Annotated in this window: 108 protein-coding genes (1 of these 108 cut by a window edge); 49 read left to right on the top strand and 59 right to left on the bottom strand. The window is 65.8% G+C overall.

Features of this window, described 5'->3' with window-relative positions:
- From ACQR1B_RS29735 to ACQR1B_RS29710, 6 genes are all read left to right on the top strand, one after another.
- Nucleotides 1–680, top strand: the 3' portion of a protein-coding gene (locus ACQR1B_RS29735) for an acyl-CoA dehydrogenase (RefSeq protein ID WP_434835205.1). The gene continues 1099 nt to the left of window position 1, outside the view; the window shows 680 of its 1779 coding nt (coding positions 1100–1779); its start codon lies off the left edge, out of view; its stop codon occupies nt 678–680.
- 1063 nt (nt 681–1743) lie between these two features.
- Nucleotides 1744–2166, top strand: coding sequence for a DUF2721 domain-containing protein (locus tag ACQR1B_RS29730; RefSeq protein ID WP_434835204.1), 423 nt, complete (start codon nt 1744–1746; stop codon nt 2164–2166).
- Nucleotides 2167–2439: 273 nt separating this feature from the next.
- Nucleotides 2440–2733, top strand: coding sequence for an HdeA/HdeB family chaperone (locus ACQR1B_RS29725; protein WP_434835203.1), 294 nt, complete (start codon nt 2440–2442; stop codon nt 2731–2733).
- A 460-nt stretch (nt 2734–3193) separates the two neighbouring features.
- Nucleotides 3194–3448 carry a hypothetical protein gene (locus tag ACQR1B_RS29720; RefSeq protein WP_434835202.1) on the top strand — a complete coding sequence of 85 codons (255 nt, stop codon included), beginning with the start codon at nt 3194–3196 and terminating at the stop codon, nt 3446–3448.
- Between the two features lie 308 nt (nt 3449–3756).
- The gene (locus tag ACQR1B_RS29715; RefSeq protein WP_434835201.1) at nt 3757–4128 is read left to right on the top strand and encodes a hypothetical protein; all 372 of its coding nucleotides are present in this window, start codon (nt 3757–3759) and stop codon (nt 4126–4128) included.
- Nucleotides 4129–4415: 287 nt separating this feature from the next.
- A complete protein-coding gene (locus ACQR1B_RS29710) occupies nt 4416–4673 on the top strand; it encodes a hypothetical protein (RefSeq protein WP_434835200.1) in 258 nt (85 codons plus the stop codon).
- Between the two features lie 336 nt (nt 4674–5009).
- On the opposite strand, the gene ACQR1B_RS29705 is transcribed toward ACQR1B_RS29710, so the two are convergent.
- Complete coding sequence (locus ACQR1B_RS29705) at nt 5010–6278, bottom strand: DUF892 family protein (RefSeq protein ID WP_434835199.1); 1269 nt, start codon at nt 6276–6278, stop codon at nt 5010–5012.
- A gap of 274 nt (nt 6279–6552) precedes the next feature.
- Between ACQR1B_RS29705 and ACQR1B_RS29700 the strand changes: the two genes are divergently transcribed.
- Entirely contained in the window at nt 6553–7056 is a 504-nt protein-coding gene (locus tag ACQR1B_RS29700; RefSeq protein WP_434835198.1) for a hypothetical protein, read from the top strand.
- A 1-nt stretch (nt 7057) separates the two neighbouring features.
- Nucleotides 7058–7429 carry a hypothetical protein gene (locus tag ACQR1B_RS29695; protein ID WP_434835197.1) on the top strand — a complete coding sequence of 124 codons (372 nt, stop codon included), beginning with the start codon at nt 7058–7060 and terminating at the stop codon, nt 7427–7429.
- Between the two features lie 58 nt (nt 7430–7487).
- Here ACQR1B_RS29695 and ACQR1B_RS29690 read toward each other — a convergent pair whose 3' ends face one another.
- Complete coding sequence (locus tag ACQR1B_RS29690) at nt 7488–7784, bottom strand: hypothetical protein (protein ID WP_434835196.1); 297 nt, start codon at nt 7782–7784, stop codon at nt 7488–7490.
- A 171-nt stretch (nt 7785–7955) separates the two neighbouring features.
- On the opposite strand from ACQR1B_RS29690, the gene ACQR1B_RS29685 reads away from it, so the two are divergent.
- Nucleotides 7956–8177 (top strand): hypothetical protein, encoded by a 222-nt coding sequence (locus ACQR1B_RS29685; RefSeq protein ID WP_434835195.1) that lies wholly within the window; start codon nt 7956–7958, stop codon nt 8175–8177.
- Between the two features lie 14 nt (nt 8178–8191).
- Here the strand turns inward: ACQR1B_RS29685 and ACQR1B_RS29680 are convergent, their stop codons facing one another.
- Complete coding sequence (locus tag ACQR1B_RS29680) at nt 8192–8998, bottom strand: hypothetical protein (RefSeq protein ID WP_434835194.1); 807 nt, start codon at nt 8996–8998, stop codon at nt 8192–8194.
- Between the two features lie 239 nt (nt 8999–9237).
- On the opposite strand from ACQR1B_RS29680, the gene ACQR1B_RS29675 reads away from it, so the two are divergent.
- Nucleotides 9238–10002 carry an enoyl-CoA hydratase-related protein gene (locus tag ACQR1B_RS29675; protein ID WP_434835193.1) on the top strand — a complete coding sequence of 255 codons (765 nt, stop codon included), beginning with the start codon at nt 9238–9240 and terminating at the stop codon, nt 10000–10002.
- 33 nt (nt 10003–10035) lie between these two features.
- The gene (solA, locus tag ACQR1B_RS29670; protein ID WP_434835192.1) at nt 10036–11226 is read left to right on the top strand and encodes an N-methyl-L-tryptophan oxidase; all 1191 of its coding nucleotides are present in this window, start codon (nt 10036–10038) and stop codon (nt 11224–11226) included.
- A 9-nt stretch (nt 11227–11235) separates the two neighbouring features.
- Here the strand turns inward: solA and bla are convergent, their stop codons facing one another.
- Nucleotides 11236–12123, bottom strand: a complete 888-nt coding sequence (gene bla, locus ACQR1B_RS29665) for a subclass B3 metallo-beta-lactamase (protein WP_434835191.1) — start codon at nt 12121–12123, stop codon at nt 11236–11238.
- Nucleotides 12124–12229: 106 nt separating this feature from the next.
- On the opposite strand from bla, the gene ACQR1B_RS29660 reads away from it, so the two are divergent.
- The 7 genes from ACQR1B_RS29660 (at nt 12230) to ACQR1B_RS29630 (ending at nt 21204) form a co-directional block, all read left to right on the top strand.
- Nucleotides 12230–13906, top strand: a complete 1677-nt coding sequence (locus tag ACQR1B_RS29660) for a bifunctional metallophosphatase/5'-nucleotidase (protein WP_434835190.1) — start codon at nt 12230–12232, stop codon at nt 13904–13906.
- Between the two features lie 112 nt (nt 13907–14018).
- Nucleotides 14019–14948, top strand: a complete 930-nt coding sequence (locus tag ACQR1B_RS29655; protein WP_434835189.1) for a histone deacetylase family protein — start codon at nt 14019–14021, stop codon at nt 14946–14948.
- A gap of 100 nt (nt 14949–15048) precedes the next feature.
- Complete coding sequence (locus ACQR1B_RS29650; protein ID WP_434835188.1) at nt 15049–15300, top strand: exodeoxyribonuclease VII small subunit; 252 nt, start codon at nt 15049–15051, stop codon at nt 15298–15300.
- 1052 nt (nt 15301–16352) lie between these two features.
- Nucleotides 16353–18278 (top strand): 1-deoxy-D-xylulose-5-phosphate synthase, encoded by a 1926-nt coding sequence (dxs, locus tag ACQR1B_RS29645; RefSeq protein ID WP_434835187.1) that lies wholly within the window; start codon nt 16353–16355, stop codon nt 18276–18278.
- Between the two features lie 31 nt (nt 18279–18309).
- A complete protein-coding gene (locus ACQR1B_RS29640) occupies nt 18310–18867 on the top strand; it encodes a nucleoside 2-deoxyribosyltransferase (RefSeq protein ID WP_434835186.1) in 558 nt (185 codons plus the stop codon).
- A 371-nt stretch (nt 18868–19238) separates the two neighbouring features.
- Nucleotides 19239–19976: a TlyA family RNA methyltransferase gene (locus ACQR1B_RS29635; RefSeq protein WP_434835185.1), complete on the top strand. Its 738-nt coding sequence runs from the start codon at nt 19239–19241 to the stop codon at nt 19974–19976.
- Complete coding sequence (locus tag ACQR1B_RS29630; RefSeq protein WP_434835184.1) at nt 19969–21204, top strand: class I SAM-dependent RNA methyltransferase; 1236 nt, start codon at nt 19969–19971, stop codon at nt 21202–21204. The genes ACQR1B_RS29635 and ACQR1B_RS29630 overlap by 8 nt, the downstream gene beginning before the upstream one ends.
- A 537-nt stretch (nt 21205–21741) precedes the next feature.
- Here ACQR1B_RS29630 and ACQR1B_RS29625 read toward each other — a convergent pair.
- Nucleotides 21742–22314: a septal ring lytic transglycosylase RlpA family protein gene (locus tag ACQR1B_RS29625; protein ID WP_434835183.1), complete on the bottom strand. Its 573-nt coding sequence runs from the start codon at nt 22312–22314 to the stop codon at nt 21742–21744.
- A 310-nt stretch (nt 22315–22624) separates the two neighbouring features.
- Nucleotides 22625–23476 (bottom strand): DUF1194 domain-containing protein, encoded by an 852-nt coding sequence (locus ACQR1B_RS29620; RefSeq protein WP_434835182.1) that lies wholly within the window; start codon nt 23474–23476, stop codon nt 22625–22627.
- Between the two features lie 232 nt (nt 23477–23708).
- Between ACQR1B_RS29620 and clpS the strand changes: the two genes are divergently transcribed.
- Nucleotides 23709–24014, top strand: coding sequence for an ATP-dependent Clp protease adapter ClpS (clpS, locus tag ACQR1B_RS29615; protein ID WP_434835181.1), 306 nt, complete (start codon nt 23709–23711; stop codon nt 24012–24014).
- A gap of 21 nt (nt 24015–24035) precedes the next feature.
- Here the strand turns inward: clpS and ACQR1B_RS29610 are convergent, their stop codons facing one another.
- From ACQR1B_RS29610 to fabI, 4 genes are all read right to left on the bottom strand, one after another.
- On the bottom strand, nt 24036–25217 hold the full coding sequence (locus tag ACQR1B_RS29610; protein ID WP_434835180.1) for an adenylate/guanylate cyclase domain-containing protein: 1182 nt from the start codon (nt 25215–25217) through the stop codon (nt 24036–24038).
- 51 nt (nt 25218–25268) lie between these two features.
- A complete protein-coding gene (gene aroC / locus ACQR1B_RS29605; RefSeq protein WP_434835179.1) occupies nt 25269–26354 on the bottom strand; it encodes a chorismate synthase in 1086 nt (361 codons plus the stop codon).
- A gap of 111 nt (nt 26355–26465) precedes the next feature.
- Nucleotides 26466–27065, bottom strand: a complete 600-nt coding sequence (locus ACQR1B_RS29600; RefSeq protein ID WP_434835178.1) for a histidine phosphatase family protein — start codon at nt 27063–27065, stop codon at nt 26466–26468.
- Nucleotides 27066–27078: 13 nt separating this feature from the next.
- Nucleotides 27079–27912 (bottom strand): enoyl-ACP reductase FabI, encoded by an 834-nt coding sequence (gene fabI / locus ACQR1B_RS29595; RefSeq protein ID WP_434835177.1) that lies wholly within the window; start codon nt 27910–27912, stop codon nt 27079–27081.
- Nucleotides 27913–28208: 296 nt separating this feature from the next.
- Here fabI and ACQR1B_RS29590 point away from each other — a divergent pair, with 296 nt between their 5' ends.
- Nucleotides 28209–28697: a sigma-70 family RNA polymerase sigma factor gene (locus tag ACQR1B_RS29590; protein ID WP_434835176.1), complete on the top strand. Its 489-nt coding sequence runs from the start codon at nt 28209–28211 to the stop codon at nt 28695–28697.
- A 100-nt stretch (nt 28698–28797) separates the two neighbouring features.
- A complete protein-coding gene (locus ACQR1B_RS29585) occupies nt 28798–29571 on the top strand; it encodes an anti-sigma factor family protein (protein WP_434835175.1) in 774 nt (257 codons plus the stop codon).
- Between the two features lie 367 nt (nt 29572–29938).
- Here ACQR1B_RS29585 and ACQR1B_RS29580 read toward each other — a convergent pair whose 3' ends face one another.
- Entirely contained in the window at nt 29939–30916 is a 978-nt protein-coding gene (locus ACQR1B_RS29580) for a DnaJ C-terminal domain-containing protein (protein WP_434835174.1), read from the bottom strand.
- 113 nt (nt 30917–31029) lie between these two features.
- On the bottom strand, nt 31030–31434 hold the full coding sequence (locus ACQR1B_RS29575; protein WP_434835173.1) for an RT0821/Lpp0805 family surface protein: 405 nt from the start codon (nt 31432–31434) through the stop codon (nt 31030–31032).
- A 125-nt stretch (nt 31435–31559) separates the two neighbouring features.
- Here ACQR1B_RS29575 and pdxH point away from each other — a divergent pair, with 125 nt between their 5' ends.
- On the top strand, nt 31560–32210 hold the full coding sequence (gene pdxH, locus ACQR1B_RS29570; RefSeq protein WP_434835172.1) for a pyridoxamine 5'-phosphate oxidase: 651 nt from the start codon (nt 31560–31562) through the stop codon (nt 32208–32210).
- A gap of 136 nt (nt 32211–32346) precedes the next feature.
- Nucleotides 32347–33099 (top strand): SDR family NAD(P)-dependent oxidoreductase, encoded by a 753-nt coding sequence (locus ACQR1B_RS29565; protein ID WP_434835171.1) that lies wholly within the window; start codon nt 32347–32349, stop codon nt 33097–33099.
- Between the two features lie 258 nt (nt 33100–33357).
- Here the strand turns inward: ACQR1B_RS29565 and ACQR1B_RS29560 are convergent, their stop codons facing one another.
- Together ACQR1B_RS29560 and ACQR1B_RS29555 are read right to left on the bottom strand one after the other, a co-directional pair.
- Nucleotides 33358–33684 carry a hypothetical protein gene (locus ACQR1B_RS29560; RefSeq protein WP_434871440.1) on the bottom strand — a complete coding sequence of 109 codons (327 nt, stop codon included), beginning with the start codon at nt 33682–33684 and terminating at the stop codon, nt 33358–33360.
- A gap of 341 nt (nt 33685–34025) precedes the next feature.
- Nucleotides 34026–35003, bottom strand: a complete 978-nt coding sequence (locus ACQR1B_RS29555) for a magnesium transporter CorA family protein (RefSeq protein ID WP_434835169.1) — start codon at nt 35001–35003, stop codon at nt 34026–34028.
- Between the two features lie 336 nt (nt 35004–35339).
- Between ACQR1B_RS29555 and ACQR1B_RS29550 the strand changes: the two genes are divergently transcribed.
- Nucleotides 35340–36020 carry a L,D-transpeptidase gene (locus ACQR1B_RS29550; protein WP_434835168.1) on the top strand — a complete coding sequence of 227 codons (681 nt, stop codon included), beginning with the start codon at nt 35340–35342 and terminating at the stop codon, nt 36018–36020.
- Between the two features lie 93 nt (nt 36021–36113).
- Here ACQR1B_RS29550 and ACQR1B_RS29545 read toward each other — a convergent pair whose 3' ends face one another.
- Entirely contained in the window at nt 36114–37403 is a 1290-nt protein-coding gene (locus tag ACQR1B_RS29545) for an extensin family protein (protein ID WP_434835167.1), read from the bottom strand.
- On the opposite strand from ACQR1B_RS29545, the gene ACQR1B_RS29540 reads away from it, so the two are divergent.
- From ACQR1B_RS29540 to ACQR1B_RS29530, 3 genes are all read left to right on the top strand, one after another.
- Entirely contained in the window at nt 37402–37578 is a 177-nt protein-coding gene (locus ACQR1B_RS29540) for a hypothetical protein (RefSeq protein ID WP_434835166.1), read from the top strand. The two genes, ACQR1B_RS29545 and ACQR1B_RS29540, sit on opposite strands and share 2 nt — an antisense overlap.
- Complete coding sequence (locus ACQR1B_RS29535) at nt 37566–39194, top strand: fatty-acid--CoA ligase (RefSeq protein ID WP_434835165.1); 1629 nt, start codon at nt 37566–37568, stop codon at nt 39192–39194. Before ACQR1B_RS29540 ends, ACQR1B_RS29535 begins: the two co-directional genes overlap by 13 nt.
- A gap of 235 nt (nt 39195–39429) precedes the next feature.
- Nucleotides 39430–40293, top strand: coding sequence for a DUF1499 domain-containing protein (locus ACQR1B_RS29530; RefSeq protein ID WP_434835164.1), 864 nt, complete (start codon nt 39430–39432; stop codon nt 40291–40293).
- 64 nt (nt 40294–40357) lie between these two features.
- Here the strand turns inward: ACQR1B_RS29530 and ACQR1B_RS29525 are convergent, their stop codons facing one another.
- The 3 genes from ACQR1B_RS29525 to ribB all read right to left on the bottom strand — a co-directional run bounded on the left by ACQR1B_RS29525 (nt 40358) and on the right by ribB (nt 43861).
- Nucleotides 40358–41296: an MBL fold metallo-hydrolase gene (locus ACQR1B_RS29525; protein ID WP_434835163.1), complete on the bottom strand. Its 939-nt coding sequence runs from the start codon at nt 41294–41296 to the stop codon at nt 40358–40360.
- A gap of 210 nt (nt 41297–41506) precedes the next feature.
- Nucleotides 41507–42721 (bottom strand): acyl-CoA dehydrogenase, encoded by a 1215-nt coding sequence (locus tag ACQR1B_RS29520; protein WP_434835162.1) that lies wholly within the window; start codon nt 42719–42721, stop codon nt 41507–41509.
- 63 nt (nt 42722–42784) lie between these two features.
- A complete protein-coding gene (ribB, locus tag ACQR1B_RS29515) occupies nt 42785–43861 on the bottom strand; it encodes a 3,4-dihydroxy-2-butanone-4-phosphate synthase (protein WP_434835161.1) in 1077 nt (358 codons plus the stop codon).
- A gap of 174 nt (nt 43862–44035) precedes the next feature.
- Between ribB and ACQR1B_RS29510 the strand changes: the two genes are divergently transcribed.
- Nucleotides 44036–45274, top strand: coding sequence for a PLP-dependent aminotransferase family protein (locus ACQR1B_RS29510; protein WP_434835160.1), 1239 nt, complete (start codon nt 44036–44038; stop codon nt 45272–45274).
- 11 nt (nt 45275–45285) lie between these two features.
- On the opposite strand, the gene ACQR1B_RS29505 is transcribed toward ACQR1B_RS29510, so the two are convergent.
- On the bottom strand, nt 45286–46566 hold the full coding sequence (locus ACQR1B_RS29505) for an amidohydrolase family protein (protein WP_434835159.1): 1281 nt from the start codon (nt 46564–46566) through the stop codon (nt 45286–45288).
- Nucleotides 46567–46745: 179 nt separating this feature from the next.
- On the opposite strand from ACQR1B_RS29505, the gene ACQR1B_RS29500 reads away from it, so the two are divergent.
- On the top strand, nt 46746–47195 hold the full coding sequence (locus tag ACQR1B_RS29500; protein ID WP_434835158.1) for a hypothetical protein: 450 nt from the start codon (nt 46746–46748) through the stop codon (nt 47193–47195).
- A gap of 138 nt (nt 47196–47333) precedes the next feature.
- Complete coding sequence (locus ACQR1B_RS29495; protein ID WP_434835157.1) at nt 47334–47546, top strand: hypothetical protein; 213 nt, start codon at nt 47334–47336, stop codon at nt 47544–47546.
- Between the two features lie 78 nt (nt 47547–47624).
- Here the strand turns inward: ACQR1B_RS29495 and ACQR1B_RS29490 are convergent, their stop codons facing one another.
- From ACQR1B_RS29490 to ACQR1B_RS29480, 3 genes are all read right to left on the bottom strand, one after another.
- Complete coding sequence (locus ACQR1B_RS29490) at nt 47625–48446, bottom strand: aldo/keto reductase (RefSeq protein ID WP_434835156.1); 822 nt, start codon at nt 48444–48446, stop codon at nt 47625–47627.
- 189 nt (nt 48447–48635) lie between these two features.
- Nucleotides 48636–49055: a hypothetical protein gene (locus ACQR1B_RS29485; protein WP_434835155.1), complete on the bottom strand. Its 420-nt coding sequence runs from the start codon at nt 49053–49055 to the stop codon at nt 48636–48638.
- Nucleotides 49056–49363: 308 nt separating this feature from the next.
- Entirely contained in the window at nt 49364–50245 is an 882-nt protein-coding gene (locus ACQR1B_RS29480) for an aldose 1-epimerase family protein (protein WP_434835154.1), read from the bottom strand.
- A 279-nt stretch (nt 50246–50524) separates the two neighbouring features.
- On the opposite strand from ACQR1B_RS29480, the gene ACQR1B_RS29475 reads away from it, so the two are divergent.
- Complete coding sequence (locus tag ACQR1B_RS29475; protein ID WP_434835153.1) at nt 50525–51721, top strand: amidohydrolase family protein; 1197 nt, start codon at nt 50525–50527, stop codon at nt 51719–51721.
- Between the two features lie 354 nt (nt 51722–52075).
- On the opposite strand, the gene ACQR1B_RS29470 is transcribed toward ACQR1B_RS29475, so the two are convergent.
- The 8 genes from ACQR1B_RS29470 to ACQR1B_RS29435 form a co-directional block, all read right to left on the bottom strand.
- Nucleotides 52076–52591 carry a MarR family winged helix-turn-helix transcriptional regulator gene (locus ACQR1B_RS29470; RefSeq protein WP_434835152.1) on the bottom strand — a complete coding sequence of 172 codons (516 nt, stop codon included), beginning with the start codon at nt 52589–52591 and terminating at the stop codon, nt 52076–52078.
- A gap of 13 nt (nt 52592–52604) precedes the next feature.
- The gene (locus ACQR1B_RS29465) at nt 52605–53309 is read right to left on the bottom strand and encodes an ABC transporter ATP-binding protein (protein WP_434835151.1); all 705 of its coding nucleotides are present in this window, start codon (nt 53307–53309) and stop codon (nt 52605–52607) included.
- A complete protein-coding gene (locus ACQR1B_RS29460) occupies nt 53306–54097 on the bottom strand; it encodes an ABC transporter ATP-binding protein (RefSeq protein WP_434835150.1) in 792 nt (263 codons plus the stop codon). Before ACQR1B_RS29460 ends, ACQR1B_RS29465 begins: the two co-directional genes overlap by 4 nt.
- Complete coding sequence (locus ACQR1B_RS29455; RefSeq protein WP_434835149.1) at nt 54094–55980, bottom strand: ABC transporter permease; 1887 nt, start codon at nt 55978–55980, stop codon at nt 54094–54096. Before ACQR1B_RS29455 ends, ACQR1B_RS29460 begins: the two co-directional genes overlap by 4 nt.
- A gap of 191 nt (nt 55981–56171) precedes the next feature.
- The gene (locus ACQR1B_RS29450) at nt 56172–57374 is read right to left on the bottom strand and encodes an ABC transporter substrate-binding protein (protein ID WP_434835148.1); all 1203 of its coding nucleotides are present in this window, start codon (nt 57372–57374) and stop codon (nt 56172–56174) included.
- Nucleotides 57375–57459: 85 nt separating this feature from the next.
- Nucleotides 57460–58044, bottom strand: coding sequence for an amino acid synthesis family protein (locus tag ACQR1B_RS29445; protein WP_434835147.1), 585 nt, complete (start codon nt 58042–58044; stop codon nt 57460–57462).
- Between the two features lie 42 nt (nt 58045–58086).
- Nucleotides 58087–58974, bottom strand: a complete 888-nt coding sequence (locus ACQR1B_RS29440) for a UPF0280 family protein (protein ID WP_434835146.1) — start codon at nt 58972–58974, stop codon at nt 58087–58089.
- Nucleotides 58971–60422, bottom strand: coding sequence for a 6-hydroxynicotinate reductase (locus ACQR1B_RS29435; protein ID WP_434835145.1), 1452 nt, complete (start codon nt 60420–60422; stop codon nt 58971–58973). The genes ACQR1B_RS29440 and ACQR1B_RS29435 overlap by 4 nt, the downstream gene beginning before the upstream one ends.
- A gap of 283 nt (nt 60423–60705) precedes the next feature.
- Here ACQR1B_RS29435 and ACQR1B_RS29430 point away from each other — a divergent pair, with 283 nt between their 5' ends.
- From ACQR1B_RS29430 to ACQR1B_RS29385, 10 genes are all read left to right on the top strand, one after another.
- Entirely contained in the window at nt 60706–61188 is a 483-nt protein-coding gene (locus tag ACQR1B_RS29430; RefSeq protein ID WP_434835144.1) for a (2Fe-2S)-binding protein, read from the top strand.
- A complete protein-coding gene (locus ACQR1B_RS29425; RefSeq protein WP_434835143.1) occupies nt 61188–64739 on the top strand; it encodes a molybdopterin cofactor-binding domain-containing protein in 3552 nt (1183 codons plus the stop codon). The genes ACQR1B_RS29430 and ACQR1B_RS29425 overlap by 1 nt, the downstream gene beginning before the upstream one ends.
- 157 nt (nt 64740–64896) lie before the next feature.
- Nucleotides 64897–65679 (top strand): IclR family transcriptional regulator, encoded by a 783-nt coding sequence (locus tag ACQR1B_RS29420; protein WP_434835142.1) that lies wholly within the window; start codon nt 64897–64899, stop codon nt 65677–65679.
- Nucleotides 65679–66554 carry an ABC transporter permease gene (locus ACQR1B_RS29415; protein ID WP_434835141.1) on the top strand — a complete coding sequence of 292 codons (876 nt, stop codon included), beginning with the start codon at nt 65679–65681 and terminating at the stop codon, nt 66552–66554. The genes ACQR1B_RS29420 and ACQR1B_RS29415 overlap by 1 nt, the downstream gene beginning before the upstream one ends.
- Nucleotides 66555–66562: 8 nt before the next feature.
- Nucleotides 66563–67438 carry an ABC transporter permease gene (locus tag ACQR1B_RS29410; RefSeq protein WP_434835140.1) on the top strand — a complete coding sequence of 292 codons (876 nt, stop codon included), beginning with the start codon at nt 66563–66565 and terminating at the stop codon, nt 67436–67438.
- Nucleotides 67439–67452: 14 nt separating this feature from the next.
- Nucleotides 67453–68517, top strand: a complete 1065-nt coding sequence (locus ACQR1B_RS29405) for an extracellular solute-binding protein (RefSeq protein ID WP_434835139.1) — start codon at nt 67453–67455, stop codon at nt 68515–68517.
- Nucleotides 68514–69602, top strand: coding sequence for an ABC transporter ATP-binding protein (locus ACQR1B_RS29400; RefSeq protein ID WP_434835138.1), 1089 nt, complete (start codon nt 68514–68516; stop codon nt 69600–69602). The genes ACQR1B_RS29405 and ACQR1B_RS29400 overlap by 4 nt, the downstream gene beginning before the upstream one ends.
- A gap of 4 nt (nt 69603–69606) precedes the next feature.
- A complete protein-coding gene (locus ACQR1B_RS29395; RefSeq protein ID WP_434835137.1) occupies nt 69607–70326 on the top strand; it encodes an AroM family protein in 720 nt (239 codons plus the stop codon).
- Nucleotides 70323–71423: a DUF917 domain-containing protein gene (locus ACQR1B_RS29390; RefSeq protein WP_434835136.1), complete on the top strand. Its 1101-nt coding sequence runs from the start codon at nt 70323–70325 to the stop codon at nt 71421–71423. The genes ACQR1B_RS29395 and ACQR1B_RS29390 overlap by 4 nt, the downstream gene beginning before the upstream one ends.
- Before the next feature lie 3 nt (nt 71424–71426).
- Nucleotides 71427–72980, top strand: a complete 1554-nt coding sequence (locus tag ACQR1B_RS29385; protein WP_434835135.1) for a hydantoinase/oxoprolinase N-terminal domain-containing protein — start codon at nt 71427–71429, stop codon at nt 72978–72980.
- 10 nt (nt 72981–72990) lie between these two features.
- Here ACQR1B_RS29385 and pncA read toward each other — a convergent pair whose 3' ends face one another.
- Nucleotides 72991–73614: a bifunctional nicotinamidase/pyrazinamidase gene (gene pncA, locus ACQR1B_RS29380; protein ID WP_434835134.1), complete on the bottom strand. Its 624-nt coding sequence runs from the start codon at nt 73612–73614 to the stop codon at nt 72991–72993.
- A gap of 178 nt (nt 73615–73792) precedes the next feature.
- On the opposite strand from pncA, the gene ACQR1B_RS29375 reads away from it, so the two are divergent.
- Together ACQR1B_RS29375 and ACQR1B_RS29370 are read left to right on the top strand one after the other, a co-directional pair.
- The gene (locus tag ACQR1B_RS29375) at nt 73793–74086 is read left to right on the top strand and encodes a hypothetical protein (RefSeq protein ID WP_434835133.1); all 294 of its coding nucleotides are present in this window, start codon (nt 73793–73795) and stop codon (nt 74084–74086) included.
- 59 nt (nt 74087–74145) lie between these two features.
- Complete coding sequence (locus ACQR1B_RS29370) at nt 74146–74346, top strand: hypothetical protein (protein WP_434835132.1); 201 nt, start codon at nt 74146–74148, stop codon at nt 74344–74346.
- Here ACQR1B_RS29370 and ACQR1B_RS29365 read toward each other — a convergent pair.
- Together ACQR1B_RS29365 and amaB are read right to left on the bottom strand one after the other, a co-directional pair.
- Nucleotides 74343–74540 (bottom strand): DUF3606 domain-containing protein, encoded by a 198-nt coding sequence (locus ACQR1B_RS29365; RefSeq protein WP_434835131.1) that lies wholly within the window; start codon nt 74538–74540, stop codon nt 74343–74345. The genes ACQR1B_RS29370 and ACQR1B_RS29365 overlap by 4 nt on opposite strands.
- Before the next feature lie 75 nt (nt 74541–74615).
- Nucleotides 74616–76166, bottom strand: a complete 1551-nt coding sequence (gene amaB / locus ACQR1B_RS29360) for an L-piperidine-6-carboxylate dehydrogenase (RefSeq protein ID WP_434835130.1) — start codon at nt 76164–76166, stop codon at nt 74616–74618.
- 853 nt (nt 76167–77019) lie between these two features.
- Here amaB and ACQR1B_RS29355 point away from each other — a divergent pair.
- Nucleotides 77020–77853, top strand: a complete 834-nt coding sequence (locus ACQR1B_RS29355; protein WP_434835129.1) for a hypothetical protein — start codon at nt 77020–77022, stop codon at nt 77851–77853.
- Between the two features lie 99 nt (nt 77854–77952).
- Here the strand turns inward: ACQR1B_RS29355 and ACQR1B_RS29350 are convergent, their stop codons facing one another.
- Nucleotides 77953–79047 (bottom strand): serine hydrolase domain-containing protein, encoded by a 1095-nt coding sequence (locus ACQR1B_RS29350; protein WP_434835128.1) that lies wholly within the window; start codon nt 79045–79047, stop codon nt 77953–77955.
- A gap of 270 nt (nt 79048–79317) precedes the next feature.
- Here ACQR1B_RS29350 and ACQR1B_RS29345 point away from each other — a divergent pair, with 270 nt between their 5' ends.
- On the top strand, nt 79318–79767 hold the full coding sequence (locus tag ACQR1B_RS29345) for an NUDIX hydrolase (protein WP_434835127.1): 450 nt from the start codon (nt 79318–79320) through the stop codon (nt 79765–79767).
- 79 nt (nt 79768–79846) lie between these two features.
- On the opposite strand, the gene ACQR1B_RS29340 is transcribed toward ACQR1B_RS29345, so the two are convergent.
- Nucleotides 79847–80614 (bottom strand): class I SAM-dependent methyltransferase, encoded by a 768-nt coding sequence (locus tag ACQR1B_RS29340; RefSeq protein WP_434835126.1) that lies wholly within the window; start codon nt 80612–80614, stop codon nt 79847–79849.
- A 186-nt stretch (nt 80615–80800) separates the two neighbouring features.
- Between ACQR1B_RS29340 and epsC the strand changes: the two genes are divergently transcribed.
- A complete protein-coding gene (gene epsC / locus ACQR1B_RS29335) occupies nt 80801–81571 on the top strand; it encodes a serine O-acetyltransferase EpsC (RefSeq protein WP_434835125.1) in 771 nt (256 codons plus the stop codon).
- Between the two features lie 77 nt (nt 81572–81648).
- Here epsC and ACQR1B_RS29330 read toward each other — a convergent pair whose 3' ends face one another.
- The 4 genes from ACQR1B_RS29330 to ACQR1B_RS29315 all read right to left on the bottom strand — a co-directional run bounded on the left by ACQR1B_RS29330 (nt 81649) and on the right by ACQR1B_RS29315 (nt 85842).
- Nucleotides 81649–82398: a DUF899 domain-containing protein gene (locus tag ACQR1B_RS29330; protein ID WP_434835124.1), complete on the bottom strand. Its 750-nt coding sequence runs from the start codon at nt 82396–82398 to the stop codon at nt 81649–81651.
- 97 nt (nt 82399–82495) lie between these two features.
- Nucleotides 82496–83047, bottom strand: a complete 552-nt coding sequence (locus tag ACQR1B_RS29325; protein WP_434835123.1) for an ATP-binding protein — start codon at nt 83045–83047, stop codon at nt 82496–82498.
- Nucleotides 83048–83203: 156 nt separating this feature from the next.
- Entirely contained in the window at nt 83204–83674 is a 471-nt protein-coding gene (locus ACQR1B_RS29320) for a DoxX family protein (RefSeq protein WP_434835122.1), read from the bottom strand.
- A gap of 152 nt (nt 83675–83826) precedes the next feature.
- Entirely contained in the window at nt 83827–85842 is a 2016-nt protein-coding gene (locus ACQR1B_RS29315; protein WP_434835121.1) for a PAS domain-containing protein, read from the bottom strand.
- Nucleotides 85843–86077: 235 nt separating this feature from the next.
- On the opposite strand from ACQR1B_RS29315, the gene ACQR1B_RS29310 reads away from it, so the two are divergent.
- Complete coding sequence (locus ACQR1B_RS29310; RefSeq protein WP_434835120.1) at nt 86078–87481, top strand: amidase; 1404 nt, start codon at nt 86078–86080, stop codon at nt 87479–87481.
- A gap of 8 nt (nt 87482–87489) precedes the next feature.
- Here ACQR1B_RS29310 and ACQR1B_RS29305 read toward each other — a convergent pair whose 3' ends face one another.
- A complete protein-coding gene (locus tag ACQR1B_RS29305) occupies nt 87490–88599 on the bottom strand; it encodes a YihY/virulence factor BrkB family protein (protein WP_434835119.1) in 1110 nt (369 codons plus the stop codon).
- Between the two features lie 225 nt (nt 88600–88824).
- On the opposite strand from ACQR1B_RS29305, the gene ACQR1B_RS29300 reads away from it, so the two are divergent.
- Entirely contained in the window at nt 88825–89073 is a 249-nt protein-coding gene (locus tag ACQR1B_RS29300) for a DUF3551 domain-containing protein (RefSeq protein ID WP_434835118.1), read from the top strand.
- A gap of 132 nt (nt 89074–89205) precedes the next feature.
- Here ACQR1B_RS29300 and ACQR1B_RS29295 read toward each other — a convergent pair whose 3' ends face one another.
- The 15 genes from ACQR1B_RS29295 to ACQR1B_RS29225 all read right to left on the bottom strand — a co-directional run bounded on the left by ACQR1B_RS29295 (nt 89206) and on the right by ACQR1B_RS29225 (nt 104435).
- Nucleotides 89206–89685: a GNAT family N-acetyltransferase gene (locus ACQR1B_RS29295; protein ID WP_434835254.1), complete on the bottom strand. Its 480-nt coding sequence runs from the start codon at nt 89683–89685 to the stop codon at nt 89206–89208.
- Between the two features lie 41 nt (nt 89686–89726).
- Complete coding sequence (locus tag ACQR1B_RS29290) at nt 89727–89999, bottom strand: hypothetical protein (RefSeq protein WP_434835253.1); 273 nt, start codon at nt 89997–89999, stop codon at nt 89727–89729.
- 240 nt (nt 90000–90239) lie between these two features.
- The gene (locus tag ACQR1B_RS29285; RefSeq protein ID WP_434835117.1) at nt 90240–90770 is read right to left on the bottom strand and encodes a DUF4142 domain-containing protein; all 531 of its coding nucleotides are present in this window, start codon (nt 90768–90770) and stop codon (nt 90240–90242) included.
- 147 nt (nt 90771–90917) lie between these two features.
- Nucleotides 90918–92591, bottom strand: a complete 1674-nt coding sequence (locus ACQR1B_RS29280; protein WP_434835116.1) for an FAD-dependent oxidoreductase — start codon at nt 92589–92591, stop codon at nt 90918–90920.
- A gap of 65 nt (nt 92592–92656) precedes the next feature.
- Nucleotides 92657–93151: a MarR family winged helix-turn-helix transcriptional regulator gene (locus tag ACQR1B_RS29275; protein ID WP_434835115.1), complete on the bottom strand. Its 495-nt coding sequence runs from the start codon at nt 93149–93151 to the stop codon at nt 92657–92659.
- Nucleotides 93152–93298: 147 nt separating this feature from the next.
- A complete protein-coding gene (locus ACQR1B_RS29270) occupies nt 93299–95044 on the bottom strand; it encodes a chemotaxis protein (protein ID WP_434835114.1) in 1746 nt (581 codons plus the stop codon).
- Nucleotides 95045–95046: 2 nt separating this feature from the next.
- Nucleotides 95047–96138, bottom strand: a complete 1092-nt coding sequence (locus tag ACQR1B_RS29265) for a protein-glutamate methylesterase/protein-glutamine glutaminase (protein ID WP_434835113.1) — start codon at nt 96136–96138, stop codon at nt 95047–95049.
- Between the two features lie 4 nt (nt 96139–96142).
- On the bottom strand, nt 96143–96997 hold the full coding sequence (locus ACQR1B_RS29260) for a CheR family methyltransferase (RefSeq protein WP_434871459.1): 855 nt from the start codon (nt 96995–96997) through the stop codon (nt 96143–96145).
- 13 nt (nt 96998–97010) lie between these two features.
- A complete protein-coding gene (locus ACQR1B_RS29255; protein WP_434835111.1) occupies nt 97011–97499 on the bottom strand; it encodes a chemotaxis protein CheW in 489 nt (162 codons plus the stop codon).
- A gap of 69 nt (nt 97500–97568) precedes the next feature.
- On the bottom strand, nt 97569–99269 hold the full coding sequence (locus ACQR1B_RS29250; protein ID WP_434875032.1) for a methyl-accepting chemotaxis protein: 1701 nt from the start codon (nt 99267–99269) through the stop codon (nt 97569–97571).
- A 110-nt stretch (nt 99270–99379) separates the two neighbouring features.
- Entirely contained in the window at nt 99380–101194 is a 1815-nt protein-coding gene (locus tag ACQR1B_RS29245; protein ID WP_434837592.1) for a methyl-accepting chemotaxis protein, read from the bottom strand.
- Nucleotides 101195–101225: 31 nt separating this feature from the next.
- Nucleotides 101226–101696: a chemotaxis protein CheW gene (locus ACQR1B_RS29240; RefSeq protein ID WP_434837593.1), complete on the bottom strand. Its 471-nt coding sequence runs from the start codon at nt 101694–101696 to the stop codon at nt 101226–101228.
- Nucleotides 101693–103771, bottom strand: a complete 2079-nt coding sequence (locus ACQR1B_RS29235; RefSeq protein ID WP_434837594.1) for a chemotaxis protein CheA — start codon at nt 103769–103771, stop codon at nt 101693–101695. Before ACQR1B_RS29235 ends, ACQR1B_RS29240 begins: the two co-directional genes overlap by 4 nt.
- On the bottom strand, nt 103768–104133 hold the full coding sequence (locus ACQR1B_RS29230) for a response regulator (protein ID WP_434837595.1): 366 nt from the start codon (nt 104131–104133) through the stop codon (nt 103768–103770). Before ACQR1B_RS29230 ends, ACQR1B_RS29235 begins: the two co-directional genes overlap by 4 nt.
- Entirely contained in the window at nt 104133–104435 is a 303-nt protein-coding gene (locus ACQR1B_RS29225) for an STAS domain-containing protein (RefSeq protein WP_434837596.1), read from the bottom strand. Before ACQR1B_RS29225 ends, ACQR1B_RS29230 begins: the two co-directional genes overlap by 1 nt.
- A 304-nt stretch (nt 104436–104739) precedes the next feature.
- Here ACQR1B_RS29225 and ACQR1B_RS29220 point away from each other — a divergent pair, with 304 nt between their 5' ends.
- Nucleotides 104740–104997 (top strand): hypothetical protein, encoded by a 258-nt coding sequence (locus ACQR1B_RS29220; protein ID WP_434837597.1) that lies wholly within the window; start codon nt 104740–104742, stop codon nt 104995–104997.
- Nucleotides 104998–105023: 26 nt separating this feature from the next.
- On the opposite strand, the gene ACQR1B_RS29215 is transcribed toward ACQR1B_RS29220, so the two are convergent.
- The 4 genes from ACQR1B_RS29215 to ACQR1B_RS29200 all read right to left on the bottom strand — a co-directional run.
- Nucleotides 105024–108098 (bottom strand): efflux RND transporter permease subunit, encoded by a 3075-nt coding sequence (locus ACQR1B_RS29215; protein ID WP_434837598.1) that lies wholly within the window; start codon nt 108096–108098, stop codon nt 105024–105026.
- A 1-nt stretch (nt 108099) separates the two neighbouring features.
- Nucleotides 108100–109392 carry an efflux RND transporter periplasmic adaptor subunit gene (locus tag ACQR1B_RS29210; protein WP_434837599.1) on the bottom strand — a complete coding sequence of 431 codons (1293 nt, stop codon included), beginning with the start codon at nt 109390–109392 and terminating at the stop codon, nt 108100–108102.
- Between the two features lie 84 nt (nt 109393–109476).
- Nucleotides 109477–110898: a glycosyltransferase gene (locus tag ACQR1B_RS29205; RefSeq protein WP_434837600.1), complete on the bottom strand. Its 1422-nt coding sequence runs from the start codon at nt 110896–110898 to the stop codon at nt 109477–109479.
- A gap of 40 nt (nt 110899–110938) precedes the next feature.
- The coding region (locus ACQR1B_RS29200; RefSeq protein WP_434875142.1) for a thioester reductase domain-containing protein at nt 110939–112855 on the bottom strand (1917 nt) is incomplete at its 5' end.

Raw genomic sequence — 112855 nt, 5'->3', positions numbered from 1 at the left:
TCGCGCTCGACGTCTCCGTGCGTGCCAAGGACGCCGGCGTGCGCACCGAGGCCGCCGCGCGCGGCGCGCTGCTGACGCCGATCGCCAAGGCGTTCTCCACCGACATCGGCAACGAGGTCGCCTATCTCGGCGTGCAGATCCATGGCGGCATGGGCTTCATCGAGGAGACCGGTGCCGCGCAGCATTATCGCGACGCGCGCATCACCGCGATCTACGAGGGCACCAACGGCATCCAGGCGATCGACCTCGTCACCCGCAAGCTCGGCGCGAACGGCGGGGCGTCGGTGTTCAAGCTGCTGGACGAGCTCACCGACATCGTCCGCCGCGTCGAGGCGTCGAACGATCCGGCCTTCGGCACCACCGGCGCCAAGCTGCGCGACGCGCTGGGCGCGCTCGACCGCTCCAGCCGCTGGCTGCTGGACAAGCTCGGCACCGCGCCGAACGACGCGCTCGCCGGCGCCACGCCCTATCTGCGCCTGTTCGGCTCGGCGCTCGGCGGCTGCATGCTCGCCAACGAGGCGCTGGCCGCGCGCAGCGAGAGCGAGACGGTCGGCGCCCGTCACGTGGCACTCGCCCGCTTCTTCGCCGAGACGTTTGCGGTGCAGGCGCCGTCGCTGGAAAAGACCGTCACCGACGGCGCCGACGCGGTGCTCGGCGCCGAGGCCGTGCTGGTGGCGTAAGTTCGGCTCGGTCGTCATCGCGCAGCTTGACGTCCTCTCATGACTAATGGCTGGACCCCCACCCTCCCCTGGAGGGGCACGGCTATCGCATATGGAAACGCGGAACTGTCTCGGCGATGGATCCTGCCGATGATTTTCTCCGTCATGCCCGGGCTTGTCCCGGGCATCCATGTGGTTCTCAGGATGCCGAACGACGTGGATGGCCGGGACAAGCCCGGCCATGACGTTGTGGAGATGGACCAGCGCCAAACTCTGATGATCATATGCGACCGCCCTGCCTGGAAGGGGAGGGTGTCCCGAGCTCGCCGCTTCATGGATCCACGTCTCAAACATCCATCCGAACAGCGTGTCGCGATGAGATGAGCCTCCGTTCTCGCGACGCGATCCGCGCCCGAGCTATGCCCTTCAAATCTCGCCCTCTCCGAATGGAGGGCGCGAGGAAGGCCGGACCTCGGCTGAGGCCCGTGGCCCGCCTGCAGAAAAAAAGCAGGCGGCAGTCACCACAGGTACAGCCGGACAGACCCGGCCTTCCCCGCGCGATGGTTTTAACAGGCTATAGCGTGCTCTTCCTGGTGCGCCGGCTTTCTGGCCACCATGTCGCGCCATGCGCTTCGAACGCACGACGCTCGATACTAGCATCGGAGTATCGGAACCACACGCCTTCACCGTCCGCAGGCCAGCGTTCGTCGGTGCCAACAGCACTGCGCCCGCCCGCGTCCACCGCTCCCCGCTGCCAACGTCCGTGACGACCGCGAACCGTCCCCTACCGCGCAACGGGATGCATGGACCATAATGCTGATTTGGGGGCGGCGAAAAGCGATTTATGTTTTTCGGAAACTATTGACAAGGAAATTTCGGATTGGCGTGATTTGCCCGACGGGCGCGGCGAACCGCGGAAAACTGTTCCGCTTCGGACGAGGACGTTGGCATCAGGGCCGATGCAGGACGAACTGCGAGCTCGATCGCGGTCCGACGCCATCCCCGCAACAAACAACTTGACCGTGCGCGAAATAGACAGAAGTATCCTGTTTGATTCACTATTTTCATCGATGGTTTTTTGATCGTGGATTTAAGAGATCAGATCAGCATCCTGACACCGATGATCTTGGCCGCCGGCACTTTGTTGGCGATAGCCAGCCTGCGGCAGAGTGATATCGCGACCCGATCCAGGCAGATTGTGGAGGAATACCTGCACAAGCTCAAAGATCTTCCGGAAGGAAAAGCTGCGAGACGAGGCGGCCTCAAGAAACAAGTCAAGGAATTCCAAAACCGATACGAATGGCTGAAGGCCGCCTCGGTTTGCTTTGCGTTGGCGATAGCCGCTCAAATCCTCTGCATGATGTCAATCATAGCGGGTCTGCACGACGGGTTCTCGGTCGGCCTCTATCTGTCACTGCTCACCTTCTCTGGAGGTGTCTTCTGCCTGATACGAGAGTTTTGCGTCGGCTCAAGGACGCTCAAGATCAACAACGAGATTTTGAATTAATCACCAGCGCATGGCGGCTACGGCTCAATTCACTAAATCGACGCGTTTGACGATGATTGTTTCCAACAACAGACGGCTCGTCGGCCCTACATTCGGACTTTCCGGTACCTTCCACATGAATATGCATGTTGGGGTCAAGATAGCTCAGTAATTCAGTCAGTTCCAACTATTGCCGGAGCAACGACGGCCACGCAATTCGCCGCTGTTTTGTGAATTGCAGCGCAAGACTCTGCATGGCTCGTTGTTTTCATCATATCCATTCGGAGACGACATATGAAATCGCTCGTTGCCACGCTGTTTGCCGTTAGCCTGATGCTGTCCTCCGCGCCGGCCTCCGCCGTCGTCCTCGATCTCTCCACCATGAGCTGCAAGCAATTCGTCGAAAGCGGCGATGACAGCATCAAGATGGTGCTGATCTGGCTCGACGGCTGGTACAAGGGCGACCAGGACGAAGCCTTGTTCGACACCGATGTGTTCGTGGAGAACGCCAAGAAATTCGGAAAATATTGCGCCGAGCATCCGACGGTGAGCATCGTCACCGCTGCGGAGAAGATCCTCGGCAACTGAGCCGGCGCGCTTCGGCTGAAGCCATGCCGATCATCACACCCGAAAATCAATCCGGGATGTGATCAATATTGAACAGCCAATCCCTCTCAAGACGTCTCTTATGGAGGCGGATGGCATAGCCGACCTATGACGTCCAATGAATGCGGCTTCAGCGCGTAACCCGCGCTGAAGCCGCATTTTAGCGTTTCCGCTCGTCTCTCCCGCTGTCCAGCGGTGGCGTCGCCGGCATCTGTTCGACCCGCCGTCGCCTGTCGCGAAGATCTCGAGTGTCGCCGGCCTGGCCGGTGAGTGGCGTGTGCGCTCGACGCTGATCGGCGCGAGCCTCCGACCATGCTGCCCCCCCGGAATCGACGACAGACAGCTCTTTGCAGGCAACCATCTGCATCGTTCAACTCGACATTGAACGATATCGCGTCGGCTTTCGTTAGGACGTGCGACACACACAGACCGGAGAGTCAAAATGTTCTTCTATCCATGGCTGCCAGCCCTGATGCTGGCCATCGAATCCGGCAACGTCATCAACTACAGGCTCGCCAAGATGGCCCGCGGCGGACCGTCGGCTGCAGCAGAGGCGAAGATGATGATCGGCGAAAAAATCGACGCAGCGCTGACGGCCGCATCGATCTTGTTCGGCGGCGGCAACTCGGGGCAGGTGATCTCGTTCTACAGGGTCCAGGTCGCCGAGAATGCCTGTCGCTTGGGCTCGAAGAGCTGATCGCAATACGGATACTGCATTTCGATTCGGAGATTCACGCGGGGGATGAGAGCACAGCCACTGAGCCTGGCAATCGTTCTCGGCTTGCACCGCCATCGTTCCTGGGTACGCAGGGCGCTGATGGCCGAGCCATCGCGACAAGCGCGGGCTCCGCGGCGGCTCGGGTCCGTCTTAACCCTGCGTTAAGGCAGCAGCACTTGGACACACTCAGACGCAACTCGTTACGCCAGCTCCGATCGGCATCTGCGTTGAATGAAGCGAGCCGGGCCCCGCGCGCGGCTCTGTCCCTTCTTCAGAGGAGAGTCCCCATGTCGATCAGCTCCGTCACCACGCCCATTGCGGCCACCACGTCGCAAACCACCACGGCCACGCCATCCACCTCGTCGACCTCGCAGACCTCATCGTCGTCGGCCACGAGCTCGGCCAGCGATACGTCGGAGAGTTCGTCCGGCAGCGGCAGCTCGTCGTCGAGCAAGACCGTTGTCAGCGAAGTCTCGATCACGCTCGACGGCATCACCACGACGACCATCACCTATTCCGACGGTTCGACCGAGGTGACCAAGACGGCCGCCGCCCCGGACGACAGCAGCATGGGCGCCAAGACCTACAACGCCCAGGGCGCGACCAACGGCTCGGCCGGCAGCAGCGCGAGCGCGTCGAGCCAGAGCGTCACGATCTGAGACGACACCGGCAGCTCCCTCGCACGCCCTCAAGATCGCGGTGCACGCTGACCACGCGCCTGGATAAAGGCCGCAGGTTCCGCTCCAGGAACAGACCGGCGTCACCACGATCCCCGCCGGGCCGACGACGTGCCGCACGGTCGCGGCTCACGACCGGGCTCCGCGACGAGGGCCTGTGACGCCGTCAAGCAACAGTGCGCGTGAGAAGTCGTGCGCAGCCGCATTGTTAATTTGCGCCGCCGGCCCGAGTCTGCCCTGTTGGCAAGCTGCGACAAGGGAGGACGGCGATGTGGCGGGGCGCAATCGGCGCGGCAATGCTGATGCTGGCGATGGGATCGGAGCTGCAGGCGGCGGGCGAGCCGGGCCAGGCCAATCGGATCTCGTGCTCGGAGGTTCGAGCCTACGTGGCGAGGTACACCGCCGAGGTGGCCGAGATGTATGCGCGCAGCCAGGGCGCCACCGACGCCCAGATCAGCCGGGCGAAGCGCTGCCTGACGGCGCCGAGCTTCCGCCGCGCGGAGCGGTGGCGCAGCTACACGGAGTGAGGCGGCACCTCATATTGGCTTGCTCGTCGTTGCCATCGCGCCCTCCAACGTCATTCCGGGGCGCCCGCAGGGCGAACCCGGAAACCATCCTCACGATGGTGATGAGGCGCGAGCGGGCGGTGGCGCGTGCTCGCCTCAAACCGATGTTCGTGGTTATGGATCGCGGGGTCATTCGCGCTGCTTCAAACGGCTGTGCCGTTTGCTCGCCAATGCTCCTTAATGACGCCTGAGAGAGTTGAGGCTCGTAGGGCGGGTTCGCCGAAGGCGTAACCCGCCCCCTTGGTTGGGACGGCGGCGGATTACGCTGCGCTCAATCCGCCCTACGAATAGGCCCCCTCACGCCTGCTCGATCGCGGCCGGCATCTTGGCCACCGACATCAGTGAACGCGCGACCTGATTGAGGAGTTGGTCGGCATTCTCTTCCTCAGCGAGGGACTTCGACAACAACGCGACGACGGCGCTGTGGCGGAGCTGCTGGGCGAGGTTGCGCGCGGTGGTGTAGCCGGAGATCTCATAGTGCTCGACGCGCTGCGCGGCGCCGATCAGCCCGAGGTCGGCGGCGGCATCCTCCTTGTCCTCGCCCTGGGTCATGATCTCCTGGCCCTCCTCGAGAAGGCCCATCATGCCCTTGCAGGGCTTTGCGCGCGGCGTCTTGCCGAGCAGCTCGAAGCACTCGTCGATGCGCTCGATCTGCGCCTCCGTCTCCATCAGATGCTGCTCGAACAATTCGCGCAACTGATCGAAGCGCGCGGCTTCGGCCATCTTCGGCAGCGCCTTGGTGAGCTGCTTCTCGGCATGCAGGATGTCGCGCAGCTCGTCCATCAGCAGCTCGCTGAGGCCGGATTCGTCGGCCGGCGGCGAGCTTTCGGTCACGATCGCCGACGCCGCACCGGGCTCGCCGGCCTGGATCGCGGGCGAGTCCGTGAACACCCAGTCGCCGCCCTCGTTCCAGGGGCCGCGGGTGTCGATCTCGCCGTGATCGCCGGAGCCGGTGGAGTCGTTGAAGAACTGATCGACGAGGCCCGGCGTCGGCGCAAGTCGGCCGATGCTGAAGGCCGGCTTGCCCATGCTCTCCAGCGCGAGCGAGAACGCCTTCATGTGGGTGATCTCGCGCGTCATCAGGAACTGCAGCGCGTCCTTGGTGCCGGCGTCGTCGGTGAAATTGATCAGCCGCTCATAGACGATCTTGGCGCGCGCTTCGGCTGCGATGTTGCTGCGCAGGTCGACGTCGAGCTCGCCGGTGATCTTCAGATAGTCGGCGGTCCAGGCATTGCCCTGCGAGTTGAACAGGTTGACGCCGCCACCGCCGGCGATCGCGATCAACGGATCGGCCTCGGCGGCCTCGCGATCGAACTTCGACGGCTTCAGATGCAGGCGCGCGAGCGTGCCGACGACTTCGAGATGGCTGAGTTCCTCGGTGCCGATGTCCATCAGCAGATCCTTGCGATCGGGATCCTCGCAATTGAGACCCTGGATCGAATACTGCATCGCGGCGGCGAGTTCGCCATTGGCGCCGCCGAATTGCTCGAGCAGCATGTTGCCGAAGCGCGGATCCGGCTCGTCGACACGGACGGTGAACATCAGCTTCTTGACGTGGTGATACATGGAAGGCCTCGGACATTGGGGGGACAGCAAGCAAGGTCCGAACGGCCGGGCTACACGGTTGTTCCTTACCTCCGGCTGCGAAACCCGCATGCCGCCCGCGCGGGGCCACTCCATATGCACGCCGAGGCGCACGGCAGGCCGTGGATGGCGCGAAGGCCCCGCGAGGAACCCAACGAGACCATCAGAATTTCCGCCGGACATCCTGTGGCCGCCGGGCAACTGCCTCTTGCTAAGCTTTTCCCTGCTCGCCTAATCTGTTGCGCTGGAGAGTGAGATGTTGATGCGAACACCGGCCAGGGAGAAGCCAGGTCTCGGCGAGCGGGTGCGCCGGGTGATCGAGCGACTCCGCGACCACGCATCATCGCTCACATCGTCGTCGCCCGCGAATTCGGCCGCCTCGCGCCGGGCGACCTATCACTTCGCCGACGACGAGCCCGACGACAGCAACATGGACGTCGCGCTCGCCGCGCTGATCGCGCAGATCGAGCGGCCGGCGAAGGCGCCCCCGGCGCGGTTTCCGTCGCTCGGGCGCGCGACCGTCGCCCGCCAGGCGCCGCATATCCCGGTGTACGACCGGCCGCCCTATTTCGACGTCACGCCGCGCGCCATCGAGGTCGAGTCGCGGCGGATGCCGGCCGATGAGCCCATCGAGCGGATCGAGGCCGAGGACGAGTTGTCGGAGCTGCGCAAGGATCTGATGAGCGCCATCTCGGCCCGGCTCGGCTCGCCCGAGGACCATCTGGCGACGATCAGGAATTTGCTGAGGTCGGTGAAGTAGGATGTGGGGCCGCAGCAACATCGGCAAGACCGTCGAGGAGCTGACGGACCATCTGCGGCTGGTCGATCACGTCCGCGCGCTGCAGGACGGCCAGAGGGAGATCGCCGAGGCGATCAGGGCGGTCAACGACCGCCTGACTTCGATCGAGTCCGAGTTCAGGGTGCTGAAGGCGGAGACCCAGCGTGACGCGCTGCGCGAGGTGCAACACGCCGTGCAGGGCGTTCAGAGCTCCGTGCATGACGAACTGACCCGCATGACGACCCGGCTGGCGGTGCTGGAGCAGGCGCTGCGGCGCGAGGCGGTGCCGCAGCAGGCACCGACGGGCACACCGCGTGCTCCCGGCACGCCGGCGCGCCCCGACCGTACGACATAGCCGGCAGACCTGCATGCGCAGAGCCAGGCGCGGTCAAGGCGCGTGCGCGCTCCGCCGCTCACATATCCGTCTTGGGACAGCGCATCCGGTTGTAGTTCCAGCGGAGCACCTTGATTGCGGGCTGGAACATGCAGATGTTGATGCCCTCGTCGATCACGCCTCTGACCGTCACCCCGCGTCCCGGCGCCGGCTTGGGCGGGTTCACCAGCAAGGCATATCGCTGCGCCGGCGTATTGAGGAAGGTGCAGCCCTCGATCCAGCTGGTGGTGCAGCCGTTGATGATGATCTGCCCGCCCGCGGCGAATGCCGGGGCCGCGACGAGGACCATAACGACCGCCACGGCGGATGCGAACAATCGAACTCCACGCCTTCCAGATCCCGACATCGATGCCTCCCTGCCCATCAGTTGCTCGCGAGTTGCGCGGCTGGGATCATAACTCTACCCAAGATTGTACGTCAACATCGCCACGTCCGGTCAACGACCGCCTGACCTCGATCGAGTCCGCATTCAGGGTGCTGAAGGCCGGTGCTGAAGGCGACAACCCAGCGCGATGCTCTGCGCGAAGTCCAGCACGCGGTGCTGGGCGTTCAGAGCGCCGTCCATGACGAGCTGACGCGCATGGCGACGCGGCTCGCGGTACTGGAGCAGGCGCTGCGCCGCGAGGTGGTGCGGCAGCAGCCGGCCTCGGCCGCTCCGCGCCCGCCCGGGGCACTCGGCGCGCCAACGCGCCCGGACGGCGCGCGCTGAGGACGCATTCCGGCTCAGCGCATTGTCACCGTGCGGGTCGATATGTCGATGAGAACGCTGCCGCTCTTGGCGTTCGGGGTCGGAACGTAGGCTTGGCCGGGCCGGAGCCCACGCTCCTCGGCGTCCTTCGGAATTGGAAAGGCCTTGGCGCAGGCCTTTTCGATCGTCTCTCGATCGGCATAGTGGACCTTCGCGACGACGGTGCCGGGCCGCGGGCCCCGGGCGAGCTTCGACAGTCCGAAATAGTTGAGCTGCTCCGAGCAGGTGACGACGTTGGACGTATAGGCGCTCGTGGTGTCCTCGGCCTGCAGCAGCAAATCGAAGGACATGTCGAAGGAGCCGTCGCTGCCGCTGGTAAAGCCGACCCGCGCGATGCCGCTTTCAACGACGCCCTGCCACATACCTCCGGTGAGACAGACGAGCACGTCCTGCGCACCGTCCTTCGCGGCGATGACGCATTCGTTCAGGCCCATGCCTGGCTGGAAACTGAGAAACTCGTAGCCGCTGCCCACCTTCTCGAACACGGCCACGCCGCCGAAATTGTTGACATGCGCCTCGCAGTCGCTGCCATAGCTCACGAGCAGCAGCGGATTGGCGCCGGCCAGGAAGCGCCCCTCCTGCCGGTACGGCAGGAGGGTGACGTTGCAGGGACGCTCCTCGACCGCGGGATAGGACTTGGCCTCTTTGCAGGTCGTCCCGGCAATCGCCTTGGGCGCACAGAACTGCAATAGCAGCTCGCGATCGGTGGGGGCGGCTCTAGCGCCGCCGATGAAGGCGCCGCACAGCAGCAGCGACAGCAGCGCGAAAACAAATCTCGTCATGGGATCAGCCTTCCAGGTGGACTGCAGCTCGGCGTAAGCACATTTAGCTGCGATGCCGTCGCAAACCAATCGTAAACCACCGCGCGCAGGCTGTCGCGACCACACCCTTGCTCCCCGCTCTGCACATGGGTCGCTTCAGCCTTTGGCACGATCGGTGGATGATGTAGGCTGAGCGGGCACCAACCACTCGAAGATGACCGGCGGCATCGCTACAGTCGGACAAGACGCATGAGGGGCCCATGACCGACCATCTGATCGTGACCGACGAGGCCGAGACGCGGACGATCAAGCTCCGGCGCCCGGAAAAGAAGAACGCGATCACGCAGGCCATGTATCTCGGCATGAGCGATGCGATCGACACCGCGCAGAACAATCCGCTGGTGCGATGCATCATCATCACCGGCGGCTCCGGCGTGTTCACGGCCGGCAACGACCTCGAGGATTTCCTGCGGGCGGGCGATGCCGGCAGCGACGCCGCGCGCACCTCGGCCGCGACCAAGTTCCTGTATTCGCTGGCACACAACGTCAAACCGATCATCGCCGCGGTCGACGGCGTCGCGATCGGGATCGGCACCACGATGCTGTTCCACTGCGACTACGTGCTGGCCTCGACGACGGCGACCTTCGCGACGCCCTTCATCCATCTCGGCCTGGTGCCGGAGGGCGCTTCGAGCCTGCTGATGCCGCGGACCATGGGCTATCAGCGCGCGTTCGCGATGCTGGTGATGGGCCGGACGATGACCGCAGCGGACGCGCAGATCGCCGGCTTCGTCAATACGGTGGTGGCGCCCGGACATACCGAGATCGAGGCGCACAAGGTGGCGCGCGACATCTGCCGGCTGCCGGCCGAGGCGGTCGCGATCGGGCGCAAGCTGATCCGCACCGCGCCGGACGAACTGACCCGGCGCATCGACCAGGAGGCTTATCTGTTCGCCGAACGCATGACCTCCGAGGAGGCGGTCGGCGCGTTCAAGGCGTTCCTGTCGCGCAAGAAGAAGAAATGAGCGCGGGAGTGCCGCGAACCGGCGGAGCCGCGCATGCCCAGTTTTGATGTCATCGTGATCGGCTGCGGCGCCGTCGGCAGCGCCGCGCTGCTGCATCTCGCCAGAGCCGGCAAGCGCGTGCTCGGCATCGACCGCTTCCAGCCGCCGCACCGGTTCGGCTCGACCCATGGCGAGACCCGCATCACCCGCGCGGCGATCGGCGAAGGCGTCGACTACACGCCGCTGGCGCAGCGCTCGCACGCGATCTGGCGCGAGTTGGAGCGTGAAACCGGCGCGCATCTGTTCGAGCAATGCGGCTGCCTGTTCATTCCGAGCCAGGGCGGCGGCGAGCTCCACGGCGTCGGTAGTGCGCAGTTCTTCGCCAACATCGAGACCGCTGCCCGCCTGCACGGGGTCGATGGTGAGACCATCTCCCCGGAACGACTGCGCACGGACCATCCGGCGTTCGCCACGACGGCGAACGATCGCGCCTTCCTCGATCGCGAGGGCGGCTACCTCATGGTCGAGGATTGCGTCCGCGCCGAGCTCGCGGTCGCAGCGCGCCATGGCGCCACGCTGCTGACCGGCCGGCGCGTGGTGTCGTTCTGCCGCGCAGGCGGCGAACTCACCGTTACCATGGACGATGGCACGACGGCGAGCGCCGCCACGCTGATCGTCACCACCGGACCATGGATCACCGAGCTGATCGCGCCGCTGCGCCGCCGCGTCCACGTCACCCGGCAGGTGCTGTACTGGTTCGAGCTTCGGTCCAACCCCGAGCGCTTCGGCCCGGGCACGCCGGTGTTCATCTGGGACGTCACCGGGCGCGAACGCGCCGCGTCCGACATCTACGGCTTCCCGTGGCTCGGCTCGCCCGGCAACGGCGTCAAGATCGCAAGCGAGGTGCAGACCGGCGAGACCGATCCGGATGCCGTAGCGCGCGAGGTCGGAGCCGGCGAGATCGAAGAGACGTATCAAACCTATGTCCGGCCGTTCGTGCCGGATCTCGGCCCGACCTGCCTGCGCAGCGAGGTCTGCCTCTACACCAATGCCGGCGGCGGCCGCTTCATCATCGACCGCGATCCGGGCAATGCGAACGTGATCTATGCCTCGGCCTGCTCCGGCCACGGCTTCAAGCATTCACCGGCAGTCGGCGAGGCGCTCGCGGCGATGGCGCTGGGCCAGACGCCGCGGGTCGATCTCTCCGGCTTCACGCTGGACCGGCTGGCGGCCGATCCAGCGTAGTTCGCAGGCCTATTTGGCCGGTTGAAGCGCAGCGGTCTGCTTGGCGAGACCCTCGTTGAACTGCGTCTCCAGCTTGTCGAGATAGGCGTTGAACTCGCCCGGCTTGACGAACGGGTTGGGCGCGCCGTCGGCGATCTTCGCCCGCTTGCCGGCCATATCGTACATCTCCGGATGCGGCGCCAGCAGCACGTCGGGATGCACGGTCTTGGCCCAGGCATAGGTCTTCCTGTAGTCGTCGGCGATGCCGGGATAAGTCGGCCGTCCGACCAGCTGGTTCAGTGCGACGGTGGCGCTGCAGAAGAAGATCACGCTGCGCGTGGCATCGCCGTCCTTCACGCTGGTGGTCCAGCTGGTGCAGCCCGGCGAATGGCCGGGCGTCTCGTGCGCCGTCAGGGTGACGCCGCCGAGCGCGACGGTGTCGCCCTCCTTCACGGCGCGGTCGACCTTGACCGGCGGGAAGTTCAAATAGGTCTGCTCCTCGCGGCCCGGATAGAAGCCGCCTTCCAGCAGCGGCACGTCCTTGGCGCCCGCCACCATCTGCGCCCCGGTCTCCTGCTTGATCTGCGCGAGCCCGCCGGTGTGGTCGATATGGGCATGGGTGTTGATGACGTATTTGATGTCGGCGACCTTGAAGCCGAGCTTGGCGATGCTGGCCTCGATCTGCGCGGTCGATTCCGGCATCACGGTGTCGATCAGGATATGCCCCTGCGGCGTCGTGATCAGATAGGAGGCAAGGCCGTTGGTTCCGACGTAATAGACGTTGTCGATCACCTTGAACGGCTCGGTCGGGGTATTCCAGGCCGCGATCACCTGCTTCATGAAGTCCGGCAGCGATTGCGCCGCAGCGGGGCCGGCCACGAGCGTCAGCGCGGCGGTGAGCAGCGTGATTCTTTTCATTCCGGACTCCCGATGTATTGTTGTTACGAAACCATTTTATGTCATTGCGACCACGGCGAGGCAATCGCGCTTCGTTTTCGCCGCCTGCTTTACACGTGACCCTGCCATGACCCTGCTTCACCGCTTCGCCTTTGCCGTTCTGCTGGCCGGGATCGCCGCCGGGAGCATCGCTGCCCTGCCCGCCTCCGCCGAGGACGAGCCGGTGTCCCTGCGCATCCTCGCCATCAACGACTTCCACGGCAATCTGAAGCCGCCGTCCTCCGGCATCCGCATCGCCGATCCGGCGGACCCGACCAAGAGCACGGCCGTTCCTGCCGGCGGCGCCGAGCACATGGCGAGCCTCATCAAGCTGCTGTCGGACGGCCAGCCCAACACGATCTTCGTCGCAGCCGGCGACCTGATCGGCGCGAGCCCGTTCCTGTCGGCGCTGTTTCACGACGAGCCGACGATCGAGTCGATGTCGCAGATGGGGCTCGCGCTGTCGGCGGTGGGCAATCACGAGTTCGACGAGGGCAAGGCCGAGCTGTTGCGGATGCAGAATGGCGGTTGCCATCCGAAAGACGGCTGCCGCGGCCCGCGGCCGTTCTCCGGCGCGAAATTCCACTACCTGGCGGCCTCGACCTTCATCGCGGGCACCGACAAGACGGTTTTTCCGCCCTATGAAATCCGCGCTTTCGAGGACATCCCCGTCGCCTTCATCGGCCTGACCTTGAAGGGCACCGCCGGCATCATCTCGCCGGCGAGCGCCGCCGGCCTCGAATTCCGCAACGAGGCCGAGAGCATCAACGCGCTGATCCCGGAGTTGAAGGCGAAGGGCGTGCAGGCGATCGTGGTGCTGATCCATGAGGGCGGCTGGCCGTCGGGCGGCATGAACGAATGTCCCGGCCTGTCCGGCCCGATCGTCGACATCGTCAAGGAGCTCGACAGCGCGGTCGACATCGTCATCTCCGGCCACACCCACCAGGCCTATGTCTGCACCATCGACAAGCGGCTCGTCACCTCGGGCGACAAGTTCGGCACGCTGGTGACCGCGATCGACGTCAAGCTCGACCGCAACACGCGCGACGTGATCAGCGCCACCGCGACCAACGTGGTCGTCGATACCAGCCTGCCCAAGGATGGCGCGCAGACGGCGCTGATCGAGGCTTACGAGACGGTGGCGGCGCCGTTCGCCAACCGGCCCGCGGGCATCATCACCCAGGTGCTGTCGCGCCTGCCGAACATATCAGGCGAGAGCGCGCTCGGCGACGTCGTCGCCGACGGACAGCTCGCGGCGACGGCGGCCGCCGACAAGGGCGGCGCGGTTCTTGCGATGACCAATCCCGGCGGCATCCGCACCGATCTCGCCCGCCGCGACGACGGCGCGGTCACCTATGCCGACGTGTTCGCGAGCCAGCCATTTCGCAATCAACTGGTGACGGTCACGCTGACCGGCGCCGAGATCAAGGCGGCGCTGGAGCAGCAATGGCTCGATCCGGCGCGGCCGCGCATCCTGCAGATCTCGCGCGGCTTCAGCTACGCGTTCGACGCCAAACAGCCGGCGGGCGCGCGTGTCGATGCCGCCACCATGATGCTGAACGGCAAGACCATCGATCCCTCAGCGTCCTATCGCGTCACCCTCAACAACTATCTCGCGCTCGGCGGCGACGGCTTCACGACGTTCAAGAGCGGCCGCGATCCGATCACGGGCCCGTATGACGACGAAGCGCTGTTCGCCTATCTCAAGGTCAACAGTCCGCTGGCGCCGCCGCCGCGCGACCGCATCGTCAACAAGGCCCAGTGACATCAGGCGGGCGAGCGGAAACTGATCATATCGCCGACAGGGCTCTTTCCGAGCCTGCGTTCAGCGCATAGATTGGGCACTCCCGCAACGCGTGAGTGGCAGGGCCTGTTGAATGTCGACTCTCTATCTGTCTCACGAAGCCTGCCTGGATCACGCCACCCCGTCCGGACATCCCGAGCGCGCCGACCGCCTGCGTGCCGTCGAGGAGGCCCTGACCGAGGAGCGCTTCGCCCTGCTGGATCGCGACGAGGCTCCCGAGGCCGATCTCGAGCTCGCCCTGCTCTGCCACAACGAGCACTACGTCACCGAGCTGCGCCATATGGCGCCGACCTCGGGCATCATCTATCTCGACGGCGACACCTCGATGTCGCCCGGCACCTGGGAAGCGGTCATGCGCGGCGTCGGGGGCGCTGTCGCGGCGACCGAATCCGTGATGTCGGGCCGCCACCGCAACGCCTTCGTGGCGGTGCGCCCGCCCGGGCACCATGCCGAGATCGCCAAGCCGATGGGCTTCTGCTTCTTCGACAACGTCGCGATCGCAGCCCGCTACGCCCAGCGAACCTTCGGCATCGAGCGCGCGGCCATCATCGATTTCGACGTCCATCACGGTAACGGCACCCAGGACATCTTCTGGGCCGACAAGAGCGTGATGTACTGCTCGACCCACCAGATGCCGCTGTTTCCGGGCACCGGCGCCCGCGGCGAGCGCGGCGAGCACGACACCATCGTCAATGCGCCGCTGGCCTCCGAGGACGGCAGCCTCGAATTCCGCTCGGCGTTCGAAAATCTGATCCTGCCGCAGCTGACCAAGTTCAGCCCCGAGCTGGTGATCATCTCGGCCGGCTTCGACGCCCATTACCGCGATCCGCTGGCCTCGCTGAACCTGCGGGCGGAGGACTTCGGCTGGGTCACCCGCAAGCTGATGGATCTCGCCGACAAATGTGCCGGCGGCCGCGTCGTATCCGTCCTGGAAGGCGGCTATGACCTTCAAGGCCTTAAGGAATCCGTCTCGGCCCACGTCGCGGCCCTGACCGGGGCGTAATCCCCAGTTTCCAGCCGATCCGCCTCGGCAGGGCCTGACAGGCGCCCGAGCGGGGTGTAAAAGCACGGCCCCGAAGTTGAGTGATCTGCAGGGACCCCGTATGGCGGACAACACCGTAGCCGACGTCAAAAAGCTGTCGTTCGAGCGCGCGATCGAGGAACTGGAATCGATCGTGAAACGGCTCGAGGACGGCAAGGTGCCGCTCGAGGAATCGGTGGCGATCTATGAGCGCGGCGAGTCGCTGAAGCGGCGGTGCGAGGAACTGCTGCGCCAGGCCGAGGCGCGGGTCGAGAAGATCACGACCGACGCTAGCGGCCGGGCCACCGGAACGGCTCCGCTCGACGTGCAGTAGCGGAGGGCGGCCCGAACGGGACTCCGGTACCGGTTTCCAAGGAAGGGTCGTGCGGCATATGCGCGATCGGATGCGGCCCGGAGGCAACACCCTGGATTATTTTCCAGCCGGCCCGGTGCGCTTCGACCGCGGAGATGGGCGCCTCCCATGCGGGCATACGGGCTGAAAATCGGTGCAAGCCCCCTTCAGGCCCCCTTGGTGTGGCGCCAGCCGGCCCGCCATCGGCTGCGTTGGCGGAAATCCTCCTCCATCACGACGGACATTCGCTGCGATGGCGGCCATTCCATTAACGATGTTTCTCGAACGGGCTCAGGATCGATCGAACACCGCGCGCGTGATGTGCGGCGCACTCCCGTGATCGTCCCACTGCGCCCTCCGCCAGATCATCCGCTCCGATCACGAAAATGCGCTTCGCCGACAAGGGCGCCGCTTGCAGTTGGGTGATGGCCAACGAAAGGCCGCACGCCCATGACTTCTTCATGTCGTGTGCGGCTCGATCTCCTTACGCGAACGCATGGCTCATTCCGCCGCGGGGCGCGCCATCGCCATCACAATGGGTACCGCATCGCGAAAAACAGCCTGGACGAAGCTGGCTTTTCCGGGCTACTCCGGAGGCCCAGCTGCCGCCGATTTGAGCAGCTCGATGGAACCTTTTGCGCGCCGCCAAGGTTCAGATCACGCATGAAGCTGCCCTCTGCGGGCTTGCCATCTCGCGCCGGGTTGGCTTTAAGGCGCTCTTTGGTGTAAAGCTTCTCGGAACTGCGGGTTTTTGGAAGTGTCCCTCCTGTTCGAAAGGACGGAACTAAGCACTTGCAAGAGCTGGTAAAACTGACTTGGCTGAACGACTTGGCGATCTTGGGCGACAAACGAGGACGGCAAGACGACCAAGAGTGACTTACATCACATAGATCGATCCAAAACCCCGCTAGGCTTTGGTCTACGGCTTCGATCCGCGCGGATGTGACCTTCAAGGCTCCAGGTTTCGCCGCCCGTTACGATGAACCTCTCAGACGTCGGCCCTTGAACCCGACCTGCAAAATTGGAATGTCACCGTGACCACATTTAGTAAGACGCCGCTTCTCGACACCATCAAGACTCCGGAAGATCTGCGCCGGCTGAAGGTCGAGCAGGTCCGGCAGGTCGCTGACGAACTGCGCCAGGAGACCATCGATGCGGTCTCCGTGACCGGAGGTCATTTCGGCGCCGGTCTCGGCGTCGTCGAGCTGACCACGGCCATCCATTACGTGTTCGACACCCCGCGCGACCGCCTGATCTGGGACGTCGGCCACCAGGCCTACCCGCACAAGATCCTGACCGGGCGCCGCGACCGCATCCGGACGCTCCGCACCGGCGGCGGCCTTTCCGGGTTCACCAAGCGCGCCGAGAGCGACTACGATCCGTTCGGCGCGGCGCACTCCTCGACCTCGATTTCCGCCGGCCTCGGCATGGCCGTCGCCCGTGACCTGTCGGGCGGCAAGAACAACGTGATCGCCGTGATCGGCGACGGCGCGATGTCCGCCGGCATGGCCTATGAGGCGATGAACAACGCCGGCGCGATGAACTCCCGCCTGATCGTGATCCTCAACGACAACGACATGTCGATCGCGCCGCCGGTCGGCGCCATGTCGGCCTATCTGTCCCGCCTCTACTCGGGCAAGACCTACCGCACCCTGCGCGATGCCGCCAAACAGCTCGGCCAGCATCTGCCGAAGGTGATCGCCAACCGCGCCAGCCGCGTCGAGGAATATTCCCGCGGCTTCATGATGGATGGCGGCACGCTGTTCGAGGAGCTCGGCTTCTATTATGTCGGCCCGATCGACGGTCATAACCTCGACCATCTTCTGCCGGTCCTGAAGAACGTCCGCGACATGGAGACCGGCCCGATCCTGGTCCACGTCGTGACCCAAAAGGGCAAGGGCTACTCGCCGGCGGAAGCCGCCGCCGACAAATATCACGCGGTCGCCAAGTTCGACATCGCCACCGGCACCCAGGCCAAGGCCAAGCCGAACGCGCCGGCCTATCAGAACGTGTTCGGCCAGAGCCTGGTCAAGGAAGCCGAGAAGGACGACAAGGTCGTCGGCATCACCGCCGCGATGCCCTCGGGCACCGGCATCGACATCTTCGCCAAGGCGTTCCCGAAGCGCACCTTCGACGTCGGCATTGCCGAGCAGCACGCGGTCACCTTCGCCGCGGGCCTCGCCGCCGAGGGCTACAAGCCGTTCTGCGCGATCTACTCGACCTTCCTGCAGCGCGGCTATGACCAGATCGTCCACGACGTCTGCATCCAGTCGCTCCCGGTCCGCTTCGCGATCGACCGCGCCGGACTGGTCGGCGCCGACGGCGCCACTCATGCCGGCTCGTTCGACAACGCCTATCTCGGCTGCCTGCCGAACATGGTCATCATGGCCGCGTCCGACGAGGCCGAGCTGGTGCACATGGTGGCGACGCAGGTCGCGATCGACGACCGTCCGAGCTCGGTGCGCTATCCGCGCGGCGAAGGCCGCGGCGTCGAGATGCCGGAAGTCGGCGTCGCCCTGCCGATCGGCAAGGGCCGCATGATCCGCCAGGGCAAGCAGATCGCCCTGCTCTCGTTCGGCACCCGTCTCGCCGAGTGCGAGAAGGCGGCCGATGAGCTCGCTGCGCACGGTCTGTCCGCCTCGATCGCCGATGCGCGCTTCATGAAGCCGCTCGACGAGGAGCTGGTGCTGAAGCTCGCCCGCGAGCACGACATCCTGATCACGATCGAGGAAGGCTCGATCGGCGGCTTCGGCTCGCACGTGATGCAGTACCTGGCCGACCAGGGCATGCTCGACGGCGGCCTGAAGATGCGCACGATGGTGCTGCCCGACGAGTTCCAGGACCACGACACACCGGCGGCGATGTACGCCCGCGCCGGCCTCGACGCCAAGGGCATCGTCCGCAAGGTGTTCGAGGTGCTCGGCAAGGACTACACCGCCGAGGTCGTCAAGCTCGCCTGAGGCGGGCTTGGCCGTCCCGTTCCGGTGAGCCATGAAGATCTATCTGGCAGGTCCCGATGTGTTCCTGCCGGATGCCGTTGAGATCGGCCGGCGGAAGGTCGCGATCTGCGACCGCCACGGCCTGATCGGCCTCTATCCTCTCGACAACACCGTCGACCTCGCCGCCTCCGACGCCTCGCGCCAGATCTTCCATGGCAACGAAGCGATGATGGATGGCGCCTGTGCGATCATTGCCAACCTCACGCCATTCCGCGGCCCCGGCGCCGATGCCGGCACGGTGTATGAGCTCGGCTACATGGCCGGCACGGGAAAGCTGTGCCTCGGCTATTGCAACGATCCGGCGGCCTACCCCGAGCGCGCCCGGCGCTTTACGAGCGTGACGGAGCAGGACGGCCGCTTGGTCGACGCGGATGGGCTGACGGTCGAGGATTTCGGCCTGCCGGACAATCTGATGATGATCCACGCGCTGGAGCTGCACGGTGCGCCATTGGTGGTGCCGCGCGAGCGGCCGGCGGATGTCTGGAGTGATCTTGCCGCGTTCGAGCTGTGCGTGAAGTTGGCGGCGGAGCGGCTCGGCGCGGACTCGTAGGGTGGGCAAAGCGGCGCCGCAGGCGACGCGTGCCCACCGTCCGTCCACGATCGTGGTCAACATGGTGGGCACGGCGCGTCAATTGCGATACGAGCTTGCGGCAACAGCTGTGCACGCGCCTTTGCCCACCCTACAAGTTTTGCATGGCGGCACGATGGCGCAACCAACTCCGCTGTCGTCCCTGCGAACGCAGGGACCCATAACCACAGGACGCTATGTTGGGCAAACGCGTAGCTGCCAGCGTCCTACAAACTACGTCCTGTGGTTATGGGTCCCGGGTCGGCGCTCCAACGCGCGATGCGCGTTGGAGCTTGCCCGGGACGACACTGAATTCTTGAATGCGACCTCAACAACTCATGACTGCACGGCCAATGCCCCCTCCCCGCAAACGCGCTGATGTCCTCCTCGTCGAACGCGGCCTGTTCGAGAGCCGCGCGCGGGCGCAGGCGGCGATCGAGGCGGGGCTGGTGTTTGCCAACGACAAGCAGGTGGCCAAGGCCTCCGAGACCATTGCCGTCGACGCCGTCGTGCAGGCCGAGCCGGCGCATCCCTGGGTGTCGCGCGGCGGAGTCAAGCTGGCGGCGGCGCTGGAGCATTACGGCGTCGAGGTCGAGGACCATGTCTGCCTCGATGTCGGCGCCTCCACCGGCGGCTTCACCGAGGTGCTGCTGGCCAATGGCGCGGCGGTCGTGTTCGCGATCGATGTCGGCCGCGACCAGTTGCATCCGTCGCTGCGCAACCATCCGAAGATCGTGTCGATGGAGCAGACCGACATCCGCAGCTACGAGGGCAAGCGGCTGCCGCAGCGTCCGGACGTGGTCGTGATCGATTGCAGCTTCATCTCGCTGAAGGCCGTGCTGCCGGTGACGCTTTCGCTCGCGGCCTCGCCGATGAGCCTGCTGGCGTTGATCAAGCCGCAATTCGAAGCCAAGGGCGCTCATGGCAAGGGCGGCATCATCAAGGATGCGAGCGTGCATGCCGCCGTCTGCGACGATATCTCGGCCTTCGCGGCCTCGCTCGGCTGCAGTGACATCGAGATCTTTCCATCATCCATCAAGGGCGGCGACGGCAACGCCGAATTTTTTCTCGGAGCACGCCGCCATGGTTGAGCGTCTCGTCATCGACCATGTCGGCCATCGCGGCGACGGCGTGTCGCTGTCGTCAGGCGAGGCGCTGTACGTGCCCTACACGCTCGCGGGCGAGACCGTGGAGGCTGCCGCCATTCCCGGCCATCCCGACCGCCGCAAGCTGCTGGCGGTGGACACACCGAGCGCCGAGCGCATCGCGCCGTTCTGCCCGCATTTCGGCGTCTGCGGCGGCTGCGCCGTCCAGCATTGGATGCCCGAGCGCTATCAGCAATGGAAGCGTAACATCGTCGTCGAGACGCTGCGGGCGGCCAAGGTGGAATGCGAGGTCGCGGATCTCATCGACGCGCATGGCGCCGGCCGACGGCGCGCGACCTTTCACGCACGCATGGGCACGCACGACGTTCTCCGCGTCGGCTTCTCGGCCGCCAACAGTCACGAGATCGTTCCGATCGACCGCTGCCCAATCCTCGATCCCGCCCTGGATGGCGCGCTCGAGGCCGCCTGGGCGCTGGCCGAAGCGTTGAAGCCGACCGGCAAGCCGCTCGACATCCAGGCCACCGCGACCGCCAACGGCCTCGACGTCGACATTCGCGGCTCAGGGCCGCTGCCGCCGCCGCGCGTCGCGGCACTCTCGCTCGTCGCGGAGAAACAACGGCTGGCACGGCTGACGCGGCATGGCGAACTGGTGCTGATGCGCAATCCGCCCGTCGTGCCGATGGGCACGGCACAGGTGACCTTGCCGCCGGGATCATTCCTGCAGGCGACCGTGCAAGGCGAGGAGACGCTGGCACAGCTGGTGCTGGAGCGTGTCGGCAAGGCCAAGCACGTGGCCGACCTGTTCTGCGGCGTCGGCCCGTTCGCATTACGGCTCGCCGCGCGGGCACGTGTCACCGCCATGGACAATGACGCCGGTTCGATCGCAGCGCTGCACAAAGCAGCCGGCACGCCGGGCCTCAAGCCGATCAAGGCCGAGACGCGCGACCTGTTCCGCCGTCCCTTGATGCCGCCGGAATGGCGCGACATCGACGCCGTCGTGTTCGACCCGCCGCGCCAGGGCGCGCAGGCGCAGACCAAGCAGCTCGCGGCGAGCAAGGTGCCCGTCATCGTCGCTGTGTCCTGCAACGTCACGACCTTCGCCCGCGACATGCGCATGCTGATCGACGGCGGTTACCGGCTGGAGACGATTGTGCCGGTCGACCAGTTCCGCCACACCCCGCATGTCGAGCTGGTGGCGCGGCTGGTGCGGTGACTTCATAGATCCGTCGAACGAATGTAGCTGCGCTTTCGGCTACGCCTCCTCAGCGACGTGCAATTACAGTGATTCCCGAAACGAGCAGTGCCGTTACCAATCTAGCCGAAAAGCCGTCCTACCGCGCGTGCTGCCGAAACGATGTGATCCTTTCCTGCAAACCCTAGGATCAACGCAACAGCTATAAAAACGGCAGGCAGCGCATAGATGACGAATGTCATCGGTCTGCGATAGCTTTCGACCGCGTCACCCTTGATAGTGATGCTTGGCGGAAAGAGCTTAACGATGAGCTCCGGTCTCGGAGACGAATTGCCCACGGCACAACTCTCCATTGAAGTCATTTGAGAGCTGATTGCCGGGGGAGCAGAAACAATATCGTCAAACCAGATGACAACAATAGGACATCATCGAACTGTCGCAGCAGAAAATCGGCATGCCGCCCCAGTAGGCATCCGAGTTGATCGCGATCTAATATGGTATCAATTTACAGCAGTTTAAGTTTTGCTGTCCCGGAGCGCGTCGCACGACGTCACGCTCCTACCTGATCACGTCGACCTTCACCGGCGCGACGCCGGTGTTGATCATGCCGAGCGCCTGCGCGGCCGAGTAGGACACGTCGACGACGCGCCCATGCACGAACGGGCCGCGATCGTTGACGCGCACCACCACCGAACGGCCGGTCTTGACGTTGGTGACCTGCAGGCGGGTGCCGAACGGTAGGCTGCGATGCGCAGCCGTCAGCTCGGAGGGATCGAAGCGCTCGCCGCTCGCAGTCCTGCGGCCTTCGGAATAATAGCTGGCGAGCCCCGACGACGCCGGGCGCTCCGGCGCCAGACCGGGCTCGGCATGCCGCACCCGGACCACCGATTGCGGCGCGGCCTCCGCACGCTGCGGCTGCGGCCGGAATTCAGCCTCGGCCTGTTTGGTCGGCGGGGCCAAGCGCGCCTGCCGGACCGCCGATGATTGCGCGCAGGCCGCGAGCGAGGCTGCTGCCACAAACACCAGCGTCGTCGTCAGGAGCCGGTGGGCGAACCCAGGCGTGCCGCAATGGGCCGATGAACGGCGCGCGTCACGCCGCGCGGGACCTTCTGTCCGGTCGATGATACGCATGTTCTGTGCGCCTCTGCCTCACCCCCTCATGGTCGCGGCGCAATCCGGGCGGCACAGTGGCAAAGAGAACTTCCCGTCGCTGCAACTCCTGGTTTTTGGATCGTGTGTTGCGATCAGGTCACAGATTCATCGGATCGGTGATCGGGCCCGGTTTTTCAACGCAAGATCGGCATACCGCCGCTTGCCTCCAGCGGACGTTCGCGGGGTGCACGGAACCGCGAGCGGGCGAGGCTAGCGCCCGAGCCGGCGATGGCAGACCTGCCCGGTGGTCCCTCGCACGGGCCGAGCGGCGGTCGGGACCGTCATCAGTTCAGCGCCCCCACCTGTCCTGCCAGATCTTCTCGCCGATCATGCAGGAGACGCGCGGCTGCTCCTTGGAGTCGTCGGCCACCGGCACGACGCGCGGTGCAGGCATCCGTCCGGCGACCTCCATCAGCAGCTTGGTGCGGATCGCCTCCTTGAACTCGTCGCGGCTCTTGATCGTGACGACGAACGAGCCGCGGCCGCCGGTCACGCAATCCCTGTAGTAGAGGTCGAGGTTCTCGATATCCATCGTCGAGTAGGACGGCTCCTTGACCATGATCGGCAGGCCGTTGATCGTGATGCCCTTGTTGACGGCCTCGTCGCGCGCGACGGTTACCGGCGAGCCGTTGTTGTTCGGGCCGTCGCCGGAGATGTCGATGACGCGGCGCAGGCCGCGATAGGGGTTATCCTCGAACAGCGGCATCGCGAAGTAGATCGCGCCCGAGATCGACGTGCGCGACGCCCGGCGGATCGGCGTCTTCATGATCTCGGCGGCGACGGCATCGGCCGTTTCCGGCCCATCGATCAGGCGCCAGGGAATGATGAGCTTCTGGTCGCTCGAGGCGGCCCATTCGAAATAGGTCACGGCGATGCGGCCATGGAGGCCGTTCTTCAGCGCCTGCAGAAACTCGCGCGAGCTGAGCGCCTGAGCGTAGCCCTCGCGCTGGATCGCGAGCTCGTCGAGATCCATCGAGTAGGACACATCGACGGCGAGGATCAACTCGACATCGACGGAGGCTTCCTTCTCGCTCAGCTGCTGCGCCGTCCTTGCGCCGGGCGCAGCTGCGACGGTCACGACGTCGCCGCCAGCCAAGGCGCCCGCCAGACACGCCACCCCGATCGAGATCCACCAGCGCATATGCTGCCCTCCAATCGCGTCGAATGATGGTGACACGCAATCTGCACGCCGCAAAGCAGGAACGCAGGCCTCCATTCACATTCCAGTTAGTTTCCAGGGTTTGCCCGGATGCCGGCAAGGCAGGAGCGCGCGCGTCGTTCGGCCGAGACCACGGCGCCCGTGGTTTCCCGGAGCGGCGGAAGGCTGTATTGTGGCGTCTCCGCCGCATCAGGAACACAGCCGTGCTTCTCACATGAACGACGCCGTCACGAAACCCAAGACGAAGGTCCGCACCAAGGTCGAGCGTCCGCGGCTCTACAAGGTCATCCTCGTCAACGACGACTTCACGCCGCGCGATTTCGTCGTGATGATCCTCAAGGCCGAATTCCGCATGACTGAGGATCAGGCCTACAAGGTCATGATCACGGCCCATAAGCTCGGCGTCTGCGTGGTGGCAGTGTTCCCCAAGGACGTCGCCGAGACCAAGGCGACGCGCGCGACGGACGCCGGCCGCGCCAAGGGCTACCCGCTGCTGTTCACCACCGAGCCGGAGGAGTGAGCCCGCGGGCCGCTCCGCGAACTAATCGTCCTCCTCGCGCAGCCCGAACACGCGCTGCGCGGTCGAGAAGCCGGCGATCGGGAATTCGCCGAGATCGGCCCATGGCTCATGACAGACCGCGGCGAAAGCCTCGGAGGCGACCACCGTGCGTTTCAGGCGGGCGGCGATCTTTTCCAGCCGGGCGGCGAGATTGACGGCGGGGCCGATGCAGGTGAAGTCGAGCCGGTTGCCGCCGCCGATGTTGCCGTACAGAACCTGCCCGACATGCAGCGCGAGGCCGAAGCGGAAGCGCTCGTGCTGGTCGCCGACAGCGTATTCCAGGGCGTGAACGCGGACACGCGCGGCGCGCGCCGCGGCGAGGGCGCGATTGCAGACATCCGCGTGGGCGTCACCGCCCTGCTCCGCGGTTGGAAACACCGCGAGCAGGCCATCGCCCATGAACTTCAGCACTTCGCCGCCGCGCTCGCGGATCGCCTCCACCTGGCAATCGAAATAATGGTTGAGGATGTCGACCACGGTCACCGCCGGCAGCCGGTCCGACAAGGGCGTGAAGCCGCGCAGGTCCGACAGCCAGATAGCGGCATGCATCGTATCGGTATGGCCGCGGCGGATCTGGCCGCCGAGGATGCGCTCGCCGGCGCTGTTGCCGACATAGGTGTCGAGCAGCATCGACGCGGTCCGCTGCAGGGTGACGATTTCGGTGTAGCGCGACAGTGCCGGAATCAGGGAGCGGATCGCCCCGACCTGCGCCTCGGTGAAGCCGCCCGGCGCCAGCGTCGTCCAGCTCGACACATGCAGCTGACGGTCCAGGAAGGTCAGCGGCAACGCCAGATAATCGGTCACGCCCTCGGCACGCAGATCCATCAGGATCGGGTAGCGCTCGGCTTCCGGCGCCTGCGGGTTGGCCCTGAAGGCTGCGCCCTGCTTCGCCACGACCGAAATCGGACTGTCGTGATAGGTCGGCGAATCCTGGAAGCCGTAGTCGACGCTGCCGACCTCGACCCCGCCGCCCGACCGCCAGATGAAACTGCGGCCGAAAATCTCCGGATGCAGCGTGCGCACGAAGACGCCGACGCGCCACAGCGGAATGCCGAGCCCGACCAGACGGACGCAGGCCTCCTCGAGCGTCCGGCTCGGCTCGTCCGCCGAACGGGCCCCGTCGATCAGCCAGTTGATGAAGTCGAGCAGCTTCGATTGATCCATGCACCGAGACTAGAGCATGGTTCGCGGCGGCGGTAGTGCCGCGGCACGGAGCTACCCGACCTGGCCGCGATGGCGCAGCAGATGGTCGGCCAGCACGCAGGCCATCATCGCCTCGCCCACCGGCACGGCGCGGATGCCGACGCAGGGGTCGTGACGGCCCTTGGTCAGGATCTCGGTCTCGTGGCCTGTGCGGTCGACGGTCTGGCGCGGGGTGAGGATCGACGAGGTCGGCTTGACCGCGAAGCGCACCACGATCGGCTGGCCGGTGGCGATGCCGCCGAGGATGCCGCCGGCATGGTTGGAGAGAAACCGCGTGCCGTCATTGGCCGAGCGCATCTCGTCGGCGTTCTCCTCGCCGGTCAGCGCGGCGGCGCCGAAGCCGGCGCCGATCTCGACGCCCTTCACCGCGTTGATGCTCATCATCGCGGCGGCAAGCTCCGCATCGAGCTTGCCGTAGAGCGGCGCGCCAAGTCCGGCCGGCACGCCTTCGGCGACGATCTCGAGCACCGCGCCGATCGACGAGCCGGACTTCCTGATGCCGTCGAGATAGTCCTCGAAGAACGCCGCTCTGTCCTTGTCGGGACAGAAGAACGGATTGCGGGCGACCTCGTCCCAGTCCCAATTGCCGCGGTCGATCTCGTGCGGGCCCATCTGCACCAGCGCGCCGCGCACCTTCACGTCGGGGAGAATCTTGCGCGCGATGGCACCGGCCGCGACCCGGGTCGCAGTCTCGCGCGCCGAGGAGCGGCCACCTCCGCGATAGTCGCGCAGGCCGTATTTCGCCTCATAGGTGAAGTCGGCATGGCCCGGCCGGAACTTGTCCTTGATCTCGGAATAATCCTTCGAGCGCTGGTCGGTGTTCTCGATCAGGAGTGCGATCGGCGTGCCCGTGGTGACCTGCGCGCCGGTGTCCGGATCGGGCATGACCCCCGACAAGATCTTCACCTGGTCCGGCTCCTGGCGCTGGGTGGTGAAGCGCGACTGGCCGGGCCGGCGGCGGTCGAGATCGCGCTGGATCTCCGCCGCCTCCAACGGGATGCGCGGCGGACAGCCGTCGACCACGCAGCCGATGGCCACGCCGTGGCTCTCGCCGAAGGTGGTGACACGGAACATGTGGCCGAAGGTGTTGAAGGACATGAGCTGATCTGCCAATCGGGAAATCGTCGTTCCGGGATGGCCGAAGCGCCGGCCCGGACTCGCGACGTTCCGGCTTCACCTTCGCGGCGTCTCCGGAACGACGCGGCTAAACTAACTGAACTTCTCGAACCCGTCCTCGCCGAACACATAGACCGCGCCCTGCTGGATCGGCAGCTCGACGGCGCCGTTCGGCGTCTCGAACCCGAGCGCGACCATCAGCGCCCGCGCCGTGCCGCCATGGGCGACCGCCACGATATCGCCGCTGAGCTCATCGTACCAGTCGCGCACCCGCCGCTCGACATCGGCATAGGTCTCGCCGCCCTCCGGCGCCAGCATCCATTTGTCTGTCAGGCGCCGGGCATAGAAGGCGGGATCGGCCGCCTGCATTTCCGGGAGCGTAGCGCCTTCCCATTTGCCGTAGCCGATCTCGCGCAGCCGCGGATCGAGCGCATAGCCGTCCGGCGGCAGCTTCAGGGTCTCACGGACCAGTTCCATGGTCGCGCGGGCGCGGCTGAGCGGGCTCGCGACGTAAGGAAGCCTCGCCGCGTCACCGCCGTTGCGCGTCACCAGCTCGCTGAGGATGTGGCCGGCCTGCACCGCCTGGACACGTCCGAGCGCGTTGAGCGGAATGTCCTGCGTGCCCTGCAGCCGGCCGAGCGCATTCCATTCCGTCTCGCCGTGGCGGATGTAGTAGATCGTGTGCCGGGGCATTGCAGGCGATACGCTATTCCTTGGCGCCGACGGAATTGTTGAGCGAGATATCGGGCGCCTCGGGCCGCTTCATGCCGACGACGTGATAGCCGGAATCGACATGATGCACCTCGCCGGTGACGCCGCGCGACAGGTCCGAGAGCAGATACAGCGCGCTGTCGCCGACCTCGTCGATGGTCACGGTCCGGCGCAGCGGCGCGTTGTATTCGTTCCACTTCAGGATATAGCGGAAGTCGCCGATGCCCGAGGCGGCCAGCGTCTTGATGGGACCCGCCGAGACCGCGTTGACGCGGATGTTCTTCTCGCCGAGATCGGCGGCGAGATAGCGCACGCTGGCCTCGAGCGCGGCCTTGGCGACGCCCATCACGTTGTAGTGCGGCATCCACTTCTCGGCGCCGTAATAGGTCAAGGTGACGATCGAGCCGCCGTCGGTCATCAGCTTCTCGGCGCGCTGCGCGATCGCCGTCAGCGAGTAGCAGCTGATCAGCATGCTCTTGGAGAAATTGTCCTGCGTGGTCTCGATATAGCGGCCGTCGAGCTGGTCCTTGTCGGAGAAGGCGATGGCGTGGACGACGAAATCGATCTTGCCCCACTTCTCCTTCAGCACGTCGAACACCGCGTCGATGGTGGCGGGATCGGTCACGTCGCAATGGCCGAGCACGAGGCCGCCGAGCTCGGCGGCGAGCGGCTCGACGCGCTTCTTCAGCGCGTCACCCTGATAGGTCAGCGCGATCTCCGCGCCGGCCGCGCGCGCCGCCTTGGCGATGCCCCAGGCGATCGAGCGGTTGTTGGCCACACCGAGAACGACCCCGCGCTTGCCCTGCATCAAACCTGAAATCTGCGCCATGCGGCTTCCCATCGAACTGATTATCAGAGCATGATCCGGAAAAGTGGAAATAGGTTTTCCGAAGACCATGCTCGAACAAGGAGATGAGAGCATGATGCGTTTCCGCGGATCATGCTCTGCGGACTGGACGTACACCACCGGTCTGGCGCGGTACAGCCCCATTCCGCCCGCTGTGGCAAAGTCCCGGCAGGGATTGCCGCCTTGGAATAGGCCTGTCATCGCGGTGTTATGACCATTGCAAGGCGCGCTTGCGGTTCACGCCTTCGTCATCGTAGCGAACGGCCGCAGGACACCCCATGAACGCGTTCCGCCAGAGCGTCGAGGCCATGATACCGGCACTGCGTCGCTATGCGAGGGCGCTGGCGCGCGACGTGGACGCGGCCGACGACCTGGTCCAGGACACCCTGGTGCGGGCGCTGCGTTCGGAGCGGCTGTTCCTCGGCGGTGACGTCAGGAGCTGGCTGTACACGATCCTGACCAACCTGAACAAGAACCGCCGGCGCTCGCTGGCGCGGCGGCCGCTGTTCATGCCGCTGCAGGACGACAATCCCGATGCCAGCGGCACCGAGGCCGAGGGCCGCGACATCGAACGCGCGCTGGCGACCCTGGTGGAGGAGCAGCGCGCCGCGCTGCTGCTCATCGTGCTCGAAGGCATGAGCTACCGCGAGGTGGCCGACATCCAGGGCGTGCCGATCGGCACCGTCATGTCGCGCCTTGCGCGCGCCCGCGCCCATGTCCGCGCCGTGCTCGAAGGCGAGCGACCGGCGCTGCGGAGGGTGAAATGATTCCGCGATCCATCGCACAAAAGCCGCGCTGCCGGGTTCGCCTGCGCGACGCCGCAGCGGTCGCCCGTCGGCGCGCCCGCTCGACTGCAACGAGATTCCCATGATGACTGATCCGACCATTCCCGTCACCGAGGACGAGCTGCACGCCTATGTCGACGATGAGCTGCCGGTCGAGCGCCGTGGCGACGTCGAGCGCTGGCTGGCCGCACATCCGGCGGATGCGGAGCGGGTGGAATCCTGGCGCAGCATGGCTGAGGCGCTGCATGCCCGCTACGATGCCACGGCCAATGAGCCGGTGCCGCCGCGCCTCGATCTGGACCGTCTGGACCGCCGTCCCAGGCGCTGGATCATCGGAGCGGTGGCTGCGAGCATCGCCGCCTTCGCGCTCGGCGGCGCGGTCGGCTGGGTCGCGCATGGCGTGGCGTCCTCACCCTCGCCGTTCCAGAACCTGGCCGGGGAAGCACTCGATGCACATCGGCTCTACGTCGTCGAAGTCCGGCATCCGGTCGAAGTGCCGGGGGACGAGAAGGCCCATCTGCAGCAATGGCTGACGCGCCGCTGCGGCCGCACCGTGCAGGCCCCCGAGCTGGAGACCACCGGACTGAAGCTCGTCGGCGGACGGCTGCTGCCCGGGCCGACCGGCCCGGCCTCGTTCCTGATGTACGAAAGCGCGTCCGGCGAGCGCTTCACCGTCTACGCGACCAAGACGGGAATCGATGCGGCCGAGATGCGCTACACCGCCCAGGGAAATGCCGCTGCGCTGTCCTGGGCCGAGCGCGGGGTCAGCTACGTGGTGACCGGCAGCAGCGACCGGACGCGTCTCACACAGGTTGCGCGCCTTGTTTATGACCAGTCCGAACGGACGGGCGGCTGACGGCGAGCCGCTCGGGATTCTGGCCGAGGCGGTGCTCGGCCCGATTCTCGCCATTGACAGAGGCGTTTGCGAGGGGTGTGCAACGACGGACCAGGGCGCCGCGGCGCTCGGCGCTTTGCCGAGGAAGACACGCCAGGGTCGACGCCGCAATTCCGTCACCGGAAGACTGGAATCAGGTCACCGACGCGTCTCAATATCGCGCCAAATGTTCACGAAAAAATGACGAGTGTTCGATCCGCCGATCGACACGGAAGCGGCCTCGATCGGGGTTTTGTACCGCGCTGGTCCCCCTTTCGAGGCCGCACTTTTTTCTCGGCTTTCCCGCCGAACTTCCAGCCTGTCACCGAGTGGTCCGTAACGCGCAACCTCAGGCGAGGTTGCTGCGCGGATTGTAGGGATGACGATCGCGCCACTTGGTCATCAGCCCCTCCAGCTCGGCATCGTTGCCGTCCGGCAGCACGATCCGCATCGTAACGAACAGGTCGCCGGTCGAGCCGTCGCTCTTCGGCAGGCCCTTGCCCTTCAGCCGGAAGGTGCGGCCGCTGGAGGTGTTCTTCGGGATCGACAGCTCGACCGCGCTGCCCAGCGTCGGCGCACGCACCTTGGCGCCCAGCACCGCCTCGTACAGCGTGATCGGCAGGTCGAGCCTCAGATCGCTACCTTCGATCTTGAAGAAGGGATGCGGAGCGATCTGGATCGTGATCAGAAGGTCGCCGGGCCGATGCCCCGGCGCGCTTTCGCCCTGCCCCTTCAGCCGGATCTGCTGGCCCGCGCTCACGCCGGCAGGAACCTTGACGTTCAGCTCCTTGCCCGATGGCAGACGCACTCGCTTCTCGCCGCCCTTGACGGACTCTTCGAGCGACACCGACATCGTCACCTTCAGATCGAGGTCGACACCGACGCCGCCGGTATCGAACTCGAACGGGCTGCCGCCACCTGGGCGTGCACCACGCTGGGCGCCGCCGAACATGCTGTTCAGAATGTCCTCGAAGCCGCCGCCGCCGAAGCCGCCGCCCGGCCCGCCGCCGCTGCGAAAGGTGTAGCTCTCGAAGCCGCCGGGCCCACCAGGGCCTCCCGGCCCGCCGCGGCTGGCGCCGCCGCCCGGAAAGCCCTGGAAGCGCGGCTTGCCTTCGGCGTCGATCTCCCCGCGATCGAACTGCTTACGCTTGTCCTCGTCGCCCAGGATCTCGTTGGCCGAGCTGATCTCGGCAAACCTCGCCGATGCCTTCGGGTCATCCTTGTTGCTGTCGGGATGATGCTTCTTGGCGAGCTTGCGATAGGCGCTCTTGATGGCCGCAGCGCTAGCGCTTCGCGGCACCCCCAAGACCTCATAGGGGTCGCGCATCCGTCACGTCTCCTTACTGAAAGTCAGATACTAACCTATGGGCTCCCCGCCCGCTTCGCATTTCATCTGGGGAGTCCGTTGTATTTTTGCAACGGGTTCCGGAGCATCGCCGGCTAGCTTTGCTGCCAGGGTTTGAGGGTGCGGATGTCCCAGCGTCCACGCTCGATCCGGCAGGCCGAGCCCTGCAGCCAGCGCTCGGTCTTGCCGTTGACGTAGCTCGCCAGGAAATCCCGGCAGGTGCGGCCATCGTCACCCGTATAGACCTTGGCGATCGGCGTCACCGAGCCGCGGGCGCCGGTCTGCGGATTCAGCCAGGGCTGGCTGGAATCCTTGGTCCCCTTGGTCAGCACGTCGGAGGCCGCGTTGCGGGCGAAGGCGAGATCGCCGTCGGTCGGCTCGCGCTCGGCCGGCGGACTGATCGCGCCGGTGACCTCCGCCCCCTCCATCTTGGCGAACGCCGATTCGGGACGCGAGAGACTGCAGCCGCCGCCGCACAGGCCGATTAGAATGAGTGTCAAAGCGGTGCCGGCATGACCGATCGCGGATAGGCCAAGCCGCACCGATGCCCTATATAGGGCCGGAACGGAATGGACTTGCGCGCGCCTGGCCGCGGGTGAACGCAAAACTCGGACTCCCCATACACATGACCGACCCCACGCGCATCAAACACCAGACAACCTTAACATCCGGTACATCGGCCGACTTTACCGAGGCCGGCGAGCCGTTTGCCTTGTTTGCGGCGTGGTTTGCGGAGGCGACCAAGAGCGAGCCGAATGATCCGAATGCGATGGCGCTGGCCACCGTCGACGACAGCGGACTGCCTGACGTGCGCATGGTGCTGATGAAGGGCTATGACGCAGACGGTTTCGTCTTCTACAGCCACAAGGCGAGCCAGAAGGGCCGCGAGCTCGCATCGAATCCGAAGGCCGCGCTGCTGTTTCACTGGAAGTCGCTGCGCCGGCAGATCCGCATCCGCGGCGCCGTGACGCCGGTGACGGACGACGAGGCCGACGCCTATTTCGCGACCCGGCCGAAACAGGCGCAACTCGGCGCCTGGGCCAGCAAGCAGTCGCAGCCGCTGGAGAGCCGATTCGCCTTCGAGCAGGCGATCGCCAAGGTCGCCGCGCAATACATCATCGGCGAGGTGCCCCGCCCGCCCGGCTGGAGCGGCTGGCGCATCACGCCGGCCAGCATGGAATTCTGGCACGACCGGCCGTTCCGCCTGCACGACCGGATCGAATTCCGGCGCGCAGCTGCCGGCGAGCCCTGGGCCAAGGTGAGGATGTATCCGTAGCGACCGCGCGCGGTCCGTCCGGCCTCATCAGCCAAGCGTCAAACGCGACGTTCGACATCGGTGCGCACGAATCGCGCATCGAACACGCAAGCCATGTGGTAAGCTGATCCCTTCTGGATCGTGAGAGACCCAGTTTATGCCGACACCTTCCAACCAGCCGCGGCGCACGATGCTGCTGACCGGCGCCAGCCGCGGCATCGGCCATGCCACCGTGATCCGGTTCTCGTCAGCCGGCTGGCGCGTCCTCACCTGCTCGCGGCACCCCTTCCCGGAGGAATGCCCATGGGGTGCAGGTCCCGAGGACCACGTCCAGGTCGATCTGTCCGATCCCCAGGACACGCTGCGCGCGATCGCCGAGATCAAGCAGCGCATCGACGGCGGCGAGCTGCATGCGCTGGTGAACAACGCCGCGATCTCGCCGAAGGGCGCCGGCGGAGCCCGTCTCGGCACCGTCGACACCGACCTCGACACATGGAATCACGTCTTCCGCGTCAACTTCTTCGCGCCCATCATGATGGCGCGCGGCCTGATCAAGGAGCTGAAGGCGGCGAAGGGCTCCGTCGTCAACGTGACCTCGATCGCCGGCTCGCGCGTGCACCCTTTCGCAGGTGCGGCCTATGCGACCTCGAAGGCGGCGCTGGCGGCGCTGACCCGCGAGATGGCCTCGGATTTCGGCCGGGTCGGCGTGCGCGTCAACTCGATCGCGCCGGGCGAGATCGACACCTCGATCCTGTCGCCGGGTACCGAGAAGATCGTGCAGGAGCAGATTCCGATGCAGCGGCTCGGCACCCCCGACGAGGTCGCCAAGATCATCTATGTCCTGTGCAGCGAAACCAGCTCCTACGTGAACGGCGCCGAGATCCACATCAACGGCGGCCAGCACGTCTGAACCGGAACGACGACCGGCAAACGCGGGGCATGCCCCGCTCCCGGCTTGGTTCACGCCGACTTGCCGCTCTCGAACAATCCCTCGTGGCCGCAGACATGCGCGATTAACGCCGCTCGCAAAGATCGGTGCGGCAGTGACCGGCGCCCGCGAACTAACAGCGCCCGGTGCGGATGTGCCGCCGGTGCGACGGCATGGGCATATGGGATTTCAGACCATCGAACGCGCCGCGCGTAGAAACCTGCGCGCTTGAACCTTCGTTCAGCCCTCGCACACGAGTCCGCGCAGGATCTGGGCGGCGCGCCAGCGCAGCCGGTCGGATTCGACGTTCAGCGCACTGGAGCAATCATCCTCGCGCTCATCCTCGTCCAGCTCGGCCCCGCAATAGATGCAGATGCGCGGCGACAGCGCATGGGCCACGACGATGCCGGCGCGGCCGCGCTGATAGCTGGCGAGCTCGACCACGTTGTTCGATGCCATTATGCGTTTTTCAACCATTGCCGCCTCTTGACTCAGGCGCGACGAACGCGCCCTCGAGCTCCGCCTTGCATGCCACGCGCCGAAGCGCTCTTCCTGGGCCATGCTCATGAGCAGAGTTATCGCAGAGAAGTTTCGATCAAACGTTCAGCGTTCCCGTCAAATTTTACCTGAGGAATTGAGGCAGCTTTGCAGCGGCGTTGCGGCCGGCCTAATAAGTAATCCAAGTTATTTTTGATGCATCGCGACTGTGTCACTTGCGGTGCATATCGGCATACCGAATCCGGCGTCGAAGCAATCGAGACGGCGAAGCAATCGTGACGTCGAAGCGCGCTGACAACAACAGCACGTAGTGTGGCGAAGATTGCGTCGATGCCTGGTTGCCGCAGTAGAAGTAGAGCGCGGAAAGCCACGTCTACCAGCAAGGCACGCCAGCAACGGCGCGCACCGCGCTACAGCCACTTCTTCAATTTGAAGATGTAGTACGGCACGATCGCCGCGATCAGCATCAGCAGCAGCGCATACGGATAGCCGTGCGCCCATTCGAGCTCGGGCATGCTCTTGAAGTTCATGCCATAGATCGAGGCGATCAAGGTCGGCGGCATCAGCACCACCGCCATGACCGAGAACAGCTTGATGATGTTGTTCTGCTCGAGATTGACGACGCCGAGCATGGCATCGAGCACGAAGGTGATCTTGCTGGCGAGATAGGACGCGTGGTCGGTCAGCGAGGCGACGTCGCGCTGCATGGTCTTGAGCTGCTCGCGCATGTCCTTCGACCATTTCACGCCTTCGACCACGGCCGACAGGAAGGTGACGAGGCGCCCGATCGAGACGAGACTCTCACGCACCTTCGACGTGAGATCGCCCTTACGGCCGATTGCGATCAGGATCTGCGAATACTGCTTGGCGTGACCGTGCCGCTCATTGTTGGGCTCGAAGATTTCGTGGCTGACCTGGTCGATGTCCGCCCCGACCTTCTCCAGAATGTCGGCGCAGCGATCGATCACGGCGTCGAGCAGCTCCATCAGCACCATCTCGCCGGTGATGCCGGGCGGACAGCTGCGCGCCAGCTTGGCCTCGACCACCGCGAACGGCCGCGGCTGGTCGTAGCGCACCGTCACCAGGCGATGGCCGGCGAGAATGAAGGTCACGGCCGTGGTCCGGGGCATGTCGGTGTCGGAATGACACATCAGGGTCGCGGTCATGTAGCGCGCGCCGTTCTCGATGTAGAGGCGGCTGGAAATCTCGATCTCCTGCATGTCCTCGCGCGTCGGCACCGCGATGCCCGCCAATTGTTCGACCGCCCGGTCCTCCGCGCTGCTCGGGTTGACCAGGTCGACCCAGACAGCATTCTCCGGCAAGGCTGAGGGATCGGTGATCGCCGCCTTCTTGAGCGAGGACTCGGACGGGACGAACACCGAGAACATGGAGAAACTCCGAATCGCAAGACGTGGTTTTCGGGGGGATTTAACGGCGGGGTGCTGCCGCCTTGTGACGCAGCTTGGTGGTGCGGTCCATCGGCTTTTTGGATCGCGGCGACCGCATGCCCTCAACCGGTGCAACCGTGCCATCAGGAGCACAGCTGTGACCGACTGCCCGGAACTTTGCGGCAAAAAAGCAACATTCACGGCGCTGCAGCGTGACTTGTGCGTGTATCGGCTGGAATTGAGAACGATTTTGACGATAATGGGACTTGTGGAATCGCGCTGCAGTGGCGCGGCCGTCTCATTGCAACGTCAGCTGTCTCGATTGGAATTGGTGACATGTCGCTGAAGGTTAAACTCGGACTCCTGGCCGTCGGCCTGATGCTGTCGGGCTGCATGCAGGCCACGACCTTTGAGGCGACCAACACCCAGGCCTTCAAGCCGAAGGACAAGGAACTTCTCGCGAAGATCCGGTATGCCAACACGCCGGTGGCGGAACCCTATCGTCGCGCCATCGTCGACTATCACCGCAAGGAAGCGTCGGGCTCCATCGTCGTCGATTCCGATGCCCATTACCTCTATTACGTGCTCGATAACGGCAAGGCGATCCGTTACGGCATCACCGTCGGTGAGGAAGCCATGGCATGGTCGGGCATTGCCAAGGTCGGCGCCATGACCGAATGGCCGGCTTGGCATCCGACCAAGAGCGAGATCGAGCGCTTGGGCGTGCCGACCTTCGTCGCTGCTGGTCCGGACAATCCGATGGGCTCGCGCGCGATGTATCTCTATGCCAACGGCAAGGACACGCTGTTCCGCATCCACGGCACCAACCAGCCGGAATACATCGGCGCTTCGATTTCGTCAGGCTGCATCCGGCTGACCAACGAGGACGCGATCGACCTCTACAATCGGGTCAAGGTCGGCACCATCGTCGTGGTCCTGGACCCGAAGAAGGGTGATTCGCCCTATAAGCCGCAGATGGCGCTGCAGGGGGGCGGCACCTACGCATCGATGCAGTAGAAGCGATCGAGGCGCACGGACTTCAAAAGCCGAGAAACGCGATTAGCCTCCTCTTGAAGGCGCCGGTCACTCCGGCGCCTTTTGTTTTGGGCGCTAGAACAATCCGCGGAACGGATCCCAGCTTCGGCGGCCCTGATGGCGCTTCCGCGCAGCAGGCTTCGACGCAGACGCCCGCTCTCCGCTGGAGCTGGTCTGCGCCCGCAGGTCCCGTCCGGCGGTATCCCGCGCCTTGTCGGACGCTGCGGATGCACCACCTGCCGGCGGCTTGCCGGCCGGCGATCGGGCCTCCGCGGCGGCTCCGCCCTTTTGCTGCTGCTCAGGCGCTGGCTTCGATGCGGTCCCCTGCTTGCGGGCCGTCTCGGCTGGCTTTGGGGCGGGAGGCTGAGCTTGCCGATCGGCGGGCTCGGGGCCCGCGGCAGCGGACGGGGCCCGGCCGCCGGTGGCGCTCGACGTGCCGGCCTCGACCTCCTCCGAGCTGGCGCGACCTGTGCCGTTGCGCTCGGCGGCGGTGCTCGCGGTCTCATCGGAGTTGTCTTTGCGGGCCTGTTCGGTCTCGCGCGACGGCGCATCTCCGGGCCGGGCGGCGGGCATCAGGGGCGCGACCTTCGGCATCGGGTCGAGCACGTCCCACTGGCAGATCCGATAATTGTTCCGCCGCTCCATCAGGTCGATATGGATGTGGTCCTCGTGATACCAGTCGGAATCGGGGCCAAGCACGGTCGAGAAATGGATGCACACCGAATGGAGCACCGTCTCGCGCAAGTCGCGGGGCTGGCTGCGGTCGGTGAGATCGATCATGCGGCCGTCCGCCAGCTTGAAGCCGTGGACGTCCAGCGCATTGGCACGGCCATGCTCGGACAGCTGCGCACCGGTGACATTGTTGCGGCCGCGGCATTGATACGAGTCGAAATTGTCCAACGCCGTGATCGCGCTGCCGAGCCGCTCGGCCAGCGGCGCCACATCGTTGCGCACCCAGTTGGCGACCGCAGTCGCCATTGGGCAACGCATGGTCGCCGCAGGGGTCAGCGCCACGCGCCGCTTGTCCGGCAGCACCACCGCCTCCAGCCGCACCAGATCCTCACCGCCGCAGCCGCCGGGGCCCCTGATCGGCGGGATCGACGGCGCGATCGCGACCTCGTCGGTCAATGCCAACCGGCAGGCCGAGGGCGGCGGCGGCGCTTTGGCGTCCTCCTTTGCGCTGGTGCCTGCTTCGTCGCGCGCGGCGTCATCCTTGCCCTTGGCCGCCTCGCGGGCCGGCGCTTCGGCGGGGCGCGGCTGAGGAAGCGGCACTTTGGCAGCGACGTCGGCCGGCTTCGAAGCGCGCTCGGAGGCCGCGGGCGCACTGCGGTGCGCCGATTTCGCAGCAGCCGAAGGCATCGCCATGAGCCAGCTCAATGCGATCGCCAACGCGAAGGCGCTAACCATCGCGCCCGGCGCGACGTCGTGGCATTCAAAAGCCCATTTGCGCCGGATGCGGCGCGCGCTAAAATTGACCAAACAGACCAAAAGACCCTCGCTGCAAGCGAATACCGGAGGAACGTCCCGATGCTTGGTTTGATGCAAGACTGGCCCCTGCTTTGTCACCGGATCATCGAGCATGCGGCGACAATCCACGGCTCCCAGGAGGTCGTGACGCGCTCGGTCGAAGGCCCCATCGTTCGCACCACCTACCGGCAAATCCACGACCGCGCGCTCAAGGTGTCACAGAAACTGACGCGCGAAGGCATCAAGCTCGGCGACCGCGTCGCCACCATTGCCTGGAATACCGGCCGTCATCTCGAGGTCTGGTACGGCATCATGGGAATCGGCGCGATCTGTCACACGGTCAATCCGCGCCTGTTTCCGGAACAGATCGCCTGGATCGTCAACCACGCGCAGGATCGCATCGTCATTACCGACCTGACCTTCGTGCCGATCCTCGAAAAGCTCGCCGACAAGCTGCCGAGCGTCGAGCGCTACGTGGTACTGACCGACGCCGCGCACATGCCGCAGACGACGCTCAAGAATGCGGTCGCCTACGAATCGTGGATCGGCGAGGCCGATGGCGATTTCGTCTGGAGCACTTTCGACGAAAACACCGCGGCGGCGATGTGTTACACATCCGGCACCACGGGCGATCCCAAGGGCGTGCTGTATTCGCATCGGTCCAACGTGCTCCATGCGTTGATGGCCAACAACCGGGATTCGCTCGGCACATCGGCCGGCGATACAATGCTTCCGGTGGTTCCGCTGTTCCATGCCAACAGCTGGGGCATCGCCTTTTCCGCGCCCTCGATGGGGACCAAGCTGGTGATGCCCGGCCCCAAGCTCGACGGCGCCTCGGTCTACGAACTGCTCGACACCGAGAAGGTGACCTATACCGCCGGCGTGCCGACGGTGTGGCTGATGCTGCTGCAGCACATGCAGGCGCATAACCTCAAGCTGCCGCATCTGAAGATGGTGGTCTGCGGCGGCTCGGCGATGCCGCGCTCGATGATCCAGGCCTTCCTCGATCTGGGCATCGGCGTGCGTCACGCCTGGGGCATGACCGAGATGAGCCCGATTGGCACGCTTGCCACCCTGAAGCCGCCGTTCCTCGGCGCCGAGGGTGATGCCAAGCTCGACGTGCTGCAGACCCAGGGCTTCCCGCCGTTCGGCGTCGAAATGAAGATCACCGACGATGCCGGCAAGACGCTTCCGTGGGACGGAAAGACCTTCGGCCGGCTGAAAGTGTCCGGCCCCGCCGTCTCCAAGGCCTACTACAAGGTCGACAGCAACATCCTCGACGGCGAAGGCTTCTTCGACACCGGCGACGTCGCGACCGTCGATGGCCATGGCTACATGCGCATCACCGACCGCTCCAAGGACGTCATCAAGTCGGGCGGCGAATGGATCTCCTCGATCGACCTCGAAAACCTCGCGGTCGGCCATCCGGCCGTTGCGGAAGCCGCCGTGATCGGCATCTACCACCCGAAATGGGACGAGCGTCCACTGTTGATCGTGCAGCTCAAGCAGGGCCAGACCACGACGCGCGAGGACATCCTGAAATACATGGAAGGCAAGATCGCCAAATGGTGGATGCCGGATGACGTCGCCTTCGTCGACGGCATTCCGCACACGGCGACCGGCAAGATCCTCAAGACCGCGCTGCGCGACCAGTTCAAGAGCTACCGCTTCCCCAACGCGGCAGCCTGACGCACGTCACCCGGACTCACGTCGAAACGGCTCCTCCAGGACGGAGGGGCCGTTTCCGTTCGGCCGGCCTGCCCGCCGGCCGCGACACGGCCGGCACTTCGCTCCAAGGCTGTCATGCCGCAACGATGAACCTCCAGGGTGCTGGTAAAGCCCTTGAAATTGCGTCATCCCCATGGTCTCTCGGATGGCGTCGGCCATCGACCATGGATGGCTCAACCCGGCAGCTCCTGACACGATGGCCCGCAGGTTTCACGCCCCCTATCTGTCGGAGCCGACCTCCAGCCTTGCGACCTGGACCCGCAATCTCGCGGTGTTCTCCGTCGTCGCGGTGGTCGTCTCGATCCTGATCCTGCGCTTCGACTTCCTGGAGATGAAGCCGGCGCTGGCGACGTTCTTCGGCGCGCTGGGCCTTGCGGTGCTGTCGATCCTGCTCGGGCTCGCCGCTTTCGTCGCGATCTGGCGCAACGGCAGCCGCGGCATGAGCCGGGTGCTGCTCGCCTTCATGATCGACGCGGTGGTGCTGGCCTATCCGGCCTATTTCGCGCTTCAGTATCGCAAGCTGCCGAAGATCTACGACATCACGACCGACCCGGTCGATGCGCCGCGCTTCGAGGCGCTGGCCCCGTTGCGCAACGGCGACGGCACCAACACCGCCGTCTATGCGGGTCTGTATTCGTGGGAGCAGCAGCGCACGTTCTATCCGGACATCGAGCCGGTGCAGATCGAGCTGCCGACCGATCGCGCCTATGCCGTCGCGCTGAAGCTGGTCAATCGGCGCAAATGGTTCGTGGTCGACGAGCGCGCGCCGCAGCCGCCGCGCCGCGAGGGCCGCATCGAGGCGGTGGCGCGCACGCCGATCATGGGCTTTCGCGAGGACATCTCGATCCGCGTCAAGCCGGATGGCGAGGAGTCGCGCATCGATGTCCGCTCAGCCTCGCGCTATTTCGATTTCGACCTCGGCAGCAACGCCTCGCGCGTGACCAAGCTGCTCGAGGACCTCTCGAATGCCGGCGAGGCCGAAGCCCAGAAACCGGTGAAGAAGGTGACGCCGCCGCCGGTGGCGAAGGGAAATGCGAATACGAAGACGGTGAAGAAGTGAGAGGGCGAATGGGGAGTAGCGAATGGGGACAAGGTTCTTTCCGGCCCACTCTCTTCCCTACTCGCTACTCCCCATTCGTTACTCGCGACACCAGCCGATACGTGCCGCCGATCACCGGATCGCCTTCCGTCGCGACGACGCCGCGGGCAACGAGGTCTTCGAGATGCGCCAGCACGGAATAGCCGGCCGCAGTGGTGAGGCGCGGGTCGATGCCGATATAGATGGCGCGCACCATGGTCGGAATGTCGGCCTCGCCCTTGGCGAGGCGATGCAGGATCGAGGCCTCGCGGGCCTGGCGGTGGCGCAGCAGGAAGCGGGTGTAGCGCGGCCCTTCCGGAATCTCAGGGCCATGGCCTGAGAAATAGAGCTCCTCAGGACGCGCCGCGAGCCGTTCCAGCGAGGCCATGTAGTCGACCATCGAACCGTCGGGCGGCGCCACGATCGAGGTCGCCCAGCCCATCACGTGATCGCCGACGAAAGTCGTGCTGCGCTCGCGCCAGGCGAAGGCGAGATGGTTGGCGGTATGTCCGGGTGTCGCCACCGCCTCGACCTGCCAGCCCTGCCCCTCGATCACATCGCCGTCAGCGACCGTGACATCCGGCACGAAGTCGCGGTCGACGCCGGATTCCGGATTGTGCTTCTCGCTCTCGTAGCGCGGCCGCGAGGCGCGATGCGGCCCCTCGGCGTAGACGGTCGCGCCGGTCGCAGCCTTCAGCCGGCCGGTGTTCGGCGAATGGTCGCGATGGGTGTGCGTGACCAGGATATGCGTCACCGTCTCGCCCCTGACGGCATCCAGTAGCGCCTGCGCATGCGCCTCGTTATCCGGGCCGGGATCTATGATCGCGACCTTGCCTTGGCCCAGGATGTAGCTGACGGTGCCGGTGAAGGTGAACGGACTCGGATTGTTGCAGAGGACGCGGCGGATGCCCGGACGCACCTCGTCGACGACTCCCGCAGCCAGCGGGAAGTTGCGGTTGAACGGGACGTCGTCATTGTCGGCCATGGCGTGCCTTCCTGCCGTGCGGGGCAGACTGCCGCCCCACTCTCCGCCGTCATACCCCGCGAAGGCGGGGTATCCAGTACTCCGAGACGGTCGTGTGTCCCGATGAGCCGGCGATTACTGGATCGTCCGCCTTCGCGGACGATGACAGTGGTTGGCGCGATGGCGACCGCGCATCTCGCAGGCGGAGGCAACGCGCGTGGCGTACCGCGATCAGAAGAACGCCTGGATGCCGGTGATGGCGCGGCCGAGGATCAGCGCATGAACGTCATGCGTGCCCTCGTAGGTGTTGACCGTCTCGAGGTTGGCGGCGTGGCGCATCACCTGATACTCGATCGAGATGCCGTTGCCGCCATGCATGTCGCGCGCGACGCGGGCGATATCGAGGGCCTTGCCGCAATTGTTGCGCTTGACGATCGAGATCATCTCCGGCGCCATCTTGCCCTCGTCCATCAGCCGGCCGACGCGCAGGGACGCCTGCAGGCCGAGCGCGATCTCGGTCTCCATGTCGGCGAGCTTCTTCTGCACCAGCTGCGTGGCAGCCAGCGGCTTGCCGAACTGCTTGCGGTCGAGCGTGTACTGGCGGGCGCGATGCATGCAGTCCTCGGCGGCGCCGAGCACGCCCCAGGAGATGCCGTAGCGGGCGCGGTTGAGGCAGCCGAACGGCCCCTTCAGGCCGGACACGTTGGGCAGCAGCGCGTCTTCCGGAATCACCACGCCATCCATCACCACCTCGCCGGTGATCGAGGCGCGCAGTGAGAGCTTGCCGCCGATCTTCGGCGCCGACAGCCCCTTCATGCCCTTCTCGAGGATGAAGCCGCGGATCTGGTTGTCATGTGCGGCCGACTTGGCCCACACCACGAACACGTCGGCGATCGGCGCGTTCGAGATCCACATCTTGCTGCCGGTCAGGCGATAGCCGTCGGCCACCTTCTCGGCGCGCGTCTTCATGCCCGCCGGATCGGAACCGGCATCCGGCTCGGTGAGGCCGAAACAGCCGACCCATTCGCCGCTGGCGAGCTTCGGCAGGTATTTCTTGCGCTGGCTCTCGTCGCCATAGGCGTAGATCGGATACATCACCAGCGACGACTGCACCGAGTTCATCGAGCGGTAGCCGGAATCGACGCGCTCGATCTCGCGCGCCACGAGGCCGTAGGCGACGTAGCTCGCATTGGCGCAGCCATAATCCTCAGGCAAGGTGATGCCGATCAGGCCGAGCTCGCCCATCTCGTTGAAGATCTCGCGATCGGTCTTCTCTTCGAGATAGGCCTTGGTGACGCGCGGCAGCAGCTTGTCCTGGGCATAGGCGCGCGCGGTGTCACGCACCATGCGCTCGTCCTCGGTCAGCTGATCGTCCAGCAGGAACGGATCGTCCCACTGGAAGCTCGACTGGGCCGGCTTGTCCTTTGCCTGAGGGCGCGCGCTCATGAATGGTCCTTTCGCGTCTCGCTGCGCACGAGGCGCATCCTTATGAAGTTAAATCCTGGACGTTCAGCCTTCAAGGCGTTCGTTGGCGACGATCTCGATCCCGAAACCCGACAGGCCCTTGTAGTCATGGGTCGACGAGGTCAGGTTCCGGATCGACGTCACGCCGAGATCGCGCAGAATCTGCGCGCCGACGCCGACCTCGCGCCACTGGCGATGACGATCCGCCTCCGCGGTATGCGGCTCTTCAACGGGCTCGACCGGAACACCGGCAGCGCCGTCGCGCAGGTAGATCAGCACGCCGCGGCCAGCCTGCTTGAAGTGCTGCAGCACCGCTTGAATACGCTGCGGACCGGCGATCAGATCCTTCACGATGTTGGGCTTGTGCAGCCGGGTCAGCACGTTCCGGCCGTCGCCGATGCCGTTGTAGACGAAGGCGGCGTGGGTGATCGGGTCGAACGGCGAACGGTAGGCGTAGCCCTGCAACGGTCCGATCGGGCTTTCTGTCGTGAAGACGGACACGCGCTCGATCAGCTTTTCGCGCGCCTGGCGATAGGAAATCAGATCGGCGATGGTGACGTGCTTGAGATTGTGGGTGGCGGCGAAACGCACGACCTGCTCGCCCTTCATCACCGTGCCGTCGTCGTTCATCAATTCGGAGATGACGCCGACCGGCGGCAGCCCTGCGAGCTTGCAGAGATCGACGGCGGCCTCTGTATGGCCCGAGCGCAGCAGCACGCCGCCGTCGCGCGCGATCAGCGGGAAGATGTGGCCGGGGCGCGCGAAATCGGCGGCGCCGGCATTCGGATTGGCCAGCGCACGACAGCAGGAGGCGCGCTCCTCGGCGGAGATCCCGGTGCCGCCGTCCGGCTTGTAGTCGATCGAGACCGTGAACGCCGTGGTGTGATTGGAATCGTTGTGGGCGACCATCGGGTCGAGCCGCAGCCGCCGCGCGTCGTCGGCCGTGATCGGCGCGCAGACGATGCCCGACGTGTGGCGGATGATGAAGGCCATCTTGTCGGGCGTGCAGAGCGACGCCGCGACGATGAGATCGCCTTCCCCCTCGCGGTCGTCGTCATCGGTCACGACGACCATCTCGCCCTTGGCAAAGGCGTACAGAACTTCCTGGATCGAGTCGGCCATCACAAGTCTCGCTGCTTTTCCGGGGTGCTTTAACCGGGATCGCGGGCGCGCGCCAGAGCAGCGGAACTGCCGTTCGCGAAGCGCCTTCCCGGGGAAAGTACCTGTCATGTCAGGACAAGCGCCCTGGTATCTGTTTAAAGTCGCCGCAAATCGAGAACAAGGGAGGCGTGCCTCATGGCCGCATTCGATTTTGCACCGCTCCTCGGCCCCGGCCTGCCGGCGCCGGCCGCGCGCTGGACGGGCCTTGCAAGATACAGCTTCGTGGGCGGCAACAATGACGGCGACGCCGTGCCGGTGGACGGCTTGCGCGCGGCCGCCGATGCCGTGCTTGCCCGCGAAGGCCGCGCACTCGCCACCTACGGCCTCGCGCATGGACCGCAGGGCTATCGGCCGTTGCGGGACTTCCTGGCCGGCAAACTGGCGCGTGACGCCGGCATGTCGACGCGCGCCGACGACATCATGATCCTGTCCGGCTCGCTGCAGGGGCTCGATCTCGTCAACCAGGCGCTGCTGACGCGCGGCGACACCGTGCTGGTCGAGCAGGACAATTACCAGGGCACGCTGACGCGGCTGGCGAGGCTCGGCGTCAAGGTCATCGGCATCCCGCTCGACCGGGACGGCATGCGGACGGACGTGCTGGCAACGGTGCTGGCCGATCTCAAGGACCGCGGCATCCGGCCGAAATACATCTATACCATTCCGACGGTGCAGAACCCGACCGGCACGATCATGCCGGAAGCCCGACGCGCCGAGCTGCTGTGGCTGTCCCGGGCGTATGGCGTCCCGGTGTTCGAGGACGACTGCTATGCCGACCTGATCTGGGACGGCAAGCGCCCGCGCGCGATCCACGCCATGTCCGACCATGGCGGTGTGATCCATCTCGGGTCGTTCTCGAAATCGGTCGCCCCCGCATTGCGCGTCGGCTTCCTGGTCGCCCCCTGGACCATCATGTCGGTGCTGCTCGCGCTCAAGACGGACGCCGGCTCGGGCGCCCTGGAACAGATGGTGCTGGCGGAATACTGCAAGCCGCATTTCGCGAGCCATGTCCCACAGCTGGTGCGGGGCCTGCGAGCCAAGCTGGACACCTTGATCGAGGCGCTCGATGCCGAGTTCGGGACGGCCGCCGAGTTCGAGGCGCCGAAGGGCGGGATCTTCCTCTGGGTCAAGCTGCCGGATCAGGTCGACACGATGAAGCTGTCACAAGCCGCGCTCAAGCGCGGCGTGGCGATCAATCCCGGGCCGGAATGGTCGACCGATGCGTCCCACGCGAAGAGCCGCTTGCGGCTGTGCTTTGCCAGCCCGTCGCATCAGGACATCCGCGAGGGTATCGCGGTGCTGGCGGAGGTGTGCCGGGAGGAGTTCGGCGTGCCGAAGCGGTCCGCGAATGTGGAGCGGACCGGCGCGCGCGACTGATGGCCCCGTGCTCAGCGCACCGAAAACGGCGACTGGTAGGGCCGCCCGAACGGCACGCCGTTGATCACGGTCTGCACCGGCTTCAGCTGCAGCTTGCCCTCGCGCTTGTTGCCTCGCGTATCGACGAAGCTGACCGGTCCTTCGACCTGATCCATGATGGCGACGTCGGCCGGCGCGCCGACCTGCAAGGTGCCGAGCTTCGGCGTGCGGCCGATGATTTTGGCCGGCGCCGAGGTCGCCATGCTCACCACCTGCTCCAGGGAGAAGCCCATCGCCAGGAACTTCCCCATCACGTTGGGCAGGAACGGCATGCCGGGCGAGTTGCCGGAGAATACGTGGATGTCGGAGGAGATCGTGTCCGGGCCGCAGCCGCCGGGGATCGCCACCTCGGCCACGGTGAAATCGAAGCTGCCGCCGCCATGGCCGACATCGAACAGCACACCGCGCTGCTTGGCGGCGAGCGCCGCCGGCAGCAGCTTGCCATCCTGCACGATGTTGGTGAAAGCGCCGCCGATGTTCGGCGCGCCGGAATAAGCGTGGGTGAGGACGTCGCCGGGCCGCAGCAGGTCAAGGATCTGCGACATCAATTCGGCGGTCTCGACGCCGCCGATATGCACCATCATCCGCGCCGGCCAGCCGCACAGCTCGCAGGCCTTGATGCCGCGCTTCAACGGCTCGAGCCCATGCTTGAAGATCACGTTCTCCGACATCCGCACCTTGACCCCGAGCAGGAAGTCCGGGTTTTCGGCCAGCGCCATGGCGCAGGCATCCACCTGGGCGTTGTCGATGTTGTAGAGCTCGGCCACCGGAAACGCCGACAGGCCGTTATTGGCGATATGGACGAAGGCGTAGATGCGCGCGCGCGACTGGGCGGCGATGAAGCGGCGCAGCGCCGCCAGATTGTTGACACCCGCGTCGCCGGCCGAGACCACCGTCGTCGTGCCCTGGAACTGCACCAGTTCGTCCGGTGGGATCCCGATGGCCGAACCATAGGGATAGACGTGACTGTGCAGGTCGATGAGACCCGGCATCACCAGCCGGCCCGCGGCGTCGATCGACCGCAACGCCCGCTCGACCGGGATATCCGGCGCGATGGCCTCGATGATGCCCCAGCGGATTCCGATGTCGCGCCGGCCGCGCAGGGACTGGCTGGGATCGATGGCGTCGCCGCCTTTGATCAGCAGATCGAACTTGTCGGCCGGCCCCATCGCGGCACGGGCAGAGCCTGAAAACGCGGCCATGGCGGCCGCTCCGGAAGACAACAGGAAATCACGGCGCGACGGCGCGGACATGCTTGGCCTCCCCCATTCTTGTTTGTATTTGAGGACAGCATGCGCCGCGTCTGCCGATCCGGCAAGACCAGCCGCTGGGAAAATCGAAGCGTGGCGCGGACGTCGACGGCGGGCCTAACGACGTTGCACCGTTGACGCAGCGCACTAAGATGGACTGGCAGTAGACCCGCGAGACTCAGATGAATCCGTTCTTCCCTCGCCTGCTCGCGACCATTCTGCTCGCATCGTCGTTCACGGCCGCGGCGGCAGCAGACGGCGCGGTCGAGGCCGCACGTGAATGGGGCTTGATTGGCACCTGGGCTGTCGATTGCGCCGCACCACCCGTCAAGGGCCGCGGCGCCATCATCTCCTACGAGGTGACAACGGATGGCAACCTGATCTATCGCCGCGACCATGATCCGTCCGATGTCAACGACGTCCCCAGCGCGCGGATCGAGCCGGATCAGACCCTGGTGATCTCGATCGTGCTGCCGAAGGCGAACCAGACGCGTGAGAACGGCATCGTCAAGACGTCGGACGGCGGCATCCGCTCGGTGTTCAATCGCGGTGAGGACGGCAGCTATACCATTCGCGAAGCCCGTTTCGTCGCCAACGGCAAGCCGACACCGGTCCTCGCCAAATGCGACTGACGGCGAGCCGTCGAGCGACGATGCTCGCATCGCACGCGAAGATCGAATCTGAACGCATATTCAGCAACTTCACAGAAGTTCCTGCGGAACGTTCTGACACACTTCAAGTTGACCACCGCATTCATTCTGGAGGACGACATGAAGAAACTTGCTTTTGCGCTTGCTTCGCTGACGGTCATCGCACTTGCGGCTCCGTCGATGGCCAACGCCGAGACCGTGATCATCAAGCGTGGCGGCCATCATTATCATCACGGCTGGGATCGCTCGCGCGCGGAAGTCCGCGTTCATCGCGTGATCCGACCCCACTACCGTCACCACGATCGGACGGTGATCATCAAGCGCCGCGACTGATCCGCAGCGCCGACGCAGGAATGGCCCCGCAAGGGGCCATTTTCCGTTGTTCGCCCGACCGACAACCGAAGTTGATCGTCAGCGATCCCAGTCCGGCGCGAAGCCCGGATTGACGAACCGTTTATCCTTCGGCAGCGCCGCGATGGTTCGCTGATCCTCATCATCGAGTTGAAGCTTCAACGCATCCCAATTGGCCTGCTGGCTTTCCTTGCGTCCGGCCTTGGGGATCGCGGCGACGCCGTCCTGATCCAACAGCCATTTCAGCGCGACCTGGGCCGCGCCCGCGCCATGCTTCGCGCCGATCGCCGTCAGTGTCTCGTCGCCCGCTGCACGGCCCTGAGCGAGCGGACAATAGGCCACCAGAGGAATTGACCGGCTCGCCATGTAGGCCTTCAGCGTCGACTGATCGAGCATCACGTGATACTCGACCTGATTGCAGGCCACCGGGGCCTGGATCTCCTCGACCGCCTGCTTCAGCAGCGCGACCGTGAAGTTGGCAACGCCGATCGCACGGGTGCGTCCCTCATCCTTCAGCTTCACGAGCGTTTCGAGCGCAGCCGGCAGGTCCATTCCCTTGGCCGGCCAATGGATCAGATAGAGGTCGACGAAGTCCAGCCTGAGCTTCCTCAAGCTCGTGTCGAACGCACGGCGGATCGCGTCCGGCGCCAGATTCTCGGGCCAGACCTTTGTGGTGACATGCAATTCCGACCGGTCCACCGACGCTGCGGCCAGCGCGGCGCCAATCGCATCCTCATTGGCGTACATCTCCGCAGTATCAATGTGGCGGTACCCCAGCGCGAGCGCGCTCTCGACCGCCTCGCGACAGACCGTGCCCTGCATGCGGAACGTGCCGAGCCCAAGCTTCGGCAGACGGATGCCCTGAGTTTCGATGACGTTCATGGGTTCTCCTGGAGACCCGCCCCGCCATGGCCGAACCAGAACTGGCAGCCTCGAAACATCAAGACCTTGGCGGGATCAGTTCAGATTGCCTGCGCTGCACTTGGGAGTTCAAGCAAGTGGTCAGCCCGGCTCAATCAACATCTCGGGAGATTGGTTCCGATTCGAGAACGAGCGGGACGGCCCGCCCGCTCAATGCCAGTTGCAGATGCCGCCGCTGCCCGGCCGGCACGGCCAGGTCTGGATACGCGTATCCATCGCCTGCGCGTCGAGGGGATTGCCGCGCCGCTGCGCGAGCTTGGCGCGGGCCGCGCCACGCGGACGCTCCGCGGTCCTGCCCATGTGAACGCGTCGGGCCGCGACCGCGCGTGGAATGGCGGAGCTGACCTCGGCATCGAATGCAGACCGGGAGGCGACCGTGGGCCGATCGGTCCTGGCTTCGACGGGCACGGCTTCGAAATGCGCCTCGGGTCCGAGCCGCTCGGGCGACAGCACGGCTTTCGACAGATCGAGCCTGAAGAAGTCGCCCGGCTGATAGGCCGCTGCCATCGCCTGTGTGCTGGCAAGCAGCACGGCGCATGTGAGTGTGCCGACGAACGCCCTCAAGACCATCCCATCCTCCCGTCTCCACGCGACCAACGACGCGCCCCTGCTGCGAGATCCCCATGCGACGAAGCTCGTGAAATCCGCTTGCGACATCACCGGCCGCGAACTCGGACTCGGTTCGCGCGTCGTGATGTTCGTTGATCGACCGTTATCAGGATCGGGAAAAAGCCAACGATCCGCCGGCCGCTCGACGCATCATAACCAAAGTTCCGCCGCCGTCTTCCATGTAGGTCGGAAAGCTGCCATTTCCAGGGCCGAAAGTGAGAGTCACGGTTACCACTGTGCACGCAAATGGGCGCTGGAGATTCGTCATCCTATTCGGGCTTCTCGATTCCGATGCGGCAACGCAGGCTCTCGGATGCTTCTGGCGAAATGAGCATCACACCAGGCTTTGCGGCAAACTCGGCATCGAAATCGAGCGGACTGGCAAAGCCGCGCCAGGGCTCGATGCACAGGAAAGGTGCGCCGCCCGGCTTCGACCAGATGCCGAGCTGGCGGAAATGATCCCATGCTATCCCCAGCGCCGGACCCTTGCTCCCAACGAGACGGACCGCACGGCTGGCCGGCAGGTCGAGGATCACGGCATCTTCGTCGAACAGACGCTCGTTCAATGCCAGCACGCGTCCTTCGATCGGCGACGGCTCCGGCCGCTCGCGCAGCAAGCCGCCGCTCAGGCGGCGGATCGGCGCCGGCTCAGGCTCTGCGAAGATCAGCCGGTAGCTCTCCTTCGGCTGTCCCGGCAGCAGCGGCCAGTTGAAGGCGGGGTGCGCGCCGAACGAGGCCGGCAGCATCTCCGTGCCGGGGTTGGCAATCTCGACCTCCATGTTCAGCGCCTCAGGAGTGATCTGGTACGTCAGCGTGAGCCGGAAGGCGAACGGATAGCGGGCCCGCGTGGTGTCGTCGTCGGTCAGCCGCAGCACGCAGGCCTCTGCGCTCCGCTCGAGCCAGGTGAAGCGCAGGTCGCGGGCGAAGCCGTGCTGCGTCATGGGATAGGTCCGGCCACGATGATGCAGATGATCGTCCTTGAGCCGGCCGACGATCGGAAACAGCCAGGGCGCATGGCGCGGCCAGACCGGACCAGCCTGCCACAGCAGTTCCAGTCCGTCGGCTGTCTTCAGCGAGCACAGTTCGGCGCCCGAAGCCTTGATGGCAGCAGTAATGCCACCGGCGCTGATGGTATGAAGGTCGTCGCTCATCGATCCGCACCCCAATCGCGAGAAGCGATCGAGGTGATGCCGGATTGCGAGGGCATCGTCCAGAGGACGGGAGATGATTTCGGCCCACGCACTGATCGGGAACCGCCGGCACCAGCGGCCGGGCCGTCTGCAACGCAGGCAGCGCGCGCCGATTCTTCGAGCAGAACGGCCGCTTGTCGGACGATATCATTCGTGTACGAATGAACAAAACCGGCTTGATGCTGCGCCGCGTGCGAGCGCAAACTGGCCGCCGATGCTTCGTGAGAGAAGGACGTCCCGATGGCCCATGACGCGCCGCAAGCAACCGGTCCCAGCAAGCTGGTGATCCGCAACGTCGGCCTGATGCTGTCCGGCGCCATGGAACGGCCCATCCTGGATGCCGATACGATCGTCGCGGAGAACGGCAAGATCACCGCGATCGGCCGCTATAAGGACGTCGACACCGAGGGCGCGACGACGATCGTCGACGCCCATGGCACCACGGTCGCGCCGGGCCTGATCGACAGCCACGTCCACCCCGTCGCCGGCGACTGGACGCCGCGGCAGAACCAGAGCAACTGGATCGACTCCTATCTGCATGGCGGCGTCACCACCATGATCTCCGCCGGCGAGGTGCACATGCCCGGCCGCCCGCGCGACGTCGTCGGCCTGAAGGCGATGGCGATCTTCGCGCAGCGCGCGTTCTGGACGCTGCGTCCCGGCGGTGTGAAGGTCCACGCTGGCGCGCCCGTGATCGAATGCGAGATGGTCGAGGATGATTTCAAGGAGCTCGCGGCAGCCGGCGTCAAGCTGCTCGGCGAAGTCGGGCTCGGCGGCGTCAAGGACGGCCCGACCGCGCGTAAGATGGTCGGCTGGGCGCGCAAATACGGCATCCAGAGCACGATCCATACCGGCGGCCCCTCGATCCCGGGCTCCGGCCTGATCGACAAGGACGTCGTGCTGGAGGCCGGCACCGACGTCATCGGGCATATCAATGGCGGCCACACCGCGCTGCCCGACGATCAGATCCGCTGCATCTGCGAGGGCTGCAAGGCCGGGCTCGAACTGGTGCACAACGGCAATGAGCGTTCGGCGCTGTTCACGTTGCGCACCGCGCGGGAGATGAACGAGCTCCACCGCGTCATCCTCGGCACCGACGCCCCGGCCGGCTCCGGCGTTCAGCCGCTCGGTATCCTGCGCATGGTGTCGCTGCTGTCCTCGCTCGGTGACGTCCCAGCCGAGCTCGCCTTCTGCTTCGCCACCGGCAACACCGCGCGGATGCGCGAGCTCGACTGCGGCCTGATCGAAACCGGCCGCTCCGCCGATTTCGTCATCATGGACAAGGCCCAGCACTCGCCGGCCACGACCTTGCTCGACAGCGTCCAGCTCGGCGACCTCCCCGGCATCGGCATGACCATCATCGACGGCATCGTCCGCACCCAGCGCAGCCGCAATACGCCGCCGGCGACGAAGATCCCGGAGATCGTGGCGAAGTAGTTGCAGATCGCTCCGCTGTGATCGCAGTTTCAGTGAATGCGCCCTCTCCCCTTGTGGGAGAGGGCATGTAGGACAGAGCGGCAAGCTCGGTTGGGTGAGGGGTATGTCTCTCCGAGCACAGCTTGTGGAGAGATACCCCTCACCCGACCGCGTGCATGGACAGGCCGTCGATGCCCTCTCCCACAAGGGGAGAGGGCGCTGTATCTGACAGCGCAGCTCTGATGAGCTAAGTCACTTAACGGGCTAAAACCACTTAGATGCAGGCGGCATGTTCTCAACTAACAGCCGCGATCTCGGTGAGAAGGGTGGGCACGCTTCGCTTGCCCACCCCCACGAGATCGGCACTCGGGGCAACTATCGCAGCCTGCTCAACAATCCCAACAACGTCTCGCGCTCTTTCGCATCGAGCGGAGCCAACGTCTCCTTGGAGATCGCGAGCGCCAGCGGTGCGGTCTTTTCAGCGAGCTGCTGGCCGGCGCGGGTCAGGCTGACAAGGAGCCTGCGGCCGTCCTGCGGATCGGCGCTGGTCTCGGTGAGACCGCGCGCTGTCAGCCGGTCGATCACGCCCTTGATGGTGGCGACGTCCATCGCGGTAAAACGTCCGAGCTGGTTCTGCGAGCATGGCCCGGTCTCGACCAGCTTCGACAGCGCCGCCCATTGCGTCGGCGTCAGATTGCTGCCGATGTCGCGGGCGAAGATCATGGTGTGGCGCTGCCAGACCTGGCGCAGGATGAAGCCGATCTGGTCGTCCAACACGTAGTTCGTCTTCGCCGGCTTGGCCGCGGCCTTCGCAGGCGGCTTGGCCGGCGGCTTCGGCGCGGTCTTGGTCGCGGCTTTTGCCGATCGCTTCAGCGTGGCGCTCTTGGCCATATCGTTCCTCGCCTCAGATCGACAGATGCGCGTCGCGGATGTCGGGCCGCGCGTCGAGCTCGGCCATGGTGCCGGAAAAACAGATGCGGCCGCGCTCGATGATGTAGGCGCGGTCGGAGATCAGTTTTGCGAAATGCAGGTTCTGCTCGGACACGACCAGCGAGACACCGGCCTTCTTCATCGCCAGGATGGCGTCGACCATCTGCTCGACGATCTTCGGCGACAAGCCCTCCGACGGCTCATCGAGCAGCACCAGCGACGGGTTGCCCATCAAGGTGCGCGCGATCGTCAGCATCTGCTGCTCGCCGCCGCTCATGCGGCCGCCGGGCCGGTTCCTCATCTCGCCGAGATTGGGAAACAGCTGATACAGCTTCTCGCGCGTCCATTGCGGCGCGCCCGGCCGCGGCTTCTGCCGCCCGACCTCGAGATTCTCTTCGACCGTCAGATCGGTGAAGATGCGCCGCTCCTCGGGAACGTAGCCGAGACCACTCCGCACGATCTCATGGGTCGGCGCGCTCGAGATGTCCTTGCCTTCGAACATGATCTGGCCCTCGCGCAGCGCGACGAGGCCGACGATCGAGCGGAACGTGGTCGACTTGCCGGCGCCGTTGCGCCCGAGCAGCGCCACCACCTCGCCCTCGCCGACCTCGAGGCCGATGTCGAACAGGATATGCGCCGGGCCATAATGGCTGTTGAGATTGGCGACCGACAGCTTCATGCCGGAGCTCCCTCGCGATGGTCGGCATCATACAGCAGGCCTTCGCCGAGATAGATCGCCTGCACCTCGCGGTTGGCCCGCACCTCGGCCGGCGATCCCTCGGCAATGAGGCTGCCGCGATTGAGCACGAGAATGCGATCGGCATGCTCGAACACGACGTCCATGTCGTGCTCGGTGAACAGCACGCCGATCGACTGCTCGCGCGCGATCTTCGCGGTCAGACGCATCAGCTCGACACGCTCGCGCGGGGCCATGCCCGCGGTCGGCTCGTCCATCAGCAGCAGCTTGGGATGGTTGGCGAGCGCAATGGCGAGCTCCAGCCGCTTGAGGTCGCCATAGGCGAGCTCGCCGCAGGGCCGCTCGGCATAGCCGGCCATGCCGACGAGATCGAGCAGGCGATCGGCCTCGCCGCGCTCGATGGAGATCATCGGGCTCCAGAAATCGAACAGGCGACGATGATGCGAGACCAGCGCGACCTGGATGTTCTCGCGCACGGTCATGGTCGGATAGGTCGCGGTGATCTGGAAGGTGCGCCCCACGCCGAGCCGCCACACCTCGCGCGGCTTGCGGCCGGTGGTGTCCTCGCCCATGACCCTGATGCGGCCGCTGTCCGGCACGTTCTGGCCATTGAGCATGTCGAAGCAGGTGCTCTTGCCGGCGCCGTTCGGACCGATCAGCGCCAGGATCTCGCCGGCCTGCAGCATGAACGACACGCTGCGCACGGCGTGAATGCCGCCATAGGATTTCGACAGGCCCTCGACCGAGAGCAGCGGCACGCCGAGACTCATTGGGCGCCCTCCATCTTGGCCGACAGGGCTGCGGCCTTCGGCGCCGCCGCCCGGCGGCGGTGCATGACGGTCTCGACCACGCCGACGATGCCCTTCGGGAACACGACCACGATCAGCACGATGAAGATGCCGAGCACGAGCTTCGACCAGTCGGTCTGGCTGACCAGCCAGATGTTGAGCGCCTTGTAGACGATGGCGCCGAAGATCGCGCCGGGCACGGTCTCGACGCCGCCGAGCAGCACCATGACCAGCGCATCGACCGACAGCGAGATGCCCATGTTGTCCGGGAACACGCTACCCTTCAGGTAAGCGAACAGCGCGCCGCCGATTCCGGCCGTGGTGCCGGCAATGATGAAGGCGGTCCACTGGATGCGCTTGCCGTTGATGCCGATGGACTCGCTGCGCAGCGGCGAGTCCCGCATGCCGCGCAAGGCGTAGCCGAACGGCGAGAAGGTGATGAGACGCAGCACGCTGACGACGAGCGCCGAGACGCCGAGCGCGAGCCAATAGAAACGCGACGGCGAGGCGGCCCATGTCTCCGGCCACAGTCCGAGAATGCCATTGTCGCCACCGGTCACCGCGACCCATTGGAACGCGATCGACCACACGATCTGCGCGAAGGCGAGCGTCAGCATCGCGAAGTACACGCCGGAGAGCTGCACGGCGAAGGCGCCGAACACGGCCGCCCCGAGCGCGCCGAGCAGAGGTCCGAGCAGCAGGCAGGCGATCATCGGTAGTCCCGCCATCTTGGCGAGGAACGCGACGCCATAGGCGCCGAGCCCGAAATAGGCAGCGTGACCGAACGAGGCGAGCCCGCCGACCGCCATCAGGAAATGCAGCGAGGCCGCGAAGATCACGAAGATCGCGATCTCCGCGCCGACGTTCAGCACGTAGTTGCCGCCGACGAAGGGCAGCATCGCCGCGAACGCCAGCGCGGCCAGCGACGCCAGCCGCTCGACCGACGACAGCGGACGCCACGGGATCACGGTCAGGCCGGGCGTGCGGCGCGCCGGCGCCTCCTTCTTGCCGAACAGGCCCCAGGGCCGCACGACCAGCACGACCGCCATCACCAGGAACACCAGGATCAGCGAGATGGTCGGGAAAACGAGAATGCCGAAGGCATTGAGCTCCGACACCAGCACGGCGGCGACGAAGGCGCCGAGAATGCTGCCGAGACCGCCGATGACGACGACGACAAACACCTCGACGATGATGCGCAGGTCCATGGCGTGGTGGACCGCATCGCGCGGGATCTGCAGCGCGCCGCCGAGCGCTGCCAGGAAGACGCCGAGCGCGAACACCGAGGTGAACAGCCATTTCTGATTGACGCCGAGCGCCGCGACCATGTCGCGGTCCTGCGTCGCCGCGCGCACCAGGATGCCCCAGCGTGTCCGCTGGAACAGCAGCCACAGCGCGCCGAGCACGATGGGCCCCAGCGCGATCAGGAAGAGGTCGTAGCTCGGAATGTTCTGGCCGAAGAAATCGACCGCGCCCTTGAAGCCGGGTGCGCGGCGGCCGACCAGGTCATCCGGGCCCCAGATCAGCACGACCAGGTCCTCGACCATCAAGGTCAGGCCGAAAGTTGCGAGGAGCTGGAACAGCTCCGGTGCATGATAAATCCGGCGAAGCAGCACGATCTCGACGAGCACGCCGATGACAGCGACCGCGAGCGCCGCGACGATGATGCTGCCCCAGAAGCCGAAGGCGCCGGACAGCCGCTCGGTCAGCGAGAACGCGACATAGGCGCCGAGCATGTAGAACGCGCCATGGGCGAAATTCACGATGCGGGTGACGCCGAAGATGATCGACAGTCCCGACGCCACCAGGAACAGCGAGGCTGCACTGGCAAGGCCGGTCAGGAACTGGACGAAGTAGAAGGCCATGGGCGGTCCGCGTGAGGGAGATCGTCTGTCTCGAATGAGCCGCATCGAAACCCGCCTCTTGCCCTCGAACGGGAGAGCCGGCAGGCAAGCGTGGGGTGAGGGATCTCGGCCTGAACCTGTAGATCAGGCGTCGCGTGCCCTCACCCCGCCCGCTCTCCCCCGCGGGAGGGGGAGAGGCAGGAAGGCTTGAATCAGTCCTTCGGCCTGAGCTTGCCGACCTCCGCGTCACCAGGCAGATAGTCAGAGCCCTTGCGATAGACGGTGTCGACCATGATGCCCTTGCCGTCCTTCTGCGCGGTCTTGCCGACGAAGGCGCCGAGCGTCGACTGGTGATCGATCTTGCGGAAAGTGATCTCGCCGAACGGCGACGGCACCGAGAGGCCCTCGGCCGCGGCAATCAGCTTGTCGGCATCGGTCGAGCCGGCCTTGGCGAGAATCGCGGCCGCCGACTTGATGGTCTGGTAGCCGACGATCGAGCCGAGCCGCGGATAGTCGTTGTACTTGGCCTGATAGGCCTTCAGGAACGCGTCATGCTCCGGCGTCTTGATCGAATACCAGGGATAGCCGGTCACGATCCAACCCTCAGGCGTCTCCTCCTTGAGCGGATCGAGATATTCCGGCTCGCCGGTCAGGAAGCTGACGACCTTGCGGTCCTTGAACAGGCCGCGGGTGTTGCCTTCGCGCACCAGCTTGACGAGATCTGCGCCGAAGGTGACGTTGAGGATCGCTTCCGGGTTGGCGGCGGCGACGGCCTGCACGACCGGGCCCGCATCGATCTTGCCCTGCGGCGGCCACTGCTCGTCGACCCACTGGATGTCCGGGCGCTTCTCGGAGAGCAGTTTCTTAAACACGGCGACCGCCGACTGGCCATACTCGTAGTTCGGGGCGATCGTGGCCCAGCGCTTGGCCGGAAGCTTGGCAGCTTCCTCCACCAGCATCGCGGCCTGCATGTAGTTCGAGGGGCGCAGGCGGAAGGTGTATTTGTTGCCCTTCGCCCAGGTGATGGCGTCGGTCAGCGGCTCGGCCGCCAGGAAGAACACCTTCTTCTGGTTGGCGAAGTCGCTGACGGCAAGCCCGATGTTCGACAGGAACGTGCCGGCAAGCATCGCGACGTTCTCGCTCGACACCAGCTCGTTGGCTGCAGTCTGCGCATCCGCCGGCTTGCCGCCGTCGTCCTTGGAGACGACGACGAGCTTCTTGCCGTTGATGCCGCCGGCGGCATTCACTTCCTCGACCGCGAGCTGCCAGCCCTTGCGGTAGGGCTCGGTGAATGCCGGCAGCAGCGAGTAGCTGTTGATCTCGCCGATCTTGATGACGTCCTCGGCACGAGCCGTGCCCATCAGTCCGGCGACGGCAAGGCCCAGGCCTGCCGCAAGCATCGTTCTCCGTCGCATCCCTTCAGCCTCCAGTTTTGATTTCACGATTCTTGAGCCTGCTCTTGTCGGAAAACCGGTATCCACTTTTCCGGAGCATGCTCGATTATCTCAGACCGTCGTCGCCCTTGATCTCGGCGACCGTGAGCCCGCCGACCCTTGGCAAGGGACGCCCGCTGTCGGTCACCGCGAGCGCCACCATGATCTCGTTCGCACGGGGGGCATCGTTGATCTGCACCTCCATGCCGTCGAAATGGCTGCGCACGAAGGCGGCGTCCTTGTGCCCGAGCGGGATGTCGAGCGTGCAGCCGACGCCGCCGCGCTTCTTCGACGACGGGATCAGCGCCGCGCCCTTGCCCAGCACCTTGCGCACCGGCGCGCCCATTTTCGGATGCAGGATCGCCGCGGCATGCTCCAGCTCGCCGTCGCTGCCGACGGCCGCCGCCTTGCCGTAGCTGTGCGCCGCCGGCCCCTCGATGCCGAGCGCAGCAACCGCCCGCTTCGCCAGCATCTCGCCGAGCTCCTCGCCGATCGCGATCAGCGGCGAGAGATCCTCGACATAGCGGCCTGCGAACGGGTTTTCGATGACGGCGACCGCAGCGGCGCGCCGCGTCGGCGGCGAGATGGGCCGGCCCATCTCCTGATGGATTTCCTCGACCACGGTCACGATCTTACGGATGACGGCGCTCATCGTCGGCGGCCCTTCATGTTCCAATCCACTTCGTATCAAACCTCACGCTGCCGCCGCCCGCAACTGCGGTCGCCGTTCGATTTCGATCGATCGGGCGCCCACCACGCGCAAGCCGCCACTGAGCTGCAGCACGGCGCCGTCGACCAGGCCCGCGGCCAGCAACGACTGCGCGCATCGCTCACCCGCAGCCAGCGCCGCGGCGATCTCAGCATCGCACAATCGGCCGACCTCGCGTGTGACCAAGCGATGACCGAGATCGCTGTCCGGCTGCAGCTCGCAAGCCGGACAGCGGAGAACTGCAGGATGATTGGGCAGATCGACGGCATTGCCAATCACGGTCGCGGCGGCGTCCGCCTGCGCGGCGGTGCGCGCCAGCACCGTCACCGCATCTGCGATGCCGAGCGAAAAGCTGCGGCCGTGACGGCCAGAGGTGGCCACGCCACCGATCGCGTCATCGGCGCGCAGGATCATTCTGCGCAATACGCCGCCCGCGTCCGGCCGGTCCATCAGCCCGACGCTGAACGTCGCGGCATCCTGCAGATGCAGCGCGATGTCGCCGCCATTGTTGACATAGGCGCGGGTCAGTTTTGCCGCTCCCAGCATCGCAGCCAGGACGGCCTCGGCCACCGCACCGGCCACCGCCGCCATCGGCGTGATGAACGTCTCCTCGGCGAATGGCGCCACGGCGGCGTGCATGCGCCGCGCGACCACACCGCGCAGCGCGCAATGATCCGGGGTCGCGGCCTCGCGCAATTCGGGCAGCTCCGCGCAGAGTTCATCGAGCAGGCCCGTGAAGCGTTCCGTCGCGGCACGATAGGCTGTGCGAATATCGACATCGGAGCCATCGGCGCCGATGATCAGATCGATCGGGCCGTCCTGCAGATGCAGCCGCCGATCCGGCAGCAACGCGATCTGTGGCTGCCGGTTCATGCGCCCCGCCCCGGCCATGGCAGCTGGCGAATGTCCTTGCTGACATCCTGCAAACCGCCGAGCGGCTGGACGTAGTCCATGTGGCCGCCGAGCGCCGCATAGTCCGACAGCTGAAGCGTGAACTCGATCGGCGCGACGATCGCAGGCGTCGGCACGTAGCCGAAGGCGCCGGCCGGCATCTGCGTCACGTCGACCATGAAGGTGATGCCGCCGCCCGGCCAGACATAGACCGGCGCGCCGCCCGATGTGACGCGCGTCAGCGCATCCTTCACCGAGCGCGTCAGCCGCACCGGATTGTCGGTGACGCCGGCGCGCAAGGAGCCGCCAGCACCTGCCATGAACAGGACCGTGCACAGCGCCGGCTCGCAATTCTCCTGGATGCGCTCGACCGAGAATTGCAGCTCCGGCGGCATCTCGCGCTGGACCGGCCTCAAGGCCTCGTCGAGCACGTAGTAGCCGGCATGCTCGCCGGTCGTCGACACCATCAACAGCGTCATTCCCGGCTTCGCCGCCTTCGGATCGAACGGCCCGAGAATCGCCAACGGATCGGAGATGTCGGTGCCGCCCCAGCCGGTGCCGGGCTGCGCCACCTGGAAATAGCGGCCCGGCGTCGAGCGCCGCCCCTTCATCTTGATGCCGGTCGTGGGAATGTCGAGCAGCTTGCCGGCCTGGTGCTCCGACAGCACGCCGGTGATGTGGTCGTCGACCACGACGACCTCGTCGACCTTGCCCTGCCACTGCTTGGCGAACATGCCGATCGTCGCCGAGCCGCAGCCGACGCGCATCCGCTCTTCCTTGAGGCCGTTGACGATCGGCGGCTGTCCCGCCTGCACGATCACGCTGGCGCCGCCATCGATGGCGAGTTCCACAGCCTTGCGGTTGCTGAGATCCATCAGCGCATCGCAGGTGACGCGCCCCTCTTTCTTGGAGCCGCCGGTGAGATGATGCACGCCGCCGAGCGACAGCATCTGCGAACCATATTCGCTGGTCGTGACGTGACCGACCGCCTCGCCGTCGACGCGCACCGTTGCCGCCTCAGGCCCGAGATAACGGTCGGTGTCGATCTTCACCTTGACGCCGCAATAGCTGAAGATGCCCTCGGTCACGACCGTGACCATATCGACGCCTTCGACCACAGACGACACGATGAACGGTGCCGGCTTGTAGTCGGGATAGGTGGTCCCGGCACCGATCGCGGTGACGAACAGTTCCGGCTGATGAACGATCTTGCCGTCCCAGTCGCCGCTCGCCTGGAACGGCACCAGCTTGCCGCCATGCGACACCGTGCGCTCCAGGAGAATGTGCGGATCGACGCGCACCAACACCCCGTCCTGATTGGCGTAGCGATCGCAGGCGCCGGCCGCGCCCGGCTTGATGTAGCACATCACCGGGCAGGCATCGCAGCGGATCTTGTCCCCTGCACCATCGCTCGCCGTCTCAGTCACCATGCAGAGAAGCCCATCTTGAAGCGGAGGTGGCGGCGGCCGCCGGAACACCGCGGCAATTCGTTCGTACACGAATGATGTCGCGCCCCTCCGCCGACTGTCAAGCACCACTGCGACCGAAAAGCACGATTGCCGGATAAACGATCAGTTTGCCCTGCACAATGACGACAAATCGTGCACGCGCTGCAGCGCGAAACGTGCCACTTGCATGTTAGTACACAAACGATACGCTCCCGGCGATCCCGATCCACCTCGTTGACGATACCACAGCAGACGGCAGAAGGGCATGACGCCAGCAACGATCCGGCTGACCGTGAACGGACGGGCGCACGACGTTGCCGCCGCACCGGACACGCCGCTGCTTCACGTGTTGCGTAACGACCTCATGCTGAACGGGCCCAAATATGGCTGCGGGCTCGGCGAATGCGGCGCCTGCACCGTGCTGATCGACGGCCGCGCCGCACGCTCCTGCGTCGTTCCGATCGAAGGCTGCATCGGCCGCGATGTCACCACGCTGGAGGGGCTGGGCTCGCGCGAGGCGCCCGACCCGGTGCAGCAGGCCTTCATCACCGAGCAGGCTGCGCAATGCGGCTACTGCCTCAACGGCATGATCATGACGACGAAGGCGCTGCTTGCGATCAAACCGGAGCCGTCGCTCGACGAGATCAAACAGGCGCTGCGCTACAATCTCTGCCGCTGCGGCGCCCATGTCGAGATCCTCCGCGCCGCAATGCGCGCCGCCGGCCACACGATCGAGGCGTTGGACTGATGACGGACAGCGTCGCCGAAACAACCGATCATCACCGCGGCGCATTGACCGTCGAACGCCGCGTCGCCGACGGCCCGTCCGAGACCTTCATCAGAATCACGGCCTCCGGCGAAGTCGCAGCCTTCAACGGCCATGTCGATCTCGGCACCGGCATCCGCACCGCGCTGGGACAGATCGTCGCAGAAGAGCTCGACGTGTCCTTTGCCCGCGTCGTGGTCGTGCTGGGTGATACCGCCGTGGTCCCGAACCAGGGCGCGACCATCGCCAGCGAGACCATTCAGATCACGGCAGTGCCGTTGCGCAAGGCGGCAGCGCAGGCGCGCGCCTTCCTGCTGGCAAGAGCCGCGGCACAGCTCGGCGTTGCCGCTTCCGAATTGACCGTCGAGGACGGCCTCGTCCGCGGCCCCAACAATCGCGTGCTCAGCTATGGCGAGCTGATCGGCGACGATACGATCCGGCTCGAACTCGCTGACGACGCCGCCGTCAAATCGGTGGACGACTACCAGATCGTCGGCCGCTCGGTGCCGCGCGTCGATCTGCCGGCGAAGGCGACCGGCGAGCTCACTTACGTGCACGATGTTCGCGTGCCCGGCATGCTGCACGGCCGCGTCGTGCGTCCGCCCTATGCCGGCGTCGATGCCGGCCCCTTCATCGGCACCAGCCTGCTCGGCGTCGACAGAGATTCGGTGCGCGAGATTCCGGGCCTCGTCGACATCGTCGTCATCGGCGACTTCATCGGTGTCGTCGCCGAGCGCGAGGAGAATGCGATCCTCGCCGCCGAGCGGCTCAAGGTGACATGGAAGCCCGTGCCGACCTTGCGCGATCTCGACGACGTCGAGACCGCGTTGCGCGCCAACCCGTCGAGCCCGCGCCGGCTGTTGGACAAAGGCGATGTCGATGCGGCCATCGCGGGCACTGCCAAGCCGATGCGTCGGACCTATCTGTGGCCCTATCAGATGCACGGCTCGATCGGGCCGTCCTGCGCGGTCGCCGACTATCAAGATGGGAACATCCGGGTCTATTCGGGCACGCAGAACCCGCACATCCTGCGTGGCGATCTCGCCAAACTGATCGACTGCCCCGAACATCAGATCGAGCTGATCCGGCTGGAGGCCGCCGGCTGCTACGGACGCAACTGCGCCGACGATGTCACCGCCGATGCGCTGCTGCTGTCCCGCGCGGTCGGCCGCCCGGTCCGCGTGCAGCTGACGCGCGAGCAGGAGCATGTGTGGGAGCCGAAGGGCACCGCGCAGCTGATGGACGTCAATGGCGGGCTCAATGCCGACGGTTCGGTCGCGGCCTATGAGTTCGCCACGCGTTACCCGTCGAACGGCGCGCCGACCCTGGCGCTGCTGCTGACCGGCCGCATCGCGCCGGAGCCCGCCGTGTTCGAGATGGGCGACCGCACCGCGATCCCGCCCTACGACTACGACCACATGCGCGTCACCGCGCATGACATGCCGCCGATCGTCCGCGCCTCCTGGATCCGCGGCGTCTCGGCGCTGCCCAACACCTTCGCACATGAGTCCTATATCGACGAGCTGGCCGCCGAGGCCGAGGTCGATCCGATCGAATACCGGCTGCGTTATCTCAAGGACGAGCGCGCCCGCGACCTCGTCAACGCCGTCGCCGAGCGCGCCGGCTGGACGCCACGGCCCGTGAGAGAAGACAAGACGCCCGACAATGGCGTCGTCCACGGCCGTGGCTTTGCCTATGCGCTGTACGTCCACAGCAAGTTTCCCGGCTATGGCGCCGCGTGGTCGGCGTGGGTTGCCGATGTCGCGGTGAATACGACGACCGGCGAGGTCAGCGTCACCCGCGTCGTGGCCGGCCAGGATTCCGGCCTGATGATCAATCCGGACGGCGTGCGCCACCAGATCGAAGGCAACGTCATCCAGTCCACCAGCCGCGCGTTGATGGAGGAAATTCCATTCGCGCGCGGCAAGGTCGCGGCGCGGGAATGGGGCGCCTATCCGATCATCACCTTCCCCGACTTGCCCAAGATCGACGTGCTGATGCTGCCACGGCCGGACCAGCCGCCGCTCGGCGTCGGCGAATCCGCCTCCGTGCCGAGTGCCGCGGCGATCGCCAACGCGATCTATGACGCCACCGGCGTGCGCTTCCGCGAGCCGCCGTTCACGCCGGAGCGCATTCTCAAAGGTCTCCGCGGCGAACAAATGGAGACACTGGCTCCGCAGTCGCTCCCCGCGCCCGGCAAGCCGGCGATGAAGCCGCCCATGACATGGCTCAAGCCGTTCGCCAAGCGCGGCGGCCTCATTGCCGGCGCCGTCGCCGCCTGTGCCGCCGCCATCGGCGTGGCGAGCGCCGTACTGCCCTGGCGCGCGATCGCGCCGATCACGCGGCCCGATCCGTCGGTCTATTCGGCGGCGACGATCGCGCGCGGCGAGGCGCTGGCGGCGCTCGGCAATTGCGCGGTCTGTCACACCGCGGATGGCGGCCTGATCAATGCCGGCGGGCGCGGGCTGGTAACGCCGTTCGGCACGCTGTTCAGCACCAACATCACGCCCGATGTCGAGACCGGCATCGGCGCCTGGTCCTATCCCGCCTTCGAGCGGGCGATGCGCGACGGCGTGCACCGTGACGGCCGGCAGCTCTATCCGGCCTTCCCCTACACCCATTTTGCGCGGACCAGCGATGCCGACCTGCAGGCGCTCTATGCCTATCTGATGGCACAGGCTCCGGTCCAACAGCAGGCGCCGAACAATGCGCTGCGCTTCCCGTTCAATTTTCGGCCGGTCGTTGCCGGATGGAATGCGCTGTTTCACAGCACGCAGCCGTTCAAGCCCGATCCGACCAAATCGGAGCAATGGAATCGCGGCTTCTACCTGATCGAAAGCCTCGGCCATTGCAGCGCCTGCCACTCGCCGCGCAACGCGCTCGGCGCCGAGCAGCGCAACGCCTATCTCGCCGGCGGCTTAGCCGACGGCTGGGAAGCCCCGGCGCTGACCGCGCTCTCGACCGCCCCGATCCCGTGGACGGAGGACGAACTCTTCACTTATCTGCGCTCCGGCCAGTCGCGCTTCCACGGCGTCGCCGCCGGGCCGATGGCGCCGATCGTGAAGGATCTCGCGACGCTGCCGGATGCGGACATTCGCGCGATGGCGACCTATCTCGCCTCGTTCCAGGCGCCCGCGCCCGAGTCCGCACAGTTGGAGACGCTGGCCACCGAGCTGGAAGCCCGCACCAAGGTCACTTCGGCCTCCTCCCCGGCAGCACGGCTCTATCTCGGCGCCTGCGCCGTCTGCCACGAGGTCGGCGGCCTGCCGCTGTTCGGCAGCCGGCCGTCGCTCGCGCTCAACAGCAATCTGCACAGCGCGACCCCCGACAACCTGATCCAGGTGATCCTCCACGGCATCATGAAGCCGGCCTCGTCCGACCTCGGCTACATGCCGGCGTTCAAGGACCATCTCAGCGACGCACAGCTCGCCGACCTCGTCTCCTATCTCCGCAGCCAGTTCGCACCGAACAAGCCGGCCTGGACGGACGTGAATGCTGCCGTGAACCGCGTCCGCTCGGCTGGACTGCATTGAGGACGACCATGCCCCCCCACTCGCCCGACACCACGACCCCGACCACCCTGACGCGCATTCGGGCAGCGCCTTGCCAGAAATTTCGCCTTGCGGCGGACACGTTCTCGCTTCTAGAATTCGGGACTACGTTCCGTATATTGGAACCAACGGTATCATCATGAGCGCCCTGACCAACGCCATCGACATCCTGCGCTGCTTTTCGACCGCGCGGCCCGACCTCTCCTTCGCCGACGTGCAGGTCCTGACCGGCAAGCCGAAGAGTTCGACCTCCCGCCTGCTCCGCTCGCTGCGCGATTGCGGCCTGCTCGAGCAGGACCCGCACACCCGGCGCTACCGCCCCGGCCTGCTGACGTTCGAGCTCGGGCGCCTGCATCGCGCCCATGACGACCTGATCGCCACGGCCGAGCGTGAGTTGCGCGACGTCTGTGCCCGGACCGGCCACACCGGCTACATCGCGGTGCTCGACGGCTATCAGCAGGTCGTGCTGCGCATCGTGCCCGGCTCGAACCCGCTGCGGGTCGTCAACCCGCCGGGCCAGCGCACGCCCGCGATCATCACCTCGAATGGCCGCGCCATGCTGGCGCGCCTGTCCGACCAGGACATCCGCGCGCGCGTGCCGCTCGACTATCCCAAGGTCCCCGCCAACTCGCCGCAGAACTTCAACGAGCTGATGGCGCGGCTGAACGAGATTCGCCGCACCGGCGTCTCCGACGCCGCCGACGAGGCGATCGAAGGCGTCGGCTCGCAGGGCTTCGCGCTGTCCAGTGGCGAGAGCGGCGAGTTGATCGGCATCGCCGTCTCCTATTCGGTGCAGGCCACCACCGAGATCGAGCGGGCCAATGTCCGCCGCGAGCTCGGCGCGATGGCCGGCAAGCTCCGGCGCATGACCGGCGATCCGCTGGGCCAGACCATCGAGCAGCTGACCGGACTGGCCTCCTGATGCGAAGCTCAAGTGCGCCGCGCGTCAACAGCCTCGCGCTGTTGATCTTGCCGAGCGCGCTGCTGTTCGTGTTGTTCTTCTTCCTGCCGATCGGGCTGATGGCGGTCATGAGCGTCCTGACCGGCAATCCCGTCGTCATGCCGAATGTCGGCTTCACCACCAGGCACTACGCCCGGATGGGCAACGACAGCTACTATTTCGAAGTGATCTGGACCACGATCCGCATCGGCCTCTGGACCACCCTGGCGGCGCTCATCATCGGCTATCCGCTGGCGCATTGGATGGCGCGGATCAAGAGCCGCACCGGCCATGCGCTGCTGCTGATGGCGGTGCTTGCGCCGATGCTGACCGGCATCGTCGTGCGCACCTTCGCCTGGATGACGCTGCTGGCCGACAAGGGCGCAATCAACCAGATCCTGACGTCGCTCGGCCTGATCGCCAGTCCGTTGCAGTTGATGTACAATGAGACGGGCATCATCATCGGCCTCGTCCATATCTACGTGCCGTTCATGGTGCTGACCTTGACCGGCGTGATCGGGCGCATCGACGAGCGGCTGGAACAGGCGGCGAAGAACCTCGGCGCCAGCCCATTGCGCGCCTTCATCGAGGTCACCCTGCCGCTCAGCCTGCCCGGCATCCTCGCCGGCTCGCTGCTGGTGTTCGCGCTCGCGATCAGCGCCTATGTGACGCCGATCCTGCTCGGCGGCTTCCAGATCATGACCCTGCCGATCCTGATCTATCAGCAGATCTCCGCGAACTTCAACGTCGGCTTCGCCGCGGCGCTCGGAATGGTGCTGCTCGCGATCTCGCTCTCGCTCGTCGTCGCCTATAATCACATGCTCGGCCTCGTCTCCGGCCAGCGCGAGCTGCAATGAGAACGACGATGACGAGCCTTGCTCCCCAATCGCAGCCCGGACTCGCTGCCGCGATCGACCTGACCGGCACACCGGCTGTTCGCAGCAAGCGGCCGCGGCGATGGGGGCGCATGATCTATTTGGCGGCCAACAGCGCCGTCCTCGCCTTCCTCCTGATGCCGATCGCGATCGTCATCGTGTTCGCGCTGAACCCGACACCCTTCATCCAGTTTCCGCCTGTCGGTGTCTCCTTGCGCTGGTTCGAGAAATTCTTCGCCTCGCGCGACTTCATGCATTCGCTGGTCTTCAGTCTCGAGGTCGCGGCGATGACGACGGTCGCGGCCACCGTGCTCGGCGCATCCGCAGCGCTTGCGATTGCGCGGGGCAACCTGCCGGGCTCGCGGCTGATCGTGGCCACCATGCTGTCGCCGCTGATGCTGCCCGCGATTCTCACCGGTCTCGCGCTGTTCCAATCCTACGTCCTGCTCGACGTGGGCCGGCCGACGTGGGGGCTGGTGGCGGGCCACACGCTGGTGACGATCCCCTACGTCGTCAGAACCACGCTCGCAGTGCTGCACAATTTCGATATCAGACTGGAGGAAGCCGCGCAGAATCTCGGCGCGAGTCCGACCCGGACGTTCTTCGAAGTGACCTTGCCGCTGGTGAAGCCCGGTGTCATGGCCGGCGGAATCTTTGCCTTCATCGTCTCGTTCGACCAGTTCCCGGTATCGCTGTTCCTGGTCTCGCCAGGCAACGAAACCTTGCCGGTCACGCTGTTCAACTACCTCAAATTCGATCTCGACGGCACCATTGGCGCCGCCTCGGTCGTCTCGATCCTGCTCGCCTTCATCGTCGTCATCGCGCTCGACCGCACCGTGGGCCTGCGCTCCACCGTCAAACTCTAAGAGAGATCCTGGACATGACCGCCTCATCGCGTCGCTTCCCCCTGAGCCGCCGGCGCCTGTTGACGTCGGCTGCTGCGCTTGGTGCCGGCGTCATCGCGGCCCCCTACGTCGCGCGCGCCGAGGAGCCGGTGCTGAACATCACCGGCTGGGGCGGCAAATGGGGCGACGTGATGAAGGCCGAGATCGGGCCTGCCTTCGAGAGCGAGTTCAAGTGCAAGCTCAAGACCGACACCGCATTTCCGTTCCTGCCCAAGTTGCAGGCGAGCTCGCGTTCGGCGCCGGTCTACGACGTGCTGCACACCAATTCGAACGAGCAGTGGGCGGCCGTGGAGATGGGACTGGTCGAGCCGAAGGTCGATCCCAAGCTGGTGCCGAACATCGCCGACGTCTACCCATACGCGGTCAGCGACAAGATCGTCGGCGTCTGCATCTTCACCAGCGCCATCGGGCTCGGCATGCGCACCGACAAGGGCTATGCCAACATCTCCTCCTGGAAGGAGCTGTGGGACGCGAAATACAATGGCGTGCGCGGCGGCTACGTCATCCCGGTCAACAGCCTGGGACAGGCGTTCCTGATGATGTGCGGGACGCTGTACGGCAAGGGCCAGACCGATCTCGACGCCGCCTATGCCGCGCTGGAGAAGCTGAAGCCGATCAAGCTGGTCGACTTCACCGGCGCGATGGAGAAGCTGCTGCTGTCGGGCGAGGTCGGGCTCGGCGTGATCCACGATTCCGGCATCTACCGCTATGACGGCCAGAACCAGCCCACCGAGTTCGTCACGCCGAGCGAGGGCGTGCTGTCGCTGGAGCAGGTCCTCACCATCACGCCCGGCAGCAAGGTGAAGGAGCTCGCCAACGCCTATGTGAACTACATGCTGCGTCCCGAGGTTCAAAAGCGCCTCGCCGAGACGGTGTGGTATTCGCCGGCCAACAAGAAGGTCAAGCTCGACGCCAAATACGATGCCAAGCTGCTGACCACCCCGGAGAAGGTCAGCAAGCTGATCCAGGTCGACTGGAAGTGGTACAACGCGCAGAAGGATGAGATCGACAGCCGGGTCAACCGGATCTTCCGCGCATGAGCGCTGCCATCGAGATCGCCGGCGTCAGCAAGATCTACGACGGCGGCGTCCGCGCCGTCGACACCGTGGCGATGGACATCCGGCCGGGCGAGTTCTTCTCGCTGCTCGGCCCCTCCGGCTGCGGCAAGACCACGACCCTGCGCATGATCGCGGGCTTCGACAGCCCGAGCGTGGGCGAAATCCGCATCGACGGTGCCGACATCACCCATATGCCCGCACACAAGCGCGACATGGCGATGGTGTTCCAGAACTACGCGTTGTTTCCGCACCGGACGGTGGCCGAGAACGTCGCCTTCGGCCTGCGCATGCGCAAGGTCGACAAGGCGACGATCGCCGCCAAGGTGAAGGCGGCGCTCGCCATGGTCGAGCTGTCCGGCATGGAGGATCGCAGGCCGGCGCAGCTGTCCGGCGGCCAGCAGCAGCGCGTCGCGCTCGCCCGCGCGATCGTCATCTCGCCGCGCGTGCTGCTGTGTGACGAGCCGCTCGGCGCGCTCGACAAGAAGCTGCGCCAGCAGATGCAGTTCGAGCTCAAGCAGCTGCAGAAGAATCTCGGCGTCACCCTCGTGTTCGTGACCCACGACCAGGAGGAAGCGCTGGCGATGTCCGACCGCATCGCGGTCATGAATGCCGGCCGCGTCGAGCAGATCGGCACGCCGGTCGAGATCTACGATCAGCCGCGAACGCGGTTCGTCGCGGATTTCATCGGCGACACCAATATCTTCCGCGGCCAGCGCGTGACGATGGACCACGGTACCGGCATCGCGGTCGGCAATGGACTCGTGCTGGCGCTGCCCCGTGCGGTGCCGACGGCGGACAACGAGGTGCTGTCGGTCGCCTTGCGGCCGGAGAAGATCGTGGTGTCGCCGGGCAGCCCCGTGGATGTCAAAACCGCGGGGATGTCGGCGCACGGGACGGTCGAGAGCACCAATTTCCTCGGCGGCGCCGTTCTGTACCGCATCGTCCTGGACGGCGGACAGCGCGTGCTCGCCCAACAGCCGAACTCCGGAGCCGCCCAGCTCCATGCGCCCGGCCATCCCGTCACACTCGGCTGGCGTCCGGCCGATCTCGTCGTTCTCGAGGATTGATATTTTGAACATCAAGCTTTCATCTGCCTCGCCTGATCCAGCCTCCCCGCCTTCGCAGCGGCACATCGGCGTCGTGGTCATCGGCCAAAGCCCGCGTCCCGCCGTGGAAGCCGAGATTGCTGCCGTGCTGTCGCCGGGTACGACGATCGAGCTGCGCGGCGCGCTCGACGGCATGAGCCGCGACGAGATCGACAGGATACCGCCAGTCGACGGCGCCGACGCGCTTTTCACCCTGCTGCCCAACGGCGACAACGTGCGGATCAGCAAGAAGGCCGTCGAAGGACGTGCCAATGCGCAGCTCGCGCGTCTGCGGCAAGAGGGCATCGACGTCGCCATGCTCGCCTGCACCGGCAAGTTTCCGAATCTCGCGCCCGAAGGCCTGGTGATCCTGCCGTCGGCGGTGCTGCACAAGATGGTCGAGGCCGTGTTGCCGAAGGGCCGGCTCGGCGTGTTCTCGCCGCTCGCCGAGCAGACCGCACTGATCGCCGGCAAATGGCAGCGCGACGGTGTCGAAGTCGTCGGCGTCACGCTGCAGCCGGGCTCGGATGATGCGTCCGTGGATGCAGCGGCGCGCGCAATGGCGGCGAAGCACCCCGACCTCGTCGTGCTCGACTGCATGAGCTACTCGAGTGCCAACAAGGCCCGCGTGCGTCGCCATTATCCGGGCCCCGTGATCCTGTCGATCGCCACGGCCGCGCGAATCGTCGAGGAGCTGGTGTCGTGAGCGCGGTCGAGATGAAGACGATCAGCCCCGACGACATCGAGGCGCTCGCGGTCGGCGCCTGGATTCTCGGCACCGGTGGCGGCGGCAGTCCGTATCTCGGCCTGCTCAATCTGCGGCGGCTCTATGCCGAAGGCCATCGCGTGCAGTTGATGTCCCCGCTCGACCTCGATGACGACGACTGGGTCGCCGTGGTCTCCAACATGGGCGCGCCCCTGGTCGGCCAGGAGCGGCTCGCCGACAGCCGCAGCATCGCGCGCGCGGTGCGCATGCAGGAGGAGATCAACGGCATCAAGTTCCGTGCCGTGATGTCGGTCGAGATCGGCGGCGGCAACGGCACGCAGGCGCTGATGGCAGCCGCCCATCTCGGCATCCCCGTCGTCGACGCCGACTGCATGGGCCGCGCCTTCCCCGAGGCACAGATGACATCGGTCGCGATCGGCGATCTTCGCCCCTATCCGTGCACGCTGTATGATCCGCGCGGCATCGAGGCCGTGGTGACCAAGGTGCCGAGCTGGAAATGGATGGAGCGCGCCAGCCGCAAGATCTGCGTCGAGATGGGCTCGATCGCCTCGACCAGCAAGGCGCCACGGACGGGACGCGAGGTCAAGGACTGGGGCATCCATTTCACCACCACCAAGGCGATCGCGATCGGCCGCGCCGTCGAAGCCGCCAACAAGGGCCACCAGGATCCGATCGCGGCGATCCTCGACTGCGAGGGCGGCCAGCGGCTGTTCAACGGCAAGATCGTCGATGTCGAGCGCCGCACCACCGAGGGTTTTCTGCGCGGCTCTGCCGTCATTGACGGCAGCGACGATGATCGCGGCACGCAGCTCAAGCTGTCGTTCCAGAACGAATGGATCGTGGCCTGGCGCGACGGCGAAGCGGTCGCGATGTGCCCCGACCTGATCTGCGTGCTCGACAGCGTCAACGGCCACGGCATCGGCACCGAGACCGTGCGCTACGGCCAGCGCGTCACCGTGATCGCGCTGCCGGCGCCCGCCGTTCTGACCAGCCCGCGCGGCCTCGACTTCGTCGGCCCCCGCGCCTTCGGCTACGACCTCGATTTCCGGTCGCTGTTTGCGACCTCTGGAGCATAATGGATGAAGCGGATTGGTATTGACGTCGGTGGCACCAACACCGACGCGGTTTTGATTGCCGACGACAAGGTCGTCCACTCCGTCAAGAGCGCCACCACCGCCGACGTCACCTCCGGCATTCTCGCCGCGCTGAAGGCGCTGCGCAGCAATCCCGCAGCCGCCGTGCCGGTGGATGCGGTCGTCATCGGCACCACGCATTTCATCAATGCGGTGGTGCAGCGGCGACACCTGCAGCCGATCGGTGCCGTCAGGATCGGCATGCCCGCCTCCGCCTCGCTGCCGCCGTTCTGCGACTGGCCGGCGGACCTCGCCAAACTCGTCAGCGGCGAGGTGTTCATGCTCGAGGGCGGCCACGACTATGACGGCCGCCCGTTCATGCCGCTGGACACCGACGGCCTGAAGGCCGCCGCGCGCGCGATCAAGGCCAGGGGCCTGCGCTCGGTCGCGGTCGCCTCGTCGTTCTCGCCGCTCGATCCGGCTCACGAAAACACCGCGCGCGAGATCTTCGCCGAGATCTGCCCCGAGGTTGCGGTGACCTTGTCGCACGACCTCGGCCGCATCGGCCTGCTGGAGCGCGAGAACGCCGCGCTGCTCAACGCCGCGCTCCACGACCTCGCCGTCGCCACGGTGGCCGCCTTCCGCAAGGCGATCGCCGATTCCGGCATCGACGCGCCGCTGTTCCTGACCCAGAACGACGGCACCGTGATGCAGGCGGAGATCGCGACCGCCTTCCCGGTCATGAGCTTCGCCTCCGGCGCCACCAACTCGATGCGCGGCGCCGCGTATCTGTCGGGCCTCGACGACGCCATGGTCGTCGACGTCGGCGGCACCACCAGCGACATCGGCCAACTGCGCCATGGCTTTCCGCGCGAGGCCAACGCGGTGGTCGAGGTCGGCGGCGTCCGCACGCTGTTCCGGATGCCCGATTTGCTGTCGATCGGGCTCGGCGGCGGCAGCCATGTCGAGCAAAGTCCCGTCCGGGTCGGCCCGCTCAGCGTCGGATATCGGCTGACATCCGACGCCCTGGTGTTCGGCGGCGACCGCCTCACCGCGACCGACATCGCGGTCGCGGCCGGGCTGATCGACATCGGCGAGCGCGCCCGCGTCGCACATCTGCCCAAAGGCCTGATCGACGCTGCGCTCGCTGATGCCCATCGCAAGCTCGAAGGCGACATCGACCGCATGAAGACCGAAGCCGGCGACGTGCCGCTGCTCGCGGTCGGCGGCGGCGCCTTCCTGGTGCCGGAGCGGCTCGCCGGCATTTCCGACATCGTCCGCGTCGACCATGGCGACTGCGCCAACGCGGTCGGCGCCGCCATCGCCCAGGTCTCCGGCGAGGCCGACCAGGTGTTCCGCGACCTCAGCCGCGACGACGCCATCGCCGCCGCCCGCGGCATCGCCGAGGACCGCGCGGTACAGGCCGGCGCGGCACGCGAGACGCTCAAGACGGTCGACGTCGAGGACATGCCGATCGCCTACCTCCCCGGCAACGCCCTGCGCGTCCGCGTCCGCGTCGCCGGCGCCATCGCCGAGCCCGACATCGGCGCGGCCGCGTAGTCCTTCCGCATCACGCCAGCTCGGCGATCCGCTCTACGCCCGCCTCGGCGCCTTGCGCCTTGGCGGCCGCCATCGAGCCCCCGAGATCGATGCCGCGGCAGGCGTCGTCGATGACGACTGCCGCAAAGCCGAGCCGGCGCGCGTCGACGGCCGAATAGTGCACGCAGAAATCGGTGGCGAGCCCGACCAGGAACACCCGCTTCAAGCCGCGCTCGCGCAAATATCCGGCGAGTCCGGTCGGCGTCGCCCTGTCGTTCTCGAAGAACGCCGAATAGGAATCGATCGCCGGACGAAAGCCCTTGCGGATGATCAGCTGCGCCTTGTCGGTTGCGAGATCCGCGTGAAAGGCCGCCCCCTTCGTGCCCTGGATGCAGTGGTCCGGCCACAGCGTCTGCGGCCCATAAGGCATCGTGACGCACTCGAACGGCGCCTGGCCCGGGTGGCTCGACGCGAACGAGCTGTGACCGGCCGGATGCCAGTCCTGGGTCAGGACGATGTGCTCGAATAGCCCGCTGAGCCGGTTGATCACCGGGACGACCGCGTCGCCGTCGGCGACCGCCAGCGCGCCGCCGGGACAAAAGTCGTTCTGCACGTCGATGACGAGCAGCGCATCCTCATTCGCCTTGATCTGCATCCTGATCCCTTGTGTTGACCGCGCTGCATCCAGGATGGCGGCAGCGGGCGGCGATCTCAAGCCGGAGGCGCCGGGATTCTGCTCCGCGCCAGCCCCTCCATTTCGGAATCCCTGCCCTGCACAGCGGGCCTGGAAACCCGGCCGCCATCGTGGATTCTGTTCGAGGAGAGATTCGCCGATGCCGATGACCGTCACACGCCGCGCCGCAATCCGCAGCCTCGAAGGCTGGGCGATCGCCACCTTGCGCGAGGCCGGCGCGATCGTCGCATGTGACGAGCATGGCTGGATGCAGGACCGGGGTGATCCGCACGCGCTGGCCCGGGCGCTTGGCACGGCGCGCGACGATCCGCCGCGCGGCGTCAGCACCTCGGAGGCGATCGCAGCAATCGAAGCGATCGTCGGCGCGATCGGCGACACCTGCCCCGACTGTCGACGGCCGCGCGAGCCGGAAGATTCGCCACGATTCAAATAAGTGATCCCACAGCCGCCACATTCCGGCCTAGGCTGAGGCGTCGACCGGGAGACGCCGCCGTGCTGAAGCGTCCCGACCAGTGGCTGCTGCGCAAACCCTGCCCGACCTGCGGCCGGCCGCTGAGGTTGCGCGACGGCGAGAACAAGCGTCGCAAGCTGATTTGTGCGGTCTGCGACGGCCCCGACCCGCTGCACTCGCCAAAGGCGCAGGGCTGGGCCAGAGGATCGCTGCGGCCGCCGCAGCGGCCGCAGGACCGTTAGCGGGCGAGCTTGCGCTCCACCTTCTTGCGGCCATTGCCGACCTTCTTGACCGCTTTCTTCACGGCGGAGGCCGAGCGGCCGCTCTTCTTGGCTTCGTAGCGGACTTCGTAGTCCTGTCCGCCCGCGACGCGGGCGCGGTCCTGCTTGCGTCCGCGCGTCGATTTTGCCGTCGAGGTCTTCTTCTTTGCTGCCATGGCGCGTCTCCTTGTCAGCGCGCAACGCACGACTCCTCGTTGCCGTTCCACCGATGACCGGAGACATCGTTCAAATCACCCGATGTCGAACTTGACGCCCTGCGCCAGCGGCAGGCTGCGTCCGTAGTTCACGGTGTTGGTGGCGCGGCGCATATAGGCTTTCCATGAATCCGAGCCGGACTCGCGGCCGCCGCCGGTCTCCTTTTCGCCACCGAATGCGCCGCCGATCTCGGCGCCCGACGGACCGATATTGACGTTGGCGATGCCGCAATCGGAGCCGCGCGACGACACGAACAATTCGGCCTCGCGCAGATCGTTGGTGAAGATCGACGACGACAGCCCCTGCGGGACCGCGTTGTGCAGCTCGATCGCCGCATCGAGATCGCGATACGGCATCACGTAGAGGATCGGCGCGAAGGTCTCGCGCTCGACCGGCCCCGCCTGCGTGGCGATCTCGACCAGCGCCGGGCGCACGTAAAAGGCCGCGTCGCAACCGCCGATCGCGACGCGCTCGCCGCCGAACACGCGGCCGCCGTGATCCCGGGCCGCGCTCAGCGCATCCTGCATGGCGTCATAGGCGCCGCGGTCGATCAGCGGACCGATCAATGTGCCCTGCTGCAGCGGATTGCCGATCGCGACCGACGCATAGGCCTGCTTCAGCCGCGGCACGAGCTGCTCGTAGATTTCGGCATGCACGAACAGGCGGCGCAGGCTGGTGCAGCGCTGGCCCGCGGTGCCCATCGCGGCGAACGCCACCGCGCGCAAGGTCAGGTCGAGATCGGCCGTGGGGGTCACGATCGCGGCATTGTTGCCGCCGAGCTCGAGAATGGCGCGGGCGAAGCGGCCGGCGAGGCAGGCACCGACCACGCGCCCCATCGCGGTGGACCCGGTCGCCGAGACCAGCGGCACCCTGGCGTCGTCGACCAGCATCTCGCCGACGGCGCGGCCGCCGAGCAGCAGACCCGCAAGCCCGTCCGGCGCCTCGCCGCCCTCGCGCCGGTAGCGGGCCATCGCACGCGCCAGCAGCGCATCGGTCGCGAGCGCCGTCAGCGGCGTCTTCTCCGACGGCTTCCAGACGACGCTGTTGCCGCACACCAGCGCGATCGCCGCATTCCAGGCCCAGACCGCGACGGGAAAGTTGAAGGCCGAAATGATTCCGGTGACGCCCAGGGGATGCCACGTCTCCATCATGCGGTGCTCGGCGCGTTCGGTCGCGATGGTCAGGCCGTAGAGCTGGCGCGACAGGCCGACCGCGAAGTCGCAGATGTCGATCATCTCCTGGACTTCGCCGAGCCCCTCGGAGACGATCTTGCCGGCCTCGATCGAGACCAGCCGGCCGAGCGCCGCCTTGTTGGCGCGCAGCTCCTCGCCGAGCAGCCGGACCAGTTCGCCGCGCTTCGGCGCCGGCAACAGCCGCCACTGCAAAAACGCCGCATGGGCGCGCGCGATCACCGCCGTCGCATCCGCTCTGGTGTCGTCATGCACCTGGGCCAGGACCTCGCCGGTGACGGGCGAGCGGGCGATCCGCACGCCCCCACGCAGCCGCTCCGGCGCAACGCCGAGCGAGGTCAGGATATCGGTCGTTTCCGCAGCAAGGTTGAAGGGCTTTGCTTGGCTCGGCGACATGTGCAACTCCAGATTGTCCTTCACGCCGGCGCACGCGACGTCATGGTTGGGTAGGGCTGGTCCATCGTGAACGTTACCGTGTAGATCAAAAACCGGGCGGGCGCGAGCACCCGGCCGCTGGGCAATCCGCCATGTCGCGGCCTCCGCTTCGCAACCGTCGCCGTCTGGTCCGTCAGCCGGAAGTTCCACGCGCATCGGCGCGATCCCGCGGCGCTGCGCGCCCGGGCTTTGGACATCGGCGAGCCCTCGGAAATCACGAGGGCGCAGGGAATGCCGGGCGCTGGCCGCAACCCATGGCCCGCCTGCAGCAAAAAAGCAGGCGGCAGTCACCACAGGTTCAGCCGAACTCCGGCATTCCCTGCGCGATGGTCTTCACGTTTATATCGTGCTCTCCCCGGTGTACGGGCTCTTTAGCCACCGTCGCCCAGGGGATCATCACCCCCGAGCTTAGCGCCAGCGTCGCGGCGCCAGGACCACACGACTTCACGTCCGCCAACTGCCGTTCGTCCGCGTGCAAGCACGCGACGGCAAACAAGCGGCCATCGCCTCCCCGCCTCACGTGTCGTGACGATCGCGATACGCCCCTCGTGGCGAAGCAGGATGCGGAGAGTAGAGCACACTTTCTGGAAAAAAGAAATAGAAAAATCGACTACCACCCACCAGGCAGGCGCCTCGACGATTCCGGCGACTCAGGAACTGCAATCAAAAATTGAATAATTAACTCTAATCATCTAAACTGCAATCAACTGGACCGCATTCCGATCCGTTTTTTCGCTCGCAGAAATATGCACATCGTGTGTATTAGAGCTGAGTATATCATTATTAGCAATGTTGCACATCAATGAACCTATTCATGATTTTCATCACCCTGATTTTGCTGGCCAGCAGCATCGCAATCATCGCAAGAAATGACCCCAACAAACTGTGGGACCACCTCGCCCGGTCTTTGGTTCAGATCGGCATCGCTATCGCGACGGTGTCTGTCGCAATTACACTTTTTGAGAAGCAGATCTCTGAACGCGACCTTCAATCAGCATCTCAACAAAAGCTCCTCGCCGCATCTTTTCTGCAAGCCCACATTCGCCAACTAATAGCTCGATCAAAATTTCCCGTCGGCATGGCTTTCGAGTACTGGGATTGCCCCGAAAAATCAGAATGCACCCCTCGCGAAGCTGACGAAGAATCAATCAAATTAAAGCTCGACCGCGCGATTGAATCTCCGGACACGCTTCTTTACTCTAAGGAGATCGACAAAAAGGATCTCTGGCAGCTTGTACGGGCTAGCCCACTTCTCCCGGATCAATTCTTCGACCATCTGCTCGAAAATCTGGACGATTTTGAACTCGACGACGATCTCGCCGAGGCTTTTATATCTGTGGTACTTCAAGAGTACTCCGCAGAGCGTTCGAAAAGCAGCGAAGGAGTTTCTTCCGACGCGATCAATAAGTACGTTGCGCAGCTGGTCAAATTACAGGCACGAGAAGCACGCGCTGTTTCGCAGCTCATATGCTATTTATCTGATCGCGTCAGCGAGCTCCGAAAAGGCACCAGTTCCGATCTTCGTTTCGACGTAACCCCCGAGATTCCGTTGTGCCCTCCTCATACCGACGGCTTTCGTACCCTCTTCGAAGCGACAGCTAAACACCGTCAAAAATTTGGCGAGGCCCAAGAGATCAAACTGCCTTGAATGCACCACGACCTAGTGCTTTCCGTGTACCAAACGCCGGTCAATTCTTATGCACGGTCACAAAAATCCGAATAAGACGATCACGTTGAAGGAGGTCGTCTACTCCACACCCGCCAACACGATCTCGCGCAAAACCCGCGTCGGCGGGATGCCCTGGTCGTCGCGCTCATAGTTGCCGGCGGTCACGGCGATGAGGAGCTGCAGCGCGGGGATGATGAACAGGCGCTGGCCGCCTTCGCCCTGCGCCATCCACATCCGCTCCAGCCGGCCGACGGCCCATCCTCTGGGCTTGCCGAAGCCAATGTCGAGGAGAAACCATTGGTAGCCGTAGCGGCGAAGCTCGTCGGCGCTGACCGCGGGCGTCGTGCAACGGGTGATCCAATCCGCGGGAACGATCTGGCGGCCATCGGCCCGGCCGCCGGACAGCATCATCATCCCGATCCGGGCGAAATCACGCAACACCATGCGGGCGCCCGAGGCGGCGAAGGGCTCGCCGTCGGTCCCGGTGGCCCACTGCGTCGGGCCGAGGCCGAGCGGATCGAACAGATGCTCGCGGGCGAAATCGTGCAGCGGCTTGCCCGATCCTTTCGCGATCAGCCGCGCCAGCAGCGCCGTCGCGCCGCCGCAATAGGTCCAGTGCGCGCCGGGCGTGTCGACGATCGCGCGCTCGAGGATGTAGCGGTAGCGATCGGCCGCATTGTCCATGGCGGTCTCGCTGTTGCGCGGATCGCTGTAGGGCAAGCTGCTCTCGTCCCAGTCCGTCCCCATCGTCATCGTCAGCGCATGCTGCACGGTGAGCCGCGCGCGCTCAGGGCTTGCGAGATCAGGATATTCCGGAAACGCCGCCAGCAGCGGCGCCTCGGGCGCCGGCACCTTGCCCTGCGCGAGTGCAATCCCGTACAGCAGCGCGACGATACTCTTCGAGCAGGAGCGCAAATCGTGCGGCGTCTCCGCGCTGAACCTCACGGTGCCGATGTCGCCGACGCCGCGCGCGCGATCCGGGCCTTCGAAATAGCGCTCGATGATGCGCTGGCCATCCCGGAGCACGATCAGCCCATGGATGTTCCAGAGACGCCGCTCGGCGAGCGCCTGATCGAGCCGCCGGGCGACACCGGCGGCAAACGCATCGCCGTCCCCAGCCGAAGCAAAGTCCCATCCCTGCTGTCCTGCAACGGGCAAAATCGGGTACGGCACGGCCACGGCTCCCAATCCTGACAGGACCTGACGACGGTTTGGCATGACTGGAAGATCCCGCATGACCCAGTCCTTCATTGATAGCAGACCGGAGACGCCGTGCCGAGCGCTCAGCTCGGCCCCACGCCTTGCCGGGCGGATAATCCGGATCGGATCGCGTAATTCCGCTAACAGCTGCGTCTGGCGGGTGTCACTCCGATGCTCGATACGTCTTCATGATTCTGTGGCATGAATCGTGGCAGCCTAATTGCGACATCAGGACACTTGCAGATGATCGTTCAACATCAGCGTCCTTACCTCGCGTCCTATTGCCTGGTGCGCGCCGACGACAAAGTCCTGCTGCAGCGGCGCTTCAACACGGGCTATTTGGATGGCCAGTGGGCCCTGCCCTCCGGACATGTCAATGATGGTGAAGACGCCGTTGCGGCGGCATCGCGCGAGTTGATCGAGGAGACGGGCCTGGTCGTCGCGGAGCAGGCTTGGCGATTCGTCTGCGCCATGCATCGCCGGACCGACCGCAGCATCGTCGACCTTTTCTTCGCCACCGATGCATTCAGCGGCGAGCCGCGCATCTGCGAGCCCCACAAGAGCGACGGCCTGCTGTTCTATCCGCTCGATCGCCTCCCACAGGGATTGGTGGGGTACATCGGCGTTGCCATCCAGTGCATGATGGGGATCGAGCCGCCACCTGGCGCATACTTCAGCGAGAGCTGGTCATGATCCGGAGTGCTGAAAAAGATCCGCGACGATCCGGGATGCGGTTGCGCGCAGCTTCGGCAGCAACCTTCCGTGGCAAGCGTCATCGGTCCTCACCCGCGTCACCATCGACACGGCGAGCCAGGTAGAGATGGGCTTCATGATCCATCACGAATTCGCCGCCGAAGTCGACGATCGCGGCGGTGATGTCGGCGAGCAGCGCGTCGCGGACGGCTGCTGGCAGCATGCGAATGTCCGACCTGGTCGTCAGGACATCGACATAGCTCGCGGCCGTGTACGACCGCGTCCAGGCGTAGCAGCGGTGGACGACGGGCCCGAACAGCCCGGAGCTGTCGAACCAGCCTTTGAACGGTCCGCTCGGCAGGTACCAGGCTTCCGGTGGAGGCCAGATCGCCCGGAAGCTTTCCAGCAATGGCGCGGGGAGTCCGACCGGAACATGCCCGAACACCGCAAGCGACCCGGCCGGCGACAGCATCCGGGCCGCCTTCGCGAAGCGCACCTCCGGCGCCACCCAGTGCCAGGATTGCGCGGCGATGATCAGGCGCATCCTTGCGCCATCCTCCGGCCAGGCTTCGAACGTCGACTCCCGCAGCTCGACATTGTGGAGACCGGCCAATGTCTGCCGCGCGGCGCGGATCATGTCCGGCCCGGGATCAATCGCCGTGATCCGCAATCCGCGCGCGGCGAAACTCCGGGTCGCCTGGCCCGTACCGCAGCCGACCTCGAGAACGGGATCGCCGGGCGTCACGGCCGCGAGCGCGACGACGTCGTCGACCAGAGCCGCAGGATAATGCGGACGCGACTGCGTGTAGAGATCGGCGACCTGATCGAAGGTGAAGCGCTGCTCCATCGCCTTCCCGCTTTGCTGTTGTCGGCGACACACCATAGTAAAGCTGTGCTCCGGACTGCGCGCAAGGGGCCGGGCCAACAGCAACCTTGCCGGCGCCCGCTTGCGACCGAACAGGAGGCGTCCGGTTCAGAACCGCGCCGCGATCTGCTATGCTGCCGTCTCAGTCTGCAACCGGGCACCAGGACCATGGCCGTCACGCGCGCATCCCGCACCGAACTATGGCAATCCATCCGGCACGAGGCGGAGCTGGCCGCTGCCCGCGATCCCGCCTTCGGCCAGACCTTGTCGGCGGCGATCCTCGATCATCCCGATCTCGGCAGCATCGTCGCGCATCAGATCGGCGTTCGCATCGGCAACAGCGCGGCCGCCCGCGACCGGTTCGCCGCCATCGCACGCGAGGCGCAGACCGCGGCGCCCGCGCTGGTCGCGGCTGCGTATTCCGATCTCGCCGCGATCACGGCGCATGATCCTGCGACGACGGCGCTGCTGCCGCCGCTGCTGAACTACAAGGGCTACGTCGCGCTGCAGGCCTATCGCGTCGCGCATTGGCTGTGGTCGAACCGGCAGCCTGACCTCGCGCTGCTGCTCCAGGCGGAGTCCTCGACGTCGCTGCAGGTCAGCATCCATCCTTCGGCGCAGATCGGCAGCTCGGTGTTTCTCGACCATGCCACCGGCATCGTCATCGGCGCGTTCAGCAGCATCGGCGACGACGTGACCATCCTGCAGAACGTTACGATCGGGCGCCAGGATGCGATGCCCGGGCGCAGTCCGCGGATCGGCCGCGGCGTGCTGCTGTCGTCGGGCGCGACGGTGCTCGGCGATGTCGCGATCGGCCATTTCGCCAAGATCGGCGCCGGCGCAGTGGTCACGACCGATGTGCCTGCCGGCTGCACCGCCGTGGGCACGCCGGGCCGGCTGACGAACTGCCCGGAGCAGCCTGCGCCAGCCGCAGCGTGACGCAACACGCGAGATCAGCCATTGCGGGTACAGCACCGGCGGATCACGCTTCGCTGATCCGCCCTCCACATCGCGCCCTACGCGCCGCAACAATGGCCTCGCCCGCCGCTCTCCTCATATTCGTCGTGCAGCCGCACCCAGTCGGAGAGGTTGCCGCGGCCGGTTTCGTTGCGACCGTTCGGGGTGAGGTCGAGATAATGATAGGCGCCGATCAGCGGATCGCCGCCGCGGGAGCGGACCTGGAATGTGCGGAAGATGTCGCCGGCGCCGTCCTTGATGAACACGGTGAGGCCCGGGAGTTCGGTCGACCTGCTCCTCAAGGGCGCGAAATTGTAGACGGCCGTGCCCGTCTCGATCTGCTCGTCCGAGAACGACACCTGATGGTCGACATTGAAATCGCTGCCGTCGGACGACACCCAGTCGAAGCGCCAGCCCATGCGCGCCTTGAACGGCGCGATCTCGGCCAGCGGCGCGCGCGACACCACCACCAGGCTGACGTCGTGGTGACGCAGATGCTGGTCGGCGCCGTCGATATGGTCGCACAGGAACGAGCAGCCGGGACAGCGGTGCGGATCGCCCGGCCCCATCATGAAATGATAGACGATCAGCTGGCTGCGCCCCTGAAACAGATCGGCCAAGGTCGCCGGTCCGTTCGGCGTCTGAAAGCGATAGTCCTTCTCGACCCTGGTCCAAGGGAGGGCACGCCGGGCTGCGGCCAGCGCATCGCGCTGCCTGGTGAAAGCCTTCTCCTGGGCAAGGTGGGCGCGATGCGCCGCGATCCATTCGGCCTGCGATACGATCTTCGGGGCTGTCACTGGGGCTGTCATGCCGGCGATCCTCCGTTGCCTGCTCCGAGGACGACCGGGGGTTGCGCCATCCGACATCGATCTTGAAATTTCTTCATCGTGAGCCGGCCACGCCGGGTCACGGCGCCCGCGTTGCGGAGACGACGCTCTGCACCAGATCGGGCAGCGGCTCCCCGCCGTCCAGGCGCAGCACCGGACAGGGCAGCTTCGCCAGCCACGCCTGATGCTTCGCGAGGGTGCGGCTGACGGCGTCACCGTCGTCATAACCGGCCGCCCAGGCGATGAACTCCTCGGCGTCGCGATGGCGCGCGCCGCCCGGGGCGATGGCCTCGGGGCCATAGCGCAATCCCTCGCGCACGCGCAGCCGCTGCAGCCGCAGATCCCTCGCCGTGTGGATGAACACCACGATATCGAAACGCGCGATCAGCGGATCGCCCCAGCCCTGCAGCGACCCGCTCAGCACCCACCGCGCGCGCGGGACGAACATCTCGTCCATCAGGCGCAGGCGATCGACGGCCGGACGCGTCTCGACATAGGGCGGCTCGGTCGGGTGCCAGAAGTAGTCGTCCGTATCGTGATGCGGAATGGCGAGCGCCGACGCAACGGCGCGGCCGAGCGTCGTGGTTCCGGAGCCGGACGCGCCGGTGATGTGAATGCAGCAGGTCTTCATGGCGAGCGACGAAGCGAAACGGGTGCGGGAGATTCTCGATCCTAGCACGGCGCGATGACGGCAGCATGCCGGCGGGATGCCGGACGCGCGAAAGCCGCCCGGAGGCGGCCTTCGTTCTGCCATCGGATATCGGACGTTTCTGTCGCGGGACCGCGGTCAGGCCGCGGCTCGCGCCGGCAGGGCGCCGGCATGGGGCTTGGCCTGCGCGAGATGCGCCTTCCAAGCCTCGATGGCCACCGCCAGCGAGGTGATCGCCCAGAACACCGGGTATTCGTAGCCGCCGGTGTTCCAGGTCCAGCCGAAGCCCTTCACGACCTGCAGCGCGTAGACGGCGAACAGCAGCAGCACGGTGGCGCCGAGCGCGGCAAAGCGCGTGCAGATGCCGAGCACCAGGGCGATGCCGGCGGCGCATTCGGCCGCGGCGGCGAGTACGACCCACACCTCCGGCGGCTGAAAGCCGGCCTTGGCGAAGAAGCCGGCGGTCGCGGCCGACACCGCGCCGCCCGCGAACTTTCCGGCGACGTGCGGAAATAGAAACAAACCGCAAATGATACGAAGAATGTTCATCCCATTCGACAAATCAAAATTTTCCGCCTTGATGCGGAAGTCGTCCCTGGTGAGCCACATGACCCATCTCCTTTCCGTTCGCGCCCATGTTCCAGGAAGGAGAGCTGCCGCTGTTGCGGCAAATCAACGATCGATCCGCTCCCGACGCAGGACTGAGTTGCAGATGCGCGTCATGTTCCGGTCACGCTCAGCCCGGAGACTCGCGCGCGGCCTCACGAGGCCGGCGAGAACCGCGGCAAGGTCACGGTGAACGTCGTTCCGACGCCGGGCTCCGACGTGAGACTGATGCTGCCCTGCATCCGCCCGAGCAGCGACTTCACATGGGCAAGGCCTATTCCCTCGCCCGGCTGATCGCGCGGGCCAGCGCGCTGAAACAGCTCGAACACCCGCGCCTGGTCGTCGGCGCCAATGCCCCGGCCATTGTCGGCGACGTGGAAGACGACCTCGCGGCCGCGCTCTTCGCCGGTGATGCCGATGCGGCCGGGGCGATCCGGATCGAGATATTTCACGGCATTGTCGAGCAGGTTGCCGAAGATTTGTCCGACCGCCAGCGGGTCCGCCACCACCCGCGGCAGCCGCTCGATGGCGATGACGGCGCCGGCCGTTTCGGTCTGATGACGGATGGCGTCGGCGAGCTTCCGAACCAGCGCCTCCATGTCGAGCGGCTCGGGATGGAGCGGCTGCTGACCGTGGCGCGAAACTTTCAGAATGGCGCTGATCAGCCCGTCCATCTTCTGCGTCGCCGCCCGGATGAACGACAGCGCCTCGTCGAAGTCGCGCTCGGCCTGCTGGCGCAGCGGATCCGTGTCCGGCAGCCGTCCGGCCTCGAACATCTCGTCGCGCTGGCTCTGCAGCTCCTGGGCAAATCCCATGATGTTGACGAGCGGCGCCCGCAGATCGTGGCTCACGACATGGGCGTAGCGCTTGATCTCCTCATTGGCGGCTTCAAGGCGCTCGTTGAGGTCGCGCAGCCGCGCCTCGGCGGTCTTGCGCGCGGTGATGTCGATGGCCGTTCCGAGCAGGCGGACGCAGTGACCGGCGGTATCGAACAGGCCGCGGCCCTTGGCGGCCACCCAGCGGATCGCGGCATCGTTCCTGCGCACGGTGCGGTACTCGACGTCATAGAGCGCGCGCCGGGCGGGATCGGCGGCCGCGGCAAAGGCGGCTGTCGTCGCCTCCCGATCGTCCGGGTGCACGCCTTCGTAGAAATCGGCGATCGAGACCGGCACGTCCTCGTCGACACCGAACATCGCCCTGACGAGCGGCGGCCACACCAGCACGTCGGTCGCCGGGTCGTAGTCCCAGAAGCCGACTTCGGCGACCTGGGTCGCCAGACGCAGCCGTTCTTCGGCCTCGCGCAACGCCGCTTCGGCCGCATGGCGCTCGTTGACGTCGAGAAGCACGCCGGGGAAGCGCACCGGTTGTCCATCGCGGAGTTCGACCCGGCCGTTGGCTTCGATCCAGCGATATCGGCCATCGCGGCGACGGACGCGATATTGGTGCGCATAAGAGCCACCAGTTGCCATGGCCTCCTGGATCGCGGCTGCAAGTCCGGCCTGATCGTCCGGATGCACCGTCATCGTGACCTGCGCGAGACTCAGCCCTTCACGTCCAAGCTCCGGATCGAGCCCGAAATTGAGTGCAAAATTGTCATCGACAGTAAAACGGTTGGCGGGAATGTCCCAGACCCAGGTGCCGATGATGGCGCCGGCCGCGAGCGCGAGCTGCACCCGCTCTGCGTCGGCACGGGCCTGCATCTCGCTGTCGCGCAGCGCCTGCTCGGCCGCGACCTGGGCGGACACTTCCGTATTGACGCCGAACCAGCGGCGGACCCGCCCGGAGCGATCGCGCATCGGCTGGATGCGGGTGAGATACGGCCGGAAGATGCCGTCGGCGCCCCGCAGCGGGAACGTCATCTCGAACGGCTCACCGCTGGCGATCGAGGCCTGCCATCGCTCCATGACCGAGGGAAGCTGCTCGGGATCATGCACCGATTGCCAGCCCCAGCCTTCCATCTGTTCGGGCGTGCTGCCGCAGTATTCGTGCCAGCGCCGATTGTACCAGACGATGTAGCCGTCGCCGTTGGCGATCCAGCACAGCGTGGGAATGCCGTCGGCGAGCAGGCGGAATTCGCGATCATCGAGGGCGCCGGCAGCGAGGTCGGAAAGCTCGAATGCGACTGAGGTCTGATTGCGCCAGAAGGTCCGCGCAAACTCGCGACTGCTCATCCATCCCCCAATACGCGGCGGCAGGGCCACCTCTTCTCCCACGCGGCGCGCGGGCATGGGCGGACGTCTCGGCATAACGCCTGGCGTGAGCTGAAGGTTCCGAGCGGACGGCAAGATTTTCTGCCCAGCGCGACCGAGTCACCTATGGTGACGGTTCCAGGGCGCGTCGCGCGGTCTGCGCACCATCGTGGCACACCCGGGTCATTCGCTTTCTGATCGCAGAGGTTCGCTTCGCATGGATACGCCGCTGTGGCGCTGGTCGGCCACACAACTCGCTTCCGCCATCCGCACCAAGAAGATCACCAGCCGGGACGCCGTCACGGCCAGTCTCGACCGCATCGCGGCCATCAATCCGGAGCTCAACGCCGTGGTCTCCGTGCAGGCCGACGATGCGCTCGCCGCTGCCGACCTCGCCGACCGCATGGTGACCGCAGGGGCCGCGCTCGGACCGCTGCACGGCGTGCCGGTCACGACCAAGATCAATGTCGACCAGGCGGGACTGCCGACCACCAACGGCGTCGTCGCCTTCAAGGACAACGTCGCCAAGGAGGACGCGCCCGTCGTCGCCAATCTGCGCCGCGCCGGCGCGGTGATCATCGGCCGCACCAACACGCCCGCCTTCTCGATGCGCTGGTTCACCGACAATGAGCTGCACGGGCGCACGCTCAATCCGTGGCGGCCCGACCGCACGCCGGGCGGCTCCAGCGGCGGCGCCGCCGTTGCCGCGGCGACCGGCATGTGCGCGATCGCCCATGGCAATGACGGCGGCGGCTCGATCCGCTATCCCGCCTATTGCACCGGCACCGTGGGCCTGCGTCCCTCGTTCGGCCGGGTGCCGGCGTTCAACGGCAGCGCGCCGGCCGAGCGGCAATTGTCGCTGCAGCTGATCTCGGTGCAGGGCGCGATCACGCGCAATGTCGAGGATGCCAGATTGGCGCTGACCGCGATGGCCGCGCCCGATCCGCGCGATCCCTGGCACGTCGCGATGCCGCTCGATGGGCCGCGGATCGATCATCCGGGTGTCGCCGCATGTCTCGATCCGGCCGGGGTCGGCATTGCACCGGAGGTCGAAGCCGCCGTGCGCAAGGCCGCGCTGATCCTGCATCGCGCCGGCTATCAGGTGACCTGGCGCGACCCGCCCGACGTGGCCGCCGCAGCAACGGCCTGGAACGACTTCGCCCAAGGCGAGTCGCGCGTGACGCTCTCGGCGCAGGTCGAGCAGCACGGCGATGCGCTGGCGCGGCGTGCCTTCGGGCTGATGATGAATCGTACGCCCGAACTCGATGTCGCCGGCCTGATCCGGCTGTCGTCGGCGCGTGCGACCTATCTGCGGCGCTGGCAGATCTTCATGCAGGAGCAGCCGCTGGTGCTGTGTCCGGTCGCGATGGAGACCGCCCTGCCCTATGGCGTCGACGTCGAGAGCGATGCCAGCGTCGACCGGCTGTATCGCTCGCACGTGTTCCTGTTCGCGACCGCCTTGCTCGGCCTGCCGTCGGTCAGCGTGCCGACCGGCGTGCACGAGGGCATTCCGATCGGCGTGCAGATCGTGGGGCCGCGCTTCCGCGAGGATCTCGTGTTCGATGCGGCGGCCGCCATCGAACAGGCGGCGGCCGAGGCAGCGCCTTCCCTCTCGTCCTGAATGCGGGATCAGCTCGAGCGGCCGACGGTGTTCGCCACCGTCGCGCCGCCGGGGAGGTTTGCGCGGCCCGTCGTGGTCTCGCACAAGCTCCGGTGCTCCAGCTCGGCGTCGAGCTCACCTCCGACCAGGATCACGATCGCGGAGATCCAGATCCAGGTCATGAAGCCGATCGCCGCGCCGAGCGAGCCATAGGTGGCGTCGAAGCTGCCGAAACTGGCCGCATACCAGGAGAACAGCGACGAGCCCGCGAGCCACAACGCCGCCGCCAGCGTGCTGCCCCAGCTGATCCAGCGCCATGTCGGCTCCTCGCGATCCGGTCCGTAACGATAGATCAGCGCGAGCCCGAGCGCGACGCAGAGGAAGATCGCGGGCCAGCGGCCGATCCGCAGCACGAGGTCGGCGGCTTCGGACATGCCGACATAGTTCAGCAGGACCGGAAGCACCACGACCGCGCCGATCGCGAGCAGCGCGAACAGAATCGCTCCGGCGGTGAACAGCAGCGAAATGGCGTTCAGCTTGAAGAAGCCACGGGTCTCGCGCTCGCGGTAGACGACGTTGAGGGTATCGAACAGCGACTTCATCGCGGCATTGGCGCTCCACAACGACACCGCGAGACTGACCAGGAAGGTGAGACCGAGCGCCTGACCGCCCTTCGCCGAGACGCGGGTCAGCTGGTCGCGCGCGATGTCGATGGCGCCGCCGGGCAGCAGCCCTTGCAACTGCTCCAGGTGTCCGGTGATCCTGGCGGGATCGGAGAACAGGCCATAGATCGCCACCAGCGCCGCCAGCGCCGGGAAGATCGCCAGCAATGTGTAGAAGGTCATGCCGGCGGCGAGCGCGACGATCCGGTGCTCGGTCACGTTCTCGTAGATGCGCCAGGTGACGCCCGTCCAGCCGCGCGCCGGGATGACCGCGGGCGCATCGGCAAGCCCGCGCCCGGTTTCGTCGGCGGCACCGGCGTACCGAACGCGCTGCGCATCCGACGCCGGCAGCCGATCGAGCCATTGGATCAGCACGGCGAGACCGAGCAGCGCCAGCAGAGCTCCGGTCCCCGGGACGCGCAGGCCGGCGGCCGCGTCGCCGGCGACATCAGGACGATCAGATCGGCGAAACAACATGGCCCCTCGTTCATCAATGTCGCGTGAAGAACCGGTGCGGCCAACGAATGTTCCGGTCCATCGCTCGCCCGAAGCGGGTCGTCTCGAGCCGGCTTCTCAGGAGATCGATTGAACGTGATCCCAGCCGGGAGACACAACGTTTATGGACCGGTGTTATGTATTCGGTGCGAGGAACGCGTGCGCGTAACCATGCGTTGCAGCCGCACCAATCAAGGAGACCAATCGATGCGTCAGATGCTGTTTGCTTCCCTCGCCACCGCCGCCGTTCTGGCGAGCTTCGGCGCAATCTCCCCCGCTTCCGCCGCGCAGGACCGCTACTGCCTGCAGGGCCGGATCTGGGGCTACCCTGGCAACTGCCAGTTCTCGACCTATCAGCAGTGTCAGGCCTCCGCCTCCGGTACGGATGCCGGCTGCGGCATCAACCCGGCCTATGCCTATGGGCGGCAGCGCGGCGGTTACTCTCCGCGCTGGTGAGATGCGGACCAAGCGTCACGGGCTCGAAGCGTCGGCGCAATGGCGGACCAGAGCCCGATCAGGAACGAACGGCCCGGCAGCAACCGGGCCGTTTCTCGTTGCCGTACGCTGTCGAAGGCGCAGGCCGATAGCTCAAATGAGATACCGGATCATCGGCATCGCATCGTCGCCATAGCTGATCGGCCGGCGGCCGGCGCAGACAGCCTGATCGACCGCAAAACCCTGGCTCTCCCAGAACGGCGTGGAGCCATTGACGGCAATCAGTGACAGCGACGGCAGGCGGAGTTCGCGCGCATGCGCGACGAGCGCATTCACGATCCCCGAGGCCGCGCCGCGGCCGCGGGCCTCGGCCAGCAAGGCGAGGTCGTGGATGTAGTAGGTCGCCGCCGGTGAGGGAATGCGCCCGAGCAGCACGTTCAAGGCCGGCGGCGCATCGAGATGCCAGGGATGGCTGATGACATAGCCAGCCATCGCGCCGGCGCCGGAGATCAGCACACGACATCCCTGGGGATGGAGACGCAGCCGCTCGGCGAAGACCGAGAGGTTCTCGGGATAGTCAGGATGCACGCGGGCTGCGATCGTATCGATGGCGGCGAGGTCGCCGCTCGTCATCGCGCGCCAGCCCAGCCGGCTGGCGCGGGCATCGGCGTCACTCACTTGGCGAGCGCCAGCCAGCGTTCGCTGGCCGACAGGGCCGCCGGCCACAGCACCTCCGTCGGCTGTCCGCGATGCAAGGCCTTGCCGACCTCGCAGATCGACAGGAAGGCGGCGGATCGCGCTTCTTCCACCTCGAGCGGCTGCTCCGGGCCCGGGCTGCGCACGAGCCCCATCAGGCCGTTGAGCGTTTGCAGCGCGGCATCCGGCGCGCTGGCCTCCGCCGACCTCAGCGCAGCCACGACCTGCTGCGCCTTCTCCGTCTCGGTGATCAGGTCCGTCATCGTTCCATCATTCGCCCGTGCCTTCGCGGGACGAAAACTATCAGCGGGGCCGGTCTCCAGCAATGCTCGCCCAGGCCGGTGTCATATGCCGGTCTGCGGCACATGAGCGACCGTGGTCCGGATCCTGTTCAGTCCACCGGCCGCGCGCGTTCGGCAGGCCTACAGTCGGCATCCGCGCGGTCCAACGAATACGGTGCCCGCGCAAAGCCGGGCACCGAGCCGCAGAGATCATTTGCCGAGCGACTTCGCCATGTCCAGATGCCTTTGCAGCACCGGCACGGTCTCCTTGGCGAAGTCCGACAACGGCGAATTCACCGCCGCCTGCTTCTGATAGGCCTTGATGTCCTTCTGGTGATCACTGACCATGGCTTTGGCAAACGCCTGGTCGAACTGCGTCCCGGACAGACCGTCGAGCCGCTTGTAGATCGCCTTCTGCTGCTTGTTCGGCTCGGACGGCGCCGTCATCCCGTTCTGGCTGGCGAGCTGTTGCGCCTTCTGCAGATGATCGCCGTGATCCTGGGCGAGCGCCTGCCCGAACTGCTTGACCTGATCGCTCTGGCCCTTCTGCTGCGCCAGCTTGCCCATGGCGACCTCGGACATATCGCCTTCGATCGCCTCGGTGATGAAGCGCTGGTCCTTGGCGGGCGACTGGCCCTTCGGGGCGGCGACCGCGCCGCTGGCCATCAGGACCGCCATCGCACATGCGGCCATGACGGTGTGGATCGTTCTCGTCTGGTGGGTCCGAAACGTTCTGGTCATCGCTGATCTCCGGTTGGAAGCCTGATCGTCACGACTGAAAAACCGGCGGCTTGCGATGGTTCCTAAGCTCCGCACGACCTCATGGCGGAGTGCCTCGCCGCCACAGGTTCCGGCCGATCCTGCATACTGCGGCGCGCGACCGGAAGCTCAGTGCGTTTGGGCTTCGTGCCCGAGCGCCTGCGCAAGCACGCGGCCCAGCCTGCCCGCCTGCGCCGCGCTGCCGCGCCAGGCCACGATCTGATCGGGGCGGATCAGTGCGAGATCGGCCTCGTAGAGATCGCGCAAGGCGCGCGGCAGGGTGACGATCCTCAGATCCGCGCGCGGTGACCCGGCCGCCTCGTTCAACTGGTCTTCATCGACGTCGCAGCCTTCGAACCGCAGCAGCGTCCATTCGAAGCCGAAGCGGTCGTAGAGCGAGACGCCCTGCTCCAGCCAGGCATGCGGCGCGCGGCCGCCGGGACAGGCGCTCGGCACGTAGACGTTGGCGGCATCCGGCGGCGGCGCGGTGCCATCGGAGACGATGATCGGCGAGCCGTCGTAGCGGCCGCCGAAGGTGATGCCGGGAATGTTGAACTCGGCGCGGGCATGCTGGTCGAGATAGGCGCCTGCGATCCGCCGCGCTTCCGCCCCGCCCTCGGTCGCCTCCTCGATCTCGGGCGCAGCGGCAAACAGGCCGAGCGAATCGGCGAAGCGGCGGGCGTAGTCGGTGTTGCGTAGCGCCAGCGGACGACGCTCGGCTTCGTAGCTGTCGAGCAGCGACAGCGGGCTGATGCCCTTGATGACGCTCGCAAGCTTCCAGCCGAGATTGACCGCGTCCTCGATCGCGGTGTTGTAGCCGAGGCCGCCAGTCGGCGTGAACAGATGCGCCGCGTCACCGCCGAGAAAGACGCGGCCGCGATGCATGCTCTCGGCGACCAGCGCATGCCCCGCCGTCCAGGTCAGATGCGACAGCACCTCGCACGGGATCGCCGCGCCGCAAGCGCGCTGGAACGCCGCCTTGGCATCGTCAACGGTGATTGCGCTCTCGTCCTCGCCGGGACGAAGCTGCGTATGAAAGGCGAACTCGTCGCGTCCGTTGACCGACGCCATGAAGGCGCGGCGGTCGCGGTTGAAGCAGACATACATCCAGGCCTTGGCATGAGGGACGCCGGCGTAGAAGTCCGTTGACCGGAGATAGACCGCGAGCATGCGCCCGCCCATGAAATCGCGCTGCACGCCGGTGCTGCCGCCATAGGAGATGCCGAGCGATTGACGCACCAGCGAACGCGGTCCATCGGCGCCGACCAGGAATGCGGCGCAGATCCTGAAGCGGACACCGTCGCTGAGGCGCTCGACCTCGGCTGCGATGCCATCCTCGTCGGCGACATGGCCGATCAGCCGATGGCCGTAGTGCAGCTGAATGCCCGGAAGCTCGGTCGCATGCCGGCGCAGGATCGCCTCGACGAATTTCTGCGACACGCGATGCGGCAGCTCGGCCGCGCTCCACGAGCCGGACAGGCCCTTCACCAGCTCGGTGGCACGCGCCGCCGAGGGCAGTTGAAACCGTGCCAGTTCATGCGCCGTGTAGCGGGTGAAATAGGCGACGTCGGTCGGATAGTCAGCAGGCAGCCCGGCGCGCCGGATCTCGTCGGCGAAGCCGAGCCGGCGGTAGTGCTCCATCGTCCGCGCCTGGGTGGCGTTGGCCTGCGGATTGAAGGCCGTGCCGGGCTTCTCGTCGATCAGGACAGCGGAGACGCCGCGACGGCCGAGCTCGTTGGCGAGCATCAGCCCGCACGGACCACCGCCCACGATCAGGACGGAGGCGGTCAGAGGCGTGGTCACGGCGCTATCTCCCCTCGCGATCGGATGGATGCTACGCCGCTCGGGTAAATAGTCAAGTAACCTGACTATATCTCGTCCTGCAAGGTGTCGAACCGCGCGCCATAGGCCGACAGCGCCTGCAGCATTGCATCCATCGCCGCCTTGCCGAGCTCCTTGCGCATCTCGGCCTCGGCCACGTCGACCGCATCGCCGAACGCCTGCAGCCATCGCAGCCCCGTCGGCGTGAAGCGAACGATACGGGCGCGGCCGTCCTGCGGATCGGCCTCGCGCACGACCAGTCCGAGCTCCGAGCACTGATCGACCAGCTCACCCATCGCCTGCTTGCTCATCGAGGCCCGCCGCGCGAGTTCGGTCAGCCGCGTGCCCTCGACGTCGAGGTTGCGGGTCAGGCTGACATGCGCGATCCGCGTCTCGCCGTGCCCGCTCTCGGCCATCAGCGCGAGAACGCGGGCTTCGAACCGGCGCATCGCATTATTGAGGAGCCGGCCGACATTGGCGTGCCGCCACGCCGTTCCGGTCTGCCCTGCGCGCGGAGGCTTGCGTTGATGTCGTGCGGTCATGTCGGAGACGCTTCACCTGATCGAGCCAAGCAGAACAACCATAGCACGCGCGCAGGGAAATCGGGAAAGGCATGAGCCGTGGCGCGAGAAATGGCCGGAGCGGCAGGATTCGCCCCTGCGCTGACGAGATGGCGTGAGCCGGCCGATCTAGAAGAACAGCACCTCGTCGATTTCATCTGGCTGCGGCGCCGCCGCGCCCATCGAGGGGGCCGCGATGCCCACACGCTGCAGAAAGCCGAGATGGACGTCTCTCTCGCTCGCCATCGTGTAGTGCGCATGGAGACCCGCAAAGACGGTCTCGGCTTCCGCCTGATCATCATGCGCCAAGCGCGGCGGCGCACCGCCAGGAGGGGTGAGACTGCCGGCAGCCTCCGGAAGCCCAGCTGATTTTTTTCGCAGCGCGCCGAGCACGGCCTTCGCCTCGGCGATCAAGCCTTCGAATTCGCCGCCGCTCTGGATCAGGCGCGTCATCACCGCACCGATCTGGTCGCTCTCGGACTCGATGTCGCGGATCGCAGACAGGATCTTCGGCTCGAGCTCCGTCATCAACCCGGAATCGCTGTCGGCATTGACCCGCGCAAGCTCGCCGGCTGCACGCGCGACCGCGTCCAGGATCGGCTTCAACATCGCGGCTCCGCCGGACAGCTTGTCCGCGGTGGCACGGAGTTCGTTGGCGATCACCACGAAGGCGCGGCCACGATCACCGACCTGACGCGCCTTCAGCCCGGCATTCATGCCGACCAGGATGATATCGATCACGGCATCGGACAGATTTTCGACGGCGCTGCGGAAATTCCCCAACATGTCGTCGACGACGCCCAGCGCATCGTCGACCGAGCGGCGCGAGTCGTCGCATGCCTTGATCAGGGACGACGCCTCCGCCAGCGCCTGTTTCACGCCGGTCAGAAAGGAAGCGGTTGCGCCGTCATCGGTCCCGGACAGTGCACATCCATGGCCGACCACCTCGATCGCGCCGGACAACAGATTGGTCAGCGACAGGTCGATGTCGCCGAGATCCGACTCAAGGTCGGATGCAGCGCTGGTCAGTTGTTCGGACTGCAGGCTGCGGACCAGGCCCGCGATCGTTCGATCACCACCGGTTTCACCCTGACCGGCGGGGACGAGACCATGATCGAGACCATCGGCCATCCGCAATGCACGAGCGACATGTTCGAGACGTTGCCGGGTGCTGTCGCCCGCCTGCAACGACACGATCGCGGAGCCCACCGCCTCGGTGATTCTCCTGGTGTCCGCGCCGGCCGACGCCGCAAGCCGCACGGCGTTGGCGCGCCGCGATTGCAGCGCCGAATGCGCCGACATCAGATCAGAGCCCACCGATCGGAACCGATCCTGATAGCGTGTCTCGAAATCGCGCTGCCGGCGCAGCGCGGTCGCCACCGCTTCGGCCAGCCGCGTCTGGTTCACCGAACAGGCTGCGATCGACGCCTCGACGGCCTTCGCCAACGCAACGGCCTCTTGGGTGAAATTCAGAAAGCCGTTCTGGCCGCTGCCCAGCGTAGCCGCCTCGATCCGCGCGTTCTGTGCGATCACGAGCACCATCTGGATGTGCTTGGCGAGCAGCTTCAGGATCGACGCGGAGTCCTCCGCGCTCGCCCCGATGGTGCCGAGCAGATCGCCTTCCGAGCGCAACACGTCGAGCAGCCGCGCCAGCCGTGCCGCGACGTCCTGCAGCACCGACGACGCGCCGGCGATATTGTCGCCGGACAATTCCTGCGACAGCGACACCAGCCCGGCATTGAGCTCGTCGAACAGCACATGACCGCGCCCGAGACCATGTCCCATCTGCGCGAAGGTCGCCTCGATCTGCGCGGCAATCTCCTCGGTGCAGGCAACTGCACCGTCCATGCGCGACGTGGCACTGCTCGCAGCCACGCTCAATCCGCCGAAGCCGTTTGCCCGGCTTGATGCCAGAGCATGATTTCCTTGGCGATCCTGGACAGCGGAACCACCTTCTCGACCGCCCCGCATGCAATCGCCTCTTTCGGCATCCCGAACACCACGCAGCTTTCCTCGTCCTGGGCGCGCGTCGCGGCGCCGAGCTTGCGCATTTCGAGCAGGCCGCGCGCGCCGTCGTCGCCCATGCCGGTCATGATGATGCCCAGCACGTTGCGGCCGGCATATTGCGCGGCCGAGCGGAACAGCACGTCCGCGGACGGCCGGTGACGCGAGACCGGGGGACCGTCCTTAATCGCGATGTGATAGCGCAGGCCGTTTCGTTGCAGCAGCATGTGCCGGCTACCGGGCGCGATATAGGCCGTCCCCGGCTGCACCGGCTCGCCGTCTTCGGCCTCCTTGACATCGATGTCGCAAAGGCTGTTGAGCCGGCGCGCGAACGCCGCCGTAAAGCCCTGCGGCATATGCTGCACGATGAGAATTCCAGGGCAGGCGCGCGGCAGCACCTCGAGAACGTCACGCAGGGATTCGGTGCCACCGGTCGACACCCCGATGCAGACGATGCGTTCGGTCGTCGGCCTGACGCGACTCTGAACCGGCGGCGGAATGATCGCGTCGGCCGTGAGCTTCTTTTCCACGACGCGCCGCGGGCCGCGCGCACGCACGCGGGAGCGGGCGGCGAGCTTGACCGCCTCGCGCAGCTTGGCCGACGATTCCAGCAGCGCCTGCCGCGTATCCACCCGCGGCTTCGGCAGGATGTCGACGGCGCCGGCCTCGAAGGCCTCGAACATCATGTCCGAGCCATGCTCCGTGAATGTCGAGCAGATGATGACCGGAATCGGCCGCTGCGCCATGATCTTGCGCAGGAACGTCATGCCGTCCATGCGCGGCATCTCGATGTCGAGAATGATGACGTCGGGCAGCGCCTCCTGCATCCGTCGTGCCGCGGCGAACGGGTCCTGCACCGCGGCCATCACCTCGATCTCCGGATCCTCCGACAGGATCGAAGACAGAATCTGCCGAACCAGGGCGGAATCGTCGACGATCAACGCACGCACCTTCGGCTTGCTCACGCGATCATCTCCGAGCGACGTTCTGGAAGATCGTGGGCTGGACCTGCTTCAAGCCGAGCGAGCCCTGGTGAACCATCGATTCGGAATGACCGACCAGGAAATAGCCGCCCGGCCGCAAATGCCTGCACAGCTGGTCGACGACCTTGCGCTGGGTCGCCTTGTCGAAATAGATCAGGACGTTGCGGCAGAAGATGATGTCGACGTCCTGGTCGACCGGATAGCTCGGGTCCATCAGGTTCATGCGCGTGAAGTTCACGCGCCGGCGCAATTCCGGGACGACACGTACGTCGGCCCGGGTCCGATCTCGGGCGGACATGAAGTAGCGCTGCGCCATTTCGGCGGGGACCGGGGCGACCAGGTCGCGCGGGTAGATGCCGGCCTTGGCGACGCGCAGGACGCTGGTCGAGATGTCCGTTCCCAGAATGCGAAATTCGAAGCCGCGCCGCTTCGTCTGCAGATCGTCGAGCACCATCGCCGTCGTGTAGGCTTCCATGCCGGTCGAGCAGGCGGCGCTCCAGATCTTGATCAACCGCGAGGTCCGGCCGCGCTGTGCCAGCAGTTCGTCGACGGCGACGTGACGGACGAATTCGAAATGCGAGGGCTCGCGAAAGAAGTCGGTCTTGTTGGTCGTGACGCAGTCGATCAGGTCCACGAGTTCGGCCTCGAGCTGGCCGTCCTCGAACAGCCGCTCGACATATTCATTGACGCTGGCGTGCTTGAGGGCACGAACGCGCTTCTGCAGCCGCCCCTCGATCATCACGCGCTTGGCCGGCGGCAGCTTGATGCCGATCTGGCTCTCGATCAACGTCGCGACGGACCTGAAATGGCGGTCCGTCAGATGCAATCCGGAATCCGTCACGACCGCGCCTCGATCACGCGGCAACCGGCTTGACCAGCGCAGCCTCCGCGGTCTGCATCAGGTCCGTCGACAGCATCAAGCGCCGCAGATCGAAAATGATGACGAATTTGTCGCCCTTGCGCCCGACGCCGGCGAGGTAGTCGGACTTCCAGCGTCCCCCGACCGACGGCGGCGGTTCGATCCGGCTCTCGTCGATATCGGTGACCTCGAACACGCAATCGGCGATGAAGCCCACGCCCACCAGACGGTCTTCCATCGGCACGTCGAGGATGATGATGCGCGTCGCCTCGGTCGCCGGCACCTGCGGCAGATCGAGCTTGGTGCGCAGATCGACGATCGGATAGCCGCTGCCGCGCACGTCGATCATGCCGACCAGAAAATCCGGCGCATGGGGCAACCGGGAGATCGGCCTCATGTCGAGGATTTCCCTGACGTTGCGAATGCTGATGCCGAACGTTTCGTCGGCCAGACCGAGTGTCAGGTATTGCGCCAGTTCGGCCATGGAGAGCTCCGCGCGAGAAGGTCGATGAAAGCGGCATGCCGGCGTCGATGTGCGACGCCGGCCGCCTGCTCAGCGTTGAAAATCGGCGTCGTGCTCGTCGCCGCCGGACATCTCGAAAGCGAAGCCGCCCCCGCCGCCCGCGACCTTGAGCGGACGGCCGGCTCTCGCAGCGGCCGCGGGCTTCTTCGGCGCGCGGCTGGCGGCGGACATGGTGGCCGCCGTGCTGCGCAGCTGGCTGACCGCGCGGTCGATGTTGGCCGCGCGCGGCATGTCGCGCGTCGCCTCGTTGTCGATCTTGAAATAGGCGATCGTCGCCTGCAGCTGCTCGGCCTGCGAGGCCAGTTCCTCGGAGGTCGAGGACACCTGTTCGGAGGCGCTGGCGTTCTGCTGCCCGACCTTGTCGAGCTGCTGGATCGCCTGATTGACCTGCGACGACCCGACGTCCTGCTCGCGGCAGGCCGAGGTGATCTCCTCGACCAGCTCCGCAGTCTTCTTGATGTCCGGCACCAGCTTCGACAGCATCGTGCCGGCCTCCTGCGCGACCTTCACGGTGTCGACCGACAGCGCGCCGATCTCGGCGGCCGCGGCCTGGCTGCGCTCGGCGAGCTTGCGCACCTCGGAGGCCACCACGGCGAAGCCGCGGCCGTGCTCGCCGGCGCGGGCGGCTTCCACCGCCGCATTGAGCGCCAGCAGGTCGGTCTGCCGCGCGATCTCCTGCACGATGGTGATCTTGGCCGCGATGGTCTGCATCGCCTCGACCGCACGGCCGACCGCAACACCGCTGGCCTCGGCATCCTTGGCCGACTGCGCCGCGATCTTCTCGGTCTGGCCGGCATTCTCCGCGTTCTGCTTGATGTTGGCGGCCATCTCCTCCATCGACGAGGACGCCTCCTCCGCCGAGGACGCCTGCTCGGTGGCGCCCTGCGACAGCTGCTCGGCGCTGGCCGACAGTTCCTGGCTGCCCGCCGACACGTTGCGCGCCGCCATCAGGGCTTCGGAGACCACGGCCCGAAGCTTTTCGACCGTGGTGTTCAGCGACTTGACGAGATCACCGATCTCATCGTCGCTCGAGACTTGAATCTGCTGGTTGAGATCGCCGAGCGCGACCGCGTCGGCCAGACCGACTGCCTTGGCGAGGCCACGGCTGATGTTGAGCGCGATCCAGATCGCCGACGTCATCGCGATCACCAGCGAGGCAATCATGAGGCCAAGCAACAGCATCTGCGCGCGGCTACCGTCTTCCCTGGCCTGCTCCGCGCGGTCTGCCATGAGCTTCTTGATGAACACGACGTAGTCGCCGACGGCTGCCATCGTTTCGCCGGCAGCCTTGCGACCTTCGGTGGTCGAGCGCTCGTTGGCCTTCACCTTGTCGACTTTCGCGAGCTTGAGGGTGTCGTCCTGAACCGCGTCGAAATGGCTGCGGACGGACGCGAACCTGTCGAGCAGCTTCCTGCCGCCTTCGGTGGCAACCGCGTAGACGTCGTCCCGGGTCTTGCTCAGATCGGCACGAATCTTACCAACCTCGGCAACGAACCGATCCGTCTCGCTGTCGGAGCTCGCCAGGATCGCGTTCTTCTCCGCCCGGATCTGCAGCAGGACGATCTTCTCGAGCTCCGCCGCTTTTTCCATCCGGCCGGCCGCGCCGACCAGCCCGTCGGCCGTGCTGACCATGTCGCTCAGCTTCATGTATGACACGCTGCCGATCACCATGGAGAGCGCGATCACCGCGCCGAACGCGCTTGCGAGCTTCGCTTTGACGGTAAATCTCATCTATCAGCCCTCAGCTGCTTGGATTGGGGACAATCTCGATCCGGTTGAAGTCGTCTCGGCTCATGCCGGGAACAGCGAGGTCGGTGAGCCCGCCTCGCTGCCGGCATCGATCAGCGTTGAAAATCGGCGTCGTGCTCGTCGCCGCCGGACATCTCGAAGGCGAAGCCACCCCCGCCGCTCGCGACCTTGAGCGGACGGCCGGCTCTCGCCGTGACGGCGGGCTTCTTCGGTGTACGGTCGGCGGACATGCTGGCCGCCGTGCTGCGCAGCTGGCTGACCGCGCGGTCGATGTTGGCCGCGCGCGGCATGTCGCGCGTCGCCTCGTTGTCGATCTTGAAATAGGCGATCGTCGCCTGCAGCTGCTCGGCCTGCGAGGCCAGTTCCTCGGAGGTCGAGGACACCTGTTCGGAGGCGCTGGCGTTCTGCTGCCCGACCTTGTCGAGCTGCTGGATCGCCTGATTGACCTGCGACGACCCGACGTCCTGCTCGCGGCAGGCCGAGGTGATCTCCTCGACCAGCTCCGCAGTCTTCTTGATGTCCGGCACCAGCTTCGACAGCATCGTGCCGGCCTCCTGCGCGACCTTCACGGTGTCGACCGACAGCGCGCCGATCTCGGCGGCCGCGGCCTGGCTGCGCTCGGCGAGCTTGCGCACCTCGGAGGCCACCACGGCGAAGCCGCGGCCGTGCTCGCCGGCGCGGGCGGCTTCCACCGCCGCATTGAGCGCCAGCAGGTCGGTCTGCCGCGCGATCTCCTGCACGATGGTGATCTTGGCCGCGATGGTCTGCATCGCCTCGACGGCACGGCCGACCGCGACACCGCTGGCCTCCGCATCCTTGGCCGACTGCGCCGCGATCTTCTCGGTCTGGCCGGCATTCTCCGCGTTCTGCCTGATGTTGGCCGCCATCTCCTCCATCGACGACGACGCCTCCTCCGCAGACGAGGCCTGCTCGGTAGCCCCCTGCGACAGCTGCTCGGCGCTGGCCGACAATTCCTGGCTGCCCGCCGACACGTTGCGCGCTGCCATCAACGCTTCCGAGACCACCGCCCGAAGCCGCTCGACCATACGTTCCTGCGCGATGCCGAGCGTATCCTTGTCCGACAACCGCTTGGCCTCGGCCGTCAGGTCGCCGCTCGCGATCCGGTCGGCCACCGCCGCGGTGGCGTTGAGATTGACCGTCATGACGTTCAGCGACTTCACGAGATCGCCGATCTCATCGTCGCTGGAAACGTGGATCGTCTGGCTGAGATCGCCGAGCGCGACCGCATCGGCAAGACCGACCGCCTTGGCCAAGCCGCGGCTGATGTTGAGCGCGATCCAGGTGGCCGATGCCACCGCGATCAATAGCGAGGCGATCACGAGCCCGAGCAACAGCATCTGCGCGCGGCTGCCGTCTTCCCGGGCCTGCTCGGCGCGGTCTGCCATGAGCTTCTTGATGAACACGACGTAGTCGCCGACGGCTGCCATCGTTTCGCCGGCGGCCTTGCGACCATCGATCGTCGAGTGCTCGTTGGCCTTCACCTTGTCGACCTTCGCGAACTTGAGGGTCTCGTCCTGAACCGCGTCGAAATGGCTGCGGACGGACGCAAACCTGTCCAGCAGCTTCCTGCCGCCTTCGGTGGCACCCGCGTAGATGTCGTCCCTGGCCTTGCTCAGGTCGGTGCGAATTCTACCGGCCTCGGCGACGAACCGGTCCACCTCGCTGTCGGAGCCCGCCAGGATGGCGTTCTTCTCCGCCCGGATCTGCATGAGGATGATCTTCTCGAGCTCCGCCGCTTTCTCCATTCGGCCGGATGCGCTAACCAACCCGTCGGCCGTGCTGACCATGTCGCTCAGCTTCACGTATGACACGCTGCCGATCACCATGGAGAGCGCAATCACCGCGCCGAATGCGCTTGCGAGTTTCGCCTTGACGGTAAATCTCATATCGTAGCCCCTTCCCCACTCATTCGGGCAATCAATTCAGGATGCGTTCCATGTTGGGAACGATGACAAATTCGTCGCGCCATTTGGCGATGAAGCTGATGAACTCGGGCTTCCAGTGCATGCCGACGCGCGGCGTCTGCTGCACGCCGGCCGGCAGGATTTCGGTCACCTCGTAGACCTTGTCCGCGAGAATACCGACCAGGACCGGATCGCCGTCGATCTCGATTTCGATGACGACGATGCGGGTGTCGGCAGTCCCTTCGTGGGCCGGCATGCCGAAGCGGATGCGCAGATCGGCCAGCGGGATGACGTTGCCGCGAACGTTGATCACCCTGGAGAGAAACGCCCGCGCTCCGGCGACCATGGCCGTCGGAATCGGATCGATGATCTCCCTCACCATCCCCGCATCGAGAGCGAACAATTCCGGCCCCAGCCCAACCATCACGACCTGCCGCAACGCGGCGTCGCCCGGCGCAGACATATCCAGATCGAGCTTCGTCATGCCGCCTCGCTTATGTGCTGTTTGTCGGCCTGCGACTGCGCCAACGCGACCAGTTGGACGACGTCGATGATCAGCGCCGCGGTGCCGTCGCCGAGGATGGTCGCCCCGGAAAACATCGTGACGTCCGCATGCAGCTTCGACAGCGATTTGATGACCGTCTGGTGGTTTCCGAGGATCTGGTCGGCGACCAGACCGACGCGGCTGTCGCCGGTCGAGATGATGACGACCTTCTGGTGACGGTCTGCCGTGCCCGGCGTCGCGAACAGTTCGCGCAGCCGCAGGAATGGGACGAGGTCGCCGCGCACGTTGAGGAAATTACGACCGCGCGAACGCTCGTCGGCGGCCGGCAGTTCGACGCATTCCTCGACCGCCGACAGCGGCACGATGTAGCGCCCTTCGCCGACGCGGATCAGCAGACCTTCGATGATCGCCAGCGTCAGCGGCAGCCGCAACGTCACGGTGGTGCCGTGGCCCGGCCGGGTCGACAGATCGATCGAGCCGCGCATCGCCTCGATGGTGCGCTTCACGACATCCATGCCGACGCCGCGGCCGGACAGCGCCGACACCGTCTGCGCGGTCGAGAATCCCGGATGAAACAGGAACTGATGAATCTCGGCATCGGACGCCGCGGCCCCCGGCGCGATCAAGCCTTGCTCCTCGGCCTTGGCGCGAATCCGCGCGGTGTCGAGACCACCGCCATTGTCGCTCAACCGCACCAGCACCTCGGCGCCGGAATGAGTCGCGACCAGCTCGATGCGGCCGCTCTCGGCCTTGCCAGAGGCGATGCGCCGGGAGGTGTCCTCGATCCCATGATCGATGGCATTGCGGATGAGATGGACGAGCGGATCGGCCAGGCCCTCGATCATGGTCTTGTCGAGTTCGGTGTCCTCGCCGGCGGTGACGAATTCGACCGGCTTGCCGAGGTCGCGCGAGAGATCATGGACGAGGCGCCGGAAGCGCCCGAACAGCGAACCGATCGGCACCATGCGCGCGCCCATCGTGGTATCGCGCAGGCTGGCGGCGAGCCGTTCGATTTCCTCCGCAATCATCTTGATCGACAGATCGTCACCGGCAGCCGCGAGCTGGCTGAGGCGCGCCTGGGCGATCACCAGTTCGCCGACACGGTCCATCAGTTCGTCGAGACGTTCCGCCTGCACCCGGACCGTCGCAATGCCGCGCTCGTCGGCGCGCTTCGGCTCGGTCCGCTTGGGAGCTTCGGACGTGAGCTCCTTTGTGAGCTCCTTTGTGCGCTCCTTGGGCTTGGGCGTATCGCTCGCCCCGGCGACCGGCGGTGCCTGGACGGGTGCCGGTGCGGCTTGCGGTGCCGTGACCGCAGTCTCGACGGGCTCCGAACTCTCGGCGACCCCGCCGCCGGCGAAGATCGGCTCGAGCGTCAGCTTCGTTTCATCCAGCACGAACATGAAGACGTCGTCGATCGCACTGCGGTCGCAATCGCTGTGGAGCGTGACGTCCCATTTCAGGTAGCAGAATTCGGGATCGAGTTCTTCGAGCACCGGCACGTCGTCGGTGAGTGCCACGATGAAGCAGGAGCCGAGCTTGCTGAGGTCGTCGAACAGGTCGAGGGGATTGGAGCCGTTGCGCAGGACCTGGCTGTCGAATTCCAGATGCATGCGCCAGCCGGTGCGCCGGCCCGGCTGCGTTGGTGCCGGTGCAGCCACGACTGCGGCAACCGGCACGCGTTCGGGTTCGACGAACCGGCTGAGGTCATCGAGGATCGCATCGCCGATGATCGAGTCCGTGGTGTCGGGAGCCTCGATCAATGCCCGAATGTAGTCCTTGGCGGCAAGCGCGACCGAGATCATGTCCTCGCTCGGCTTGATCTCGCCCTTGCGCACCAAGTCGAACGCGGTCTCGAACTGGTGCGTGAACGCGGCCACCGCGTCGAAGCCGAACATCGCGCCGGATCCCTTGATCGTATGCAGGGCGCGAAAGGCGGTGTCGATCAGGTCGCGGTCATCGGGCCGGAGGGTGAGATCCAGCAGCGCCGCTTCGAGAACTTCGAACAGTTCGCTCGCTTCCTGGCGAAAGACGTCCGCGGGATCGAGCGAGGTCATGACCGGACCAGCTTGCTGACGACGGCGAGCAACTGCTCGGGCTTGAAGGGCTTCGTAATCCACCCGGTGGCGCCGGCCGCCTTGGCTTGCTGCTTCACGGCGTCGGCCGATTCGGTGGTCAGAAACACGATCGGCATACCCGACAGCGATGACTGCGCCCGCAGTGCCTTGATCAGTTCGATACCGTTCATGACAGGCATGTTGAGATCGGTGATCACGAGATCAGGCCGCGATGCGCGCGCCTTTTCCAATCCCTGGCTGCCATCGCCGGCCTCGATCACGTTGTGACCGGCGGGTCCGAGAACGACCTTGACCATCTGGCGGATGCTCGGGGAGTCGTCGACTGTCAGGATCGTACCCATTAGCGTTCGTCCGTATCGCAAGGAAATGTGTGAGCGGCCATCACGTCGGCGGTCACGCCGGCGCGCATGAAGGTGGAGCTGAGGGTCTTGGAGATCGCGGTCATCACGATCGGCCGCCCGCGCAGGTTTGCGCTCTTGGCGGTTGCGAGCAGCAGCTGGACGGAGGTCACGTCCGCCCGCTCGACATCGGAGCAATCAATTTCGAGCCTGTCGTCCGGTCGCGTCTCGCGCCCAAGGGCCTCGCGCACGAGGTCGCAGACGCTGCGGATCGCCGCGATGCTGCAGTCAGGTGGCAGGCGCACATACCGGTCGGCCCCATTGGCACTACTTGTCACTCGACACCTGTTCGGGTCTACGCCTGTGAGCTCGGCGCATAGTTCAACATCATGATACCAATCGTGCCATAGGCCCGTTACCAAAATGCTAATTATGCGGGAATTATAAGGATTTACACGCAGGTAGATCAGGTCGCCTGCGACGCATCCTCGACGCGATCAGCCGCGGCCAGCCCGGAGTCAGCCTTGGTCCCTGCGTCGCGTCATCGTCTGAAAAACAGAAATAGGAGCGAGAGCCATCGCAGCGGGGAGGTCCGCGAGGTGGTTGGTCGTGGATGATCTGAGCTGTGCCGCGATGGCTCCGCACACCAACTACCAGCAAGAACTTCGCGCCCGCGTTTTCGAGTTCCATGCCGAAGTAAGTGCGGAAAACGCGATCGCCTTTCGGTATGAGGAAGGCCGCATCGATGTCGTGGAGCGACTGACAGCAACACACTGCGGAACCCGCTATCGGTTGGTCGCCCCTGCCGAGCCCCGCAGGCTGTCAGCCGGTCAGCGCCGGTCGATGCGGCGCAGGCTATCGACGTAGTGAGGCCGGCTCACGCCCGTCGCGCTTCATTCGTCCTTCGGTCCGATGAAGCGCGACAGCTTGCGGCCTAACATCCGGCCGGCGTCGTCCATGACCGTAAACGCGGCCGGCACGACGACGAGACTGAGAAAGGTCGAGGCGAGCAGCCCGCCGATCAATGCGATCGCCATGGGGGAACGGAACGCGCCGCCCTCGCCGAGTCCCAATGCAGAAGGAACCATGCCCGCGGTCATCGCCGCGGTGGTCATGATCACGGGTTGAGCGCGCTTGCGGCCGGCTTCGATCAAAGCCTTCGTGCGCTCCACACCGCTCGCCACCTCCGTGATGGCGAAGTCCACCAGCAGGATCGCGTTCTTCGTCACGATTCCCATCAGCATGAGAAAGCCGATGATGGCCGAGAGATTGATGGCATTGCCGGTCAGAAGCAGCGCGAGGACTGCTCCGCCGATCGACAGCGGCATGGAGAAGATGATGGTGATCGGATGCATCGCGTCGGCGAAGAGAAGAACGAGGACGGCGAGCACCATGAGTACGCCGGCAGCGATCGCGAGCGAAAAGCTCGAGAAAACTTCCTCCATGATCTCTGAATCGCCGAATCTTGCAATCGTCACACCGGCCGGCAGGTTTCGCGCCGAGGGCAGCGCCATGACCTGTCCGATGGCCTCGCCGAGCGGGGTGTTTCCGACGAGATCGGCCTCGATTGCGACGCGACGCCTGCCGTCATAGCGTTCGATGGTCGTCGGCCCCTCGCCAAAGGCGACGTCGGCAACCGTGGCCAACGGTACGGTGCCGGTCTTGGCCTTGATCCGCAGCATATCGAGGGTCGATAGATCGCCCCGCGCCCGCTCGTCGAGTTGCACGCGGATCGGCACTTGCCGGTCGATGGCCGAGAACTTCGCCAGATGCGCGGAAATGTCGCCGATCATCGCAATCCTTGCGACTTCGGCGATCTGCGTTCCGGAGATTCCAAGGTCGGCAGCCTCCTCGAGCCTCGGCAAGATGCGAATCTCCGGCCGGGCAAGCGCCACAGTCGAGACGACATTCGCGAGAACGGAGACGTTCTGCCGGGCGTCACGCTCCAGCGCGAGCGCCGCTTGCTCGACGGCAGCACCATCGGGCCCGGAAAGGATCAGCGTGAATTCGCGTCCGCCGCCGCCGTTGCCGAAGCTGTAGCGTATATCCGGGATCGTGCTAAGCGTCGCACGCATGTCGTGCTCGAACGCCTTCTGGTCATGCGATCGGTCCGAGCGCGCAACGAGGCCGACGATGATGGTGGCCTTGCGTACATCACCGGCAGTGACGCTCAGCCCATTGGCGCCGGCGGCGCCGCCGGTGACATAGACGCTCCTGACCTCCGGTCGTTTATCGAGCAGCGCCGTGATGCGGTCGGTGGTGGCGGCGGTATCGGCGATCGTCGAGCCCGGCGGCAGTTCGATCTGGAGAACCGAACGCGACAGGTCGTTGGTCGGCAGAAAGCCATGCGACAAGGATCCTGCAACGACCAACGAGCCCAAGAAGACCAGCGCCGCGAGCGCAAGCGTGACGAAGCGGTGGCGAAGCGACCATTCGAGCACGCGAACATAGTGCCGCATGATCGATCCCTGTCCTTCGGCATGGTGCTCAGGGTCGCGGAGGAGATATGCCGCCAGCAGCGGCGTTATCAACCTTGCGACCAGCAGAGAAAACATGACTGCAACGGCGACCGTGAGGCCGAACTGCTTGAAGTATTGACCGGCGATGCCGCCCATGAAGCTGACCGGCACGAACATGGCCACGATGGTCATGGTCGTCGCGACGACCGCGAGCCCGATCTCGTCGGCCGCCTGGAGCGCCGCGCGATAGGGTGATTTGCCCATCCGGATGTGCCGGACGATGTTCTCGATCTCCACGATCGCATCATCGACCAGGATGCCGGTGACCAGCGTGATCGCGAGCAGACTCACGGCGTTCAGCGAAAAGCCGATGAGGTCCATCACCCAGAAGGTCGGAAGTATCGACAGTGGTATCGCGAGCACGGAAATCGCCGTCGCACGAAGGTCGCGCAGAAAAATCAGCACGACGACGACCGCGAGGATTGCGCCTTCGGTCAGCGTCTGCATCGTGGCCCTGTAATCGGCCTTGGTATAGCGCACCGTGCTGTCGATCTCGGACACGGACAGATCGGGATACCCGCTGGTGAGCGTCTGCAACTTCTTCGCGACGGCCTCCGCGACGGCCACGTCGGAGAAGCCTTTTGCACGAAAGACGCCAAAGGCGACCACGGGTCGCCCATCGAGGCGGGCAAAGCTGCGTGCTTCAGCCGCGCCATCGGTGACCGTGGCAATCTCCTTCAATGCAGCCCTTCGTCCGCCCGGCAGCACGATCGCGGTGTTGGTCAGTCCGTCGATGGTCGCAGCGCCCGCAAGCATCCGGATGGTTTGCTCTCCCGACCCGACTTCACCGCGCCCGCCGGAGAGATCGACATTGGTCGCTCGCAGTTGCTCGTTCACGTCCGCCGCGGTGATGCCGAGCGAGATCAGCCGATCGGGCAGGAGCGACACCCGGATTTCACGATCGGCGCCGCCGGCACGCTTGACCTGCGCGACGCCGCGAACGCCTTGGAGCGCCCCCGTGACGACATCGTCGACGAACCAGGACACCTGTTCGGTCGTCCAGGAGGGTATCGACACGGCATAGGTGACGATCGCCATCCCTTCGACCTCGACCCGCTGGATCGAGGGCTCCTCGATGTTGCGCGGCAGTTGCGAGCGGATGTTCGCCATCGCGTTGCGGACGTCGTTGACCGCACGATCGGCCGGCGTCCCCAGCTGAAACTCGACGGTCGTCACGGACACCCCGTCAGAGATGCTCGACGTGACGTGCTTGACCCCGACGACCCCGGTCGCCGCATTCTCCACGTTCTTCGTGATCTGCGTTTCCAGTTCGCTCGGCGCGGCACCGGTCTGGGCGATCGTGACGGTGACGATGGGGATGTCGATGTTGGGCATCTGCGTGATCGGCAGAGTCTTCAGGCTGACCGCACCGAGCACGATCAGCACGCCGAACAACACCAGCGACGGAATAGGCTTGCGAATCGACCAGGCGGAGATGTTGAGGGCCATCTCAATCGCCTCCCGCAGGTCCGGCACCGCTGCGCACAGGCAGTATCCGATCGCCCGGCCTGACGAAGGCGGCGGCTCGAACGACGACCTCCTGACCTTCGATCAGTCCGTCTGTGATTTCGACCCGGGTGCCGCGTTTGAGGCCGATTTGGACATTGCGAATTGCGACGACATTGTTCGTCGCGAGCTGAACATAGGTGCCGTTCTTGCTGAAGCTGACGGCGGACAACGGCACGGTGATGGCTTGTCGCTTGCCGATCGTAATGATGCCGCGAGCAAAAACACCGGCCCTCATGGCCGGATGGGGCGGGAGCGCGATCGAGACGCTGCCGAGACGGCTCGATCTGTCGACGGTGGGATCGACCACCCGCACATGGCCGATGATGGGCTCGCTGACGCCGGGCAGCCAGACTTCGACGTCTTGGCCCAGCTCGATCTGTGGAAGCACCGTCTCCGGAACCTCGGCATCGAATTCGATTCGACCGTTGCGCACGATCCGGAATAGAGGTTCGCCCGCCGTGCTTGCCACCGCACCCAGGCGGGCGGCGCGGTGCGAGATGATCCCCGCAGACGGCGCCTTCAGTTCGGTTCGCGCGATTTTCAGCTCGATCTCGCCACGTTGCGCCTCCGCAAACGCTTCCTGGGCTTCGGCCATGCGCAAATTCTGCTCAGCGGCGGCAAGCTTTGCCGCGGCGACCTTGGCCTGGGTCTCTCGCGTCAGGAGTTGCGCTGGAGATATCGCGCCGGTGGCGTTCAGGGTTTGCGTGCGTCTCAACGCGTCCGCCGCTTCGGCTTCGTTGGCTTGCATCTCCTCCATCGAGGCCTTCGTCTGCGCGACCGACGCTTGGGCTATCGCGATCATCGCGGTGTTTTGCGCGAGCTGTGTTCGAAGCATCGTGCTGTCGAGACGAGCGAGCACATCCCCTTCTTCGACGTGATCACCGACCTCGGCCAGCAGCTCGACGATACGCAACCCGTCGACCTCCACACCGACGACGTTCTCCTGTCGGGCCACGAGGGATCCGGTCACCGCGAGCGTCTCGGCGATCGAATGCCGTTCGGCTCGGGCGAGCGTCGTGGCGAGCGGTACGGCCCCCGGACGCTCGGCTGCCTCCCGCCGCGGATCGGAGATTTGCGTTGCGACCGCTTCGACCTGCTGGCGACCCGCGCCGATCACGGCGAAGATGTAGACGCAGACCGTGACGGCAAGCACGAGGAAGCCGATCCAAGCGAACCTCAACAGCGGCCTTTTCACCCGACGACCTTTCTTTGGATCCGACCGCGAAGCCGGCATGATGTCCGATATCCGACGGCCCGCGTCAGCATCCGCGATCGACCGCTTTTCCAGTATGGCGCACGCGCTCCGAAGATGGACTGATCAAACCGCGCCCGACGTCCCGCGTATCAAACCAGCGTCGACGTCGATCGTCCGGCGGCCGGCCGTCTCGGCGGGAGTAACGACAGCGTCGACCCCGCCATGCGAATGTCCGTGAGAACTGGCCGCCGACCCGACGTTCGCGAGCCGTTCGACCAGTTCCGCAATCTCGTCGCGTGCGTTGTGGCGGGCGAACGCGGCGCGCAGCGCCTGTGCACCGTGCCGGTATTGCGGCTTGGTGAGCACGGCGCGTACCGCGTCGCGAATCTGCGAGGCAGACGGCCGGCCGGTCCCAAGATTGACGCCGGCGCCAGCCCACGCGACCCGCGCAGCTATTTCCGGTTTTTCCTCGCTATCCCCGGCAACGACCAACGGCACGCCGAGACTGAGCGCGTGATTGACGGCGCCATAACCGCCATTGGTCACCATGACGCTCACCTTCGGGAGCAGGCGGTCGAACGGCAGGAATGTCACCGCCTTTGCGTTGGGCGGCAACACCATCGGGATCGTTTCGACGGGCGGGCCGCCGGTGCACGCGATCACCGTCAGCTTCTCGTTCGCCAGCGCCGTCAGAGTTGGCCCGATCAACTGCCCAAGATCGCCGTTCGCCAGGGTGCCTTGCGTGACGAGCACGATCGGCCCCGCCTTGTCGACGTCGTCCCACCACGGCGGCGGTTGGAAGCCAGTCGACGGCGGCGGCAGCAGCGGTCCAACGAAGCGGATGCTGTCCGGCATCTTGCTACGCGGATATTCGAACTCTTTGGCCGTCAGTTGCAAATACAGATCCGGCAGCGTGATCATGCTATCGAACAGGAATGCCGGCAGAGGACGCGCCCCGTTCTTCACCAGGACGTCGTTGAAGTATTGCTGCACCGAGCCGAAGATCGCTTGTTGCAGGTGGTTGTTCATTGCAGCATTGCGCGCGCGATCGGCTGGCGTGATGGAGGGCGGCAGCGCGGTGCCGAAGAACGCGGTGTCCGCGCTCGACAAGGCGAGAGCCGTGATCCCGAGCGCGACGATCGGGCTTCTTTTTTCCGGCGGCCCGAGCAGCAGCGGAAAGGTCCCGCAGAACATCGTGTCGGTGATGATCGCGTCGAACGGAAAGTCACGGCGCAACTCGCGTATGCCTGCGGCCTGATACGGCATGGCATCCGCAAAGATGTGCTTCAATCCGAAGCAGAGCTGAGCGGGACCCGGTGCAATCTTGCGCCGTTCGGGAAAGCGCTCGTCGAGCCTGCGATAGTCGACGTCGATTTCCGGGTGAAACGCGACGAAGCGCGCACCGGTCGCCTCCACGCGCTCCTTGAACAGGCTCCCGGTATAGACGACGACCTCGTGGCCGCGCCCAACGAGGAGTTGGGCAACGGCCAACAAGGGAAAGACGTGGCCCGGCAGCGCGGTGACCGCGATGAGAAACCGCGCCATGTTGTGCTCTCCCTCTCCTAACCCACCAACCGATCGCTGCTCATTTCGCCGTTTCCGGCAATCGAATATCGGACGCAGTTCCCGCAAGCCGCAGATTGACGAAATAGCGTTCGAGAAGGGCCGGACTGACCGGGGCGATCGGCGCGCCCACCGCAGCCAAGTGGTCCTGCGTGAAGTCCGAGGTAATTTCCGGGTGCGATCGCGACGTGTCCTCCTTCGACACGATCGACAGGACGGCCGCGAGATCATCGTCCTGTGTTTCGGCAAGCCGCCGTCGTCCAATGTCGATCCATTGATCGAGCGGCACGACGTCGAGCCGAAGGCCGAGCCGGCGAAAGATCCGTGGGACCTCCCGTACATCGATCGGTTCACGGTTCATGAGATGATAGACGCTGCCCCAGGACGCTTCACTGCCCGCGAGCCGGACGATCGCCCGCGCGACGTCATCGGCCGGCGTCATGTTCAACATCAGGTCCAGGTCGGGAATCGCGCCCAATTCCGCATAGAGCCGGACAAGACGCCAGATCAGGTCCGTTTCGTTGCAGATGCCATTCGCGCGATCGCCGGTGACGCTGCTCAAGCGATAGATCGACAGCGGCAGACCGCGAAGCTGCGCCTGCCGGACGAGCGTGTCGCCGACCCACTTGCTTTGGCTATAGCCGCTCGCGAGACCCTGCCACGTGGTCAGATCAGTCTGCTCCGACACCGGGCCGGACTGATACTTGTCGATCACCGCAAGGGTCGAGACATAGTGCAGCCGCTTGGGCCGTCCACTCACGGTCCAGTCGAGCAGCGTGAGGACGCTGTCCACATTGGCGGGTTTTATCGCCGCATAGTGATGGAGGAATTCGACGCTGGCGCCGCAATGATAGATCGCCTCGCACTCGTCGCGTACGATGCGGACGCCCCTTTCATCGAGTCCGAGCGCCGGATGTCCGAGATTTCCGGTCAGAACCTCGATACGATCCCCGTCCCAGCACCCCAAGAGCTTTCGCTTGTCGAGCGCCTGCCGCAGACGGGCTTCGGCCGATTGCCGATCGGGGGCGCGGACGTGGCAGGCGATACGTGCGTCCGTCTCCTGGATCAGCGTGGAGAGGAGATGACTTCCGACGAAGCCGGTGGCTCCCGTCAGGAAAATGCGCTTGGGCTTTTGCGGCGCGCGTCCACCGGTCAGCCTGATGTGCGGCGGCAGGAGAATGTCGCGGGACAAGTCCAGCGGCCCCTCCGAAGGTCCATCGAGGTCGAGCTGCGCCGCGAGGTCCCGGACGACGGGCGTCGCATAGACCGCCGTGATCGGGAAGTCCGGCTGGATCTCGTCGCGGATGCGGCGGCCGAGCCGGATGGCGAGCAGCGAATGGCCGCCGAGATCGAAGAAGTTGTCATGGATCCCGACGCGCTCGAGCCCAAGGGTCTCGGCAAACAGAGCGCAGAGTTTTTCTTCCCGTGCCGTCCGCGGCGGGGTGTATTCGGTCACGGGCTGGTGGTCGGGCGCCGGCAAGGCGTTGCGATCGAGCTTGCCGTTCGGCGTGAGCGGCAGCGCGTCGAGCACGACGAAGGCGGCGGGGACCATGTAGTCCGGCAGGGTGCGCGCGAGATGCTGGCGCAGCGTCGTTGCCTGCGGCGCATGACCGGCGGCGGGCACGACATAGCCGACGAGGCGCTTGTCGCCGGCACGGTCTTCGCGGGCGACGACAGCAGCCTGGGCGACGCTCTCGTGCTGACCGAGCGTGGCCTCGATCTCGCCGGGCTCGATCCGGAAGCCGCGGATCTTGACCTGATGGTCGGCACGGCCGAGGAAATCCAGCGTGCCTTCCGGCCGCCATCGCGCACGATCGCCGGTGCGGTACATGCGGCTGCCCGGAGGTCCGAACGGATCGGCAACGAAACGCTCGGCGGTCAGGCCCGGGCGATTGAGATAGCCGCGCGCCAGACCGCTGCCGGCGATGTAGAGCTCGCC

The sequence above is a fragment of the Bradyrhizobium oligotrophicum genome (assembly GCF_051168495.1).
Lineage (GTDB): Bacteria > Pseudomonadota > Alphaproteobacteria > Rhizobiales > Xanthobacteraceae > Bradyrhizobium > Bradyrhizobium oligotrophicum_A.
The sequence above is the reverse complement of the archived record's forward strand: the minus strand, read 5'-3'. Positions and strand labels throughout refer to the sequence as shown.

What these genes read in the sequence shown, in the direction of transcription:
- ACQR1B_RS29725 (WP_434835203.1), top strand. Translation starts at nt 2,440, where the DNA reads ATGAAATCGCTCGTTGCCACGCTGTTTGCCGTTAGCCTGATGCTGTCC.
- ACQR1B_RS29720 (WP_434835202.1), top strand. Translation starts at nt 3,194, where the DNA reads ATGTTCTTCTATCCATGGCTGCCAGCCCTGATGCTGGCCATCGAATCC.
- ACQR1B_RS29715 (WP_434835201.1), top strand. Translation starts at nt 3,757, where the DNA reads ATGTCGATCAGCTCCGTCACCACGCCCATTGCGGCCACCACGTCGCAA.
- ACQR1B_RS29710 (WP_434835200.1), top strand. Translation starts at nt 4,416, where the DNA reads ATGTGGCGGGGCGCAATCGGCGCGGCAATGCTGATGCTGGCGATGGGA.
- ACQR1B_RS29705 (WP_434835199.1), bottom strand. Translation starts at nt 6,278, where the DNA reads ATGTATCACCACGTCAAGAAGCTGATGTTCACCGTCCGTGTCGACGAG.
- ACQR1B_RS29700 (WP_434835198.1), top strand. Translation starts at nt 6,553, where the DNA reads ATGTTGATGCGAACACCGGCCAGGGAGAAGCCAGGTCTCGGCGAGCGG.
- ACQR1B_RS29695 (WP_434835197.1), top strand. Translation starts at nt 7,058, where the DNA reads ATGTGGGGCCGCAGCAACATCGGCAAGACCGTCGAGGAGCTGACGGAC.
- ACQR1B_RS29680 (WP_434835194.1), bottom strand. Translation starts at nt 8,998, where the DNA reads ATGACGAGATTTGTTTTCGCGCTGCTGTCGCTGCTGCTGTGCGGCGCC.
- ACQR1B_RS29675 (WP_434835193.1), top strand. Translation starts at nt 9,238, where the DNA reads ATGACCGACCATCTGATCGTGACCGACGAGGCCGAGACGCGGACGATC.
- solA (WP_434835192.1), top strand. Translation starts at nt 10,036, where the DNA reads ATGCCCAGTTTTGATGTCATCGTGATCGGCTGCGGCGCCGTCGGCAGC.
- bla (WP_434835191.1), bottom strand. Translation starts at nt 12,123, where the DNA reads ATGAAAAGAATCACGCTGCTCACCGCCGCGCTGACGCTCGTGGCCGGC.
- ACQR1B_RS29660 (WP_434835190.1), top strand. Translation starts at nt 12,230, where the DNA reads ATGACCCTGCTTCACCGCTTCGCCTTTGCCGTTCTGCTGGCCGGGATC.
- ACQR1B_RS29655 (WP_434835189.1), top strand. Translation starts at nt 14,019, where the DNA reads ATGTCGACTCTCTATCTGTCTCACGAAGCCTGCCTGGATCACGCCACC.
- ACQR1B_RS29650 (WP_434835188.1), top strand. Translation starts at nt 15,049, where the DNA reads ATGGCGGACAACACCGTAGCCGACGTCAAAAAGCTGTCGTTCGAGCGC.
- ACQR1B_RS29640 (WP_434835186.1), top strand. Translation starts at nt 18,310, where the DNA reads ATGAAGATCTATCTGGCAGGTCCCGATGTGTTCCTGCCGGATGCCGTT.
- ACQR1B_RS29635 (WP_434835185.1), top strand. Translation starts at nt 19,239, where the DNA reads ATGCCCCCTCCCCGCAAACGCGCTGATGTCCTCCTCGTCGAACGCGGC.
- ACQR1B_RS29630 (WP_434835184.1), top strand. Translation starts at nt 19,969, where the DNA reads ATGGTTGAGCGTCTCGTCATCGACCATGTCGGCCATCGCGGCGACGGC.
- ACQR1B_RS29625 (WP_434835183.1), bottom strand. Translation starts at nt 22,314, where the DNA reads ATGCGTATCATCGACCGGACAGAAGGTCCCGCGCGGCGTGACGCGCGC.
- ACQR1B_RS29620 (WP_434835182.1), bottom strand. Translation starts at nt 23,476, where the DNA reads ATGCGCTGGTGGATCTCGATCGGGGTGGCGTGTCTGGCGGGCGCCTTG.
- clpS (WP_434835181.1), top strand. Translation starts at nt 23,709, where the DNA reads ATGAACGACGCCGTCACGAAACCCAAGACGAAGGTCCGCACCAAGGTC.
- ACQR1B_RS29610 (WP_434835180.1), bottom strand. Translation starts at nt 25,217, where the DNA reads ATGGATCAATCGAAGCTGCTCGACTTCATCAACTGGCTGATCGACGGG.
- aroC (WP_434835179.1), bottom strand. Translation starts at nt 26,354, where the DNA reads ATGTCCTTCAACACCTTCGGCCACATGTTCCGTGTCACCACCTTCGGC.
- ACQR1B_RS29600 (WP_434835178.1), bottom strand. Translation starts at nt 27,065, where the DNA reads ATGCCCCGGCACACGATCTACTACATCCGCCACGGCGAGACGGAATGG.
- fabI (WP_434835177.1), bottom strand. Translation starts at nt 27,912, where the DNA reads ATGGCGCAGATTTCAGGTTTGATGCAGGGCAAGCGCGGGGTCGTTCTC.
- ACQR1B_RS29590 (WP_434835176.1), top strand. Translation starts at nt 28,209, where the DNA reads ATGAACGCGTTCCGCCAGAGCGTCGAGGCCATGATACCGGCACTGCGT.
- ACQR1B_RS29585 (WP_434835175.1), top strand. Translation starts at nt 28,798, where the DNA reads ATGATGACTGATCCGACCATTCCCGTCACCGAGGACGAGCTGCACGCC.
- ACQR1B_RS29580 (WP_434835174.1), bottom strand. Translation starts at nt 30,916, where the DNA reads ATGCGCGACCCCTATGAGGTCTTGGGGGTGCCGCGAAGCGCTAGCGCT.
- pdxH (WP_434835172.1), top strand. Translation starts at nt 31,560, where the DNA reads ATGACCGACCCCACGCGCATCAAACACCAGACAACCTTAACATCCGGT.
- ACQR1B_RS29565 (WP_434835171.1), top strand. Translation starts at nt 32,347, where the DNA reads ATGCCGACACCTTCCAACCAGCCGCGGCGCACGATGCTGCTGACCGGC.
- ACQR1B_RS29560 (WP_434871440.1), bottom strand. Translation starts at nt 33,684, where the DNA reads ATGAGCATGGCCCAGGAAGAGCGCTTCGGCGCGTGGCATGCAAGGCGG.
- ACQR1B_RS29555 (WP_434835169.1), bottom strand. Translation starts at nt 35,003, where the DNA reads ATGTTCTCGGTGTTCGTCCCGTCCGAGTCCTCGCTCAAGAAGGCGGCG.
- ACQR1B_RS29550 (WP_434835168.1), top strand. Translation starts at nt 35,340, where the DNA reads ATGTCGCTGAAGGTTAAACTCGGACTCCTGGCCGTCGGCCTGATGCTG.
- ACQR1B_RS29540 (WP_434835166.1), top strand. Translation starts at nt 37,402, where the DNA reads ATGAGCCAGCTCAATGCGATCGCCAACGCGAAGGCGCTAACCATCGCG.
- ACQR1B_RS29545 (WP_434835167.1), bottom strand. Translation starts at nt 37,403, where the DNA reads ATGGCGATGCCTTCGGCTGCTGCGAAATCGGCGCACCGCAGTGCGCCC.
- ACQR1B_RS29535 (WP_434835165.1), top strand. Translation starts at nt 37,566, where the DNA reads ATGCTTGGTTTGATGCAAGACTGGCCCCTGCTTTGTCACCGGATCATC.
- ACQR1B_RS29530 (WP_434835164.1), top strand. Translation starts at nt 39,430, where the DNA reads ATGGCCCGCAGGTTTCACGCCCCCTATCTGTCGGAGCCGACCTCCAGC.
- ACQR1B_RS29525 (WP_434835163.1), bottom strand. Translation starts at nt 41,296, where the DNA reads ATGGCCGACAATGACGACGTCCCGTTCAACCGCAACTTCCCGCTGGCT.
- ACQR1B_RS29520 (WP_434835162.1), bottom strand. Translation starts at nt 42,721, where the DNA reads ATGAGCGCGCGCCCTCAGGCAAAGGACAAGCCGGCCCAGTCGAGCTTC.
- ribB (WP_434835161.1), bottom strand. Translation starts at nt 43,861, where the DNA reads ATGGCCGACTCGATCCAGGAAGTTCTGTACGCCTTTGCCAAGGGCGAG.
- ACQR1B_RS29510 (WP_434835160.1), top strand. Translation starts at nt 44,036, where the DNA reads ATGGCCGCATTCGATTTTGCACCGCTCCTCGGCCCCGGCCTGCCGGCG.
- ACQR1B_RS29505 (WP_434835159.1), bottom strand. Translation starts at nt 46,566, where the DNA reads ATGTCCGCGCCGTCGCGCCGTGATTTCCTGTTGTCTTCCGGAGCGGCC.
- ACQR1B_RS29500 (WP_434835158.1), top strand. Translation starts at nt 46,746, where the DNA reads ATGAATCCGTTCTTCCCTCGCCTGCTCGCGACCATTCTGCTCGCATCG.
- ACQR1B_RS29495 (WP_434835157.1), top strand. Translation starts at nt 47,334, where the DNA reads ATGAAGAAACTTGCTTTTGCGCTTGCTTCGCTGACGGTCATCGCACTT.
- ACQR1B_RS29490 (WP_434835156.1), bottom strand. Translation starts at nt 48,446, where the DNA reads ATGAACGTCATCGAAACTCAGGGCATCCGTCTGCCGAAGCTTGGGCTC.
- ACQR1B_RS29485 (WP_434835155.1), bottom strand. Translation starts at nt 49,055, where the DNA reads ATGGTCTTGAGGGCGTTCGTCGGCACACTCACATGCGCCGTGCTGCTT.
- ACQR1B_RS29480 (WP_434835154.1), bottom strand. Translation starts at nt 50,245, where the DNA reads ATGAGCGACGACCTTCATACCATCAGCGCCGGTGGCATTACTGCTGCC.
- ACQR1B_RS29475 (WP_434835153.1), top strand. Translation starts at nt 50,525, where the DNA reads ATGGCCCATGACGCGCCGCAAGCAACCGGTCCCAGCAAGCTGGTGATC.
- ACQR1B_RS29470 (WP_434835152.1), bottom strand. Translation starts at nt 52,591, where the DNA reads ATGGCCAAGAGCGCCACGCTGAAGCGATCGGCAAAAGCCGCGACCAAG.
- ACQR1B_RS29465 (WP_434835151.1), bottom strand. Translation starts at nt 53,309, where the DNA reads ATGAAGCTGTCGGTCGCCAATCTCAACAGCCATTATGGCCCGGCGCAT.
- ACQR1B_RS29460 (WP_434835150.1), bottom strand. Translation starts at nt 54,097, where the DNA reads ATGAGTCTCGGCGTGCCGCTGCTCTCGGTCGAGGGCCTGTCGAAATCC.
- ACQR1B_RS29455 (WP_434835149.1), bottom strand. Translation starts at nt 55,980, where the DNA reads ATGGCCTTCTACTTCGTCCAGTTCCTGACCGGCCTTGCCAGTGCAGCC.
- ACQR1B_RS29450 (WP_434835148.1), bottom strand. Translation starts at nt 57,374, where the DNA reads ATGCGACGGAGAACGATGCTTGCGGCAGGCCTGGGCCTTGCCGTCGCC.
- ACQR1B_RS29445 (WP_434835147.1), bottom strand. Translation starts at nt 58,044, where the DNA reads ATGAGCGCCGTCATCCGTAAGATCGTGACCGTGGTCGAGGAAATCCAT.
- ACQR1B_RS29440 (WP_434835146.1), bottom strand. Translation starts at nt 58,974, where the DNA reads ATGAACCGGCAGCCACAGATCGCGTTGCTGCCGGATCGGCGGCTGCAT.
- ACQR1B_RS29435 (WP_434835145.1), bottom strand. Translation starts at nt 60,422, where the DNA reads ATGGTGACTGAGACGGCGAGCGATGGTGCAGGGGACAAGATCCGCTGC.
- ACQR1B_RS29430 (WP_434835144.1), top strand. Translation starts at nt 60,706, where the DNA reads ATGACGCCAGCAACGATCCGGCTGACCGTGAACGGACGGGCGCACGAC.
- ACQR1B_RS29425 (WP_434835143.1), top strand. Translation starts at nt 61,188, where the DNA reads ATGACGGACAGCGTCGCCGAAACAACCGATCATCACCGCGGCGCATTG.
- ACQR1B_RS29420 (WP_434835142.1), top strand. Translation starts at nt 64,897, where the DNA reads ATGAGCGCCCTGACCAACGCCATCGACATCCTGCGCTGCTTTTCGACC.
- ACQR1B_RS29415 (WP_434835141.1), top strand. Translation starts at nt 65,679, where the DNA reads ATGCGAAGCTCAAGTGCGCCGCGCGTCAACAGCCTCGCGCTGTTGATC.
- ACQR1B_RS29410 (WP_434835140.1), top strand. Translation starts at nt 66,563, where the DNA reads ATGACGAGCCTTGCTCCCCAATCGCAGCCCGGACTCGCTGCCGCGATC.
- ACQR1B_RS29405 (WP_434835139.1), top strand. Translation starts at nt 67,453, where the DNA reads ATGACCGCCTCATCGCGTCGCTTCCCCCTGAGCCGCCGGCGCCTGTTG.
- ACQR1B_RS29400 (WP_434835138.1), top strand. Translation starts at nt 68,514, where the DNA reads ATGAGCGCTGCCATCGAGATCGCCGGCGTCAGCAAGATCTACGACGGC.
- ACQR1B_RS29385 (WP_434835135.1), top strand. Translation starts at nt 71,427, where the DNA reads ATGAAGCGGATTGGTATTGACGTCGGTGGCACCAACACCGACGCGGTT.
- pncA (WP_434835134.1), bottom strand. Translation starts at nt 73,614, where the DNA reads ATGCAGATCAAGGCGAATGAGGATGCGCTGCTCGTCATCGACGTGCAG.
- ACQR1B_RS29375 (WP_434835133.1), top strand. Translation starts at nt 73,793, where the DNA reads ATGCCGATGACCGTCACACGCCGCGCCGCAATCCGCAGCCTCGAAGGC.
- ACQR1B_RS29365 (WP_434835131.1), bottom strand. Translation starts at nt 74,540, where the DNA reads ATGGCAGCAAAGAAGAAGACCTCGACGGCAAAATCGACGCGCGGACGC.
- amaB (WP_434835130.1), bottom strand. Translation starts at nt 76,166, where the DNA reads ATGTCGCCGAGCCAAGCAAAGCCCTTCAACCTTGCTGCGGAAACGACC.
- ACQR1B_RS29355 (WP_434835129.1), top strand. Translation starts at nt 77,020, where the DNA reads ATGATTTTCATCACCCTGATTTTGCTGGCCAGCAGCATCGCAATCATC.
- ACQR1B_RS29345 (WP_434835127.1), top strand. Translation starts at nt 79,318, where the DNA reads ATGATCGTTCAACATCAGCGTCCTTACCTCGCGTCCTATTGCCTGGTG.
- ACQR1B_RS29340 (WP_434835126.1), bottom strand. Translation starts at nt 80,614, where the DNA reads ATGGAGCAGCGCTTCACCTTCGATCAGGTCGCCGATCTCTACACGCAG.
- epsC (WP_434835125.1), top strand. Translation starts at nt 80,801, where the DNA reads ATGGCCGTCACGCGCGCATCCCGCACCGAACTATGGCAATCCATCCGG.
- ACQR1B_RS29330 (WP_434835124.1), bottom strand. Translation starts at nt 82,398, where the DNA reads ATGACAGCCCCAGTGACAGCCCCGAAGATCGTATCGCAGGCCGAATGG.
- ACQR1B_RS29325 (WP_434835123.1), bottom strand. Translation starts at nt 83,047, where the DNA reads ATGAAGACCTGCTGCATTCACATCACCGGCGCGTCCGGCTCCGGAACC.
- ACQR1B_RS29320 (WP_434835122.1), bottom strand. Translation starts at nt 83,674, where the DNA reads ATGTGGCTCACCAGGGACGACTTCCGCATCAAGGCGGAAAATTTTGAT.
- ACQR1B_RS29315 (WP_434835121.1), bottom strand. Translation starts at nt 85,842, where the DNA reads ATGAGCAGTCGCGAGTTTGCGCGGACCTTCTGGCGCAATCAGACCTCA.
- ACQR1B_RS29310 (WP_434835120.1), top strand. Translation starts at nt 86,078, where the DNA reads ATGGATACGCCGCTGTGGCGCTGGTCGGCCACACAACTCGCTTCCGCC.
- ACQR1B_RS29305 (WP_434835119.1), bottom strand. Translation starts at nt 88,599, where the DNA reads ATGTTGTTTCGCCGATCTGATCGTCCTGATGTCGCCGGCGACGCGGCC.
- ACQR1B_RS29300 (WP_434835118.1), top strand. Translation starts at nt 88,825, where the DNA reads ATGCGTCAGATGCTGTTTGCTTCCCTCGCCACCGCCGCCGTTCTGGCG.
- ACQR1B_RS29295 (WP_434835254.1), bottom strand. Translation starts at nt 89,685, where the DNA reads ATGACGAGCGGCGACCTCGCCGCCATCGATACGATCGCAGCCCGCGTG.
- ACQR1B_RS29285 (WP_434835117.1), bottom strand. Translation starts at nt 90,770, where the DNA reads ATGACCAGAACGTTTCGGACCCACCAGACGAGAACGATCCACACCGTC.
- ACQR1B_RS29275 (WP_434835115.1), bottom strand. Translation starts at nt 93,151, where the DNA reads ATGACCGCACGACATCAACGCAAGCCTCCGCGCGCAGGGCAGACCGGA.
- ACQR1B_RS29255 (WP_434835111.1), bottom strand. Translation starts at nt 97,499, where the DNA reads ATGGCCGAACTGGCGCAATACCTGACACTCGGTCTGGCCGACGAAACG.
- ACQR1B_RS29250 (WP_434875032.1), bottom strand. Translation starts at nt 99,269, where the DNA reads ATGAGATTTACCGTCAAAGCGAAGCTCGCAAGCGCGTTCGGCGCGGTG.
- ACQR1B_RS29245 (WP_434837592.1), bottom strand. Translation starts at nt 101,194, where the DNA reads ATGAGATTTACCGTCAAGGCGAAACTCGCAAGCGCATTCGGCGCGGTG.
- ACQR1B_RS29240 (WP_434837593.1), bottom strand. Translation starts at nt 101,696, where the DNA reads ATGACGAAGCTCGATCTGGATATGTCTGCGCCGGGCGACGCCGCGTTG.
- ACQR1B_RS29235 (WP_434837594.1), bottom strand. Translation starts at nt 103,771, where the DNA reads ATGACCTCGCTCGATCCCGCGGACGTCTTTCGCCAGGAAGCGAGCGAA.
- ACQR1B_RS29230 (WP_434837595.1), bottom strand. Translation starts at nt 104,133, where the DNA reads ATGGGTACGATCCTGACAGTCGACGACTCCCCGAGCATCCGCCAGATG.
- ACQR1B_RS29215 (WP_434837598.1), bottom strand. Translation starts at nt 108,098, where the DNA reads ATGGCCCTCAACATCTCCGCCTGGTCGATTCGCAAGCCTATTCCGTCG.
- ACQR1B_RS29210 (WP_434837599.1), bottom strand. Translation starts at nt 109,392, where the DNA reads ATGCCGGCTTCGCGGTCGGATCCAAAGAAAGGTCGTCGGGTGAAAAGG.
- ACQR1B_RS29205 (WP_434837600.1), bottom strand. Translation starts at nt 110,898, where the DNA reads ATGGCGCGGTTTCTCATCGCGGTCACCGCGCTGCCGGGCCACGTCTTT.